This is a genomic window from Candidatus Accumulibacter sp. ACC012 (assembly GCF_907163155.1).
Classification (GTDB): domain Bacteria; phylum Pseudomonadota; class Gammaproteobacteria; order Burkholderiales; family Rhodocyclaceae; genus Accumulibacter; species Accumulibacter delftensis.
Genome location: NZ_CAJQUC010000017.1, coordinates 1 through 115,343 on the forward strand (window position 1 = coordinate 1; position 115,343 = coordinate 115,343).

Annotated in this window: 75 protein-coding genes and 7 pseudogenes (1 of these 82 running past the window's edge); 17 read left to right on the forward strand and 65 right to left on the reverse strand. The window is 62.9% G+C overall.

What is annotated here, in order from left to right; genetic code table 11:
• From QZ648_RS16660 to QZ648_RS25095, 12 genes and pseudogenes are all read right to left on the reverse strand, one after another.
• A pseudogene (locus tag QZ648_RS16660) lies at positions 1-762 on the reverse strand (nitric-oxide reductase large subunit); the annotation flags it as partial.
• A gap of 170 nt (positions 763-932) precedes the next feature.
• Positions 933-1,382, reverse strand: coding sequence for an Rrf2 family transcriptional regulator (locus tag QZ648_RS16665; protein WP_169068118.1), 450 nt, complete (start codon positions 1,380-1,382; stop codon positions 933-935).
• 282 nt (positions 1,383-1,664) lie between these two features.
• On the reverse strand, positions 1,665-2,054 hold the full coding sequence (locus QZ648_RS16670; RefSeq protein ID WP_291997581.1) for an AraC family ligand binding domain-containing protein: 390 nt from the start codon (positions 2,052-2,054) through the stop codon (positions 1,665-1,667).
• A gap of 185 nt (positions 2,055-2,239) precedes the next feature.
• Complete coding sequence (locus QZ648_RS16675; RefSeq protein ID WP_291997725.1) at positions 2,240-3,937, reverse strand: cation:proton antiporter; 1,698 nt, start codon at positions 3,935-3,937, stop codon at positions 2,240-2,242.
• A 295-nt stretch (positions 3,938-4,232) separates the two neighbouring features.
• Entirely contained in the window at positions 4,233-4,763 is a 531-nt protein-coding gene (locus tag QZ648_RS16680; protein ID WP_291997726.1) for a hypothetical protein, read from the reverse strand.
• Positions 4,764-4,899: 136 nt separating this feature from the next.
• The gene (locus QZ648_RS16685; protein ID WP_366144173.1) at positions 4,900-5,541 is read right to left on the reverse strand and encodes an N-acetyltransferase; all 642 of its coding nucleotides are present in this window, start codon (positions 5,539-5,541) and stop codon (positions 4,900-4,902) included.
• Positions 5,538-5,681, reverse strand: a complete 144-nt coding sequence (locus QZ648_RS25070) for a putative PEP-binding protein (RefSeq protein WP_366144174.1) — start codon at positions 5,679-5,681, stop codon at positions 5,538-5,540. Before QZ648_RS25070 ends, QZ648_RS16685 begins: the two co-directional genes overlap by 4 nt.
• 133 nt (positions 5,682-5,814) lie before the next feature.
• Positions 5,815-5,979: pseudogene (locus tag QZ648_RS25075) on the reverse strand (putative PEP-binding protein); the annotation flags it as partial.
• Positions 5,951-6,316, reverse strand: a complete 366-nt coding sequence (locus QZ648_RS25080; RefSeq protein WP_366144169.1) for a putative PEP-binding protein — start codon at positions 6,314-6,316, stop codon at positions 5,951-5,953. The pseudogene QZ648_RS25075 and the gene QZ648_RS25080, both read right to left, overlap by 29 nt.
• Complete coding sequence (locus QZ648_RS25085) at positions 6,255-6,719, reverse strand: PEP-utilizing enzyme (RefSeq protein WP_366144175.1); 465 nt, start codon at positions 6,717-6,719, stop codon at positions 6,255-6,257. Before QZ648_RS25085 ends, QZ648_RS25080 begins: the two co-directional genes overlap by 62 nt.
• 322 nt (positions 6,720-7,041) lie before the next feature.
• Positions 7,042-7,683: pseudogene (locus QZ648_RS25090) on the reverse strand (PLP-dependent aspartate aminotransferase family protein).
• Positions 7,680-8,195, reverse strand: coding sequence for a PLP-dependent transferase (locus QZ648_RS25095; protein WP_366144170.1), 516 nt, complete (start codon positions 8,193-8,195; stop codon positions 7,680-7,682). Before QZ648_RS25095 ends, QZ648_RS25090 begins: the two are co-directional and overlap by 4 nt.
• Before the next feature lie 212 nt (positions 8,196-8,407).
• Here QZ648_RS25095 and QZ648_RS16710 point away from each other — a divergent pair, with 212 nt between their 5' ends.
• The 4 genes and pseudogenes from QZ648_RS16710 to QZ648_RS16725 all read left to right on the forward strand — a co-directional run bounded on the left by QZ648_RS16710 (position 8,408) and on the right by QZ648_RS16725 (position 9,810).
• The gene (locus tag QZ648_RS16710; RefSeq protein WP_291997772.1) at positions 8,408-8,767 is read left to right on the forward strand and encodes a MarR family transcriptional regulator; all 360 of its coding nucleotides are present in this window, start codon (positions 8,408-8,410) and stop codon (positions 8,765-8,767) included.
• A gap of 50 nt (positions 8,768-8,817) precedes the next feature.
• Positions 8,818-9,063 (forward strand): annotated as a pseudogene (locus QZ648_RS16715) (PAS domain S-box protein); the annotation flags it as partial.
• A 46-nt stretch (positions 9,064-9,109) separates the two neighbouring features.
• Positions 9,110-9,265: a hypothetical protein gene (locus tag QZ648_RS16720; RefSeq protein WP_291997777.1), complete on the forward strand. Its 156-nt coding sequence runs from the start codon at positions 9,110-9,112 to the stop codon at positions 9,263-9,265.
• Positions 9,262-9,810, forward strand: coding sequence for a hemerythrin domain-containing protein (locus tag QZ648_RS16725; RefSeq protein WP_291997773.1), 549 nt, complete (start codon positions 9,262-9,264; stop codon positions 9,808-9,810). The genes QZ648_RS16720 and QZ648_RS16725 overlap by 4 nt, the downstream gene beginning before the upstream one ends.
• A gap of 100 nt (positions 9,811-9,910) precedes the next feature.
• Here QZ648_RS16725 and QZ648_RS16730 read toward each other — a convergent pair.
• From QZ648_RS16730 to QZ648_RS16745, 4 genes and pseudogenes are all read right to left on the reverse strand, one after another.
• Positions 9,911-10,616 (reverse strand): annotated as a pseudogene (locus QZ648_RS16730) (ABC transporter ATP-binding protein).
• Positions 10,617-11,810 (reverse strand): FtsX-like permease family protein, encoded by a 1,194-nt coding sequence (locus QZ648_RS16735; RefSeq protein ID WP_169068125.1) that lies wholly within the window; start codon positions 11,808-11,810, stop codon positions 10,617-10,619.
• On the reverse strand, positions 11,807-13,018 hold the full coding sequence (locus tag QZ648_RS16740; protein ID WP_169068126.1) for an efflux RND transporter periplasmic adaptor subunit: 1,212 nt from the start codon (positions 13,016-13,018) through the stop codon (positions 11,807-11,809). Before QZ648_RS16740 ends, QZ648_RS16735 begins: the two co-directional genes overlap by 4 nt.
• Entirely contained in the window at positions 13,015-13,650 is a 636-nt protein-coding gene (locus tag QZ648_RS16745; protein WP_169068127.1) for a TetR/AcrR family transcriptional regulator, read from the reverse strand. The genes QZ648_RS16740 and QZ648_RS16745 overlap by 4 nt, the downstream gene beginning before the upstream one ends.
• A 97-nt stretch (positions 13,651-13,747) precedes the next feature.
• Between QZ648_RS16745 and QZ648_RS16750 the strand changes: the two genes are divergently transcribed.
• The 3 genes from QZ648_RS16750 to QZ648_RS16760 all read left to right on the forward strand — a co-directional run bounded on the left by QZ648_RS16750 (position 13,748) and on the right by QZ648_RS16760 (position 15,943).
• Positions 13,748-14,077, forward strand: coding sequence for a hypothetical protein (locus QZ648_RS16750; protein WP_291997590.1), 330 nt, complete (start codon positions 13,748-13,750; stop codon positions 14,075-14,077).
• A 10-nt stretch (positions 14,078-14,087) separates the two neighbouring features.
• Complete coding sequence (locus tag QZ648_RS16755) at positions 14,088-14,561, forward strand: hypothetical protein (RefSeq protein ID WP_169068128.1); 474 nt, start codon at positions 14,088-14,090, stop codon at positions 14,559-14,561.
• A 221-nt stretch (positions 14,562-14,782) separates the two neighbouring features.
• The gene (locus QZ648_RS16760) at positions 14,783-15,943 is read left to right on the forward strand and encodes a cytochrome P450 (RefSeq protein ID WP_169068129.1); all 1,161 of its coding nucleotides are present in this window, start codon (positions 14,783-14,785) and stop codon (positions 15,941-15,943) included.
• A gap of 48 nt (positions 15,944-15,991) precedes the next feature.
• On the opposite strand, the gene QZ648_RS16765 is transcribed toward QZ648_RS16760, so the two are convergent.
• A complete protein-coding gene (locus QZ648_RS16765; protein ID WP_169068130.1) occupies positions 15,992-16,579 on the reverse strand; it encodes a PIN domain-containing protein in 588 nt (195 codons plus the stop codon).
• A 245-nt stretch (positions 16,580-16,824) separates the two neighbouring features.
• On the opposite strand from QZ648_RS16765, the gene QZ648_RS16770 reads away from it, so the two are divergent.
• From QZ648_RS16770 to QZ648_RS16780, 3 genes are all read left to right on the forward strand, one after another.
• Positions 16,825-17,757 carry an IS110 family transposase gene (locus QZ648_RS16770; RefSeq protein WP_291997731.1) on the forward strand — a complete coding sequence of 311 codons (933 nt, stop codon included), beginning with the start codon at positions 16,825-16,827 and terminating at the stop codon, positions 17,755-17,757.
• Between the two features lie 69 nt (positions 17,758-17,826).
• Positions 17,827-17,952, forward strand: coding sequence for a hypothetical protein (locus QZ648_RS16775; protein ID WP_291997732.1), 126 nt, complete (start codon positions 17,827-17,829; stop codon positions 17,950-17,952).
• Positions 17,953-18,068: 116 nt separating this feature from the next.
• On the forward strand, positions 18,069-18,389 hold the full coding sequence (locus tag QZ648_RS16780) for a hypothetical protein (RefSeq protein WP_169066855.1): 321 nt from the start codon (positions 18,069-18,071) through the stop codon (positions 18,387-18,389).
• Between the two features lie 404 nt (positions 18,390-18,793).
• On the opposite strand, the gene QZ648_RS16785 is transcribed toward QZ648_RS16780, so the two are convergent.
• The 4 genes from QZ648_RS16785 to QZ648_RS16800 form a co-directional block, all read right to left on the reverse strand.
• The gene (locus tag QZ648_RS16785) at positions 18,794-19,399 is read right to left on the reverse strand and encodes a MarC family protein (RefSeq protein WP_169066854.1); all 606 of its coding nucleotides are present in this window, start codon (positions 19,397-19,399) and stop codon (positions 18,794-18,796) included.
• A 166-nt stretch (positions 19,400-19,565) separates the two neighbouring features.
• Positions 19,566-20,099, reverse strand: coding sequence for a hemerythrin domain-containing protein (locus QZ648_RS16790; RefSeq protein WP_169066853.1), 534 nt, complete (start codon positions 20,097-20,099; stop codon positions 19,566-19,568).
• A 436-nt stretch (positions 20,100-20,535) separates the two neighbouring features.
• Entirely contained in the window at positions 20,536-21,027 is a 492-nt protein-coding gene (locus QZ648_RS16795) for a helix-turn-helix domain-containing protein (RefSeq protein WP_169066852.1), read from the reverse strand.
• A gap of 103 nt (positions 21,028-21,130) precedes the next feature.
• A complete protein-coding gene (locus QZ648_RS16800; protein WP_169066851.1) occupies positions 21,131-21,283 on the reverse strand; it encodes a hypothetical protein in 153 nt (50 codons plus the stop codon).
• On the opposite strand from QZ648_RS16800, the gene QZ648_RS16805 reads away from it, so the two are divergent.
• The 3 genes from QZ648_RS16805 (at position 21,282) to QZ648_RS16815 (ending at position 61,077) form a co-directional block, all read left to right on the forward strand.
• Positions 21,282-55,166, forward strand: a complete 33,885-nt coding sequence (locus QZ648_RS16805) for a CARDB domain-containing protein (RefSeq protein WP_291997733.1) — start codon at positions 21,282-21,284, stop codon at positions 55,164-55,166. The genes QZ648_RS16800 and QZ648_RS16805 overlap by 2 nt on opposite strands.
• Before the next feature lie 2,119 nt (positions 55,167-57,285).
• Positions 57,286-60,540: an Ig-like domain-containing protein gene (locus tag QZ648_RS16810; RefSeq protein ID WP_366144176.1), complete on the forward strand. Its 3,255-nt coding sequence runs from the start codon at positions 57,286-57,288 to the stop codon at positions 60,538-60,540.
• Between the two features lie 315 nt (positions 60,541-60,855).
• Entirely contained in the window at positions 60,856-61,077 is a 222-nt protein-coding gene (locus QZ648_RS16815; RefSeq protein WP_291997734.1) for a hypothetical protein, read from the forward strand.
• Positions 61,078-61,289: 212 nt separating this feature from the next.
• Here QZ648_RS16815 and QZ648_RS16820 read toward each other — a convergent pair whose 3' ends face one another.
• The 17 genes and pseudogenes from QZ648_RS16820 to QZ648_RS16900 form a co-directional block, all read right to left on the reverse strand.
• The gene (locus QZ648_RS16820) at positions 61,290-62,267 is read right to left on the reverse strand and encodes a polysaccharide deacetylase family protein (protein WP_291997735.1); all 978 of its coding nucleotides are present in this window, start codon (positions 62,265-62,267) and stop codon (positions 61,290-61,292) included.
• Positions 62,264-63,583, reverse strand: coding sequence for a putative O-glycosylation ligase, exosortase A system-associated (locus tag QZ648_RS16825; RefSeq protein ID WP_291997736.1), 1,320 nt, complete (start codon positions 63,581-63,583; stop codon positions 62,264-62,266). Before QZ648_RS16825 ends, QZ648_RS16820 begins: the two co-directional genes overlap by 4 nt.
• Positions 63,584-63,787: 204 nt before the next feature.
• Positions 63,788-64,999, reverse strand: coding sequence for a glycosyltransferase family 4 protein (locus tag QZ648_RS16830; RefSeq protein WP_366144171.1), 1,212 nt, complete (start codon positions 64,997-64,999; stop codon positions 63,788-63,790).
• 231 nt (positions 65,000-65,230) lie between these two features.
• Positions 65,231-66,616, reverse strand: coding sequence for an AMP-binding protein (locus QZ648_RS16835; protein WP_291997737.1), 1,386 nt, complete (start codon positions 66,614-66,616; stop codon positions 65,231-65,233).
• A 259-nt stretch (positions 66,617-66,875) separates the two neighbouring features.
• On the reverse strand, positions 66,876-68,087 hold the full coding sequence (locus QZ648_RS16840; RefSeq protein ID WP_169066856.1) for a TIGR04063 family PEP-CTERM/XrtA system glycosyltransferase: 1,212 nt from the start codon (positions 68,085-68,087) through the stop codon (positions 66,876-66,878).
• 166 nt (positions 68,088-68,253) lie between these two features.
• A complete protein-coding gene (locus QZ648_RS16845; RefSeq protein ID WP_169066843.1) occupies positions 68,254-69,444 on the reverse strand; it encodes a TIGR03087 family PEP-CTERM/XrtA system glycosyltransferase in 1,191 nt (396 codons plus the stop codon).
• A gap of 16 nt (positions 69,445-69,460) precedes the next feature.
• On the reverse strand, positions 69,461-71,401 hold the full coding sequence (locus QZ648_RS16850) for an XrtA/PEP-CTERM system amidotransferase (RefSeq protein ID WP_291997738.1): 1,941 nt from the start codon (positions 71,399-71,401) through the stop codon (positions 69,461-69,463).
• A 42-nt stretch (positions 71,402-71,443) separates the two neighbouring features.
• Positions 71,444-72,631, reverse strand: a complete 1,188-nt coding sequence (locus QZ648_RS16855; RefSeq protein ID WP_169067062.1) for a TIGR03088 family PEP-CTERM/XrtA system glycosyltransferase — start codon at positions 72,629-72,631, stop codon at positions 71,444-71,446.
• Positions 72,628-74,181 (reverse strand): exosortase A, encoded by a 1,554-nt coding sequence (xrtA, locus tag QZ648_RS16860; protein WP_169067063.1) that lies wholly within the window; start codon positions 74,179-74,181, stop codon positions 72,628-72,630. The genes QZ648_RS16855 and xrtA overlap by 4 nt, the downstream gene beginning before the upstream one ends.
• Positions 74,182-74,303: 122 nt before the next feature.
• The gene (locus QZ648_RS16865; RefSeq protein WP_291997739.1) at positions 74,304-75,389 is read right to left on the reverse strand and encodes a FemAB family XrtA/PEP-CTERM system-associated protein; all 1,086 of its coding nucleotides are present in this window, start codon (positions 75,387-75,389) and stop codon (positions 74,304-74,306) included.
• The gene (locus QZ648_RS16870) at positions 75,389-76,252 is read right to left on the reverse strand and encodes an XrtA system polysaccharide deacetylase (RefSeq protein ID WP_291997740.1); all 864 of its coding nucleotides are present in this window, start codon (positions 76,250-76,252) and stop codon (positions 75,389-75,391) included. Before QZ648_RS16870 ends, QZ648_RS16865 begins: the two co-directional genes overlap by 1 nt.
• 193 nt (positions 76,253-76,445) lie before the next feature.
• Positions 76,446-76,793, reverse strand: a pseudogene (locus QZ648_RS16875) (UDP-N-acetylglucosamine 2-epimerase); the annotation flags it as partial.
• Positions 76,794-76,804: 11 nt separating this feature from the next.
• Entirely contained in the window at positions 76,805-77,899 is a 1,095-nt protein-coding gene (locus tag QZ648_RS16880) for an XrtA/PEP-CTERM system-associated ATPase (protein WP_291997741.1), read from the reverse strand.
• 9 nt (positions 77,900-77,908) lie between these two features.
• Complete coding sequence (locus QZ648_RS16885) at positions 77,909-79,528, reverse strand: TIGR03016 family PEP-CTERM system-associated outer membrane protein (RefSeq protein WP_291997742.1); 1,620 nt, start codon at positions 79,526-79,528, stop codon at positions 77,909-77,911.
• Positions 79,509-80,480, reverse strand: coding sequence for an XrtA-associated tyrosine autokinase (locus QZ648_RS16890; protein ID WP_169067068.1), 972 nt, complete (start codon positions 80,478-80,480; stop codon positions 79,509-79,511). The genes QZ648_RS16885 and QZ648_RS16890 overlap by 20 nt, the downstream gene beginning before the upstream one ends.
• Before the next feature lie 9 nt (positions 80,481-80,489).
• Positions 80,490-82,052, reverse strand: coding sequence for an XrtA system polysaccharide chain length determinant (locus QZ648_RS16895; RefSeq protein ID WP_291997743.1), 1,563 nt, complete (start codon positions 82,050-82,052; stop codon positions 80,490-80,492).
• A 112-nt stretch (positions 82,053-82,164) separates the two neighbouring features.
• The gene (locus QZ648_RS16900; protein WP_169067069.1) at positions 82,165-82,797 is read right to left on the reverse strand and encodes an XrtA/PEP-CTERM system exopolysaccharide export protein; all 633 of its coding nucleotides are present in this window, start codon (positions 82,795-82,797) and stop codon (positions 82,165-82,167) included.
• Between the two features lie 892 nt (positions 82,798-83,689).
• Between QZ648_RS16900 and QZ648_RS16905 the strand changes: the two genes are divergently transcribed.
• The gene (locus tag QZ648_RS16905) at positions 83,690-84,523 is read left to right on the forward strand and encodes a protein-glutamate O-methyltransferase CheR (protein ID WP_291997744.1); all 834 of its coding nucleotides are present in this window, start codon (positions 83,690-83,692) and stop codon (positions 84,521-84,523) included.
• A 174-nt stretch (positions 84,524-84,697) separates the two neighbouring features.
• Here QZ648_RS16905 and QZ648_RS16910 read toward each other — a convergent pair whose 3' ends face one another.
• The 10 genes and pseudogenes from QZ648_RS16910 to QZ648_RS16955 all read right to left on the reverse strand — a co-directional run bounded on the left by QZ648_RS16910 (position 84,698) and on the right by QZ648_RS16955 (position 97,739).
• Positions 84,698-85,465, reverse strand: coding sequence for a 3',5'-cyclic-nucleotide phosphodiesterase (locus tag QZ648_RS16910; protein ID WP_169067070.1), 768 nt, complete (start codon positions 85,463-85,465; stop codon positions 84,698-84,700).
• 94 nt (positions 85,466-85,559) lie between these two features.
• A complete protein-coding gene (locus QZ648_RS16915) occupies positions 85,560-86,249 on the reverse strand; it encodes an FHA domain-containing protein (RefSeq protein ID WP_169067071.1) in 690 nt (229 codons plus the stop codon).
• A gap of 14 nt (positions 86,250-86,263) precedes the next feature.
• Positions 86,264-87,064: a Stp1/IreP family PP2C-type Ser/Thr phosphatase gene (locus QZ648_RS16920; RefSeq protein WP_169067135.1), complete on the reverse strand. Its 801-nt coding sequence runs from the start codon at positions 87,062-87,064 to the stop codon at positions 86,264-86,266.
• Positions 87,065-87,213: 149 nt separating this feature from the next.
• A complete protein-coding gene (locus QZ648_RS16925; RefSeq protein ID WP_291997745.1) occupies positions 87,214-88,173 on the reverse strand; it encodes an ornithine cyclodeaminase family protein in 960 nt (319 codons plus the stop codon).
• A gap of 208 nt (positions 88,174-88,381) precedes the next feature.
• On the reverse strand, positions 88,382-89,275 hold the full coding sequence (gene sucD / locus QZ648_RS16930) for a succinate--CoA ligase subunit alpha (RefSeq protein WP_169067072.1): 894 nt from the start codon (positions 89,273-89,275) through the stop codon (positions 88,382-88,384).
• Between the two features lie 9 nt (positions 89,276-89,284).
• Positions 89,285-90,445, reverse strand: coding sequence for an ADP-forming succinate--CoA ligase subunit beta (sucC, locus tag QZ648_RS16935; protein ID WP_291997746.1), 1,161 nt, complete (start codon positions 90,443-90,445; stop codon positions 89,285-89,287).
• 84 nt (positions 90,446-90,529) lie between these two features.
• Complete coding sequence (locus QZ648_RS16940) at positions 90,530-91,081, reverse strand: DUF2889 domain-containing protein (RefSeq protein ID WP_291997747.1); 552 nt, start codon at positions 91,079-91,081, stop codon at positions 90,530-90,532.
• A 194-nt stretch (positions 91,082-91,275) separates the two neighbouring features.
• Entirely contained in the window at positions 91,276-95,949 is a 4,674-nt protein-coding gene (locus QZ648_RS16945; RefSeq protein ID WP_291997748.1) for an NAD-glutamate dehydrogenase, read from the reverse strand.
• Between the two features lie 447 nt (positions 95,950-96,396).
• Positions 96,397-96,732 (reverse strand): annotated as a pseudogene (locus QZ648_RS16950) (asparaginase domain-containing protein); the annotation flags it as partial.
• 83 nt (positions 96,733-96,815) lie between these two features.
• A complete protein-coding gene (locus tag QZ648_RS16955; protein WP_248595438.1) occupies positions 96,816-97,739 on the reverse strand; it encodes a glutamate/aspartate ABC transporter substrate-binding protein in 924 nt (307 codons plus the stop codon).
• Positions 97,740-98,057: 318 nt separating this feature from the next.
• On the opposite strand from QZ648_RS16955, the gene QZ648_RS16960 reads away from it, so the two are divergent.
• Entirely contained in the window at positions 98,058-99,938 is a 1,881-nt protein-coding gene (locus tag QZ648_RS16960; RefSeq protein WP_291997749.1) for a PDZ domain-containing protein, read from the forward strand.
• Between the two features lie 150 nt (positions 99,939-100,088).
• Positions 100,089-100,727, forward strand: coding sequence for a pyridoxamine 5'-phosphate oxidase (gene pdxH / locus QZ648_RS16965; protein WP_169067076.1), 639 nt, complete (start codon positions 100,089-100,091; stop codon positions 100,725-100,727).
• A 93-nt stretch (positions 100,728-100,820) separates the two neighbouring features.
• On the opposite strand, the gene QZ648_RS16970 is transcribed toward pdxH, so the two are convergent.
• The 8 genes from QZ648_RS16970 to ompA form a co-directional block, all read right to left on the reverse strand.
• Complete coding sequence (locus QZ648_RS16970; protein WP_291997750.1) at positions 100,821-101,273, reverse strand: hypothetical protein; 453 nt, start codon at positions 101,271-101,273, stop codon at positions 100,821-100,823.
• Positions 101,274-101,453: 180 nt separating this feature from the next.
• Positions 101,454-102,164: a tRNA (N6-threonylcarbamoyladenosine(37)-N6)-methyltransferase TrmO gene (gene tsaA, locus QZ648_RS16975; protein ID WP_169067078.1), complete on the reverse strand. Its 711-nt coding sequence runs from the start codon at positions 102,162-102,164 to the stop codon at positions 101,454-101,456.
• 88 nt (positions 102,165-102,252) lie between these two features.
• Positions 102,253-102,627: a CbiX/SirB N-terminal domain-containing protein gene (locus QZ648_RS16980; protein WP_169067079.1), complete on the reverse strand. Its 375-nt coding sequence runs from the start codon at positions 102,625-102,627 to the stop codon at positions 102,253-102,255.
• Between the two features lie 38 nt (positions 102,628-102,665).
• The gene (locus QZ648_RS16985) at positions 102,666-103,322 is read right to left on the reverse strand and encodes an HAD-IA family hydrolase (protein WP_169067080.1); all 657 of its coding nucleotides are present in this window, start codon (positions 103,320-103,322) and stop codon (positions 102,666-102,668) included.
• The gene (gene ubiG / locus QZ648_RS16990; protein WP_169067081.1) at positions 103,315-104,013 is read right to left on the reverse strand and encodes a bifunctional 2-polyprenyl-6-hydroxyphenol methylase/3-demethylubiquinol 3-O-methyltransferase UbiG; all 699 of its coding nucleotides are present in this window, start codon (positions 104,011-104,013) and stop codon (positions 103,315-103,317) included. Before ubiG ends, QZ648_RS16985 begins: the two co-directional genes overlap by 8 nt.
• A 142-nt stretch (positions 104,014-104,155) precedes the next feature.
• Positions 104,156-104,824, reverse strand: a complete 669-nt coding sequence (locus QZ648_RS16995; protein WP_169067082.1) for an OmpA family protein — start codon at positions 104,822-104,824, stop codon at positions 104,156-104,158.
• 76 nt (positions 104,825-104,900) lie between these two features.
• Positions 104,901-106,214, reverse strand: coding sequence for a TRZ/ATZ family hydrolase (locus tag QZ648_RS17000; RefSeq protein ID WP_291997751.1), 1,314 nt, complete (start codon positions 106,212-106,214; stop codon positions 104,901-104,903).
• A gap of 82 nt (positions 106,215-106,296) precedes the next feature.
• Complete coding sequence (gene ompA / locus QZ648_RS17005; RefSeq protein ID WP_169067084.1) at positions 106,297-106,947, reverse strand: outer membrane protein OmpA; 651 nt, start codon at positions 106,945-106,947, stop codon at positions 106,297-106,299.
• 374 nt (positions 106,948-107,321) lie between these two features.
• Between ompA and QZ648_RS17010 the strand changes: the two genes are divergently transcribed.
• Positions 107,322-107,762, forward strand: a complete 441-nt coding sequence (locus tag QZ648_RS17010; protein ID WP_291997752.1) for a Sir2 family NAD-dependent protein deacetylase — start codon at positions 107,322-107,324, stop codon at positions 107,760-107,762.
• Here QZ648_RS17010 and QZ648_RS17015 read toward each other — a convergent pair.
• The 9 genes from QZ648_RS17015 to QZ648_RS25100 all read right to left on the reverse strand — a co-directional run.
• Positions 107,746-107,979, reverse strand: a complete 234-nt coding sequence (locus QZ648_RS17015) for a DUF1272 domain-containing protein (protein ID WP_169067086.1) — start codon at positions 107,977-107,979, stop codon at positions 107,746-107,748. The two genes, QZ648_RS17010 and QZ648_RS17015, sit on opposite strands and share 17 nt — an antisense overlap.
• The gene (locus QZ648_RS17020; protein ID WP_291997753.1) at positions 107,972-108,556 is read right to left on the reverse strand and encodes an isochorismatase family protein; all 585 of its coding nucleotides are present in this window, start codon (positions 108,554-108,556) and stop codon (positions 107,972-107,974) included. The genes QZ648_RS17015 and QZ648_RS17020 overlap by 8 nt, the downstream gene beginning before the upstream one ends.
• A gap of 245 nt (positions 108,557-108,801) precedes the next feature.
• Positions 108,802-109,119 (reverse strand): pyrimidine/purine nucleoside phosphorylase, encoded by a 318-nt coding sequence (locus QZ648_RS17025; RefSeq protein WP_169067088.1) that lies wholly within the window; start codon positions 109,117-109,119, stop codon positions 108,802-108,804.
• Positions 109,116-109,325: a DUF2788 domain-containing protein gene (locus QZ648_RS17030; RefSeq protein ID WP_169067089.1), complete on the reverse strand. Its 210-nt coding sequence runs from the start codon at positions 109,323-109,325 to the stop codon at positions 109,116-109,118. Before QZ648_RS17030 ends, QZ648_RS17025 begins: the two co-directional genes overlap by 4 nt.
• Positions 109,326-109,343: 18 nt before the next feature.
• Positions 109,344-110,573 (reverse strand): argininosuccinate synthase, encoded by a 1,230-nt coding sequence (locus QZ648_RS17035; protein WP_291997754.1) that lies wholly within the window; start codon positions 110,571-110,573, stop codon positions 109,344-109,346.
• Between the two features lie 66 nt (positions 110,574-110,639).
• Positions 110,640-111,575: an ornithine carbamoyltransferase gene (gene argF, locus QZ648_RS17040; protein ID WP_169067091.1), complete on the reverse strand. Its 936-nt coding sequence runs from the start codon at positions 111,573-111,575 to the stop codon at positions 110,640-110,642.
• A gap of 12 nt (positions 111,576-111,587) precedes the next feature.
• The gene (locus QZ648_RS17045) at positions 111,588-112,760 is read right to left on the reverse strand and encodes an aspartate aminotransferase family protein (RefSeq protein WP_169067092.1); all 1,173 of its coding nucleotides are present in this window, start codon (positions 112,758-112,760) and stop codon (positions 111,588-111,590) included.
• Positions 112,761-113,104: 344 nt separating this feature from the next.
• On the reverse strand, positions 113,105-113,905 hold the full coding sequence (locus QZ648_RS17050; protein ID WP_291997776.1) for a formylglycine-generating enzyme family protein: 801 nt from the start codon (positions 113,903-113,905) through the stop codon (positions 113,105-113,107).
• 330 nt (positions 113,906-114,235) lie between these two features.
• On the reverse strand, positions 114,236-115,343 hold the 3' end of the coding sequence (locus QZ648_RS25100) for a formylglycine-generating enzyme family protein (protein WP_366144172.1). The gene runs 1,406 nt beyond the window's last position; only the last 1,108 of its 2,514 coding nucleotides appear in the window; the start codon falls outside the window, past its right edge — the gene reads right to left on this strand; its stop codon occupies positions 114,236-114,238.

Here is a 115,343-nt window from a genome sequence, read left to right on the forward strand (position 1 = left end):
GGTCGAGTGGAAGAAGATCATCGCCGCGATCGCCCCGAGCATGAGAATGACGCTGGCGATCGACCAGACGCCGGTACCGGTCGTCGGCGTATTGCCGACCAGCGGCTCGTGTGGCCAATTGCTGGTGTAGCTCAAGTTGCTTTCGCCCGGGCGTTCGGTCACAGCCGACCAGGCGCTCCAGAAGAAGAAAGCCGTCAGGTCCTGCCGATCGGTTGCGTCGCGCAGAATATTGGCCGGCATCGCGTACTGCTCGCGCAATGCATCGAGCGCCGGTTCGCCACCAAAGAGGTCGGCGTAGTGCTTTGCCACCTGCGCGACTGCGGCAGCTCGATCAGCACTCAGGCTGATCGAACCGCTGCCAGCGTCGTAGGTATTGCGGCGGAGCTCGGTCTTCAACAGTGCATCGAGCTGTGCTTGCTGACTGGGCTGAAGGTGCTCGTAGGCGGCGCCGAAATCACGCTGTGCCCAGATCGCCCGCAGCGCAACCGCTTCGCGGTGCAGCCAGTCGGCTGACCAGTCCGGCGCGAGATAGCTGCCGTGCCCCCAGACCGAGCCCAGTTGCTGGCCGCCGGCCGAGAGCCAGGATTGCTGGCCTTGCTGCACCTGCTCTTCGGAAAAGAGAACCTGGCCGTCACTGCTGACCACCTGCGTCGGAATGGGCGGCGCGTGCACGAAAATCTCGCGGCCAACCCAGCCCAGCGCGGCGAAGGAAAGCACGCAGATCAGCGCTAGCCAGATCCACAGCTTGCGTGTGTTATGCATGATAAAGCTCCTTTACGGTATCGGTAAAACCAATGGAAGGGAACGAAACGGCGACAAGCTTCTTTAAGTGGCATTCTAAATACCTCTTATAAAAGATGCAAACAAAATGCTTCTTATGTGACGGCAGAACCGAATGAAGTTGGCGACGATTGTCGCCAAGTGCGGAGGAGCTACTTGGGAATGGCTAGCACAGGGCGCAGGACGTGAAGGATCACCCGTTCGCTCTTGCCGAGCAGATCGGCAAGCGTAACGCCATCCAGCACCTTGAGGAACGCAGCGAGGGCCTCTGAAAGCGCAAGCTTCAGCTGGCAATCGGGATCCAGAATGCAGGTAGAGTTCTTGCCGAAGCACTCGACCAGGTCCATGCCCGACTCCATATGGCGCAGAACATCGCCGACAACGATGGTCGTGGCTGGACAGGCAAGCCGCAAACCGCCGCCCTTGCCGCGCAAGCCATCAACATAGCCGCCACGGATCAAACGACTGACAACTTTCATCAAGTGGTTGCGCGACACGGCAAAGCGGTCCGCGATTTCCTGGATGGTCACCCAGCGGTCCTCGTTGGTCCCGAGGTAGATCAGTACGCGCAGTGCATAGTCAGTGTGCTGGGTGATGTGCATGGCAGGTTCTCGCTTCGCCCATTGGCATCGCCATCTCTGGCGGTCAGGCCCTGCCCCGCGGCGACGGCAAGGGACAGGATGCGCACTCTACCGGAGAGCGCCCACTGGTGTAAGCCCGGCTGTGCACGCCGATTGCATCTTGAGCTTCCGTGCAAGAACAATGATGAACCAGTGTGGATGACTCGTAACAGTGGCTGGCAGGCCTTCGCCCGTGTCAGTACGAACTCACGCCGATGGTCAACACCCGCCGAAGCTGTTACCCACGCATCCATGCCACAGCAGTTACTTGCGATGCAACATCAGGGTAATGAGAAGGATGGTCCCCTGTTTGCTATGCAGGGCATGCGGCGCCGCATCGTTCAGATAGATAAGGTCGCCCGGCCGCAGCGTCTGGGTTTTATCGTGACAACTGAAATCCACTTCGCCTCCCAGGCATTGCACCGTCATGGCACCGGCAGCGCTGTGCTCCTGCATGTGGGTGCCGGCACCCAGGACCAGGCGGAAGATCTCGATATGATCATCGCGCACCAGCGTGACTGAAGTATTGCTGCTGAACTCGGCGGCGGCATCTTGGATGTTCACCAGATCGCCCGACTTGGCGTGTGATAGTGCCATGACCATTCTCTCCTGACGAAGCGACAGTCTCGCGGCAGCGCCGGGGACTGTCAGCATGTGAGCCGCTCATAGCGGCAGGTCGGGGGCGCCAACACGGCCCCACGTTCGTGGCGCAAGCTGCGGAGGTGCTTTTCCGCCCGCTCGGATGAATCAGGTGAGTGGGTCACAGGTACCTCCTACGAAGAATGTCGCTCGGCGGCCCTGGCTGCCCATCGCACAGCCTTCACAACCCTGTCGGCGGTTCAGAAGTCTGCGCTGCCGCGGCGCACTCTGCTACTGCGCTGTCTTCTCTCTCCAGTCTCCTCGGTATCGGGGCCGGAGCCACGCGCAGAGGGTTCGCGCACCAGCGCGTAGTCGGTACCACGCACGCCCTGCAACAGACCCTCGGTGCTTTCGGCCGCGACGCCGAGCATCTGCAGCGCCTCAGCCCCGAGGCGAAGACTGCTCTCCACCACCTCGGGAAACACCCGAGTAGCGCCGGCTTCTTCCAGTTTCGCGGTAGCCTCCAGGTCGTGTGCCCGGGCAATGATCGGCAGTTGCGGATACTGGTGGCGCAGGTGTGCCAAGGCCGCGATCGCTGTTGGCATGTGATCGACGGTGATTATCGCCAGCGCCGCGTGCTCGACCGGTGCCGCGGCGAGCAGTTCCGGATCGGCCAGGTCGCCATAGTGAACCGGCAGGTGATCGGCCCGACCCTGGGCAACCCGCGCAGGGTCTTTGTCGAACACCAGGATCGGTACACCACTGGCACGCAGAATCATGGCGACGGTGTGCCCTACCCGACCGTAGCCGGCAATGATGACCGTACCACCCTCCGCGTCCCCCGCCGCGAGGACAGGTGCGCCGGTCGGCCCGACGCTTGGCTTCGTCAGGCGCCGCACCAGGGCATCGCCCGCACGCACCATCAGCGGCGTGAACATCATACTGATCGATATCACCGCCACCGACACCACGAAAGTACGGTCGTCGATCACGCCCAGTCCACGCGCCGCACCGAACAGCACGAATCCGAACTCCCCCGACTGCCCGAGCAGCACGGCCATGCGGATGGCCGATTCGACAGTGAATCGGAACGCCAGCGCCAGAGCAAACATTACGGCCAGTTTTATCAACAGGATGATGGCCACTTGCTGAATGAAAACCCAGGGTTCAGCGGCGAGGACCTCCAGTTCGATGGACATGCCGACGGCGACGAAGAAGACGCTCATCAGGATGCCCTTGTACGGCTCGATGTAGGCCTTTACCTGGTAGGCATAGCGTGATCCGGATAACAGCATGCCCATGACGAAGCCGCCCAGTGCCATCGACAGGCCAACCTCATTGGTCGCCCAGGCAGCGACGAACACTGCCAGCAGCACGACCAGAATGAACCCCTCGCGGTTGCGCTGCCGAGACAGTTGCCGAGGACCCTGGGCCACACGTAGTGACCGAAGCCGAACAGCAGAGTCAGAGGTGCCGATCACCAGGCCGATTTGCTTCCAAAGCGGCACCTCGATCGCCAGAACCCCGGTCTGGGGAGGATTGGCACAACTGCCAACAGGGGTACGATGGCCAGGTCCCTGCATCAACAGCACCGCAAACGACGCCTGTCCGTGGGTGCTGGCCAGTTCCCCCCGTTTCGTTGAGCAAACTGGATGACGAAGGCGGTCGCGGACAGGGCCATTGGTGAGGCCAGCGAGCAGCGCGTTTCCAGCGATCGAGGTAGAAAAGCATGTAGCCGCGACCAACAGGCCCGAGAGCAAAATCTGCAGCGACCCCAGGCCAAACACCTCGCGGCGTAATGCCCACAGCCGCGCGGGACGCATCTCGAGCCCGATCGCGAACAGCAGCAGCACGACGCCCAGCTCGGTGAAATGCCGCACCTCATCGACATGCGTCGTAACAGAGGGGCCGGGAGAATGCGGGCCAACCACGATCCCCGCCACGAGCAATCCGAGCACCGATCCCAGCCCAAGATGCTTGAACCAGCGCCACGCCGACCGCTGCTGCGCTCAGCAGAAGTATCGCGGAGAAAAGAAAGCTTTCGAGTTCCATTGAGCCAGACCTTTTCCACAATCCGGGTTCGCTGTGCGAACCGAGACGGACGAGTTGCAGCACGCGTCGTCCGGTTTTCTGTAGATCAAGCCAGGTCCGGCTTGACGTCGTAAGCGGAAGCTCACCAAGAACCGCGAAGCGAGGGCGATGCTCCGCGATATTCCTCACCATCACCGCCCTACTTCCGGATCGTCGAAGCAATCACAATCGGCTTCTGTGGCGATCACTCGGCGCAGGTTCGACGAAGCGCTTCTCGGTCAGCGACACAAAGAGCGGATCTGCCGGCTCAGGTGTCAATACAGCGGCAATCGCATGCCAATCCGCGTCGCCAAGACGCTGTTCAGCCACGGGAAAAAACGGCGAGCTCTTCGACCGCCATGTTGTGGCGAAGGCGTTCAGCGTATAGCCGGGCGCTGACCACAGCGGCGTGCCACGAAGTGGGTTTCCTCGCGCGCAGCCGACTCGAGGGTCACGCATCAAGTCCGTGCCCTGCCTGGCCAGTACACAATGCTGCCTTTCGATCTCGTCAGCGATGTCGGCAGACAGCGCATTTGCGCGAGGAGACTGGCGACAATCCGGTCTTCGACCGGGTGATGACGGACATCTGGAAAGCAGGTCAGGTAAGCGAAGGACGTCAACCAGCAGCGTGATTTCGTCGAGTTTCGGATCCGTCATATCAACAGGAAGGCGATCCAGTAGTCCGACCAGTTTCCCCAGGTTTCGATGCTCCACGAGCAGTTTCGAATGATCTCGTTCACACAATCCTCCGTTCTTGTGGGCCGCCATTTTCGGGAAAAACAGCCTTGGTAATGCTGCCGCAACGACTCCATGGAGCCGGCCGTCAAAACACCCCGACGAAGCAAGTGCGTCAGTTCAGGTCTACTTCCCGGCGATCGACCAGGTCGGCGCATTCCGGGTGGCACTCAATGAAGATGGCTACATAGGAACAGCGCGGGACGATCTTCCAGTGCGTTGCCGCCGCCTCATCCAGCGCGACACGAACCAGATCCGCGGCGATTCCCTGGCCGCGAAGCGCGTCCGGTACGAAGGTGTGCTCCAGAATGACGCGCTCGCCTTCGACGCGGTAGCTCAGAAACGCCGAGGCGCTTTCCCCTGCCTGCGCTCGAAGCGCTGACGAGCAAGGTTGTGTGTCACCGCGAGCGACGTGCCGACGAGACTTGTTGGCGTTGAACTCGGGCGAAGCAACCGGGCGACGCCGGTTCCAGTCGTCCTGCCACCTGCGCCCGGATGGCGCCGTCGAGGCCGACAGAACCTGCTCGGCGAGCTTTTTCAGCCGTTTTAGGTCCCGGTCGCGCGAATTGGCGTGCTTGTGTACAGCAACCGTCCCTGGACTGACACTGAAACTTCGAAATCCGAGGCCGATCAAGAGGTGGTGTAGGTGGGGTACACTGGCAATTTCCCCGCACAAAGAGAATTGGTTGTTCCTTTGCTCCTGGCCACCGCACCAGCTTGGCGAGCACCTGGATGACCGCCGGATGCAAGGGGTCATAGGTGGACACCATCTCGCCACGTATCCGGTCCGCAGCCAGTCAGAATAACTGGACGAGGGTCGTTGCTGCCGACACTGAAGAAGGTCGACCTCGTCGGCCAGTGCTCGATGAGAATCACCGCTGAAGGCGTCTCGATCATCGCCCCGACGGATCAGTGGATGAACGACTGGCCGGCTGCGGTGAGTTCCTCCTTCGCATGGTCGATCGCCGCTTTCCGCCGCGCGCAAGTCGTCGATGCCGTCGATCATCGGCAGAAGAATGGCGACCGGATGCGTCGCGCTCAGCCGAAGGATGGCCCGCAGTTGCGTGTGCAGCAGCTTGGGATGCGCGAGCAGCAGCCTGATGCCCCCCCGAAAGCCCATGGCCGGATTGGCTTCGCGGTGCAGCGGAAAGTAGCTGAGCGGTTTGTCACTGCCGACATCGAGAACGCGGATCACCGTTTGCGCCGGTTGCAGGTGCTCCGCCGTGGCGCGGTAGAACTGGTACTACTCGTCTTCCGAGGGGGAAATGATCCTGGACCAGGAAGACGAACTCGGTGCGATACAGTCCGACCCCATCAGCCTTGACGTTCGCCGCCGCCAGCGCGTCGGCAGTCTGCCCGATGTTGGCACAGAGCTTGATTTCGACGCCATCGCGAGTGACCGTCGGCAGGCCGATCAAGCTCTTCAGGACGCCCTGGTGAACTTGCAGGTTGCTGTCCAGTTGATCGTACTTACGCAGGATTTCGGCCTGCGGATTGATGAAGGCGCGTCCGGCCAGAGCATCGACGATCACCAGATCGCCCGCACGAATTTCCCGGTCGCCTCCGGCACCTGGACGAGCGTGGGATACCGAGCGAGCGGGCAAGGATGGTGGCGTGCGCTGTAAGGCCACCTTTTTCGACAATCAAGCCACGCACGCCCTGCCTTCCAGGCGAGCAACGACGGAGGCGAGAATTTCGCTGGTGACGATCACAGCATCCCTCGTGAACAGCAGGAACATCCGGCAGCCCGTCTTCCGCCAGGTGATCGAGGAGGCGTCTGCCGACGTCGTACAGATCGGCGGCACGCTCGCGGAAGTAGGGATCTTCGAGGTGGCCGAACAATTCCATCAACTGCTTGATCGCTTCTTCGACCGCAGCCTCCACATTCATCCGCTTTTCGAGGCAAAGCGCACACACCGCATCGCGCAATTGCACGTCGCGCAGGAGGAGGATTTGCGCTTCAAAAATCTCCGCCTCGTCCTTCCCCAAGTCCGCCGGACGTTCTCCTGAACTTCCAGCAGTTTCCCCTCGGCAGCGACCACCGCGGCATCGAAACGCTCGACCTCAGCGTGCACCTCCGCCTCGCTCACCTGCCGGAGCGGAACGGCTGTCTGCGTTCGGGCGCAATCGCACAGCAGAGCGCGTCCGCGGGCAAGGACCTTGCAGACGCCACCTCGCCGACGATCATCAATGGGCGGACTGCGTGTTGTGAGTGCTGCTCATAAGCAAGATTCCCTCGTGGTGGCCAGGACGACGATCATTCCACGGCGAGTGCTTCGGAAAAGTCTTCGAGCAGGTCCTCCGCATCCTCAATGCCTGCAGAGACGCGCAATAGACCGTCGCTGATGCCGGCACGCTGTCGCTCGGCGGGGGTCATCGTGCGATGCGTACTGCGGCTGGGAACTCAAATCAGGCTCTCCACGCCGCCGAGACTCAAGGCCGGCATGACGATACGCAGCCGGCTCAGCAAGCCATCCAGCCGTTCCGGCTGACACAGCTCGAACGACAGCATGCCGCCAAAGCCACGCATTTGACGCGCCGCGATGGCGTGGTCGGGATGTTCGGGCAGGCCGGGATAATTGACCTTGGACACCGCCGGATGCGAGGCAAGAAAGCGCGCCAGGGTCGCGGCATTCTCATTGTGCCGTTGCACGCGCAGGGCCAGCGTCTTCAGACCACGTTCCAGCTGAGAACAGGCGTGCGCATCAAGCATGCCGCCGAAGTTGACCGCACTCTCGGTGACGCGGCTAACAATTTCAGCGGAGGCAACGACCACGCCCGCGTTCACGTCGCTGTGGCCGTTGAGGTATTTCGTAGCGCTGTGGATGACCGCATCGATGCCCAGCGGAATCGGGTTCTGGTTGATCGGCGTGGCGAAAGTGTTGTCGATGACCGTCAAGACGCCGTGGCGTTTGCCAAGCGCAGCCAGTTGCGGCCAGATCGATGCAATGAAGCAGCGGATTCGACGGCGATTCGACGTAGATCAAAGCGTGTTTCCGGTCGCAAGGCGGCGGCGAACTCCGCCACGTTCGCCCCCCAGGAAAGCTGCACGCCGAGCCGCGGCAGTTCGCTGCTGATCAGCCGCATGCTGCCGCCGTAGAGATCGTTCTGGAAAATTGCGTGCTCGCCAGGTTTGAGATGAGCGAGCAGCAAAGTGGAAATGGCCGCCATGCCCGAGCCGAAGACAAGCGCCGCCTCGCCCTTCTCTAGCGCTGCCAGCTTGCGGTTGATGACCTGCTGGTTGGGCGTGTTGAAGTAACGCGGATAGATGTTCTGCTTGGCCGGATTCGGGAACGCGTAGGCCGTGGAAGTGAAGATGGGGCTGCACGCGCCACCGGTGGCCTGATCCAGATGCGTGCCGGCGTGAATGCAGAGCGTCGAGAGGCCGTGTGTATGTGGGTCAGTAGTCATCGGGTTCGGTTGAGTCGCCTTTGCCTGGGGATGCCGCGGGATGACGCCTGCCAGGAGAAGCTCGCGAAACACCGCGGCCAGACACCTTGCCCTTGCGTCCAGCTAACTATATCATGCCGTGATACAAATCATGGCTAAGCGCCCGCAAGAAAAATGCCCGACGACCATATTTCAAGGCCGATTTCGAAACACTTGCCAACTTCCGCTACCAGCTGCGTCGTTATCTGCGCTTCAGCGAAGAGCTGACGCACCGGAACGGAATCACGCCCTTGCAGTATCTGTTGATGCTCCAGATCAAAGGCTTTCCCGGGCGGCAATCGGCGAACGTGGGCGAACTCGCTGAACGCCTGCAGGCGAAGCATCATGGGGTCGTGTCGCTGATTTCACGGTGCGAGGCGGCCGGACTGGTACAGCGTAGCGTCAGCAGCAGCGACCGGCGGCAGGTGGATGTGCAACTGACCGAAAAAGGCAACGAATGCGTTGAGCAACTGGCAGGCCTTCATCGCCGCGAACTCCTCTCCTTGCAGGGAACATTCACGGTCCCCGACCTAACGACGCTCGGCCGCGAATAGCAACGATGGCGAGCGCTTGTCTCATTCGACCAGTGAAAAGGAGTGCCAGGATGCAGGCAACTGCCGCGTGTGAGGACACAGATTCCGATCTCTATCGGGCGCTAGTGGATCAGGCCCCGGATGTGATCATTTTCGCCGATCGCAATGGCGCGATCCGCGTCTGGAATCGCGGCGCTGAAACCGTCTTCGGCCATTCCGCGGCCGAAGTCCTCGGCGAGAGCATGGACGTGATCATTCCGGAGCGACTCCGAAAAGCGCATTGGGACGGCTTTCACAAAGCCGTTAGCAGCGGCCAGACGAAGTACCGGAACCAGGTACTCACGACCCGCTCGATGCACAAGGATGGGCGCAAGCTTTTACGTGGAGCTCAGCTTCGGCCTGGTGAGAGACGGCAGCGGCACGATCGTCGGTTCGCTGGCCATCGGCCGCGATTGTACCGCCCGCCACCTCAAGGCCGTCGCGCAGTCTTCGGCGAGTTGCGCGAAGCAAGCCGAGTGACTACCCGCATTCCGGGCTTTGCCGCACCGACCGTCGGCACCGAGGCGCCTCTGGAGATGCTTTCCGCCTGCCACGGCAGGATTGAAACGCAATGCGCGACCTTGCGACGCCTGGTTCCCTACCTGCTTGCCCACGGCGTCGACGAAGAAGCGCGTACAGCTGCGACCAGGGTAATGCACTACTTCGACACCGCCGCCATGCACCATCATGCCGATGAGGAAGACGACCTCTTCCCGGCCTTGATCGAATCGATGGCCGGTTCTGATGCCATCTGCCTGCGCGAAATGATCGACGGCTTGAAAGCCGATCACCGCGCACTCGAAGCGAGTTGGCGACACCTGCGCGACCTCCTCGAAGGTTTGGCGGCGGGAGAGTGCGTGCCACTCGTCGCCGACGATGTCGAAGCGCTGGCCGTTCGCTATGCGCGCCACATCGAGCGCGAGGAAAAGGAACTCTTGCCGATGGCTGCGCGCTTGTTGAGCGATGATGATCTGGCTCGCATCGGACGGACGATGCGCGAGCGCCGGGGAATCGACAAGGCTTAGGCGAGGTTTAGGCGAGGTTTAGGCAATCAGCTCGGGCACACGAGCGCGATTCACGGCTGCCGACAAGCGCCGGACGTTTCCTTTGCTCAGCCGCCGCGGATCAAGCCGCCCGCCCCTCGCCTGCTTCCTCATAGGTGCGCCCGTCACGGATGTGATAAATCCGCCGGAAAGTCGGGATGATCTTCTCGTCGTGGGTGACGACGATGATCGCTGTTGCGAAGCGCCGTGCCATCTCGTTCAGGATCCGGACGACAGCCAAGGCGCGCTCGCTGTCCAGCGGCGCCGTCGGCTCGTCGGCGAGGATGATCGGCGGCTGGTTGACCAGCGCGCGAGCGATCGCCACCCGCTGCTGCTCGCCGCCGGAGAGTTGCGCCACCGGTGCCCGGGCCGCGATGCCCGACATCGAGCGCCGTCAACATCGCCCGCGCCCGCTCGCGCGCGCTGGCGTTGGCCACACCGGCCAGCATCGGCAGCAGCGCCACGTTGTCGGTAACGTCGAGGAAAGGAATGAGATAGGGCGCCTGAAAAACGAAGCCGATGCGATCGCGACGCAAGGCGCGCAGATCGGCCACCTGCCAGCCGTTGTCGTAGATCGCCTCGCTGGCCAGCGCCATACGCCCGGCGCTGGGCTCGATCACCGCGCCCAGGCACTTGAGCAGCGTACTCTTGCCCGAGCCACTGGGGCCGATCAGCCCGACGACCTCGCCCGGCTGGACGATCATGTCCACGCCCTTCAGCGCGTCAACCGCGGCATCGCCGACGCCGTAGCGCTTGGTCAGGCCGCTGATTTCGATCGCCGCGGGCATCTATCCCCCGATCGCCGTCGCCGGATCGACGCGTAGCGCGGCGCGGATGGCGACGACGCTCGCCAGCGCGCAAATCGCCAGCACCAGCAGCGCACCGCGCACGGCATCCCCGGGGAGCAGCAGGACGTACTTGGGGAAGATCGGTGCCCACAGCGTGGCTGCCGTCTTGCCAACAAGGAAGCCGATCGCCCCCAGGCCGAGCGCCTGCTGCAGGATCATCGTGGCGATCGTCCGGTTACGCGCCCCGATCAGCTTGAGCACGGCGATCTCGCGCACCTTGTTCAAAGTCATCGTGTAGATGATGAAGGCGACGATGGCCGCGCTGACAATCGCCAGGATGACCAGGAACATGAAGATCTGCTTCGCCGACGTGGCGATCAACTTGGCGACGAGGATCTCATCCATCTCGGCACGCGTATAGGCTTCGAGGTGCTTCCAGCGCCTGATCTCGCTGGCGACGAGCGCTTCGTCGGCGTGCGGCGCGAGCCGCAGCATGACCACATTCACCGTCCGGCTGCTGGCCTGGCTGACTTGTACGGCCTCCAGCAGTCCCGGCACTGCGGGGCGATTGAACGCCGGATTGGCCGCCGTGCGTGCACGTTCATTGACCAGGGCGTCGTTGTCCTTGAGAAACTGTACTTCCTGCGCATCGCGCAGCGGCACGAAGACCATCGGGTCGCCGCCCGACGACACCATGCGGCGGGTCAAGCCGACCACCGTGTACTCGTGCCGCCGGATACGGATGCGCTGCCCGAGGCGAAAGCCGGTCTTGATATCGGCAATCGCCTCGTAGTGCGAGCGCGTGATCGGACGCCCGGCGACGAGGTAGCCGGGCTCGCCGGGGTGCCCGGGCTGGAAGCCGACAAGCATCACCCGTACATCCTTGCCCTGGTCTTCGATCTGCATCGTCAGATAGGTGACGTTGCCGGCCTCGACCACGCCCTTGACGCCGAGCAGCGCGCGATAGGCGTCGTCGCGAACATTCGAGGGTTCGGCGTAGGGGCCGAGCGTATCGCGTTGCACGACCCACAGGTCGGCACCGCCGTTGCTCAGCAGCACGCGGCCATCGTCAACCAGTCCGCGATAGATTCCCGCCATCGACAAGGTCACCCCGATCAGCAAGCCGAGCCCGATGCCGGTGAACAGGAACTTGCCCCAGCCATTGAGGATGTCGCGGCCGGCCAGATTGATCATCGTCCTGAACTTACGCTAGCAACGCTTTCTGCGCTGGCGACGATGGCGGCGACGACCTTGACTTTCGCGTCGGGCCGCAATGCCTGCTCGCTGTGCACGACCACTTCGTCGCCGCTGGCCAGGCCTTCCAGGATCTGACTGCGACCATCCAGGGTGGTGATGCCCACCTCTACCGGGTGGAAGACAACGTGCCCGTCCCGGATCTGCCAGACGCCGTCCTGCTGATCGATGCGTTTTACCGCCGCTGCGGGCAGCCACTGCGCGTCGACCAGTTCGACGGTGGCAATCGTCACCTCGACCAGGTCACCGATCGAGAGCGTATCGGGACGCGCCGTGAAGCCGACATTGACGATCCGCTCCTCGGTCACCGCGTCACTCTGCCAATCGACGCGCTGGACTTCGCCCCGGTAGACACGCCCGGCCTCCGCGCGCAGAACGATCTCGGCGGCCTGCCCGACGCGCACGCCACCCGCCTGCCCCTGGTCTATGCGCGCCTTGATCCACAGGCTGGCCGGATCGATGAGCTGCAGCACGGCCTGTCCCGCAACGACCGTCGATCCCGGTTCGACCAGCCGCGCGCTGACCACGCCATCGGCGGGACTCGTCAGGCGCGCCTGCGCACGCAGCTTGCCGACACCGGCGACATCGGCCAGCGCGCGTTGGTGATCGCGCCGCGCCGCCGCCAGCTGGGAGCTACTGGCGTCGACCGCCGCCGTCGCGGCATTGGCTTCCTGTCGCTTGGCGTCGGTCGCCTCCTGGCTGACGAAACCGCGCGCGTGCAGTTCGGCGGAACGACGCGCACTGGCAAGGGCAAGCTGCGCGCGGCTCTGCGCTTCGGAGAGCTGGGCTTGCGCAGTGCGCACCGCGCTCGCTGCACGTTGTGCGGCGAGTCGGCCGCTGGCGACACGATCGTCGAGGTCGACCGGATCGAGTTCGGCGAGCAGTTGACCAGCCTTGACCACATCGCCCTGCTCAACCAGCACGCGCGCCACGCGGCTGGCCATCGTCGGCCCCAACGCGTAGCTGCGGCGCGCCTCGACCGTTCCGATACCAAAGGTACTGGCTACCAGCGGCCCCTGCTCCACCCTGGCCAGCGTCACTTTGGTCGGCGCCAGCGGTCCCTGGCTGGTCGCCAGCCAGCCGAGCAGAAGAACGACTGCCACGACGAGCGCGCCGAGTACCCCCTTGCGCGGCACGCGCACGTTCATCGTTCGTCCCGCCCGCGATAGCCGTCGAGCAGCAAGGGAAACATCTGCCGCGCACGCGCCATCATTCCCGCCTCGCTGCCGGCAATGGCCGACTCGATCACCAGGCCCTGGATGGCACCAATGAACAGCACCGGTGCCAGGCCGGGATCGAGATCGGCGGGAAGCTCGCCGGCGCTCCTGGCCGCGGCGAACAAGGACGCCAGGCGCTCCCGGTAGCCCGAGATCATCGTTCGGACCTCGGCGCGGACTGGCGAATCGTCAGGATATTGCAGTTCGTGAAATAGCGCGCGGGGAACGCCGGGGTTGGCCGCAATGAAGGCCACGTGCGCGAAAAATGCGGCCTCTATTTTTGCCAGCGGCGACTTTGGCTTCGCTATCGCCGTCGCCAGCACCGTAGCCAGCGATTCACGTACCCAGGCAAAGACCGCCATCCAGATCGCTGCCTTGTCCGGAAAGTGGCGGAAGATCGCGCCCTGGGTGACGCCGATGCGATCGGCGATGGCCTGCGCCGTGATCGCCTCCGGACCGCGCTCGCGGGCCAGAACCAAGACCGCAGCGACGATCCCGCGCTGCCGTTCATCGCTGTTCAGACGCTGACGGGGTGTCGTCTGGAGTGTGGTTGGAGTATCCATAGCGGGCGTGTACTTGAAGTCTTGTTAGTAACTACTTACTATCGTATTCAAGCCGTGTCCGTTTGGCAAGCGCTTAAGTCCCGAGGAGAACGCGACCGTGAAGTTTCCCGACCTTTTTCAATCTGCCCCGCGGATTACCGTTCGTGATCCGCTGGCCCGATTCCTCGGAGCCGCCGAGGAAGGCGTCATCGAGTACGGCTACGGCGACGCAGTCAAGCTCGCCGGGCATTCGTGCCCGACCCTCGTCTCCGCCCGGCTGGAGCGCGTGCCGGGCGATCGCCGCATCGCTTCGCTGTTGCCGCTCTGCATCGCTCGGACCGCCAGCGATGCCCAGGCAGCCTTGTTCCAGTCACTTTGGCAAGACCGGGTCCGCATGCTCCTCGTCGAGCATGCGGACGACCCGGAAATCATCGTCGTCCAACACTGAGGAAAATCCCATGACTATCCAACGCCCCCTGCTCACCGCCGCCCTCATCGCTACCTTTGGCATCGGCGTCCCCGCGTTTGCGGTCGACTCACACCAGCACGCCGCCGGCGAGCCGACCAAGCTGATGCTCGACCACGGCAAGCAATGGGCAAGCGACGAACCACTGCGCAGGAACATGAGCGAAATCCGGGCGGCACTTGCCGCGAAAGCGACGGCTATCCACAAGGGGACGCTGACGCCAGAGGACTACAAGGCACTCGCTACCCTGGTTGAAGCGCACGTCGCCAACATCGTCAGCGAGTGCAAGCTCGAACCCGCTGCGGACGAAAACCTGCACCTCATCGTCGCCGAACTCAGCGCCGGTGCCGACGCCATGCAGGGCAAGTCGAAGGCCACACCTGCGGCTGGCGTAGTGCAGATGGTCGGCGCCGTGAATCAGTACGGCCGCTATTTCAAGCACCCGGGCTGGAAACCAATGGACTGAGTTGAGCCTTGGGCGGAAGCAGACCGCTGCGCTACGAAGCTTGTGTCGCCCAGTGCGGACGGGCGCAATGCCGCCTGTTTAGCCGAGCCACGAGCAGCATGCGCTGAGCTTTGGCCAGTACAAAAAAGGGTATTCTGTGCGTCGACTGGCGAATCACTTGCTAAGTAGAAGCCAGGAACGGCCTACCTTCGGCACCGGTTCCGTGAAATGAGGAGGAGCGCATGACGGTCAACGCAATGCAGCAACAGGATTGGGACCCAAGGTCGGAAGCGGTCCAGCGCGACCAGCGTGCCGCCTACGACGAGATGCGCGAGCGCTGTCCGATCGCGTATAGCGACTTTCTCGGGTGGTCCTTGTTTCGGCACGAGGATATCCTGCGCGTGCTGAATGACCCCGCTACCTTCAGTAATGCCGTGTCCAGGCATCTCTCCGTTCCGGACGGGATGGATCCTCCCGAACACACCACGTTCCGTCGGATGATCATGCCGTATTTTGGGCCGGAACGAGTGGCGGCGTTCGAGCCGCAATGTCGTGAGATCGCCGCGACGCTCGTTCAAGCGCTGCAGGCGCGTGACGAGGTGGAGTTCATCGGCGATTTTGCCAATGGGTTCGCCATCCGGAGCCAGTGTGCCTCTCTCGGTTGGCCGCTCGATCTGTGCGAACCGCTGCGCTTGTGGACAGCGAAGAACCGCCAGGCAACTTTTGCCGAGGACCGGGTGGCCATGGCCGAGATCGCCCGTGAATTCGAGGGCTACGTCCACGACTTGCTGCAGATTCGCCGCGCGGCCGGTGACCAAGCCAGCAACGACATCACCAGCTCGCTGCTGCGACAACAGGTCCAGGGTCGACCATTGCGCGACGAAGAGACGGTCAGCGTGCTGCGCAACTGGACCGTCGGCGAGATCGGCACGATTTCGGCGGCGTTGGGGATCCTGGCGTACCACCTCTCGGAACACGCGGATCTGCAGCAACAGTTGCGCACGCAGCCCTCCTTATTGCCCGCCGCTAGCGAGGAGATTCTGCGGATTCACGGACCGTTGGTGGCCAATCGGCGCATCACCACCCGTGCGGTTGAAATCGGTGGCCGAAAGATCGCTGCCGGCGAACGCATCTCGCTGATCTGGATCTCCGCCAACCGCGACGGTCGCGTTTTCGAGGATCCGGAGACTTATCGGCCGCACCGTGAGCAGACCGCAAACATGCTGTATGGCGCGGGAATACACGTTTGTCCTGGCGCTCCCCTGGCCCGGATGGAGATGCGCGTGGCTCTGGAAGAGTTGCTCGCGCACACAGCCGTGATCAACCCGATCCCCGAGAGGCCGCCGACCACTGCGGTATACCCCGGCAGTGGCTTCGCCACCCTTCCCCTACGGATCCGATAAATACCGCCAACAAGGAGTTGGGGGTGACGGATTTTCGACGGTTCCGGCTTAGAACCCGGAGATGGCGCCTGCTATGGCCGTGTGATACGCGACGGTTACCACTCTGCAAGAAGCGCTCAGTCGCGCCACGGGTCGAATAGCGGAACTCGCGCCGTTGGCATAGTCGCCGGTGTCTCGTGTGACCACCGTCAGGCCATGATGCAGCCCCATTGCAGCAATGATGAGGTCTGGCTGCGAAAACGTATGGCCGAACTTGCGGCACTCTTCGACCAGGAGCCGCCACGTAAACATGATGTCTTCGCTGACGGGAAGAGTTCGCTCCTCGAACATGGACCGAACCTTGTGGGTCAGCCATCCGTTCAGTTCGGCGCGGCGGTTGGCGTCGGTAACGAGTTCGATGCCGAAGCGGATTTCGCTCAGAGTGACGGTGCTGACGAACAGGAGATCCAGCGGTTGTCCTGCGACGAATGCCACCACTTGCGGCGCGGGCCGCGGACGCCGCAGTTCGGCGCCAACCCCACCCAAGCTTAAACACACCGCCCTTTGGCTATTGATAACGTATTTTATCAGCCACTTAATTTCCGCCGTAACATCCTGCCGGCATCGCTTGAGCTGAGGGGTGGAGCTAACGGTCATTGCAGTTGCGGCCGCCCCGGATCATGAAAGAAAATTCGAGTTGGGAAGCGATGGGTAGAGGTCGCGCAAAGCTTTGGCGGCTCGACCCCGAACTTTAACGTGACCCGCTGAACCGACTCGTACCCCGGATTGCTGCCATCGAGCGCACACATTAAAAGGGCCGTTGGCGACCTGTCGCCTTCAGGCAACTTCGGTTCTGGCACCCACCGCCTCCCGCTTTCAAGTTTATTGCGAAAGGAGACGGTATGGAACTGGTTCCGATCCACAAGCGGGTCATTGGACTCGACATTCATCAAGCCCAGATCACGGCGTGCGCGATCATCGAGGAATCGGGCGGCGAGACACGCATCGAACAACGGCAATTTGGTGCCTTCAAACGCGATCGACGGGCGCTGGCGGCCTGGGCGACGGTGGTCAATGCCCGCCACGTCAAGCAGGTGCCCGGGCGCAAGACCGATGTCGGTGATGCCCAGTGGCTGGCCACCCTGGCGAGAGCCGGTTTGCTCCGCGGGCCTTTCGTGCCACCGGCCAAACTGCGCGAACTGCGTCTGATCGCCCGGCAGCGGCAAAAGCTCGTTGGCCTGCTCTCGTCCGAGAAGAACCGCCTGCACAAAGTGCTGACCGATGCCGGCATCCGCCTGGGCGTGGTCGTCAGCGACATCCATGGGCAGTCGGCACGGGCGATGATCAAGGGCATCCTCGCCGGCCAGCCTCCCGAAGAGGTGCTCAAACTCGCCAGCCGACGTCTCAAGGCCAGTCGTGAGGAGTTGCACGATGCCCTGCAGGGCGAATTGACCGCGAGTCATGTGTTCGTTCTCGACGAACTGTTGCAGCATATCGAGGGGCTTGAAGCGGCCATTGCCCGCTTCGACGCTCGACTGCTTGGCGAGCTGGCAAGTGAGATGAATGCGCTGGCGCTGCTGCAAACGCTACCGGGCGTCGACGCGATCGGCGCCGCCATGCTGCTGGTCGAAATAGGCAGCGACATGAGTGCCTTTGGCTCCCCGGATCGCCTCGCTTCCTGGGTCGGCGTTTGCCCGGGCAACAACGAATCCGCCGGAAAACGAAAGTCGGGCGCGTGCGCAAGGGCAATCTCTACGTCCGCCGACTTCTCTGTGAGTTCGCTCACGCCGCCAGTCGGACCAAATCAGCGTTCCAGTCCAAGTTCCAGTCGCTGATCGTTCGCCGTGGTTACAAACGGGCCATCGTCGCGCTGGCTCACAAAATGTTGCGCACCATCTTCCTTCATGCTCAAGCGTGGCGAACACTACCGGGATTCCGCCACCAACTATGAGCAGCTTTCCGTACAGCGCAACGCTTCTCGCTGGATCAAGGCTCTGACTCGCTTCGGCTTCATCGCCGCAGCCGCTTGATTCACGACAACCCTTTTGCATGACCCCAGGCGATCAGGGGTTCCTGCGTCTTCCAACGAGCTTCTTTCGCATTAACAAATAGGGAAGAGCTGCCAGATTTTGAAACGGAACACCGTTTGATCCGGTGCCTGCAGAGGAAGCGCATCGGCACCTGGGAAACTGCAGACCTGCGACGTGCCAATCACATCGCTCGCGCGGCGGGCGTGGCGCCACCCTGGCCCGAGCCGCCGGACGACGACAGCAACTACCGGGCTGAAATCATCGAGGATGGCAACCGGCATTTCTATCGGGTTGGGGACACCAAGGTCGAAATCAGCGAACTCGAGTACGAGCGCGTGCTCAGCAACCCGACTCTGTACTACTTCTCGCGCGCCTTGAAATTGCACTACAGGCTCACGCGGGCCAGGGACGGCATTGTCGAATCGCTCCCGACCTAGTGTGGTGTTGCGTTCTTGATGAGACTTTCGGCAAGCATCTCCCACCCGCCGTCATTGCGAGGAGGCGAAGCCGACGCGGCAATCCAGAGGTTTGGCTTTTCGCATTGTCACGATGTCAATGCGACGGGAAATAGTGAGACGATGGAACTGGAATGCCACGTCGGCTGCGCCTCCTCGCAATGACGTGCGGGCTGCTTGTAACAGGGGAGCCGGAAGCCAGCCCGCCCATCTGCAACGGTCGCTCGCTCTCCTTCAAGCTCGATGTTTTCGAGAGGAGGACGAGATGGACAAGGACACAGAGCGGAAAACGTCTCGTCTCACGCCACTCCATATTTCTCGCTTTTCTATCAGCCGCTTCTGTTTCTTGTTGAGCATTGAGCGGGAACGACACGCCACCGCCAAACTCAGGCGCTGGCGAGCTGCAACACGAAAGTCTTGATTCCCCGCAACATCATTTCGATCGACACCGCAACCAGAACCAGCCCCATCAAACGTTCCAGGGCCACCACGAAGCGCTCGCCGGCGATGCGCTGGATGCGTTCGGCGAGCACCAGCACGACGGCGGAAACGGCCATCGTGATCACCAAGGCGCCGATCCATTCCAGGCGCCGCTCCGGCGCCTGCGAAACCAGCAGCAGCACGGTGGCCAAAGCCGATGGCCCGGCGATGGACGGAACGGCCAGCGGCACGATCAGCGGCTCACCCAGCATTTCGGGCCCGTCGCTAACGCCCGGTTGCGGGAAAATCATGCGCAGCGCGATCAGAAAGAGGATCACGCCGCCACCGATTTGCAGTGACAGCTCGCTGAGGTTCATCAGCCGCAAGAAGCTGTCGCCGACGAACATGAAAGTCAGCAACAGGACAAAGGCAATCAGCACCTCGCGCAAAATCACCCACGCGCGGCGCTCGGGCGGCACCGAGCGCAGGGCATTGGCGAAAATCGGAATATTGCCGACCGGATCCGTGATCAGGATCAGCAGGATGGTCGCCGAGGCGAAAGTGTAGTTCATCGATGGATGCGCAGTTTGTCAGCGGTGGATCGCAAAGCGTCAGGCCTCGGACAGAAGCGGTCGCCAGCGACTGGAAGCGCAAGCGCAAAGTAGCAGGCATTGCCCTGCTCCGGCTAGAGCCCGGCCCAATTTCTGGCGCGAAGCGGCTGCCGCTGGTCCCGCCGCCTCAAGAAAGCACGGAAAGCGCCCGAACTGTCCTCGCCGCCGCTCGTCCCCCCGCCGCACGGGCCAGGACCCCATAGTCCATATCGCTGTGAAAGATGTGGCCAACGGTCGCGCTGAGGATGTAATTCATGAGCAGAAATCCCGGTTCGACGTTGTCGTTTTCCGGGTCCATCTGCTCCACCCGAGCGCGGATGAGCTGCATCTCGTCGAGCATCACCTGATGCTCGACGCGGTGCTCGGCGAGGTCTTCGTAGTCCAATCCCGCCAGCACCCCTTCCTCGTAGAGGAAATGCTCCTCGAGCGACTGATGAAGCTCGGCCGTCATCCGCTTCAACTGCTCGACATCGCCGTGCTTGCGCCAGACATCCGAGCTTTTCACCGCCAGGGCGAAGATGGCCTCGTGCTGGGCGTCGATTTGCGGCTGGCCAATATTTAGACGACCATCCCAGGCGATCAACTGCTTGAGCGAAAAATTCGTCAAGCCGTGAACCCCTGACATGCGACCGTCGAACATGGCGCGTGACTTCAAAGCCATGATGCTTCTCCTAAAGAATTCAGTGCTCTACCTCCTTGGTTTCGAGCCTGGCCAGGCAGATCGCTCGCGCAATTCCGGGCCCCGGTTGTAGCGAGAATTCGCCGCGCCTCCTTCGTCTTCATCGGCAAGGCTAGGCAGCCATGCCTTTCAGCGCAAGCGCCTGGCTGACTGCCTGTGGTAGCCGCCGCTGCGTCGAAGCAGGTTTTTTTTCCCATCCTATACGACCCACCCACCACAAAACGATTCAAAAGTCTCACTTCTGCCCTTGCCGGAGTGACGATTTCCTGGCGACCACCAGGCGCACCGAGGGCGCCGGCAAGCAAGGAAGCAGGCGGCCGGACACGCGCCGGAGCCGAGCAGGCGCTGCCAACGCCAAGCCTTGCGACTGGCGCCGTATCGAGAACCGGCAGAGCAGCGGGATAAGCGGCCGGCCTGCTCAGCGCGTGCCGCGATCGAGCGCGCGTTGATAAAGATCGACGATCATGGCGGCAAGATGTTCCGGCGAGGCGCGCCCGCCCTGCCCTTGCAGGACGGCCTTGACAACGCCTTCGAGCACGGCTGCGTCAAGCACCGGAGCCTCTGCCGCGGCAGCACTGCCCGAGTTCACCGTATAGGCGGCCCTGTCTTGCGCGATGCCACGCGCGCCGCGCCCGGTCGCCAGCCAGTCGACGCTGACGCCAGCCACGGCGGCAATGGCCAGAGCCCTGTCCAGCGGTGGCATGCGGCCATCTCTGAGATAAGTTCTCAGCACCGACTCGGCCATGCCGCAGCGGCGCGCAAACGACGACACCGACTCGTCGCCGATGATCGCTTTCAAGCGCGCTGCGAGCGCGTCGGCGTCGATGTCGGCAAACGGTCGCGGATCGAGGGCCCGCTCTGCTGTCGTCGGGTTCGGCTTGGAGCCAGGATTGGCGGCAGATCCAGTCATTAACAACCTGTAAAAAAAACAAGACGAGGAAAATCTCGCAAGAAACTGTTGACAAGTCGCAACATCTTGCTGACAATTGGGCTCAGCATCATAGCAGAAAAGCTCAAGTCCGAGCAGCCGACACGCGCTGCAGGAGCTGCAGGAGCTGCGCAAGCTGCAGCCGCTGGTGACCACCGGCGACCGTCACCGGTCGCTGAGAAACGTAGGTTTTTTGTCCGTTGGCATTGAGTTTTGCAATGCGAGGGGGAACAAACATGCGCAAGTCCACAGGCAGGAACCCTTCTCCCGACGCTCCCGACGCTCCCGACGCTCCCGATCGCGGCCTGCTGCCCGGTGAGCAGCCGCCCTCGCAGCCAGCGCGCCCAACCCCGCGAGCAGCGCAGCCAGCGCAGCCAGCGCCAATAAAGCTCGCAGCCACACGCAGGCGACGCGAAGTTGCGACGGCAAAGCTCCATTTCGAGGCCCTCGAACCGCGCATTCTTCTCGACGGCGATCCCGCCGCAGGAGTCATGACTCTTGCCGGCAGCATCGACGTTCCCGGCGAGCAGGATTACTACCGGTTCACCGTCGATGAAGCCAGCCGTGTCGTCCTTGACAGCCTGAGCAATTGCAGCGACCTGAGCTGGCGCCTGGACGGTCCCGGCGGCCTGCTAGGGCAGAGGTCTTTCAGCGCCACCGATTCCCCATACAGCAGTCCGCCAGCCTACGATCTGACGCCCGGCCACTACCAGCTGCGGGTCGATGGCGCGCAGGACGCGCTGGGCGCCTACTCGCTGCGCGTAATCGACGCCGCTTCGGCAAGCGTGATCGACCCAGACACGCCAGTCAGCGGCGTGCTCGAGTTCGGCAACCAGAGCGCCGCCTACCGCTTCCGTGCCAGCGCCGGGGACAGCTACACTTTCAAGGCCACGACGCCCGCCGCCGCTGCGCTTTTCGGACGCCTGCTCGACCCCTTTGGCCGCCAGGAGGGCGTCAGCTTCGATGCCCGGCACGATAGCGCGCGCTTCACCGTACAACACAGCGGCGAATACCTGCTCCTGCTCGAAGGCGCTATCGCCAATCAGGCAGCGCTGACCTACGACTTCACCCTGCAAGCGGTGGTCGACAGCGTCTCGCCACTGCGCATCGGCGAAACGCAGATCGCCCACATCGACCAGCCCGGCAAGGTCGCTCACTTCAAGTTTGCTCTGGACGATACGACACCGGTCATTTTCGACCGCCTGAACAACGCCGGCTTCGCCTGGTCGCTGAGCGGGCCGGCCGGTCAGCAGGTCACGCGCCGGGTGGCGGGGCAAAGCGCGCTCTTCGACGGCGGCGAGCGACTGCTGTTGCCGCCCGGAAGCCATACCCTGTCGGTCGACCTCGACGGCCCAGGCACGGGTAGTTTCCCTTTCCGCCTGCTCGCCGCCGACGCGGCGCCGGAGCTCGTCGCGAACGCCGTAACGAGCGGCCAGCTCGAGCAGGCCACCGCGTCGCAGATCTACAAGATAGCGCTCAATGCCGGCGACAAGCTCTTCCTTGAGCCGCGCTCGGTCGCCGGCGGCTCACTCGCCTGGCGGCTGGTCGACCCCTGGGGAGTGCGAGTCGCGGCCGGAAATTTCAGCGCCGCGGCGAATCCCGTCACCATGACCCGACCATTTACGCTGCCATCGAGCGGCGAGTACTGGCTGCTGCTCGATGGCGCGGACAACAACGCCGCCGACGTGGCGCTCGCCTACGAATTCTCGCTGCACGCAGTCCCCGATGTGACGCGGACGCTGACCCTCGGCGAGACCATTTCCGAAGCCATCGCCAGCGCTGGCCAGTCGACGATCTTCACTTTCGATCTGGCCGAGGCAACGCAAGTAGCGTTCGAAGCGCAGAGTCTGCGCGCCGATATCGTCTGGTCACTGGCCGGACCGCGCGGCAAAGAGGTCAGCGATCGGCGTTTCGACGATAGCGACGATAGCGGCGCCAGCACGTCCGCCAGCCACCTCGGTATCCTCACCCTGCCGCCCGGTGAGCACCAGCTGACGGTGCACGGCACAGCCGCCGCCAGCGGCGAGTTTTCCTTCCGCCTGCTCGATCTCGCGGCCGCGCCCGCCTTGGCCTTCGATGACAGCAGCAGCATCGCCCTGCCCCCCGGCAACAGCACCCACGCCTATCGCTTCCTTGCCGAGGCCGGCGACCAGATCGCCCTCGAGAACATGAGTGGCAGTAGCGGCGACAGTGACAGCAGTGGCGAAGAAGTCATCTGGCGGCTGGTCGACCGTTTCGGCCACGACGTCGGCGCACCCACCGCCCTACCGGCTGCCGGCAACAGTTCCGACGCCCGGCTGCTGAGCAGCGACGGCGCTTACACCTTGCTCCTCGAAGGGCGCCTCGATGCGACGACGCCCCGCGACTATGGCTTCCAGCTCAAGCGCATCGGTCAGCTGGAGCTGGTCGAACTGCCCACCGGTGAGCCCGCGCCTCTCGGCACGATGCTTGCCGGCCTGCTGCCCACGGCCGAAGCCACCCGGACCTATCGCTTCACGCTCTCCGACGACCGTCAACTGGTGTTCGACACACAGGGTGGCTTCAGCAGCGCCATCTGGTCCTTGCAAGGGCCACGCGGCAGCGAAGTCGAGAACCGCCCCCTTTACCGCAGCGACGACGCCGACGCCAACCCACTCCTGAATCTGCCGGCAGGAGACTACGCCCTGACCGTCAAAGGCAGCGCCGCAACAGGCAGTGTCATTGGCGACGGCGCCTACGCCTTCCGTCTGCTCGACAGTGGCAGCTTCGAGGAATTGGCGCTCGGCCAGCGAGTGGTGACCATGCGCGTGGCAGCCGCCTCGACAATCGGCTACCGCGTTTCCGCGACGGCCGGCAGCACCCTGATCCTGAACGCCGTGGATTCGGCTGGCGGCGTCTGGCGTCTGCTCGACCCCTTCGGACGCCAGGTCGCGGCGGCCTCGGGCGCGAGCATCACGACCAGCATCAACATCGCCACGACTGGCCGCTACACGCTGCTCAACGATGGCTACTACGGCGCCAAAGGCGCGTCAAATGTCGGCTTCACGCTTTCCCGACAGAGCAAAGTCAGCGCGGCGCTGGTCTTCAACCGCCCGATCAGCGTCGGCTCGGCCGAAGTCGGCAGTGTCGCCGAATATCGTTTCACCCTCGACCAGGCGAGCACCCTCGTCTTTGATGCCCTGAGCGGTCCCTTGAGTGGTCCCCCGAGCGCGCCATCCTCCCGCTGGATGCTTGCCGGTCCGCTCGGCACGGTACGGGGATGGACTTCCTTCCGCGACGATCAGGGGCAGATTCTTCGCCTGGCGCCTGGCAACTACCTGCTGACCCTGGACACTTTCAGCCCGCAGGTCGCGGAATACCGCTTCCGCGTGCTGAATGCCGACGCCGCCATCGACCTCCCCTCGGGCACGAGCATCAACGAAACGATCCCCGCGGGTGAAACGCGTCTGTACCGCTTTACCGCAGAGGCCGGCCAGCACAGCATCGTCTCCCAACTCCAGCTCACTGGCGACGCCAATCAGAGAGTCTCCTGGCAATTGTGGGATCCCTATAGCCGCCCGCTGGCCACTCTCCGCGCGAGCGTCACGGAAACCGAGCTGCCGAGTAGCGGCGAATATCTGCTGGCGGTGTTTCCCGACTTCGGCTACGAGGTGCCGGACTCCTCGCCACGCCCCATTGCCTTCGCCTTTGCCCTGACGACTTCCCGTGCGGCACCGCTGACGCTCAACGAACGCAGCTTCGGCAGCATCGAACGCGCGGGAGAAGGCGTCAGCTACGGCTTCACGCTCACGGCACCGAGCTCACTGCTGATTGACACGGGCCAAACTAGCGGCGCCGACGCTAGCGATTTCGTGTGGCGATTGAGTGGGCCGCGCGGCGTGGAAGCGCCGCTCAACGGCGCTGCTGGCAACGCGCCGCTGAACAGCTTCGCCACTACGCGCTCCAGCGTGCTGTCGCTGCCCGCCGGCAACTACAAATTCGACGTATCCAGCCCCACCCTGGCCACCGGCAGCTTCAGCTTTCGCTTGCTCGACACGGCCGACCTGCCTCTCCTTCCGTTCGAAAGCTTCGTCCCACTGACCCTTAGCCCGGCAAGCGAGGCACAGGCATTCTCGCTGCGCGTCGACGAGGACAGTGACTTCATCTTCACGCCGACCATCACGCCGACGCGCGACGGCGACTGGCGCATACTCGACAGCCTCGGCAGAGCACGGGTCAGCGGCCGCATGTCGGAGAGTAATGAACTCTTCAAACTGCCGGCCGGCAGCTACACCTTCGTCGTCGACGGCCAGGAAATCGACAACAGCACGGACAACCCGAGCGATACCTATGAATTCTATGAGTTCGTCCTGCGCCGCCTGCTGGTCCGCAGCCAGGAAATCGTGCTTGGCAGCGAAGTCTCCGGAGTTATCGATCAGCCCGGTCTGGTTCGCGAATACGTGTTTTCGATCGACGCACCGACAATACTCGTTCTGGATGCCCTGAGTGATAGCGACAATCTGAGCTGGGAGCTGCGTGGACCGGTCGGCCTCATCCACAACAACCATAGTTTTGGTGGCCATGCCACCGTCCAGCCGATCCGGCTGGACGCTGCCGGCCTCTATCGCCTGCGCATCGTTCCTGGCTTTGCCAGCACCGACAACTTCCGCTTCCGCCTGCTCGATGCCGGCCAGGCCGAAACCCTGCCTCTCGATAGCACGCAGACGCTGCTCTTCGACGCCGCCAGCCGCCTGCGACTCTTCCGCATCGACGGCACAGCCGGCGACCGCCTGAGCCTCGATGTCCTCAGACTGAGCGACGGCGCGGCATCGCTGCGGTTATTGGCCACCGACGACCTGCGGAGCATCTTCAACACTGCCGCCGGCAGCAGCGACTCAGCGATCGCAACGACGCTCCCGCGCAGCGGCACATACCTCTTGATCGTCGTCGGCAGGGGCGCCAACGACGCGCCGCTGATGCTGCGCTATGCGGCGACACTAGTCAGCTCCGAGGTCGCGACACTGACCGTTGGCAGCGAGGCCGCTGGAAACACCCGGCTTCCCGACTTTGCCGATCAATGGCAACTCTCGCTCGACTGGTCGACACGCCTGCTCTTCGACGGACTCACCGCTTCCGGAAACCGCTGGACCTTGCGCGCCGCCGACGGCTCGCTTCTCGCCTCCGGCGTCTGCGACGGCAATGCCTTTCTTGCCCTCGATGCAGGCACCTACACCTTCGCCGTGGAAGCCGACCAGATCGAAGATCTCGGCCCCTACGCTTTCCGCCTGCTCGACGTCGGCGCGGCCGAAACGCTGGCGCCGGACGAGGAAATACGCAGAACCCTGGACGCCGGCAGCGGCGCGCAAATTTTTCGCGTACCGCCGGTGAACGATGGCCGGCCATTTTCGGTTACGGCCCGCAGCAGTGACAGCGCAGCAGGCAGGCTCACCGTCTACGACGCTAACGGCATTCTGCTTGACGACTCCGCGCTCCCGATCGGCAAGCAGATCGAGCTGGACAGCACCACCGACGGGGAAAGCTTTCTGGTCCTGGAAATCGACCCGCTTTTCGAGATCTCGCTCGACTATGAGCTAAGGATCCACCAGGCGAGCCTCTCGCACACGCAGCCGGATGAAACCCTGGATGGCGTCCTGACGCACTCGGGCGACCGCGTCCGCTACCGGGTCAGCCTGCCTTTCGCTGCCACCCTGCCGACGCACGCCTGGGTACACGATGCCGGCTCGCGCGACATCCGCTGGCGTCTGCTAGCCGCCGGCGCAGATTCCGGCCCGACTGTCTGGTGGCCCGACGACGACGCCAGCTACAAGGAACTGCTCGGCGCTGGTGACTACGTGCTGATCATCGAAGCGACAGCCGACCAGGCCACCTACCGCCTGCAACTGCTCGCCTCCGAACACACGGAAGCACTCTCCGCGACGGGAACGAACGGCCGGCTGACGAATGCTCGCAACGCCGTCCTCTACCACTACGATGTCCATAGGGCTGGTGATCATCAGCTGCAGATCGCCACCGCCAGCGCGTCGCCCGTCCGCTGGGCAATCTACGACGCCGCCGGTCGGCAAGTGCATGGCGGCGACGATCCGGACTTCGACGACGGCGGCGCCGCGATGCATCACCTCGTTGACCTTGGCAAACTCGAAGCCGGACGCTTCATGGTCATCCTTTCCAGCGCCGCTCAGAGTAAGGACGAAGCCGACGCCGGGGACGGCATTGACTTCAGCCTCGCCTTGTCGCCGATGCCCCTGATTCCTGGCGATCGATTCTCCGGGCGCCTCACCGATGACGAAGGGATGCGTAGCTACAAGCTGCATGTACCCACAGGCACCTATCTCCAGATCCACGACCAGGGTTCGGACGCGGGCGTGCAATGGCGAATCCGCGACGCGCGCGACGCTCCCGATTCCGGCGACTGGCTCCCTCTTGGCCCGGCTCAGCCGGGTGACGACGAGCGGGAAGCCGACTCGCCCTACACCATGTATCTGTCCGCCGGCAACTACGAGTTGGACCTGTCGGCAGAGAGCGGCGCCGCCTTCAGCGTGCACCTGGTCGACCTGAATCAGGTGCCGCAATTGTCGATCGGCAAAACGCCGGCCAGCTTCGCAAGCGGCGAACAGGTCAAGGTGTTCCGATTCGACTCGACCCTGGAGGGACAATACCTTCGCCTCGAAATCGACACGGAGTCAGCCGAGGAGCCGGCCGAAGAACTCAGCTGGCTGCTTTTCGATAGCTGGTTCGACCTGCTCGCACACGGAAGCGGCGCCAACACCTCGATCGAGCTGTCAGGCGACATTGGCACCTACACCCTCGAACTGAAGCGACAACCAGAGCGCGCGGCCAGCGGTGCGCTGAACACGCCCATCACCCTCGCCGCGTCGGCCCCGCAGACCCTGCAACTGGACGAAGTGCGCACGGTCAGCCTGGACGCGTCGAACCTCTATTCGCTCACCTACACTTTTTCGGTGACTGAGCGCAGCCGCATTGTCGTCGAGGCCTTGTCGGAAATATGGGATGTCGACTACCACCTGCGCAACGCAGATGATCAGCAATTGGCCGACAGCCATCTGGGCAGCAGGGACCACGACCTGCTCGAACTCGTACCGGGTGACTACGTACTCAGGCTCTACACCAGTTCGTGGCCAGGCAATCGCGATGCGTCGTATGACTTCAGCTTCCGCCTGCTGAACACCGCGGGTGCCGACTACCCGCTCCTGGAGCCCGAAGAGGAAGTCGCCGGCACCCTGGCTCCCGGCGAACAGCAGACGCAGATCTATTACCTGCAGGCACGAGCCGGCGAGCTGCTGACAGTCGAAATAAATAGCGCCAGGCGCTTCGACCGCTATGGCTACAACGACGTCAGCATTGCCCTGTTCGACCCGCTCGGTCGCCGCCTTGCCAAGCACTGGCTCGGCGACGGCAGCGCTTTGCAGGAGACGGTCGAAGAGTCCGGTGTTTACACCCTCGTCCTCTTTGGCGGCGACTATCTTGCCGGCACCGTGAACTACACCATCGTGGCAAGGCGGGACGCTGGCGATGAGCAAATGCCGCTCGCCAGCGTGCCTCTCGTGCTGGGCCTGGAACATAGCGACACGCTGGACGACAGCAGCGCGACCAGCAAGGCTTTTCGTTTCACCCTCGACCAGAACGCCCTCGCGCTAATCAAGGGTCACACCGGCGGCAGCGATGGCGCATGGGAAGCGCACTGGGTACTGCGCGACGCGGCCGGCTTGCTTACTGGTGACCATGGCTATTGGAATAGCGACGAGGCCAGCACCGATGTGCTGACACTCGCCGCCGGCGACTACACGCTGGAGGTGTCGCTCGACTATGGTCCGGGCGGAAGCATCGCTGTTCGGGTCGACAGCGGCACGAACGCCATCCAGGTAGTTGCCGGGCACGGTATCGGCGAGCTGATCAGCTTCGGCGACTCCGACTCCGGCGCCAGCATGTATCGAGTCGATCTCGCGGCCGGTGCCGAGTATCTCCTCCAGGCCGCGAACGGAAGCGAATGGTCGATTCACGGAGCGGATTTTTTGCAGGCGCACTTGCTTGCCGACGGCGCGGTGCTGCGCTTTGTGCCATCGCAGGACAGCAGCTGGTACTTCGTGAGACGCCGGGATTTCGCTGGCGACCCGAGCATTTCCATCGAACGGCCACAGCCACCGATCGTGCTCAACAGCCGTATCGAAGGCCAACTGCCTGCAAGTGACACCGGCGAAGCGCAACACAGCTATCGCCTTCGCTTGACCGAGAGAAAGCTGCTTTACCTCGATGTGGCAAAAGTCGACTCGCCGCTGCGAATTCTCTTCTACGAGGGAAGCACATGGCTGCGAACGATCGACGCCTACACGGCAGCACGCCCCGAGGAGCCGCTCGATCTTGAGGCCGGCGAGTACCGTATCGAGGTGCAGACGATCGCTGCGCCAAGCGGCGATACGGCCTACGCCATGCGCCTGTTCGACCTCGCCACGGTACCCACCCTGTCGCTCAACACAGCTGTCTACGGTCGCCTGCAGGCCGGCGAAGCGGCCATCTACGCCGTCGATCTTTCCGCAGGGACGCCCCTCGACTACCAGCCCGGCAAGCTCGGCGGACTGTACGGGTGGTGGCGCCTGCTCCGTAGCGACGGCGCCCAGGTCGCGGCGGGCTCTCTCGACGAACCAAGGACGACTGTCACAGCACCGCCGCCGGGACACTACTTCCTCGTCTGGGACAGCGAGCAGCAGTCGGCGGCTGGCGGAGAGGCGGAGTACCGCTTCGCGCTGAAAACGACACAGCTAATCGCGCTTGGCGAACAGGTCGGCGGTGAAGCTTTCGCCGCCACCGCCAGCGCGGTCTATCGCTTCAGCGTACCGACGGCGACGCGCGTGCTGCTCGACCTGGCCCGTAGCGAAAGCGACAGTGCCGCTTTCACCTGGCGGATTTCTCGCGAAGGACAACTGATCGACCAGGGGAGGCTGGCCAGCGCGGCAAGTCTCGACGATCCACTAGCGCTCATCGAATTGCCGGCAGGAAGCTATCACCTTGCTTTTACCGCGGATACAGATCTCCGGCATGGCGACGATTTCGCTTTCAAACTACTCGACCTGGCGCAGGCACAGCCCTTGAGCATGGGTGCTTCGATCAGCGGCGAGCGCCTGACCGGCCAGGTCGCGGTCTTCAACTTCATTGCCGCCGCTGGCGACCGGTTGACGCTGGAACAACATTCCGGCGACAGCGAGCGCTGGTGGCTGCTCGACGAATTCGGGCAGGAGCTGGCGCGTGGACAAGGCACCGGTAGTGCCGGCCCCCTCGCCCGCAACGGCACTTATTTCCTGCTCCGCGATGATGGCAGCGACACCAACACTGGCGATGGCGCGACAAACCGCCACTTCGCCTTCACTGTCTCGAACGCTGGAGGACCCGCGCCAGCCTTGACATTGAACAGCATCGTAACTGCGACGCTCGACGCTGGCGGCAAGCTCGCCTTTCGCTTCACGACCAGCGACGCCGCGACACTATGGCTGAGCCCGCTGAGTGCGAACTTCGCCGCCCATGCCGAGGTCCGCAGCGCCGCCGGCTGGCAAGTGTATGCCGCCGACAGCTCGGACACAGCCAACACCTTTAATACCGTCAACACTGCACCACGCGCGATCAAGCTCCCCGCAGCAGGAAGCTACATCCTCGAACTGCGGGATGCCTCCAGCGAGCTGGCGGCCAGACAGCTACGCTTCGCGCTCAGTGAAACCGACGCCCTTGGCGACGCAGCACGCCTGCTCGCGGACACCCCGAGCAGTGGCAAGCTGTCCGCTGGCCGCGTCGTCGACAGCTATCGCTTCAGCATCCCCGAAAGGCGCGCCTTCGTCTTCGACGGCGACGCGGGCTCCGCCAGTGCTCTGCGTTGGCGCCTGCTCTCGGCCGATGGCGTACAGCAAGCCGATGGTGACGCCAGAAGCCACGGCTCCCCGCTGGCGATGGCGGCCGGCGAATACCTGCTGTTGATCGACGGCGCTGCCGACACCGCCCACGATCGACCCTACGCCTTCACGCTGCGCACCCCGCCGGCTACTGCCAGTAAGGTACCGCCTCTCGTCCTCGGCAGCACTGTTGGCCTGACCGTCGACGGCAACGGCAGCACACCTTACGCGCTGCACCTCGAGCAGCCCAGCGTCCTCGCCTTCGACAGCCTGAGCAGCGGTGCCAATCTATGGTGGCAACTCCTCGATCCTGCCGGCCTGCAGCTCTTCGCGCGGCGCATGCTGGACCCCGCTACGGATACCTATGCAAGCAGGGTCAACTACGCCCGCTACCATTCCGGCCCGCTCGCCGCCGGCGATTACACGCTGCTGCTCCGCAACTTCATCAGCACGCCGGAAAGCTGCAGCTTCCGCGTGCTCACGCTCGATGGCAGCCCGCTGCTGGCTCGCGAGACGCCAACGGCGATCAGCATTGCGCCGGCGGATGGCACGCAGACTTTCCGTTTCGAGGCGCGCGCCGGCGAGCGCTACTTCCTCAACGTGCTGGACGCCAGCAGCACGTCGAGTTCGGGAGCGGCTCGCGCCGTGGCGCAGTGGAAACTTCTCGACCCGCTTGGGCGGACAGTTTTCCAGCGCAGCGCCATGGGCGTGGCGAGTGTCGCCTTCGACCATGTCGACAGCGCCACGGGACAGATCGTCTACCGGCACAGCCTGCGCGGCGTCGATCAGGAGACGCCGGAACTCCTGCTTACCGGCAGTTATACGCTGGTGATCGATGGCGGCAGCACAGCCGCCAACCCTGCGGCACCCATTTCCTTCAAGCTCGGCCTGGTGCCGCAGGCAAGCACACAGACTCGTGACGAGTTCCGGGCCAAACCGGCAGCTGACCTCACTGTCAGCAGCATCGTGGCCCCTAGCGATGAGCTGCGCACCGGCCAGACGATAGACCTCGAGTGGCTGCTTGAGAACCGTGGCAGCGAGGCGACCGTGGGCAACTGGCACGAGCGCATCGTCGTACGCAATCTCGACAGCGGCCGCATCGTTGCCGACGTCTACGTCCCCTACGACGCAAGCGAGTCTGCCAATGGAGCGCTTGCCGCCGGCGACTCGCGCAGCCGTCGCCACACCCTCACTCTGCCTGCCGACGACAGCGCTGCCGGCCGCCTGCGGATAACGGTCATCGCCGACGCCGACAATGTCATCCACGAAAGCAGCGTCGGCGGGGTCAATGAGCGCAACAACGCCCGCTCCATCGAGATCGACGTCGTCCGGGCGCCGGCCAGCGAACTGCACATCGAAAATCTCGCCTTTGCAGCCGACAGTGCTTTCGAGCCCGGCGCCGAGGTTTGGATTACTTGGGATACCGTCAACCGCGGCAATCAGGCGGCCGCGCCCGGCTGGAGCGAGCGCCTGGAGTTACTCAACCAGACAACCCGCGAACTCGTCATCAGCGTCGTCCTCGACGATCTGGCGAGCGAAGAGCCGCTGGCGGTCGACGCCAGCCGCAGCCGCAGCGCGAGCCTGCTCTGGCCGAGCGGCAGCAGCGCTGCCGGACGCTTCCTGCTACGCGCAGTGACCGTAGTGGCCACGGCCAGCGGCAACGCCGACGCTGCTCAGCGCACCCAGTCAGCCGAACTGATCCACCTCGTCGGCGCCGATCTGGAGATCAGAAACCTGCGCGTGCTGCGCAGCGACGACACCGACATCCAGGCCGGCGGCAGGGTGAACATTCACTGGGAAGACTGGAACAGGGGCGATAGCTCGACCGCCCGTGCGTTCCCCGAGCGTATCGTGGTCACCAACCTCGACAGCGCCCAGCAACTGCTCGATAGCAGCGTCACCTACGACCCACTCGCCACCACGGCGGGCGAGCCGAATGGTGCTATCGCTCCCGGCGAGTACCGCGAGCGAAGCTTCAGTTTTCGCCTTCCCGACGGCTTGCGCGCGGTCGGCACTCTCGAAATTCGCGTCAGCGTCGACCAGGACCGTAGCGGTCTCGGCGTACTTTTCGAAAGCAGTGCCGCTGCTGCCCTCCCGGCCGACGCCGAGAGCAACAATAGCGCCAGAGTGCAACTGCTCGCGGCGAGCACGGCCTACGCCGACCTGCAGGTCGAATCCTTTGCCGCGCCAGCGACAGGCATCTCCGGCGAGCAGATCAGCATCGACTGGCAAGTCGCCAACCGCGGCAGCGCCGACGCTGACGGCGACTGGAACGACCAGCTCATCATCAGCCGCGACACGGTCATCGGCAATGGCGACGACATCCTTGTCGGCAGCTTCCGGCACAGCGGTGGCCTGCGTCACGGCGAGAGCTATACAGGCAGCGCCACGCTCACCCTGCCGTTCATCGCCCAGGGGCCGGTGTTCCTCGCGCTGCGCACCGACGCCGACCAGGAAGCGATCGAACCCGATACGCGCGCCGATAACAGCCACAGCACGGCCTTCGCACTGCAAAGCCCGTTCGCCGACCTGAGCGTAGTCGAGATCACGACATCCCCCCTTGCACTCAGCGGCGGAAGCGCCGACATCCGCTGGAGCGTGCGCAACGATGGCAACGCGATCAGCGACCAGGCGCTGTGGCACGATCGCGTGCTGCTCTCGTCCGACACCAGCCTCGACCCTAGTGACATCATCGTGGCCAACGTTCCACATGCCGGCACGCTGGCGCCAGGCGAAAGCTATCTCGGCGCAGTCACCGTGACGCTGCCGGGCGTCCTCAGTGGCGCCTACTTCGTGCTCGTCGACAGCGACGCCAACCGCAGGGTCGCCGAGAATGGACGCACCGGCAACAACCGTGCTGCCAGCGTCACGCCGCTAAGCATCACGCAAAAGCCAGTCGCCGATCTGGCGGTCAGCGAAGTCGTAGGGCCGACGATTCTGCGCCCGGGCGAAAATACCAGCATCAGCTACCGCACCCAAAATGTAGGAAACGCGCCCGTCGGCACTACCGACACTGACCACCCTGTCAACACTCCCTGGCGTGATCGCATCTACCTCGACCAGGGTGCCGCCGGGCTACGCGAGCTGGCAAGCGTGTTCAATTCAGGGTCGCTGGCGGCGGATGCCATGGTGTCGCGAACCGCGAGCTTCACCCTGCCGCCTTCGACGGCCGAAGGTGAATTCCGCTGGTTGGTCATTGTCGATAGCGACGACAGCGTCGAAGAGCTGGATGCGACCAACAACCGCAGCGCGTCGATGGCAACGGTCCGTATCGTGCGTAGCGACCTCGCCATCACGCACCTTGACTATCCTGGCCCGCTACAGTCCGGCTCAACCCTACACCTCGAGTGGGCGGTGGAGAACCACGGCGCAGCGGCGCTCGGGCCGTGGACAGACCGTATCACTCTGACCCACGACGGCGTTTCAGTCCTCGTCACCGAGCGTTTGCACAGCGGCCCTCTCGACGCCGGCGCGAGCTACCTCGGCAGCGCCGATCTGCTGATTCCGATCGACTTCCTCGGCGACTACGAGCTGATCGTCGTCAGCGACGCCAATGCGCAGCTCGCCGAGCGCAGCCGCAGCAACAATCGCGTCTCCGCGCCATTGCAGGTGCACCTCGCGCCCTACGTCGACCTGGTCGTCGGCGCGCTGACGCTAGACCCGGAAGGCGCGCTGCAACCGGGCGAAACGGTCACTGCGCACTGGTTGACGAGCAACGCGGGCAATAAGGCCGCCGCGGGGCCGTGGAGCGAACGCCTGGAACTGCGCAATGCGGAGACCCTGTCCTTGCTCGCCACCGTCGACCTGGCCAGCGATGGCCCGCTCGCTGCCGGCGCCAGCCGTTCGCGGAGCACGCAGTTCACCTGGCCCAGCGGCGCCGCCGCGGCCGGGCGCTTTTTGCTGCGCGTCATCGCCGATGCCGGCGGGCAGCTCGCCGAAGCCAATCCCGCTCGCAACGCCGAGACCAACAACAGCGCCGAACTGCTGCGCGTCACGGGCCCGGACCTGCTGCCCGGAAACCTGCGTGTCGAGCCGGCCGATGTGGGCGACATCGAGGCCGGTGCGACGCTGACGCTGGCCTGGGAAATCAGGAACGAGGGTGGCAGCGCCACCGACGCCGTCTTCAACGAACGCATCCGCGTGCGCAACATCGACACCGATGTCGTCATCCTCGATACGCATCTGGCCTTCGATCCGCTGAGCATGGTCGATGGACAGCCCGCTGGCCCACTGCAGCCCGGAGAGCCACGCCAGCGCCACTTCAACTTCACCCTGCCGCAGGGGCACCAGGGCAGCGGCCGCTTCGCAATCACGCTCACCACCGATCAGAGTCAGACCGGGGTCGGCGCCGTCTTCGAGCACAACCCGCAAGGCGACGCCGAAGACAACAACAGCGCCGGCGTCACGTTCTACTCGGCCAGCAGGGACTATCCCGACCTGCGCGTCGAAGCCGCCAATGCGCCACCGGGCAGCGTCGGCGGAGAACTCGCCGAAGTCAGCTGGAGCGTCGCCAACCGCGGCACGGTGGACGCCGACGGCGGCTGGAACGACCAGATCATTCTCAGTACGGACGCGCTCATCGGCAATGGCGACGACCTGGTGATCGGCAATGTCCGACGCGAGGGTGGCCTGCGCGTCGGCGAGAGCTACACGCAAAGTGCCTCGGTCAGGGTGCCGCTGCGCAGCGCCGGTGCTTACACCCTGGGCATCCGTACCGACAGCGCCAGGGAAGCCGAGCCCGACCCGGCTGCGGACAACTTCAGCAGCGCCCTGCCTTTCGAGCTGATCACGCCGATGGTCGATCTGACTGTCGTCAGCGTCGACACGCCGAGCATGGCGCGTAGTGGCGAAGAAGTGTCGATCAGCTGGCAGGTGCGCAACCTCGGCAACGCGACCACCGACCGCGCAGATTGGAACGATCGCCTCGTGCTCTCCACCGACACGAGCGTGAGCAACGATGACCTGGTCGTCGCCGGCTCACTGGTGCACAGCGGTGCACTTGGGCCGGGAGAGGACTATCGCGGCCAGGCGACGCTGATCCTGCCGCGCGATCTCGACGGTGATTACTTCGTGCTCGTCGAAACCAACGCCAATCGTCGCGTCAACGAAGGCGGCCGCAGTAGCAACAACAGCGCCGCGAGCGCCGCCGCCCTGGCCATCCGCCTGACACCGACGCCCGACCTGACGGTCAGCGACGTACTCGGCCCCAACGCCCTGCGACCGGGAGATCTGGCCAGCGTCAGCTACACCCTGAGCAACAGCGGGGCGGCACCGAGCAGCGGCGCCTGGCGCGACCGGATTTTCCTCGAAGACAGCGCCGGCATGCCGCGGGAAGTGGCCAGTGTCTTCAACAGCGCCGTGCTGGCCGCCGGCGACAGGGTCACGCGCAGCGCCAGCTTCACCCTGCCGACATCGCTGCCCGACGGCGAATGGCGCTGGCTGGTCAAGACCGACAGCGACGACAGCGTCTACGAGCGCGGCGCCGAAAACAACAATCTGGCACGCGCCAGCGACACCCTGCGGGTCGCCCGTGTCGATCTGTCGGTGCACGTTTCCGACCCAGCGCCGCTGCTCTCCTCGGGCGCCGTACTGCACGTCGAATGGCAGGTGCGCAACGCCGGCGGTGTCGCCCTCGGCAGCTGGAGCGACCAGGTCTTCCTGGCGCCTACGGATGGCTCGGCGCCAGCGCAGCGACTCGCCGAGATCGTCCGCCAGGGCCCGCTGGCGAGCGGCACCAGCTACGACGCGGTGGCCGACATCGTCGTGCCGCTGGACTTCTCCGGCGCCTACGACCTGATCGTCGTCAGCGACGCCGGCAATGCCATCGGCGACGGCCAGCGCAGCAACAATCGCTCGACCGCGTCGCTGCAGATCGAGCTCTCGCCCTACGCCGATCTGGCGGTGAGCGCAGTCAGTGCGCCGCAAACGCTGATCGCCGACCCGGCAAGGCTCACAGTGGCGTGGACGGTCAGCAACCAGGGCACGGGTGCCGGCCGTTTCAGCAGCTGGAGCGATCGCGTGCTGCTCTCGCGTGACGACATCCTCGGCAATGCCGACGACCTGCTCATCGGCGACTACCGCCACGACGGCGCGCTGGCGGCAGGCGAGTCGTACAGCCGCAGCGAAGACATCCCGCTCGCGGCGCGCAGCAGCGGCCGTTTCCGGCTCTTCGTCGTCAGTGATGCGGGCAATGAAGTCTTCGAGAATCACGCCGAAGCGAACAATATTGCGTACCTCGAACACCCGCTCGACGTAATGCCCGTCGCCTACGCCGACCTGCAGATCGCTGCGGTGACCAGCGCCGGCCTCGCCGCCAGCGGGCGGCCGCTGACAGTGAGCTGGGAGGTGTTCAATGACGGCATCGGCAGCACCGACAGCAGCGAGTGGTCGGACCAGGTCTGGCTCAGCCGCAACGCCGACGGCAGTGGCCTCGTCGCGCAGTTTGGCCCGGCCCGCCACATCGGCCAGCTCGCGGTTGGCGCCCGCTACGCTCGCAGTCTCGAAGTCGTCCTGCCGGAGGGTATCAGCGGCACGCACTACCTCAACGTGCGCACCGGCGGCCCCTTCGAGTTCGTCTTCACCGACAACAACAGCGGCCACTCGCTGCCGCTGCCGGTCGAACTCTCGCGCTCACCCGACCTGCAGGTCGAGAGCCTCGTCGCCCCGGCCAGCGCACAGGAAGGCGCGCTGATCGACGTCTCGTGGAGCGTCGTCAACCAGGGCGACGCCGACGCCAATGGCAGCTGGGTGGACAGTGTCTGGCTGCTGCCGGCCAGCGGCAGCGGCCAGCCCATCGCCCTCGGCAGCTTCAGCCACCAGCGCAGCCTGGCCGCCGGAACGCGCTATACGCGCACCGAGCAACTGCGCCTGCCGACGAAAGTCGAAGGCCTCTACCGGCTCAAGCTCATCACCAACGCCAGGCTCGGCGAAAGTAACGCCAGCGGCGAGCAAATCTACGAACACGGCGAAGCGCGCAACAACAACAGCCTGCTCGCCGCCGCAACGACGGCTATCGGGGTCAACGCGCGACCCGACCTGCGTGTCACCAGCGTCATCGTCCCCGAGCAGATCACCGCCGGCACGGCAACCGCCATCCGCTTCACGATCGGCAACTTCGGCGCGGCGCTGGCCAACGGCCGCTGGACCGACAAAATTTACCTGTCGCTCGACGGCACGCTCAGCGGCGACGATCGGCTGCTCGGTGAAATGGCCAACGCTGGCGCGCTGGCGCCCGGCGAAAGCTACGCCAGCGAAACGGCGCTGCTCGACATCCCGATCCGCCTGCGCGGCGACGCCTTTCTGATCGTCGTCGCCGACGGCAGCTTCAAGCTCGACGAGTATCCGAACGACGCCAACAACGCCTATGCCGCCCACTTCACGGTCACGGCCGTGCCTTTTGCCGACCTGGTCAGCAGCGCCGTCGTCGCCCCGGACCAGGCGGTGCACGGCGCCAGTATCGAAGTCCGCTATCAGGTCAGCAACCATGGCAGCGCGATGACGCGCGGCGACTCGGCGGCGCTCGATCGCTGGACCGATACGGTCTGGCTGGCGCGCGACAAACTCCGCCCGGGTGCCCACAAGGGCGACCTCCTGCTCGGCTCCTTCAGCCACGTCGGGCATCTCGGCGTCGGCGACAGCTACCTCGCCAGCGTCCGCGTCAGCTTGCCCGACGCGCTGCCCTCGGGCGAATACTTCCTGAGCGTCTGGAGCGACACCTACGACGTGATTCTCGAAGACACGCTGGCGACGAACATCAACGCCGACGACCCGAGCCAGATCGACAACAACAACTACCAGGCGCGAGCAATCAGCGTGCTCGGAACGACACCGCCGGACCTGCAGGTCAGCGAACTCGTGGCGCCGGCGACGGTGGCCATCGGCGCGAGCTACAGCTTCAGCTACCGCGTCGAGAACCGCGGCGACGCCTTCGACGGCAGCTGGACCGATTCGGTCTACCTGGCCGACAGCGCCGACTGGCAGACGGCAAGCGAAGTCTGGCACCTCGCCGACTATGCCCAGACGCGCAGCCTGGGCTTCGGCGAAGGCTACAGCGTCAGCCAGACGCTGCAACTCGCGCCGTGGATCAAGGGGCGCTTCCTGATCCTGCGCAGCGATAGCGGCAAGCGCGTCGCCGAGTCGGACGACGGCAACAACGCCCGCGCCACTGCTTCGCAACTCGAGGCCGAAGCCGCCGACCTGCGGGTCACCGCGGTAAGCGCGCAGCCTGACGATGGGGGCGATGGGGGCGATGCCGACGATGCCAACAATGCGCCGCACTTCTCGGGCGAAGAAACGACGCTGACCTGGACCGTCACCAACTTCGGTGGCCCGGTGTGGTCGGGAACGCGCAGCTGGGTGGACAGCCTCTACCTCAGCCGCGACCCCTCGTTCATCGCCGCAAGGGCGATCCCGCTGGGCAGCGTCGTACACGCCAACGTCGGCGGTCTCGCCAGCAACGCCAGCTATACCGCCACGGCAAGGCTGCGTTTGCCGGTCGGTGCCGACGGCGAGTACTACGTCTACGTGATTACCGACGCCGAAAGCGACAGCGGCGACCCGAGCCGGCGCCGGGCGCGCCTGGAGTTGTCGTCCGGAGGCAGCCTCGCCGGCAGCAGCGCCTGGTATGGCGGTGCAAACCAGGCGCCGGGCAGCGTCTTCGAAGGCCCGCGCAACGACAACAACCTCGGCCGCGGCACGCTCACCATCAGTTATCGCGAGCCGGATCTGCAGATCGACAACATCGCCCTGGCGCTGGCCGAAGGTCAAAGCGAAGCCTTCTCCGGGCAGCCCCTGACGATCAGCTGGACGGTAAGCAATCGCGGCAACCGCGAAACGCGCCGCAGCAGCTGGGTCGACGGCATCTACCTGTCACGCGACGCCTCGCTCGATTACGCTGACCACGCGCTGCAGACCTACGCCGTGCAACTGAACGACAAGGGCCAGCCGAAAACCCTGCGCCCTGGCGAGTCCTATACCGCGTCAATCACCACCGCGCTGCCGGCATCGATCAGCGGCGATTTCCACATCCTGGTCAGCACCGACACCGCGATCTTTGCCGACCCTTACTCCAGCGGAACCAGCAGCATCCGTGCAGACTTGCCGCCGCTGGCTCGCTTTGGCGACGCCGCCGGAACGGTTCTCGAATTCGCTGCCGAAGGCAACAACCTGGCAGCGACGCCGCTGTCGATCAGCCTGGCCACGCCGCCCGACCTGCAGCTCGTTGAAGTGCTCGCCCCGGAGCGGGTCGTCGCCGGCCAGGATTTCAGCGTCAGCTACCGCGTCGTCAATGCCGGCGGCGACACGCCAGGCGACCAGGGCCGCTGGTACGACCTGGTTTACCTGTCCCGCGACCGCTACCTGGACATCAGGCAGGACCGCTATCTCGGCTACCTCGAGCATTCCGGCGGCCTCGCCGCTGCTGCCAGCTACGACGCCACGCGGGTGCTCACTGCGCCGCAGCAAATGGAAGGCCCGTGGTACGTCTTCGTCATCAGCGACCCGGCAAACGCCTGGGGCGGCGGCGAATTCGGCAGGCTGCGCGAGTTCGGCGGCGAGCAGAACAACGCGCTGGCCGCCGTGCAGCCGCTGCTGATCGAGGTCCCGCCGCCGGCCGATCTGGTCGTCACCAACCTTGTCATGCCGGGCAGCGCTGGCGTCGGCGAGCCGATCCGTATCGATTTCAGCATCAGCAACCAGTCGAGCAATCCCGCCTGGGGACGCTGGACCGATGCCATTTACCTCTCGGCCGACAACGAATGGGACCTCGGCGATCAGTTGCTCGGCAAGCTCGATCACGACAGCGGTGCCAGCGGCCTGGCCGCCAACGCCAGCTACGACGGCACGCTGAGCGCCTCGCTGCCGCCACTCAAGGACGGCAACTGGCGGCTCATCGTCCGCCCCGACCTGTACAACGAAGTCTTCGAAGGCAGCATCAGCTATAGCGCGGCGACGGGCCTCAGCCTGCCGCCCGGCGAAGCCAACAACCGTAGCGCTTCGGGTGGCACGCTGCAGGTCAGCGTCCCCGCAATGCAGATCGGCACGCCGCTGCAAACCACCCTCTCGCCAGGCCAGGCGCGTCTCTACAAAGTCGCCGTCGCCGCCGGCGAAACGCTGCGCGTCAGCCTCATTGCCGATACGGGTGCCGATGCCGACGATGGCAGCAACGAACTCTATCTGCGCTACGGCGAGGTGCCCAGCGGCTACGCTTTCGATGCCGCCTACGAGCGGCCACTGGCAGCCGATCAGGAAGTCTGGCTGCCGAGCACGCAGGCCGGCGACTATTACCTGCTGCTGCGCTCACGGCAGGGCGCCGCCAACACGCCGGTGACCCTGCGCGCCGACCTGTTGCCGCTGTCGATCACGCACATCAGCCCCGACCAGGGCGGTGGCGGCGAGCAGGACAACAGCGACGACAGCGGCAACAGCGCGCACCGCTGGGTCAGCGTCGACATCGAAGGTGCCCACTTCAAGCCCGGCGCCCTCGTCAAGCTGACGCGACCGGGAGTCCATGAAGTCGAACCCGAACGCTGGCAGGTACTCGACGCGACGCACATCCGGGCGGTCTTCGACCTGCACGGCGTGCCGCTCGGGCTCTACGATCTGAGCGTCATCAATCCCGATGGCCAGCGCGTTACCGAAGCGCAGCGCTTCCTGGTCGAGCGCGCCATCGAGGCCGACGTGACCATCGGCATCGGCGGCCCGCGCACCCTGACTCCTGGTGAAAACGGCCTGTACAGCGTCTCGCTGCAGAGCCTGAGCAACGTCGACACACCGTACGTGCGCTTCGACCTCGGCGTCCCGGAAATGGGTTACAGCGACGAAGTGCTCAACGGCATCGCCCTACCCTACCTGGTAGTCGGCAGCAATGTCGGCGGCCGCCCCGACGGCGTCAGCCTGGACGCGGCCGGCAACACCCAGACTTACGGCCCGACGCCGACCAGCGGCACAAGCCGCCCGGACATTCCCTGGGCCAGCCTCGATGGTGCGCTCAATACCGACGGCATCAACCTGCTGCCCGGCTACGCCCTCGATGTGGCAGCCGGCGGCTACGTCGGCATGAGCTTCAACGTGCAGACCTATCCCGGCCTCGCCGAATGGCTGGCCTACGACTTCGACGGCCTGCGCGACAAACTCTATGCGCTGCGCCCGGAGTGGAAAGAGCAGGGACTGCTCGACGGCGGCGTGCAGGACCTCGAGCGCATTGCCGAAGGACTGGCGCAGAAGTTCCTTGCCAGGAACCCCGACGAACACCTGCTCAAAATCGAACAGCTGGCCATGCCCTTCCGCTTCGACATCAGCGGCGCCGCAACGCCGCTGACGCGCGACGAATTCGTCGCCGAGCAGGTCGTGCACGCCACCAGGCTGCGCGCCGCAATCCTCGCCGACGCGGCCGCCCCCGCCAGTCTCGCGGCGCTCGCCGCCGACCCCACGCAGTGGATCGCCGGCTGGCTTGGCGCCCTCGAAGCGGCCGGCTTGCTGCGCCCGCTCGACGAAGCGCCACCGATCCGCAGCCACCCCAAGGTTGTCAGCCTGAACAGCACGCTGGCCAGCGGCATCCTGCTCGCCCACGGCGGCGACGCCTATCGCACCCAGGGCGACCTGCTCGGCTTTTTTGCGACGGTCCAGAATTGGTATGGCGACACCGCCGCTTTCGCCGGCGATCCCGAGGCCACGGCCGCCCCGGTCGACTACGACGAATACCGGCAATCGCTCGCCGGCTTCGTCGAAATCCCGGTGCCGGTAACGGCCGAGCGTGCCGACTACGACCGACAGGCGTCGCAGGCAACGCACTTCATCAACTTCAACGTCTTTGCCGGCGGCCTTGGCGAGCTGGAATATCTGCGTCACATCGGCGTGCTCGACGCCGACTTCAAGCCGGTCCCCGGGCAGGCGCTCGACCTGACGCGCTACCTGCAGCAGGCCGCCAGCGAGTCTGCAGCCAGTGCTGCCCTGCTCAGCGTGCGTGGCCCGCAAGCGGCGCTTGGCAGCGACGGTAACAGCTATGTCCCCGGCGCGACGCCGCTGCCTTACGCCCTTGATTTCAGCACGCCGGGCGGCGCGCCGGCGGGGCAAATGCGCCTGCTGACGCAGCTCGACGCCAGCCTCGACGCGCGCTCTTTCCGGCTCGGTGATCTCAAGCTCGGCGACATCAATGTGCATCTGCCGGCCGGCAAGGCGAGCTTCCAGGGCGACTTCGATTTCAGCGGCAGCAAAGGCTTTGTGCTGCGCGTCAGCGCCGGCATCGACGTCGCCACGCGTACCGCCACCTGGCTGCTGCAGGCCATCGACCCGCAGAGCGGCGAAGTCCTGCACGACGCCAGCCGTGGCCTGCTCGCCGCAGCGGCGGGCGAGCCGAGCGACAGCAGCGCACCACAGCGCGCTTCGCTGAGCTACACGGTCAGCGCCAGCGACAGCGCAGCTTCCGGCGTCGATATTGTGAGCATCGCGCGCCTGTTCATCGACCAGGCACCGCCAATCGACAGCGAGCGCAACCTTGTCAAGCTCGACGCCGACGCACCGCGCACGACGCTGGCGGTGACCGCACTCGGCGACAGCGCGCAAGACGCACCGCTCTTCGATGTGCGCTGGCAGGCCGATGACACGGTGCTTGCTGCGGGCAGTGGTGACAATGGTGATGATAGTGGCGGCACAGCCAGTGCCGGCGCTGCCAGTGGCGTCAAGTCGGTGACCGTCTATGTGGCCGAAGATGGCGGCGAGTTCCGCATTTGGCAACGCCAGGTCGAGCCGACGATCGGCCAGGCGATTTTCACCGGCAGCGCCGGCAAGCGCTATGAATTCCTCGCTGTCGCCACCGACCGCGCCGGCAATCGCGAGGCGGCGTCGGTGGCCAGGGCCGTGCTGCCCGACGACGGCGCGCGACAGGAGATTCTCGACGCCATCGGCGTCAACGAGTCGCTGGCGCAAACTGCCGAACTGCCGCTGGCGGCGATCGACCGCAGCTACCCCAGCAACGCCCTTTTTGCCGAAGCGGCACGGCTACTGCCCGGGCATGTCGCGAGCAGCCAGAGCAGCGATCTGCGTTCCGTACTCGCGCCCTTCAGCCTGCGCGGCTTTGCCGCCGGTTACGCCGCCAGCGACGCCGACATTGGCGCGCAAGCGCTGGTCGAGCTGCCGGATCACAGCTTCCTGGCCAGCGCCGGCGCCGAGCGCAACCAGATGTTCCACTTGGCCAGAAATGGTGGCCCCACCACCACGGATGCCGTAAACACTACCGCCTCCGACCTAACGCCACTGCTCACCCTCGATGCGCCGATCCTCGACATGGCCATCGATCGCTTCGGCCAGCTTTGGCTGACGACCGGCGCCGAACTCTTGCAGCTCGACGCCGCCAGCGGCCAGATCATCGAACGTCAGCGTGGCCCGGGCGGTTATCCGCTGACGCACGCCCTGGCCATCGACCCGAGCAGCGGCAAGATCTACATTTCTTCGGGCAATGGCATCGAGATCTTCGACCCCAACGCCAGCGATCGCGCCCGCGCCTGGCAGCACTTCAGCAGTCAGCGCGTCGGTGACCTGGCTTTCTCTGCCGACGGCCGCCTGTGGGGCGTCAAATGGAGCGGCGGCGAAATCGCTGGCGCGCAACTGCAAGCCAGCAGCGAGATCGTCAGCTTCCCGCTCGACGGCCGCTCGGCTGGCCGGGCCGAGCTCGAATACCGTCTCGCCGGCGTGGTCGACCGCATCGCCTTCGGCGCCGTCGGCAGCGCCCTCGACGGGCTGCTGTTCGCCTCCAGCAACCTCCGCCAGCGCGCAGTTGGCGCCGGCACCACGAGTACGCCGCAGCAGTCACCGCTGTGGATGATCGAACTCGACAGCCGGCGAGCGCTACAGGTCGCCAGCGGCGGCAGCCGTGGCGAGAGCGTCGTCGCCACCGCTGACGGCCGCCTCCTGGTCGCGCAAACGACCGGCATCGACGAAATCTCGCGGCATCGGGCACCACTCGTTCAGGCCATCACGGTTCCCGACGGCGCGCTGGTGCCGCTGCCGCTCACGCACATCGGCGTCGTCTTCGACCAGGCGATGTGGCTGGGGACGACGGCTGACGGCGCCGTTGCAGCAGACGCCCGCAGCGTCCTCAACCCGGCCAACTACACGCTCACTCCCTTGAGTGCGCTGGGCGCGGAGTCCGCTGCAGCAGGTGTGCTGCGGCAGCCACAAGCCGTCCGCTGGGATGCGCAGAGCCGCAGCGCCTGGCTGGAAATCAGCGGCCTCAGCGCCGGCGAGTACCAGATCGACATTGCAGCCAGTCTGCAGAGCGCCGCCGAGACACCGCTGCAAAACGCCTATGCGAGCCGCTTCACTGCTCTCGCCGACATGAGCAGCCGGCTGCAGCTGAATTTCAGCAATACCCGCGCCAACCGCGCCAGCGGTGAAATCAGCTACGAGGTCAGCGTCACCAATATCGGCAGTGACGACATCAGAGGGCCGCTGCTTCTGCTGCTCGACGCCGGCCACTATTTCGCCGACGCCATCGTCGGCGCCCAAGCTGCCGGCGATGCTCAAGCCGCGCCAGCCGAGGCCGCTGCAAGCTTGCAACGCTCCGCGCTGTGGACCATCGACCTCAGCGCCGCGCTGCAGACGCTTGGCGGCCGCCTCGCCGTCGGCGCGACGATCGCCGGCCAGACCGTGCGCGTCACGCCAGGTAGCGAACTTGCGCCGCGCGCCGGCCTGGTCGAGCTGCTCAAAACGAATCTTGGGCACGGCGTCTACGCTTTCCCGCAGGACAATCTACCGCCAGTCCTGGCGGTCGCCGACTGGCTCGACAGCGAGCAATTACCGCCGGCAAGGGTCGGCGAGGAATGGAGCGTAAGGCTTGAAGCGAGCGACACCGACGGCACGCGCTTCTGGTGGCAGCTCGTCGAAGCGCCGCCCGGCGTCACGCTGACAACAGCGGCCGAGACCACCTCCTCCGAGCAAGCTGCGCAGGCGACCGCCACCCTGGCCTGGACGCCAGCCGCCAGCGCCGACGCCAGCAGCAAAATCGTGGTGCGCGTCGAGGACAGCCGCGGCGGCGTCGCGCTGCGCGAGTTCTCGCTGCCGGTCATTGGCGGCAACCGTGCACCGGTGATCGAGGGCACTTACGACCTCAGCATCGGCGAAGGTGAAACGCTGTCGCTGCCCTTGCTCGCCACCGACGCCGAGGGCGACCGCCTGACCCTGGCGATACGCAATCTGCCCTACGGCGCCGTATTCGACGCCGCCAGTGCTGTCCTCCGCTGGACGCCAGACTACGATCAGGCCGGTGTCTGGGAGGCCGTCACGGTCATCGCCAGCGACGGCAAGCGGACGTCCAGCAGCGCGTTCACGATCACCGTCGAACAGGCCTACGCGCCACCCGTGCTGGCCGCCGTTGCCACGCAATCGCTGCGCGAGGGCGAGGCCTGGGCGCTGCAACTGGCCGCCAGCGTACCCGGGATGATCGCCGGCCGCGCCCAGGCCGACGGCACGACACTCAGCCTCGAGTACGGCGCGCGTTGGCTGCCGGGCGGTGCGACGCTCGACGCCCAGAGCGGCTGGTTCGCGTGGACCCCGGGTTTCGACCAGCAGGGTATTTATCGCGTCCCGCTCAGTATCGTCGCCACCTGGACGACTCTCGCCGGAGAAACGAAGCACAGCGTGCTCGGCCGCGAGCTCGTCCTGGACGTCGCCAACGCCAACGGCGCACCCCTCTTCGCCGCACCGGAAACCTGGCGAGTCCTCGAAGGCCAGCCGCTACGCATCAGCGTTTTCGCCTTCGACCCCGACAACCCGGCCTTCGAGCCGCGCATCCGCAGGCACCCCGGCGGCGAAGCGAGCGGCCCGGAAAGCAGTGCACCGACGCTCAGCTACCAGCTCAGCGGCCTGCCGGCCGGTGCCAGCTTCGATGCCGAAACTATGGAAATCCTGTGGACACCGGCTTACACGCAGGCCGGCAGCTACAGCGTCGTCGTCACGGCGACCGACGACGGCGACGGCACCGGAACTCCGGCGCTCAGCCAGATGACGCTGCCGATCGTCGTCAGCAACGCCAACCGCGCGCCGCAGATCGGTGACCTCGGCAATGCCTTCGTCGACGCTGGCGGCGTGCTCGAGATCCCCTTCAGCGTCGGCGACGTCGACGGCAATCCAATCGCCATCGAGATCAGCGGCTTGCCGCGCTTCGCGACCTATACGCAGTTGCCCCCGGCCGCCACTGGCCCGGAAGCTGACCCATCCAGTGCGCCACTGCGCGGCGCCATCCGCTTCGCCCCTGGCGCCGGCGACCGCGGCGACTACACGCTCACCATCACCGCCAGCGACGACGGTGATGGCGCCGCCACGCAGCGGCTCAGCGCAGCGCGCTCCTTCGTCCTCAGCGTGCGCAGCGTCAGCGAAGCACCGCTGATCGCCGCGCCGCGCCAGGTGGTCGCGCTGGTCGGCCAGCCGCTGGCGGTGGCCATCATCGCCAGCGATCTCGATCAGGACCCGCTGAGCTGGACGAGCACGGGCCTGCCCCTCGGCGCCGAGCTGATTCCGGCCAGCCAGTACGGGCAGGCAACGCTGCGCTGGACGCCGACTGCCGACGACCTGGGCAGCCGCGATGTCGAGTTGATCCTCACCGACAGCGGCCTGCCGCCGCAGGACGGCAGCTTCAGCTACCCGGAACACCCGCTGCCCAACGTCAGCCGGCATACCCTGCGCATCATCGTGCGCTCGGAAAACGCGGCGCCCGAGTTGCTCGCCGTCCTGGCCAACGGGCAGCCGCTCGTTGACGACAGCAGCGCAGCCGGCGAATCCACCGCGCTGCGAATCGACGCTCGTGAAGGGCAGCCACTGGCTCTCGAAGTTTTCGCGCAGGACAGCGACGCCGATGCGCTGCACTGGCGCGTCGCCGGCCTGCCGCGCGGCATGCGCTTCAGCGCCGACGGCAATCGCGCAGCCTTCGACTGGACGCCCGATCTCTTCGCTGCACAAGACGCTAGCGACCCCGAACCCACCGCGATGCAGGCCGGACATTGGCGCTTCAGCGTCACCGCCAGCGACGGCATGGCCACGTTCAGCCGCGACTTTGAGATCATCGTCGCCAACGCCAACCAGGCACCACGCATCCCGCCAATGCCACTGCAACTGATCAACGAAGGCGAGACGCTGGCTTTCACCGTCGTCGCCGCCGACCCCGATCGCGACGCCGTGCAACTGAGCCTGGTGTATGACCAGGAAACGCCGGCCGGCGTCTCGTTCAACGCCGGCAATGGCCGCTTCGAATGGACGCCGGAGGATGTCGTCGACAACAGTAGCGGCGACAGCCGCTCGCACACCCTGACCTTCCGCGCCAACGACGGCCGCGGGGCCGACAACTCGACAACCACGCAGAGCGTCCAGATACGCGTTTTCGACGTCAATCGGCGACCGCAGATCAGCGCCAGCAATCACGCCGTGGTGATCGGCGATACGTTGAGCCTCCCCGTCGTATTCAGTGGCGGCGGCGGCGCGAGCAAGGGTATCGCGCTCGGCGACGCCGACGGCAGCACCCAGACTGCAGCGCTGGCGATCAGTTTCAGCGGCCTTCCGGAAGGTGCGCGCTACGACGCCGACAGCCGGCACCTCGTCTGGACACCCGGCGCCGGACAGATCGGTGACTTCACGGTCAGCGCCACGGTCAAGGACGGCCAGGCGCGCAACGGGACGGCGTCAACGGTATTCACGCTGCGCGTCGTCGCCGAAGCGGCTGCCAACGCGCCCACGATCCTGGTCTCGACAACGCCGAGCACGCCCGCACTGCCCGGGCAGACAATCCTGGCAAGCGTGCGCGCCGACGCCTGGAGCGGCATCGCAGAACTCGCGGTAGCCGTACGCGGCGCGGCAATCGGCCCGCTAATGGGCTCCGAAAGCGGTCCCGAAAGCGGCCCCGAAATCTGGCACGACGTTGCCCTGGATAGTGCCGGACGCATCAGGCTCAGCGCCAGCCAGCCCGGACTGATCGAAATGCGCGTCGTGGCCACCGACCGCGACGGCTTCAGCGCCACCCACACGCAGACCCTGCGCGTCAAAGACCCGGCCGATACCGCCGCGCCGCAACTCGCGTGGAGCGGCGCACTCACCGGCGCCAGCGCCAATGCCCAGCCGCACGAAGTGCCGGCAAGCACCGCCCTGACCGCACAGTTCGCCGAAACACAGCTCATGGGCTGGCGGCTGCAACTCGCCGCGGTCGGCAGCAATCGCTGGCAAACGCTGGCCGAGGCCGAAACGCCCGCGAGCAGCGTCGCACAGACCCTGGCGCTGGCGACGCTCGATCCGCGACGCTTCGACAACGGCCTCTATCAGCTGCGCCTGAGTGCCTGGGACCTCGCTGGCCGCAGCAGCGAAATCGCCGCCACCCTGATCATCGACAGCACCGCCAAGACTTTCGCCAGTCATAGCCAGGCCGACGCCACGCTGACCCTGGCCGGCCACACCCTGGCACTCGTTCGCCACTGGCGCGAAGCGAACGGCGACACGCCGGCAGACCAGCGCAGCGACTTCGGCAACTGGACGCTGGCGCTGCTCGCCAGCCAGCTCCGCAGCGACCAGACAACAGCGCTGGCCAATGGGGCCATTGCACCGTGGTCGCTGGGCGCGCGCGTCTGGCTGACGGTCCCGACCGATCTCGCCGACGCCGACGCCGGCCTGACGCAGCTATCCTTCATCCTCGGCGCACAAAGCGAGCGCCTGGGTAGCGAAGCCGGCGCAGCGCAAGTCTGGCAGCCGTCCTTCAGCAGCGACCGGGGCTGGACGCTGCAGGCGCACGCCGACGGCGAGCGCAGCGGCGCCGACAATCTCCAGCGCCAGGGCGAGCGACTCTACGAGCGTGATAGCGGCCTGCCATGGGTGCCCGGCGCCTATACCCTGACGGCGCCGGACGGCACGCGCTACACCCTCGACGCACAAGGGACGATCCACAGCATCAGCTTCACTGACGGCCAATCCTGGCTGCTTTCGGACGCCGGCATCGTGGCGGTCAGCGATGACTTCAGCGCGAGTGGCGCCGAGGGCTTCACGCAACGGGTGGACTTCCAGCGCGACAAGGCCGGCCGCATCGTGCGCATCACCGCTCCTGACGGCAGGGGTGGCCAAACCGCCATTGCCTACCGCTACGACAGCGGCGGTCGCTTGATCCTCGTCCGCCATCTCGAGGATAGCGATTTCGGCACGGCGATTGCCTACGATGCTGCCGGGCAGGTGCTAACCGACCCCATCACCGCGAATCTTGGTGCGGTAGTGAACTGGGCCAGCGGCAAGGCCAGCACCTGGAGCGGCGAGCTCGATGCCGATCAGGCGGCCCAGCTCGCCTTCAGTGTGCGCGAAAGTGAAATCGCCTCGACGATCCACAGCCCGGGCGCCGCGGGCGCCGTGATCCTGGCGCTGGAAACGCGGCTTCCCGCCGACGGCCAGTTCGAAGTCGGCGGCGCCCAGATCATCGCCAGTACCACCGTGGACGGAAAAGTCACCCGCCTCTTGCGCGTCAGCGAAGCCGGCACCAAGCTCATTCGCCTCACCGGCAGCGGCGCCGCACAACTGCGCATCAGCGTCGCCGGTGACCTCAACCGCGACGGCCAGGTCGACGCTACGGACAGCCAGGCCTGGGAACAAGCCGCCACAAGCGAAGACCCACTGGCCGATATCGACGGCGACGGCCAGATCGGCAGCACCGATCGCCAGATCCTCTACGCCAATACCGGCTTCAGGGCCAAGCAGGCGCCGGCGGCGAGCGCAGCCGCTTCCGCGGCACTCAGGACGCACACCGGCCTGGCCACGCGCAGCGCCCTGAGCAATATCGCCGAAGACCTCGAAGGCGACACACTCTTCTGGCGCATTCTCGCCAGCACCCATGGCAGCGCCAGACTCGAAGCCAACGGCGAGGAAGTCAGCTTCACCCCGGAAGCCGGCTACAGCGGCGCAGCGACGCTGACCCTGCAGGCCGACGACGGCTTTGCCGCCGGCGCACCCATCGAGCTGACCATCGACGTCAGCGGCGCAAGATTGCTGCAAATCCATCTCGCGCCATTGCCGGCGCTGGTCAGTGGCCAGTTCGCCCGCCTCCAGGCGAGCGCCGATTTCGCGGACGAACAGTCCGTTGCCATCACCGACCCCACCTATCTCACCCTCAGCGCCGCCGACCTCGCCGGCCTGGGCGGCAGCCTGCCCAGCCCCGTGCTGGTCGACGATGCCCACGACCTGGTCCACGCCACCGGCGTCGGCCCGACGCTGCTCATGCTGCAGCGCGTGGACAGCGATGGGCGCCTGATCCAGACCGCCGCGGCGCTCAATGTGCGCGCCGCGCCGCTGCCCTTCGACCCCGACAGCGGCGACGACGCAAGCGAAAGCCAGAGCCAAAGTGCTGATGCCGGCGAAGAAAGCCCGCCCATCGAGCCCGACGTCTATCCCGGCACGCTCACCCTCATGCCGGGCGACACACGGCAGTTGAAAGTTCGCCTGCTCGACCCGAACGGCGATCAGTCGATCGACATCCACACACCTAGCCAGACCATCTTCGCCGGCACACCGGAAACCCTGGAGAACTACGTCGACCCGGACAGCGGAGAGAGCTTCGAAATCCTCATCCCGGCGACCCCGCCGGTGTACAGCGGCACCCGCTACCTCGTCTCCGACGCCAGTATCGCCACGCTCAGCGAAGACGGCCTGATCACTGCCCTGCAGGCTGGCGAGGTCAACATTTCGATCGTCCACCTGGCCAGCGTCGTCGATCCCTACGGGGGCGTCAGCGAACAGGTCATCGGCCAGAGCGACATCCGCCTGCGCGTGCAAGCCGCCGCACTGACCGACGACGACCCGAGCACCGCCACCCCGGCCGGCATCACCATCGCCGCCGAGCAGGGCGGGGTCGTGCAGGCGGCGACTGGCGAAACGGTGATGATCGGCGCGGGGGCATTGCGGGACGATGCGGTGGTCTCGATACGACGCATCGGCGTCGCCAATCTACTCGCCGAAACGGGAATGGCCGCACCCGAAGCGGAAATCCTGCAGACCCTCGCGGCCTTCCGTCTCGAACTCGGCGAGCAGGCAACCCGCGTGCCGGTGCAACTGGCGATCACGCTGCAAGACGAGGCCGGCGTCGAAGTCGGTGACGAAGTCCTGTTTCTGCGCCGCGGCACCGCCCCCGACCTCACTGGCGCCATGCAGGACAAATGGTGGCTGCTTGACAACGGCTTCGTCGGCACTGACGCGCAAGGCCATCTCGTCGCCCGCACCGCCAGCCCGCCGTACAGCGGCGTCAGCGGTTCCGGCGATCTCATCCTGGTGAAGACCCGCAGCGACCATCAAACCGGTGCGGTCACAGTGCGCGGCAACGGCCTCAACGTCTTTGCCCTGACCACCAATTCGCTGGCGATTTCGATGGCCGGCGACCTGGCGAGTGGCGGCTTGTCGGGCGCCGGAGGAGCAACGAACCTGATCGGCCTCTTCGCCGGCATGTCGGAAATCTACGCCATCAAGCTCGATTATGGCGGCGTTTACCAGGTCGTCCCGCTTCAGAAAAGCCTCGCCAACGGCGAACTCACGCTGACCATCGCCACACCCGGCGCGAGCGGATCGGGCCCCCTTGATGCCACCCCCTCGCCGCGCATCAGCGACGTCAAAATGCTCGCTTCCGGGAAGCTGCAGCTGACCCTGGAGAATCTCCAGGCGGCAGCCGTGCCCGGAATGGCGGCACAGGAAACGGCCTTGCGCCTGTGGGTCTCGCCGGAGCAGCTGAGCATCGATGCGCAGGGCAAAGCGAGTTCCAGCGCCTGGGATACCGACAGTCAAGCCAGGCGCGAAGGCATGCGTCTATGGCAGCAGCTGATCGAACTCGCGGCGGTCGCCCCCGGAGCAAGCAGCATGACCGTCGAAGTCGAGTTCCCGGCGCAGCTTGCCCTCGGCCTACACAGGCTCACCGTACAACGCCTGCTGCAAACCGTCGACCCGAGCCTCCCCGGTGCAAGCCGCTGGCTGGCCAACGGCGAGCCGGGCAGCGTCACCCTCGAAGGGCAGACCGACTTCAGTGTCGTCACCCTCGCCAACAAGATCGAGATTTTCAGGGACGGCCAGATCGTCAATGAAATCCCCTATCTGGACGCCAGCGGCAAGCCCATCGTCGGCGGCGGCAGCAAGACCGACCAGATCGCCTTCAGCCTCGATAACCGTCTGCTCTTCGTCGCCGGCGCGCACGGCAATATCCACGTCATCGACACCGCCACCATGACGGCGGCAACGACCTTCAGCGTCGGCACGGCCAACGTCAGCAGTCTCGCCGTTTCCGGGCAGTGGCTCTACGTCGCCGAGGGCGGCGCATACGAGCCGACGGGCAGCTATCGTCTCCTGCGCGTCAACATCGACGAAAGCGCTGCCGATTTTCTGGCAATCCAGCAGATCGAGCTACCCGCGACAGTGAGTGGGCAGAATGCGCCCTACGGCTATATCGACATGGCGCTCACCCACGGCGCGCATAGCTACCTGGCGGTGACGGCCAGCCAGCAAAGCGTCGGCGTTGCCATTGCGCGCAGTCAGCCAGACAGCGGCAACGTCTTCATTCTTGACCTCGACCAACTGCTGGCAAGCAGGGGCCGTCTCACTGCCACCCACGCCGCCGCTTTCCTGCAAGTCGATTTCCCGACACGGGAAGGCAAGGGACCACAGTACATTTCTTCCGCGGGCATAAAGGACAACACGCTGCGCCTGCTGCTCAGCGACGCTTTCGACCTCAACGCGGGACTGGCCACAGTCACCGTCCAACTGAGCGACTTGGGGAGACTGCAAGGAACGCCGGTCTTCAAACAAATCGCGATGTCCGGCGCCCTGCCCGGCATGAGCCGCCTCGACGGCAACTACCAACTGAATATCCAGCGCGCACAATCGCCAGCGGTAATCGTGACGCGCAACGGCGCCGAATACGCCCTGGTCGCCGACTACTTCTTCGACTTCGTCGACCCGCTCTACGCCCTGGACGACCCGCAGAACGCCCTCACGCAAAAGGGCGGCAAGATCGGCATCGTCAAGAATCCCTTCAGCGCGACCCCGGAATACCTGGGCGCGACCTCGCCGATCATCGACGCCAACTTCTCGCGCTTGCAACTCATCGACGCCGGCAAGACACTATGGGCCGATATCCGCTACTGGCCAACGATCGGCGAACCGCCGCCACCGAGCGGCCTGCTGGTCTGGGACCTGGAGTCGCTGATCGCCGCTGCGGAACGCAATTCACTCACCAGACAAGCCACGCCGCGGCCTCTGCCGATCGATCGCGAGCGCGTCGATGGCGTCACCACCCAGGTCGTGACGCCCAGCAAACTCGATCTCGCCGACAGCCCGCAACTGACTTCCGGCTGGGTCTACGGAATGGCCACCAGCCAACTCCTCAAACCCGACACCGTCGAGTTCAGTGCACCCGTCGATGGTGGCCAGTTCCTCAAGACCACCATCGAACCGGACAAGGACGGCAAAGTCCCCGCGATCAACTACGGCGACATCGCCCGCATAGACCTCTTCAAGCTCATCCGTGACCAATACCCCAGCACGCTCGCCGACCTGAAGGACTCAGATCTCAACATCAACTGGGACAACATCGAAATCGGCGGAGCCGCGACCCTGGTCAAGGACAGCAAAGGTTTCCTGCTCACCGCCGAGCGCGAGGCTGGATATACGGCGGCGGAAGCGGCGACCAGGGAGGCCTACCAGGGACTGCAAACGATCACTACCGACGGCGGCAAAAAGGCGCTGAAAGAGAACGGCATCATCTTCCTCGCGCCGTCGATTGATGTCGATCGCCTGCGCCAAGGCAAGGCGCTGCTTGCTGGCGACGTCACGATCACGATAAAGGGCTATGACAAGGACAATCCTGAAAAACGCCTGCTGCTGAAACTGCGTGTGGTCGACTACACGCGAACAGCTGACACCGTGTTCTTCGGCGACAGGCCGCTGAACAATCCTGGGTACCACCCCGTTCGCAGGCGTGGCCGGCCTCAGCGCGGAGAAAGGCGCCAAGAACGACCTTCTCGATGTCTGGCGTGTCGAGCAACGATTGAAGTACCTCGGATTTGGCCTGTCCGCGGTGGAAAACACGGGAGAAATCACGGTCAACGGCGCAATAGACAACGCAGAGCACATCGTATTGAGGCAATTTACGCAAATCGTCGAGGGAAAGACCGACTACATCTCCACCGTTACCGAAACAATCAAGGTAAAGGGAAAAAACAAGACGACCACCAAGCCACTGCCGCCAATCACGCTATCAAATGATGATGCCGCTTGGCTGAACGCCTACAACGCACCGCACTGGCTGAATTTTTTCCCGTCAGGAAAGCATCAGCTCATCGGCTGGGAGGACCAGACCGACCAGACGCAGCCCACTAAGGCAATGGGCACCAGCTGGATCTATGACCTTATGCTTTCCGCGCAGAATGCCGCGACGGCGCAAGGAAGGCCGTATGCGCTGTGGTTCAACGGTACCAGCTCCCTGGGTACAATGCTCAATCTCGGGATTAATGTGCAGTATGTTTCGCTGCCCAACCAGACCGCGATTGACGGAAACGAATGGCTGTTCGGCCTACGAGCCGATAACGGCGGAATAACGGATGCCTTGAACACCGGCACGTGGAACTACACAAATGCGCTTGCATTGTCAGATCTTCTTCAAAACCCCAATCGACGCCACGGCGTTACCAACCCGCAAGATCCGTTAATTAACGACCAAGGAACTAATAACCAAACGGCAGCCTTGCGAGACTTCCTAGCCGTATATGCGTCTGTCCGAACAGACGCCATAAACGGCAATGGATCGCTGGATGAGCAAGTGCAGCAGATACATTCTGGAAAAACCGCTGACGAGCAGCTGATAATTCAACGAGCACTGTTTGGCGATGGGACATCGGCTGGAGGTTTGATTAACAGCGACAATTTGCTACTCGGTGGTTTGGGTACTCACGGTGGTGGCATTGGAGCCAAACTTACGCCCGAGTCTCTGGCGGCGATCATGGACTCAAACGCTGAAAGAATGGCCCAGTGGGTGGCTCCTATTAATGAAGCACTGAAGACCTTCGAGATCAATACCCCAAAGAGGATTGCCGCATTTTTGGCGAACGTCTACGAAGAAACTGGTCGGCTGCAATGGATGTATGAAAGCGGATGGCTTTCAGAAGCTGCGACGGCGGCGGACCTTGATCGGCAGTACTCTAACCGCAATGGAAACATCCCAAACACACATGACGGCTCGAACTTCAGGGGACGCGGACTTCTCCATCTTACTGGCCGAAGTAACTACACCCTTGCAACGCAAGGTGGAACGGTTGCAGCACTTCAACTAACCCGCGGCCCCGATCGAAGTTACAGGCCTTACGTACAACGGCAAGTACCTAGTTTAAACACCGTTGTCGGGAGTACTTATGATTTAATCGCCGACTATGCTTTAATATCGTCTGATTTGCAACTAGCTGCCGACGTTGGAGCGTGGTATTGGAGATATGGGTCAGCCTGGAATGACCTAAATCAACGAATAGACAACACGGATCAAAATGACCTGCAGAATTTTCGGGAAGTCCACTCTGGCATCAACGGAAATCCAACACAGCCTGCAAGAGACGCAAGACAAGAAATACTGAATCGCATCAACAGTTTTATGTACGATGAAAACAGCTTCGGCAACATAAAAACCGCCCTGAGCGCATTGGGGATTACTGTCAATAACGAAAGAACCTACAACAGGAAGTTTGGGTTTTCACTGAATATGCGTGCACCTCAAAAAACTGGGCCGGTCACTGTAAATTTGCTTCCTTATAATGAAGCATTGCCCACGGGCGAACCTGGAACTGGAGCGCAATCTTTGCTAGAGGGATCGCAATATCACGGCGATAACTTTCTGGGAGAATTAACGATGTTAATAGCAGAAATGCCATACGCCCCAACAAATGACATCGGCAAGCAAAACACATCTATTGAACGACAACAAAAAAATGAAGCCACTGCTCCGGAATTGCTACATGGAACAATAGGTGTCTGCCTTGTATCACCTACGCTTGAACGAATGCAACCCGAGGGCGACTCCCCGTTTTCTAACGGCCGCGATATTTACCCAAAAGATAGTGGCGGACAAATATTTCCCGAAGCTCGTTTCGACGGCAATTTGCAAGCGGACATCGAGGCAGCAAAGGTTCAAATACTTAAACAACCACAACACGGAGAAATATTAATAAGAGACGGATTCCGGTTTCAATACTTACCTCAAGCCGGCTACACTGGTAACGACGAAGCCACCGTCTTGGTTAATATTGGCGGAAAGAATGTAAAAGTAGTTTATTTTATAAAGGTCCTAGATATTTCAACCCAAACACATAATGACTACGAAAACTATAAAAGAGTATATATGCAACACTGCGAAAAAAGCGAATGGCGCATCTTTTACAACGTGCGTAATACCAGCTCAGTGGCCAACAATGTTACCCATCACGGATCTAATGCTGCAAGGAGCGCCCCCATCCTAAGCTTCAGCGATCTTACAGGAACAGTCATCGGGCAAACCACGGGCGAATGGCACGACGCAACAATCACCCTCTCCCCCACCGCCGCCGGCTACGGCTGGTTCATAGACCCCACCCCGTCCGACAACGCCGAATTCCTCCCCACCAGCAACCCATTCGAGTGGATCGCCAAGCCGGGCTCGGAAGCCGAAGGCAGGATGGATCTGCTCACCGTTCTGCTCCATGAATACGGCCACGCCGTGGGACTGGACCACACCGCCGACAGCCACGGCCTGATGGCCTCGACCCTCCTGCCGAGCGTCCGCCGCCTGCCCTCTTCCACCGAACTCATCGCCCTGCGCGGCCTTCTCGCCGGCACGGACTCCGCACCCCTGCCGTACGATCCCTCTACACCGCCCGGCGCACCGCTGCCGCTGAGCCGTAGCGTCGGCTCCCTGCGGCTTGGCCGCCTACGCCCGCCGGAGCCAAGCGACCCGACCGGCGACAGGCTCAACGCGACGCTCACACAATTCAGTATCGTGGCCAACCCCACCCTGCTTGACCCCGCTTTCATCGACGGCGCTGACTGGTGGTCCACGAGCGGCAAAGTCGTCTTCGTGCCGGGGTTCGCGACGCTCAAGGAAACGGCCACCTCGCAAACCCGCCTCAACCAGGCCTTTGTGCTCGGCGCCAATGATCGAACCCTGTCCTTCACCTTGGCCGATATCGCGCTGGACGACGTGGACGCAGCCCCCGACGACGCCTTCGAAGTGGCGCTGATCGACGCCAGTACCGGCCTGTCACTGATGGGAGGCACCGGCCTGGCTGACAACGACGCGATCCTCAACCTGCAAGCCGATGGCAGCGAGCACAAGGCCGCCGGTGTCACGACGCTCCGCAACGCCGACGGCAGCCTGTCGGTCGTCGTCGACCTGACCGGCATCGCGACGGGTACCGCAGTCAACCTGAGCTTCGACCTGATCGGCTTTGGGCGCGACGCGGCTGCCGCCAGCAGCCAGGTCAGCATCCGCGACCTTCATCTCGGCGGCGGCCATAGCATTGAAGCCCGCGACGATGTCGCTACCACGGCCGAAGACACGCCGGTGACCATCGACGTCCTCGGCAACGATTTGGGCAGGGACCTGGGCAACAACCCCGGCGGCGAAACGAACGGCATCGTCCCCGCGCTCGTCCCCATCCTCATCGACGGCCCTGCGCATGGCGATGTTGCCGCCAACGCCGATGGCAGCATCACCTACCGCCCGCACGCGGATTGGCACGGCGACGATCGCTTCACCTATCGGCTGCTCAGCGACGGTGTCGAATCGAATCTCGCGACCGTCCGCCTGATCGTCACGCCAGTCAACGACGCGCCGACACTGGCCGAGATCGCCCCAACCAGCGGGCTCACGCTGCTCGAAGGCCAGCACTTCACCGCCAACGCTTCCGGAAGCGACGTCGACACTGGCGATATCCTGCGATATTCCCTCGATGCCGCGCCGGCCGGAGCGACGATAGACCCGACCACCGGGAGCATCGACTGGCAAGCGAGAGACGGCGACGCCAACCACTATTTCTGCGTGCGCGTCAGCGATACGGCGGGTGAATCAGCGAGCACTCACTTCACGCTGAACGTGCTCAACGTGGCGCCGACGCTGAGCGCCAGTGGTCTGCAGGCGACCTACACTGGCGAGGACTTCACGCTCACCCTGAGCAGCAGCGATCCGGGCGACGACCGCATCGACAGCTGGCGAATCGACTGGGGCGATGGTCAGGTCGTCGACATTGTGGACATCGCCGGCAACCCTGGCCAGGTCAGCCACCGCTACACGGGAATACTCGGCGAAGTCCGTATTCGCGCCAGCGCCATGGACGAGGATGGCAGCTATACTCTCGAACCGCTGGCCGTGGCCGTGCTACCACTCCCCTTGCAAGTCAGTTCGTTCAGCTACGATTACGGCGGCTTTGCGGTGCGTTTCAACAACGTCTTCGACGCCAGTCAGATCAAGCTCTACGACTCGCTGCTCACCGGTCTCCGTACGACTGACATCCTTCTCACAGGCAGCACCGGGGTAATCAATGGATCCCTGGTCATCGACGCCGACTACCGAGGGTTGCGCTACCTGATCGGCGGCGGCGGTCTCCACCCCGACACCTACCAACTGACGCTGACGAGCGGGCCGCAGGCGTTTCGCGGCGTATGGAGCACTCTCGACGGCAACGCTGACGGCGTCGCTGGCGACGATTACCAGGCCTCGTTTTCTCTCGACGCCCTGCCAACAACACAGCTCTCGCTGCCCCACTTCATGCGCGGACCCGGCCAGGCGGTCAATGTGCCGGCTGCCGGCAAACATCTTCCGCTGACGCTGCTCAGCCCGGGTGAGGTGCGGCGCTTGAGCTTCGTCATCCGTTTCGATCCATCGCTGCTGGTAATCAGCGCTGCGCTCCCGGGTTCCGGCCTGGCCGCGGACGCTTTGCTGGCGATCGACCGCTCAGTCGCCGGCGAGCTCCGGGTGAGCATCGCGTCGGAAACGGCCATCGCCGCCGGCACGGTCACGCTGCTCGACCTCGTCGCCAGCGTACCGGCGACGGCCCCGTACGGCGCGCAGCAGATACTCGATATCCAGCAGGTGTCGATCAACGCGCAGTCCCTGGCCGGCGTCGACCGCGACGGCCAGCACGTGGTCGGCTACGTCGGTGACAGCAACGGCAACGGTACCTGGGAATGGGCTGATGTGACGCTAATTCAGCGCACTGCGACTGGGACAGACGATGGATTTGCCGCCTGGTCCCGGATCGATCCACTCCTGCTTGCCGACATCGATGCCGACAAACGAATCACTTTTTGGGATGCATCGAAGATCGGCCAAAGGATGAATGGCCTCCCATGGCCAGAGGTTCCAAGGCTGCCGACCCGCCTGCCCTTGACCTTTGCGGCGCCGCAGGCGTGGCCGGAGCAGCCGGCGCCGGGGCAAAGCCCACCGCAAATCGACTTCGGCGCAAACTTCGCCGGCTTCGCGATCGGCAGCGACGACCCACGCAACCGGCGCGACAACTGGAAGACATCCTTCGTCACCCAACTCGCGAGTAGGACCATCAGTCCAAACAGCCGCTTACAGGTGACGCTGGAGGCCGCTCCGCCAGTAACGCCGTCGGCATGAACACAGCTTCGAGCGCAGTCTCGCGGGCGTGCTGCCGACAAACGGTCATGACACGCGCAGACCACCCCTACCCCGATCATGAAAGTCATGAACCGTCGAGGGTTTGTTCGAGTGCGCCGGTGTGGATGTGGTGGACTTTGGCGTACTGGTACACCAGCAAGGCGCTGCCGTAGGCTTCGCCGCCGGCGGCGAAATAGCTGTCTTCGATCCGGCGGACGAGGGTTTCGATGGCCTAGCGAATGGGGTAGAGCGCTTCGATGAGGTGGACGTCGACGCGATATTCTTCAAGCTCAGGCTGCCGGGGAGAATTTCCGGATGCACTTCGGCGATGGCCAGGGCCTTGACGACGAAGGAGCGCATGGCTTCACCGAACTTCGGCATCGAGGTCCGCTCTCCGGAGCCAAGGTCGATCAGAAAAGAAAGGGCCTCGCTCAGCGCGGCCAGGGCGGTCTTGGCCTTTTCGTGTGTGTTGCACGCAAGATGGACGCTATCAATTCCGGCTACCGCATGGCTTTCGCGCAGCTGTTGGTTTGCTGAAAGACTTGTCGGGAATGCGGAATGAGGAGTGCGGAATGCGGAGCTTGGCGTGCGAAGAGCGCAGTGCCGAGTGCGCAGTGCGGCACTACACCAGCCCGCACTTCATTGCGGGAAGATTGGGCCCATGTCGAGCTTCCTGCCGCGGCGCGGGAGAGCGGGTGCACGGCGCGACGCGCACTGCCCCATTGCCAGCGGGAAGACACCGCCTGGCATCACGAGGCCAGTTGCCCTGATCGCAACCATCTGTTCTGCAACAAGTTCCTGGCGAGCCTTGTGCCGAAACGAAATCGGGTTCGATCCCACGGCGTGAAACGAGGCAGTTGCGTCAAGTCACTCCGCGCATCGGCCACTCCCCACGCTGTGGTCACCGCAGCATCAAAACCCAGGCCGCGAATCATGTCGGCGTCCACCGCCCGATAGTCGACATCCGGTTTCCCATTGGGATAGGCAAACAAGCCTACCCGCTCCTGCAGCAGGGACTCCAGGAATTGCTTGCTCTCGGCAACCTCCGCCCTTGCGTCATCGGGCGACAAGCGGGCGAGAATCGGGTGCGTGACGGTGTGCGCACCTATCGTCATACCGGCACGACGCATCTTCTTCACCTGCTCCGAGGTCATCATCAGATCGGTCGGCAATCTGGCGCCTGAGACCTTGGCAACGTAAGTGGCCGCTTTGATACGTTCTTCAGGGTCTCGGTATTTAACAAGCTTAAGAACGGCGTCGATCGCTTGGCGAACCGCTTCGTCCGAGTTCAAGTCATGCGTCCCGAGCCCTTCATCCGAAAGATCAAGCCTTCTATTGCCACACTGGCGAACCGCCTCGACAAGCGTGTCGTTCCACATTCGTCCGCCATCGAGATAGCCGGTTGCGACAAAAAAAGTTGCGCTCAAACCATGCCGCTGAAGTATCGGCATGGCGACAGCGTAATTGTCGGCGTAGCCATCGTCAAAAGTAATTGCCGCAGCCCGCGGCGGCAGCGAATGCGCGTTCAGCCGCGCGACCGCCTCGTCCAGCGGAAGAACGTTAAACCACTGCTTCAACCAGCCAATGATCAGTTCGAACTGGGCGGCGTCCGGATCACACCTCATAACCGAATCCGGATGTGCGAGGACACGATGAAAGATCAGGATCGACAGGCGTCCTCGGGGCCCTCCGGGCGCCAGAACTCGAGCAAGAGTTTTCACAATCATGTCAGCACCTGCTGCGTGGTGTTCGCTGGAAGCGTTGCTTGAGAAGGCTGTACAGACGAGAAGCCGGCAGGTGTTTCTTGCGCCGGGTGCTCGTTCAACCACCGTTGACTGACCACCAGAATGACCATGATGTTGTAGGGCACGTCGAAATAGGAAAGACTCAGGAATGCCCCGCCGACCAGATAACCTACCAGCGAGACTTGGCACATCCCGGCCAGGGTATGAACCCACGCCGCCTCTGGTCGGTTAGCGGCTTGCTTGCGCGTTTGCGCCGCCACGCGGAAGGTCAGCCACCAGATAAGCACAAACAAGAACAGGCCGATATAACCATGCTCGCCCAGCACGGCGAAGAAGATGCTGTGTGCTGCCCGTATTATGGAGACCTCCGGCGGGGCATATATCGCAGCCGTAGCCCAGTCATACATCGAGAAACCCAAGCCCGTGACTCGGCTATTGGCGATGTTGATGGCTGTCCGCCAAGCGTCAAGTCGCCCTGAGGCGGACTCATCCTGCTCGTAGGTCTGTATGGTCGCCATTCGCGCTTCCCACGAGCCTGGCATGAAGGAAATCAAGGCAACGGCGACAATCAGGATTACCACGGCAACTGCAAACTTCCGATCGGAGCGATACCAGAACACCATGGCCATGCCAGATATTGCCACCAGACCTCCGCGTGACTGTGTGCCCAGCGCTGCCGCCGCCGCCAATAACATCAGTACTACCAGACCGCGACGCAACCACTGATTCGTAGCGACCAGGCGCAGGTAGTTCATCAGCGGGATGACCATGATCACGGCAACCGCGAATGCGTTGTTGTCCTGAAAGAAACCGCCGGGAGGACCCCAGACCCGATGTGCGCCACCGGTCATGATCGTAAAGAACCCACCCTTGAAGGCGTAGTAACCAACCGAGAGCATGATGACCCACACAAACACCTCGATGTGTTTCCGTTCGTGCAAGGCCATCAAGGCCACGAACGTCATTAGCTGAATCTTCAGGATGTCATTCAGCCGACTCGAGGACCCATCCAAATTCACGGCAAAGAGGGTCGTCAGACACACCCAAAGCATGAAGAGAAGCAGCGCAACCACGGGCGGCGACCAGGCCATGCGCAATTTGTCGCGCGTGATGACCAACGAAAGTAAGGCCGCACCCGCCGCGACAGCCGCAATCGGAGCAGTGGCCGCAAAGCCGTAGGCCAGCCTGTGGGGGTTCATGACGCTGATCCAGGTCCACAACATCACCGCCATCCACGTATGACGGAGCGCAAACGGCAGAGCCGCAAGGACGATGCCGACTATCAACAAATCACGCATTGCGTTCTCCCTGAACCCTGTTCAGGGTGGGTGCTCCCGCCAGGCAGTGCGCACCGGCAGCCACAGCGCAGAGGATTGCAGCGAGCGGCAACCAGATGCCTCTAGCGCAGACCTCTGGCCAAGCTGAGCCGGCTGCTTGTACAAAGACGGTCAAGGTGCCAATACGGCAGGAACCGGGAGCACGAACAGCTTCCCGACGCGGAATCAAGATGTTCTCCTTGCGCCAGCCACGCGCCGATAGGCGTCCAGCCACTGCGTTCGCACCCGGGGCCAGGCGTACCTCTCTGCCTGCAGCAGACCGGCCTGCCGCAAATCTGCAGCCAGCGAGACATCCTGCAAAACACGGAGCAGTTCCCGGGCCATGGCATCATGGTCGCCTATCGGGACCAGCAAGCCGGACACGCCCTGCTCAACCATGTCGGGAATCCCACCGGCACTGGTACTGACCACCGGCACACCGCTCGCGAAGGCCTCAAGAATGGAGATCGGCATGTTATCAACCGTACTTGGGTTCAGCAAGCAATCAGCCGATGCGTAGAGCGCCGGGATCTCAGAGTTTTCGATGCGACCCGAGAAGCAAACGCTGCTCTGCAAGCCTATCTCGGCGACCAGCGCCTGCAAACGGGAGAGTTCAGGGCCGCTTCCGGCGACGGTCAGGCGCGCCTGCGGGTATGACGGAACGATCTGCGCGAAAGCACGAATCGCGGTTGGAATGCCGTAGATCGGCTCCAGATTTCGGGTCACCACCACATGCGGCGAGTAAGCGAACGCGCGTGGCGGGCCTGGCGAAAAACGGGAGAGATCGATAATGTTCGGTATGACCTCGGCTGTTAAACCGTAACTTGAAAAGACCCCCTGAAGAAATCCTGAAGGAGTGACCCGAAGAGCCACCCGAGAAAGCAGGTAGCGCACGTGCCATGGGGCTCGTGAAAAAAAGGAATCCGCATTCCCGCCCCGATAATTGATGATCACGGGAATGCTCCGCAAGCGTGCGATCAAGATCGCCGGCACCGTTAACAGATGCCAGGACCACCCGGAATTAGCGAAGACATGAATCACCTGCGCCCGCCCCGCGCCCCGCCAAAGTTGCAGTAGGTACGGCAAAAGGCGAACGGCGGCGCGCAGTACCGGCAGCCTCCCCACCCAGGCTGGCCAGTAGGGCGCATTGGTACGTACCAGCTCGACGCGGCTCCCTTCTTCGCCAAATAGACGGACGAGTTGCTCACACTGATTGGCCATTCCACCGGAGGGTGGTGGCAGGGGGCCCACCACGCAGACCACCGGCCTCAGCGAGCCGCTATCGGCAATTTGCGTTGCATCGCCAGTCATTGCCAGTTCGCGCAAACTGAACGTTGCACGAGCGCTACGCTGATGCAGCTCAAACCGAAAGAGTGAACTCCCATGGGTGCCTTTCATTATTTTTCAAGCAGGTTTCATACACCGCGAACCGTTCGATCGAAACGCACGACCGAGTACAAACACGCGCGCCGCAGGAGCACGCTCCTTCGCCCCACACGCGCCCTTCGCTACGGTGCTTTCGAAAATTGCATGGCGGCACCAGAACGGGTCCTAGAGTATCCCGGTCCAGTAGCGACGACGAGGAAATCCGTCACGCCGCGTTTACATTCAGCTGCGGCTGCCTGGTGCTCAAGAAGTACAGCCGCCGGCCTGCGCGACCTGCTGCTGACTTACTTTGCTCTCCACATAGCGATACTTGCCGCTGGCCTCTGCCTCGATCGCTTCGACATATTCGATGTCCAGCCGAACACCCGCACCAAGCCTTGTACGGAAAGTGCTGCGCAGCTCCTGCTCGCTTGCTGATGGCCGAAAGCTAGCATCAGTCACCAGTTGCAGACGGCAAAATGACAGTGTTTCCTGGATCAGCTTGAAGCCATTAACCCCGGGCATGTCCCGCAGCACCATGGCAAATGCAATGGCGAGCACTACCGAACCGTCTTCAGCCAGGAGCACGTCATTGCTACGGCCGTGTATCTCTTTCAGCAATGGCAGACCACGACCGCAGGCGCATTGACCATCGTCGAGCACGGCCACATCGCCGTTGCGGTAGCGAACGAACGGAAAGCAACTGCTGTACAGGTGGGTCACCACCACATCGCCCGGCACGCCCGCAGGCACTGGCCTGCCCTGTTGGTCGACAATTTCGACAACGATATCCTCGGCGGTAATGTGCATTCCGCCCTGCGGGCAAGCGTGGGCGATGAAACCTGAATCACGACCACCATAGCCATTCGCAACCGGACAACCGAATACTCGTTGCAGCACATCGGCCTGATGTGGATACAGGCGCTCCGCCGTGCAAAAGGCCACCTTGATGCCGAGCTGGTTGAGAGGGACTCCTTGTTGCTCGGCCCGTTGTGCGATCAGCGTCATTGATGAGGGGTAACCGAACAACATTTTCGGTCGGAAGCGGCAGATTTCCGCAATGAAGCGATCCATATCTGTTGGCGACATCGTCGCCGACGGCAGCAGCCTGGTACGCAATAGCCAATCGCGGACCTGCTTGACGCGATCTTGCCGGGTCAATTCAATCGGACTCGACCAGATCACCATTTCGCGGTCACCGATATCAACGTCCCACCAACGCGTGGCACGCCATTTGGCCGCCACGTCGCGGCTGATGCGGGTCTTGCTGATGTTGAAGCGCAGGGGATCCCCGGTCGAGCCGGTCGTGGAAAATAGCCGCACTGCCTCTGGCGCACTGGAACGTAAGCGGTCGAAGTCGCGGCGGATGACATCCTTCGTCAGCACGGGCAAACGGGCCAGATCGCTAATGGCGGTGATCTCGGCGGGAACAAAATCCAGCGCGCGAAACAGATCGCGATAGTAGGGCACGTGCGCAGCGCAGTCGCTAAGGAACTCGCGTAACCTGGCCAGTTGCAGGGCGCGTAGTTGCTCCGCTGGCAGCCACTGGCTGCGCTCCAGCTCAAGTTTGACTGCCGTCGTGGAGTGCTTCTTGAGTTTTTCGTGCAGCGGGAACAGCAGGTTCGCTGCAAACGATGTGTAAATATCCATGCCCCTCCATCTCTGGCCGTCAACACCACGGCGGGATCAGCGCCGCCCTCCTGGAACTCACTCGCGCGTCGAGCAAGCGCGGACTACCGTGTAGCGACGAGCAGCAACGGCTTGGCCTGGAGAACGAGTTTCTGCTGCTTATTTTGACGAAGACCGCTGCCGCAGAGCAACTGTCCTCAGGCCGCCCGCCAGCTCTGTGCCGGCTGGCGCAAGCCGCGACAGCGGCGCAGTATCGGGCTGGCGAGCGCGGCTGATCATCCTAGCGCCTTGACTCGAACAGACGCGCAAAGGGTCGCTGATAGTTGGCGACGCTACGCTGCCAGTTGCGTTCCTGTTCGACGAAATGACGACCGGCCGCACGATAATCCGCCCAGCGGCTACCATCGGCGAGCAGTTGCAAGACCGCCTCAGCCAGCGCAGAAGCATCGCCGACCTTGAAAAGAATGCCGGTTTCGCCATGGCGGATCAACTCCTTGTGGCCGCCGACATCGGAAGCCACAAACAGGCGTCCCTGGGCCATGGCCTCAAGCGGCTTGAGCGGTGTAACCAACTCGGTGAGGCGCATTGAATGGCGCGGATAGGCCAGGACGTCTACAAGATCGTAATAGCGCTGGACTTCAGCGTGCGGGACGCGACCGGTGAACACCACTTTGTCGGCCAATCCGAGGCGGTCAAGCTGTTGCCTGAGCGCCTGATCCTGCGGGCCGCCACCGACGAGCAGCACGCGCACCTCGGGGCGCCCCCTGAGAATCTGCGGCAGCGCATCAAGAAGGAGATCGAGCCCTTCATACGCGTAAAAAGAACCGATGAAGCCAATCACGGTCGCGCCTTGCAGGCCCAGGCGCTCCTTGAGCGCGAGGTTGGGCTCGCCGCCGACAGCGAAGGATTCGATATCGACGCCATTGGCGATCACCGTCACTTTTTCGGCCGGAACGCCACGCGCGACGATATCGTTGCGCAAGCCGTTGCAGATCGTAAAAACGTGGTCGGCGCGCTGCAGGGCATGGGTTTCCAGGCGCCGTGTAAGGCGGTAGCGAAGACTGCCCTCGGTGGTGGTTCCATGATCGACCGCCGCATCTTCCCAGAACGCCCGCACCTCATACACCACCGGCAAACCCAGGCGCTTGCCAACGCGCAAGGCCGGAATGGCGTTAAGTACCGGTGAGTGGGCGTGCAGAATATCGGGCTTGACGATTTCGACCACCTCCATCAGGCGCTTTTCCACCTGGCGCATCACGCCCAGTTCATTGATGCCGGGCAGCCGCAAACCGGCAAGCGTTGGGGCGGCTGTGCGGTAAAAGTGCCAGCCGTCCACGTTTTCCTCGGCTGCCTGGCAGTTAAGCTGCTTCGGTGTGGTGAGATGAAAGGTTTGCCAGCCGAGCTTGCGCTGCTCGCGAAGGATCGAAAGCGTACGGAAAGTGTAGCCGCTGTGCAGAGGGATGGAATGATCCAGGATGTGCAGAATGCGCATGTTCATCGCCCCATCCGGCCACGGCGATCCAGCCTGCCATCGGCGTCACTGACGAAGCCGGTTGCCTTGCCGAAAACGGAGTCACTCCGAAAAATTGCCGCGATCCTGTCAGGAAGTACGGAGGAATCGGGCGAACGACGCTGCGTGCGGAGTAAGGAGAAGGATTTCACGGCTCAAGATAGCGGTCAATGATGGAGAGGTGCGCGTCCCAACTGTAGCGTGCCAATACGCGCTCACGTGCAGCCGTTCCGATCAATCGAGCCCGGTCTGGCTCGCCAAGTATCGCTTCAACCTGAGAAACAAACTGTGAAACAGTCCCTGCTGTCAGGAAATCCCGCTCCGGAATGGCATCGATGGCGGTCGAGCATTCCTGCGAAGCAACGACCGGCAAGCCCATGGCCATCGCTTCCAGGACTTTGTTCTGCACGCCGCGCGCCAGGCGCAGGGGGGCAACGACGACCGCCGCGTGGCGCAAATACGGGCGCACGTCGGGCACCGTGCCGGTGACGACGATTTGCTTTCCGGCCAGGGCCAGGACCGCGGCGGTTGGGCTGCGTCCGACAATGTAAAAACGGATGTTGGGCCAACTCTGCAACAAGGAAGGCAGAATCTCCGTGGCGAACCAGCTCACGGCATCGATGTTTGGCCAGTAGTCCATTGCGCCGGTGAACACGAGGGCTATTTCCTGCGAGTCGAAGGGCACGGGCAAGTCATGCTGCGGTGAAAAGTAATCGGCATCGACACCGTTACACATTGCTTCAACGTTGCCGGCGCACTCTGGTGCAAGGCCGCAAAACAGGTCCGCCTCGGCCTGGGTGACAAAGAACGATCGCCCGGACTGAACGGCCACCGAGCGCTCAAAAGCCAGTAATCTCGAACCCTCCCGCCGGTAGAGCCAGGACATTGGCCAAGGGTGTTGCGGCGCATACTGCACCCATTTCAGCGAGTCAACATCGACGAAATCGACCAGTTTGCGCCGTGACCCCCCCTCAACAAACATCGCCATGACCGAAGAAAAGACGACCACGGCATCGATTCCTTCGTCTCGCAGCATGCGGTCAACCCATGCCTGCAAGGCAGTATTGCGGTAATAGGCAAGTGTCAGCGCTTGACCGTTAAGCAAGCCCCTCAGGCTACGCAGCTTGGCAATCCTCGGAGAGAGCCGGGCAATATGCATCTGCGCACAATAGCTGGCAACAACCTCGACATAAGCCTCGTCCTGCGGGTCGTCGATAAAAGTGCCCAGGAACACCCGGTGCCGTGCAGCCAGGTGCTTGAGCAGGTGAAACGAGCGCACCTTGTCGCCCTTATTTGGTGGATAGGGTAAGCGGTGGACCAGGTAGAGAACATTGCTCATGTGACGCGTCGCAGGTTCATCTCGGTCCCTGACCTTCCGTTGCCACGGCGACCAGTTCGGCCGGAGCATCCAGCACATTGCGCAGGAAAGCCTCGAACATCAGCACCGTCCACAGCGGCGCGCTGTAGTCGCGTGCTCCCGACTGATGGGCATCAACGAGATGACGGAGATAATCCTGATTGAACCAGCCCGTCTCTGCCAGACGGGAACCGAGCACCGCTTGGCGGACTCGTTCCCGCAAGGGGCCACGAAACCAGCGCGCGAGCGGCACGGCGAAGCCCATTTTCCGACGATAAAGGATGTCGTGCGGCAGACTGGCCTCCATCGCCTTCTTCAGCAAGAACTTGCCTTCCTGTCCACACACTTTGAGCGACGACGGTTGCGTCGCCATCCATTCCACCAGCCGGTGATCCATCAGCGGTTCGCGGACTTCGAGCGAATGCGCCATGCTGGCACGATCAACCTTGGTATTGATGTCACCGACCAGGTAGGTCTTGAGATCGAGGTACTGGATCAGCGCCAGAGGGTCGTCAGTGCCAGCCTTGCCGGCGTGGTAACGAAAAACGTCCTGCGCGCTGTAGCCATCGATTTCGCGCCGGAAGCGGCCACTGAACAGCTTCGTTCGCATTGGCCCGCGCATGATCGACACGGAATGGAAATAGGCCTCGACCGCCGTTCTGGCCATGCCTTCGAAAGTGGTCTTGGCGCGAAAAATGCGCGGCGCCCAGTCCGCTTTCGGATATATCCGCCCGAGCACACCAAACAGGGGCCGCCGCACACCATACGGCAACGCCGAACGCAGACGCTCTTCCATCAAGTGCATGCGGTAGCGACGATAACCGCCGAAAGTCTCGTCGCCACCGTCACCGGAAAGAGCCACCGTCACATGCTTGCGCGCCAGCTGGCACACCCGATAGGTTGGGATCGCTGAACTGTCGGCATAGGGCTCGTCGTACAAGCGGGCCAGGGTGTCGATCAGATCGAAGTCGTCGCTGGCAACCAGTTCGCAATGATGATTGGTTCGATAGCGAGCCGCGACCTCCTGCGCGAAGGCGGCTTCATTGTAGGCTGGATCCTCAAAAGCCATCGAGCAGGTATTGACCGGCTCGTTGGACAGGCCGGCCATCAGCGCCACAACTGCACTCGAATCGACACCACCGGACAGAAAGGCGCCTAGCGGCACTTCCGAGATCATGCGCAGCCGAATCGACTCGCGCAGGATTTCGTTGAGTTTCTCACATGCCTCGTCTACCGGTAGCTGCTGGTCAAGGCTGAAACGCACGTCCCAGTAAGCCTTCGGCGCGGCCAGCGCTTGCCCGCGACGAACGCTCAACAGGTGCGCCGGCGGCAGCTTCCGGGCCTGGTGAAAGATCGTCCGCGGTTCGGCGACGTAGCCAAGGGCGAAGTATTCCTCGACCGCCAGGGGATCAATATCGCGCGCCAGGCCGCCGTGAGCCAGCAGCGACTTGAGCTCGGAGCCGAAAAGAAAGATGCCATCGGGCAACATCGCGTAGTACAGCGGCTTGACGGCCAAGCGGTCGCGCGCCAGGAAGAGCGTCTCGCGATTACGATCCCAGAGGGCAAAGGCGAACATGCCGCGAAAACGTTGCACGCAGTCCTCTCCCCAGGCCTCCCAGGCGTGAACGATGACCTCGGTATCGCTACGCGTATGGAAAACGTGGCCCAGCGCCTGCAATTCCGGGATCAGCTCCTGGTAGTTGTAGATTTCACCGTTGAACACCACGCAAACGCTCTGATCCTCGTTGTAGAGCGGCTGCTGGCCGGTGGAAAGGTCGATGATCGAGAGCCGGCGATGGCCCAGACCGACACCCGGTTCGAGGTGCAAGCCCCCTTCGTCGGGGCCGCGATGGTGCTGCGACTCGTTCATCCTCGAGAGGACGCGACGATCAATGTCACGCCGGCCACGGGTATCGAAAATTCCAGTTATTCCGCACATAGGTTTGTTTCAGTTTCCTTGTCGCTTTTTCTCGGCCGTCGCCTAGGGGTGAATCAAAGCCTTGCGGCCGGCCTTGCCGGCATTCACGCTCAGTAGTTGGTCGTAGAGACCCTGGTAACGCCCGCTCATCGCTTGCAGGCTGAAGTGCTGCTCGACCCTGGCCCGCCCCGCAGCCCCGGCGGCACGCGCCTGCTGCGGATCGTTCGCGTAACGGGCGATCTGCTGCGCCATCGCCGCTGGATCGGAAACCGCCACCAGTTCGCCCGAGCGGCCGGCTTCGATCAACTCGGCGTTGCCACCGACATCCGTCGCGATCACCGGCAGACCACTGGCCATCGCTTCGAGGATGGTGTTGGAGATGCCTTCGGCCAGCGAGGGCAGTACGAAACAGTCCAGACCACGCAGTATTTCGGGAATATCGTCACGCTGTCCCGGCAACCACGCCAAACCGGCTACGCCGGCCTCTGCGAGCATCGCCTGCGCGCGCGCGCGCAGCGGGCCGTCACCGATCATCACCAGTCGCAGACGGCTACGCAGCTCGGGAAACTCCGCCAGCACCCGGATGAAAGCCTGCGCCAATGTCGTCTGATCCTTGACCAGTTGCATACGCCCTACACTACCGACCAGCCAGCAGTCCGCATCGGTAAACGGGCAGCCGGCAATCGCCTGGCGTGAGCTGAGCGGATAGAAATGCTGCCCGTCGACGCCGTTATAAATCTGCGCAACACGGGTCGGCGACATACCGACCCGGCAAGTCAGATAATCTTCAAGATCACGCGACAGCGCTATGTAACGGCTGACGAACGGACTATAAAAGCGGCGCAGCCACTGGTTTTTCCGGTTCGAACCATCGAGGTCGCCCACATCACGACCATGCTCACCGTGGATACGCACGGGCACGCCAGCCGCCCAGGCCGGGATGGCGACTTCCAGTGCGGCCAGGTTGCGAGTGTGCACAATGGCCGGGCGCAAACGACGCAACAGTCGCCACAAGCGCGGATAGATCCAGAGCGCATGACCAGGCGGCTTTCCCAACGCAATGAAGCTGACGTCGTCACGAACGATGCGGCGCTTGAAGTCGGTGATCTCGGTCAGTGAAATGACCGCGTGACGATAAGCGGCGCGCGGCATGTGGTTGATCAGATTGACCACTCCGTTCTCGAGACCACCCACGTCAAAGCGGAACACCACATGGACCACCAGCGGACGCCGGTCCGCAGCGACCGTCATTGACCGTCCAGCGTCTGCCGCAGCGCGGCATTGATGGCTGGTCCGGCGGTACGCACGAAGTCTTCAAGTAGCGCCTCCCCGCTACCGCCGCCATCCAGCGGCGTGTAGAGGACGATCAGCGCCGAATCATCGCCTTTGCCGCTCAGGCGCGACAGCGCCATATAGGCTTTGGCCATGACCTCGCTGGCAGTCCAGCGCCCGTTGACCCAGTACCACTGCCAAACCAGCATCCGTAGCGGCGGCTGTCCGCGCAACACGACCGTGCGCACCTTGATTTCCTGTTCGTCAAACAGAATCGCGCGAGTTCCGCCAGCCACTTTCGCCCACAGCGGATCGTTGTTCCTGACCAGGGCATTGTTCGAACTGACCAGCTTGTGCTGTTCGTCCTGGTTCCGGTAGTAGGCGAGGAAGAGTCCCAAAGGGCGCCCGTCCTTCGCGAAGCTGGCCTGGCTACTCGCCGCGTAATTCTCGAAGCTTGGCTGCCACTCGTACAAGCGAGAATCGCTCGCCTGCCAGCCAGCAATCGGGCCGACGCGCGCCGCCTGAGCGATCTGCGGTGCACGATGGTCCTCGATCTGCAATTGCACGAAACTCCAGAAGCCGCCCACCAGGACGGTGGCGACGGCCGCGACCAGTGAACGCGAAGTCGCCGCAAGCGCGGGCGCCGCGGTGCGCGCCGTCGCCTGCGGCGGGTCCTCTAACTCGTCCTCCCGCCAGCGTGCTCCGATCCAGAACATGGCCAGGATGACGATACCGAAGAAGAGCCAGCCGTAGATCAGATGGTCGACGCCGACCGCCAACTTGTTGCCCGACAGATGGCCGATCATGACGATCATGTAGGCGCGGGCCCAGTTGGCGATAATCGGAACCAGGAAGGAAACGAGGACGAAAAGCAACCGCCGGGTCAACGAACGATAGGTGAGGTAGGCGAACAGCGTCCCGACGGTGACCGAAGCGATCAGGTAGCGAACACCGCTGCAGGCCTCGACCACTGACCAGCTGCCCGTTGGAATCACGAACCTCAGGCCTTCGGCATGCACCGGGATGCCGGAGAAACGCAAGCCAAGAATGGTGAAATGCGCGGTCCATTCCATCAGCTTGGGCATCGTGAAATCGCCGAATGGTACGGCGAAGAACAGGAAAAACAGCGGAAAGGCAATGTGCCGTGCGACTCCCCAGCCGAGGACCGCGGGGACGGCCAGTATCAGCATGGCCACCAGTGCAAACTGGGAAAGCGCATTGACCGCCGCTACCTCGCCGAGCAGCCAGGCAAAACCGACGCCGGCAATCAGGAACACCGCCAGAAAGCTGTAGCGGGGCGCCAGCACGGCGAGACTGGAACGAAGCCGCCAGATCAGCCACAAGGTGATCGGCGGCACGATAAAGCCGTGCGCATAGGTATCCGAGCGCTCCCAGACAGCTGCCATAGTCAACGCCGTCTCGCGAAAGAGGAGCAGGATAAGCAGCAAGGTCAAGACCAGCGTGGGAAGAGCGACACGCCAGGCCGGATCAGCGGCAAGCGAGGTCGGGCGGAGTACGGCTTGGTTCATGGCGTGGCTTTCAACAGGCGAAAACACTCAAGAATCAGCGAAGGTAGTAAGGTTAGCGAGTTCATGTTTTCATCGATTCAAGCTTGCTCGGGCCTGGCGCAGCAGCGGCCTCCGCGCTACGCCTAACCGAGGTTGCGCACAATGAAAGGGCCAAGCCAGTTGGCGAGGCCAATCGGCAGCCGCCGCCAGGTCTTGATCAGCAACTGGTACTTGGCGTTGGCAGGGTTGTTTTGCGGGATCGAATCACGGCTGTACAGGCAATACTCGTAGAACAGGGGTTGCGGCTCGAAGCCCCAGTTTTTCTTGAAGGAATACGAGCCGGTACCCTGCTTGCTGCGACCGTAGTCAAAGATCTTCAGGCCGCGCTCGCAGGAGCGGCGCATCAACTCCCAGTACTTGAAATCGTTGGCCGCCAACTGGCGCGCCGAAACATCGTCACCGGCGTAGTAAGGCAGGACTTCGTCACGAAAATAAAAACTAAGCACAACACTCAGCGCCCGGCCATTGCCGTCCACCACGGTAAGCGCCTCGCAGTCGCTAGCGAAGACGCGCTGCAAGATCTCGAAATAGCGCCTGGGAAGTGCCGGCGTCCCATGCCGATGAACGTTGTCGGCGTAGAGCGCAAAAAAGCGGCTCAAATCCTTGTCGATCTCGCTGCGCAAGCCATTCTTGATCCCTTTGCGGACCATCGCTCGCTGCTTGCGTGGAATGGCCAGCATGTTGGCCTCGACCGTGGTTTCGAGTTCCTTGCGGAAGCGCACGTAGAGATCCTGCAGCGGCCACTCCGGATGACGATGCTGCAGGTTGCGCAGTTCCAGATGCTCGACACCGAGACGCGTAGCGATGGCCTGCGCTTCGCGCTCCAAGGCCTCGACCGCGGCCGGGCTGCTTGCCGCGACCCCGCCATAGACGGCAAACGGCAAAGAGACCAGGGAATTTCCGAAAAGCACACTTTTCACCTGCGCCAACGGCAGGACACCCTCGATCGCCCCGGAACGCTCGGCATACAGGAAATGCGTGCGATGCCCGAAGGACTCTTTGAGAACTTGCTGCCAACCGGATTTGTGAAAAAAGGTCGCTTCCGGGCAGCCGTTGACGAAAGCATCCCAGCGGCGAACGGCAGGCCGGTCGGCGGGATCCAGTGTCTTGACGAGCAAGGGCGCACTCGCCGCAACCAGCCTGGCCACTTCCTCGATTGTCGTTTCCATCAATTCACCATTGGCGGCCGCAGCGCGGAAGCAAGGAATACCTCATCCATTCGTCCCCAGCTGAAGTCACCGAGCAAGCGCCTGATACGCGCCTCGGTGTACTGCAGATTGACGTAGTGACGAAAGCGGGTCTTGGTGCTGATGCCGGCGATGCGTGGCTGCTCGGCATCGATTTCCCAGGGATGGAAATAGAAGATCGCCGGCTGCTGATCACGCTGGTTGACTTTCCGCAACAACCAGCGCGACAGCGCGTAGGGCAGCAGGCGGAAGTAACCACCACCGCTGGCCGGCCAGTTGCGGTCGAAATAGCGCAGGGTGGTCACCGGTAGTTCGAGTAGTCCGTCGCGCACGTGATGCGCGAAACGCGGTGCATTGGGCATGCCGTAGTGGTCATGGCGAATCGGGTAGATGCTCGAACTGTAGCGATAGCCGGCGCGGGCGAGACAGTCAAAGGCCCAGAGATTCGCTTCGCCGATCGAAAAACTCGGCGCGCGGTAGCCCTTGACTTCCTCCCCGGAGATGTCTTCCAGCAACTTTTTGGCCGAGCTGATATCGGCCGAAAACTCGGCTTCGCTGAGATCGCTGGCACGCTGATGTCCGTAACCGTGACTCGCCAGCTCGTGTCCACCGGCGACGATACGACGGACGAGCTGCGGATAGCGTTCAGCAACCCAGCCGAGCGTGAAGAAGGTCGCCCGTGTCTGCCCTTCGTCGAGCATCAGAAGAATTCGCTCGACATTGCGTTCGACGCGGCACTCGCGCGAATCCCACTGCTCGCGAGGAATATACGGGGCCAGCGCGGAGACCTGAAAATAGTCTTCGACGTCGATGGTCAGGGCGTTGGTTATCGGCAGGCCGGACATTTTCTGCTTGTTGTCCAATTTACCATGAGGGAAACGGTCATGCCGTCCATGATGATGTGGGTCGCAAGAGGTGACCAGCGTTACGCGGTACGCAGCGTGTGCCGCGCGAGCAGCCAGGTAGCGAGGTCGGCGACCATCCTCGGTGCCGCCTGGCCATCCCAGAACTCGGGGATGCGACCGCGTTTGCCGGCGCAAGCGAACCGGCGAGCGTCGAATTCACGTCACCGACGACCAGAACACAAGACGGCCGCTGGCTGTCCAGCACCGGCTCGAAACGCTTCATGACGTCGGCTGTTTGCACGGCGTGGGTCCCGGAACCGACTTCGAGGTTGATATCCGGATGGGGCAGACGCAAATCGACGAACAAACGGTCGCTCATATCATTGTCGTAGTGCTGGCCGGTGTGCACCAGAAGCGCCGGCACGGCCGGCTGGTGGGCACTCAAAGCGCGCAGGATCGGCGCCATCTTCATGAAATTCGGCCGCGCGCCAACCACACAGACGACAGGGCCGAGATCGGCAGACCACAGCTCGTCAGCCATCACACTCTCCCTCATTGTTTGGCCCGAACCGCATCGACCAGTTGTTGAATCAGCGAAAGAACCGCTGCATTGCTACGTTCAAGGCGAACAATGCTGCGCTCGATGCGGATCATCCGCTGGTCCGCCTGACCGCTTTTCAATTCGGCAATGGCGCGTGACGCGCGCTCCGCGATATTGGGCTCGAGTTCCAGACGCGAGAGGTCGATATCGAGGATCCCGCTCTCGGTCAGCTGTGCATGCACCGCACTCTCGCTGCCATCGCCGGTGCTGTTCGGCGCGACGACTGAAGGCGATTGTGTTTCTTCCTTGAGCTCGCTGGCCACTTCCTCGACGTCAGCACGCGTAAACTCGCTCTTGCCGGCCAGGAAGCCGGACAACAGCAGGCGATCACAATGCGCGTTGATGCGCCGCGGTATGCCACCACTAGCCTCGAAGATCGCCTCAAAAGCGCCGGCATCAAAACGCGGCGAACCCTGCGCTCCGGCACACTTCAGCCGGTGCTCGATGTAAGCCTGTGTTTCGTCCTGAGCCATCGGGCCGATGTGACAGGCGGCGATCACTCGCTGACGCAACTGCTTCATTTGCGGGCTCTGCATGACCTTGCGAAACTCCGGCTGCCCGATCAGGAAACTCTGCAACAGCGCCTGCGTTCCAAACTGGAAATTCGACAGCATGCGCAGCTCCTCAACCGCACGCGGCGTCAGGTTCTGCGCTTCATCAACAATCAGCAAACAGCGCTTTCCCTGGCTCGTCACCTCGACCAGAAAAGCTTCCAGGGCCAGCAGCAGCTCCGACTTGCCAACGTTCTTGCCGCCGACGCCAAAGGCCGCCGCCACCATGCGCAGCGTGTCCTCTGCGTCGAGCTGGGTAGTGACCAGCTGCGCAGCGACCACCTTGTTCGAGTCGAGGTCACTGAGCAGACCGCGGACGATCGTCGTCTTGCCGGCACCAATCTCGCCGGTGACGACGATGAAACCTTCGTTCTGATTCAGGCCATACTCGAGGTAGGCCATGGCCCGCCGGTGCTGCTTGGAAGCGTAATAAAAGCTGGGGTCAGGGTTCAGCTGGAAAGGCTTGCTGGTCAAGCCATAGAAGGATTCGTACATGATGGCCGATCAAAAACTATGGAGGAGTGCAGCGGTCAGCGCACTCTCCGTGTAACCGGTCACACCACTGGAAATCACCCGGCGCGCACCAACATTGGCGTTGGTATTCGGCCCAATGCGGGTAGAAAACAGCAGATTTGCGTACTGCGTTTCGGTTTCAGGCGAACCGGCCGTATAGCCCGTACTCCGTTGTTGGCTGAGAGAAAGGGACAAGGACGATAAACCTGTGAGCTGATGCCCCCAGGAAATGGAAACGCCTTGCTGAAGAACCCTGTCCGGAAGCGAAAAATCGTTGGTCACACCGTTGACCAGGCCCAAAGGCTGTTGCTCACTGCGCGTCGCGGTCAGCGTGACCGTATTCCGAGCGCCCAGCATGGCGAATGAGAGCCGCTGCAACTCCTGTACTTGCTGGCGATCCGTCAGGTAACCATTGACCGCCGTACCATCCGCCGGCAGCCCTCTGCTTTGCAGAGCTTCGGTCACCTGCGCCTCGATCTCGCTGGGAGAGAGCTCGGGATTATTTGCCGCGATGAGCGCATAGCTGGCGTCGTAGTTACTGCCCATCCCAGTATTCGAGACCCCTGACGGCTGCGATGTAACATCCCTGCTGGCCAGAAAGGTCACCAGAGAGCGGCGCATGCGGTGACGGAAATTGACGTCGTAACCCGTTCCGAAGAAACGGTTGCGGACCTTCGCAGCGAGCTGGGTGCGCAAATCGGGTGTCCAGTCGACACCGAAACCGCGAGTGTAGTTGGTCTCCTGATCCAGACTGACATAATCGTTCGATTCGCGCCCGCCAAGCAGCGAGACCTGAAACTGCGGATTGAAGCGGTACGACAAGGTGATTCCATAGTGCGACCCATCGGTGTCGCGGCCACGCGAATAGGTGTTTTGCACGTGGCTCGCATCGAGCGCCCAGGTGATGCGACTCCAACGTGTCGAGCCATCGATAACGCCGGTCCACTCACTGGCGTCGTAGTCCGAGGCCAAGTTTGACTGCGAGCTGGTCGTGCTGCGACGGTAGCGTACGAGGTAATCCACCCACCCCAGCATTGTGCCCCGGACGTACGGCGACAGGGAGTAGTTCGAGGTCTCGGTTTGGTTGTTATTGACGTTGGCGGTGCTCGGCGAAACGGCACCGAAGGCTGAAAGATACTGCTGCGAGATGGTCCCCGTAGCGTCGATGAAGAAAAAGTCCTCAACGGCCTCAAGCGCGCCGATGGCTCTCAGGGAATTCTGTGAATTCCTCTGGTTGCTCTCCCTGAGATAGAGTTGCTCGGTATAACCATAGGCCAGACGAAGCTTGGCGCGACTTCCCTCGCCTTTGATTGAGATGCCAGGCGTAATGCCGGTCACCAGATCGCCCGTCTTGTCCGACGATGAAGAGAGGTAGAGGTTATCGGTCAAGGTCTCCCTGACCTGAATCGATGGCTGTATCGTCCAGTTCGCGGCCTGCACCGGTCCGGCGGCGCAGGCCAGGGCGATGACCAGCGGAGAAACGAAGCCCGGGCGCCGAAGCGCACGCCTGCCCCAGGCGAGTAAAGCGTCACCATCAAGAGCAAGCGTCTGTCGCCTCAGACCACGTGCGGCGCACGCGGCCGGGCCTTGATCAAGCACTGTCTGAACCATAACCATAGCCATACCCATAACCATAACCGTAGCCATAGCCGTATCCATCCTGACTACTAGTACGCGCCTGGTTGAGCAGCATCAGCTTTACCGGGCACGACTCAATGGCAGCCAGGGCGTGCTTGACGTCACGGCAAGCCGTGCTTTCTGCCTTCACGACCACCACCACCTGCCCCATGTGGGTAGCCAGCACTCGCGATTCGGTGGTCATCAACAGCGGTGGCGAGTCAAAGATGATGATCCGATCCGGATAGCGGTTAGCCATCTCATCCAGCAGGTCGACCATCCCGCCACTGGCCAGGAGTTCGGTCGCCCGCGCGTGCTGAGTACCGCTCGGCAAAATAGTCAGTGTTTCGACATTGGTCTTCATCAACACCTGCGAGAGATCAACCGAGTCGTCGGTCAACACGTCGAGCAGGCCGCGCGATGGGGGCAAACCAAGCATCTTGAGCACCGAAGGCTTCGGCACGTCGGCATCAACCAACATCACGGTGTTGTCCATCTCCATGGCAATGCTCATCGCCAGATTGATCGCCGAAAAACTCTTGCCTTCACCGGCAACCGCGCTGGTGACCATGATCAGGTTGCCGCGCTTGACCGGTGCGGCACCCTTACCCATGGCGTTGGCAATCAAGGGCCGTTTGATCACCCGATACTGATCGGCAATCTGCGAGCGCGGCGCATCCGGGCTGATCATACCTCTGGTCGCCAGCGCATTCAGGTCGATTTCGACACGCCGCGAAGCCGGCACATTAGCTAGCGAAGGCTTGCTTGTCGACATCTCGGCACGCTGACGTTTGAGGTCCGCAACCGCTTCGACTCGCGCCACGGCCGCAAGCTCAGCCTGGACTGCCAAAGGCAATGGCTGGGCATCGGCGAAGGAGTCGCTGCTTTCCACACCCGCGTTGCGCAGCTGTGCCAGACGTTTCGCCGCTTGTTCAATGAGGCTCATCGCTTTTCCTTAGGCAGTACGGACGGAAAAAAGGAACAAGGCAAGAAGCCCCGCAGCATAGGCACCGACCAGCGAAATACAGGCCGCAGAAAAACGGATCAGATCGCGGCGCTGGCTACGTTTCATTATTTCATCGGTGAGCAGGGACACCGTCCCCAGAAGAGGCAGGCTGCAGGCTTCTCGCAGGGTGCGCGAATCGAAGAACGCCGGCCGAAGCTGACTGGCAGCGAAGGTCACAGCCACGCCAGCAGCCAGCGCAATAAGCAAGGTCAGTGGCAGGAACAGGCTACGGTTCGGCGCGACCGGCTTCGGCGACACACGCGGCGGGTCGATCAGTCGGAAATCAACCCCGACGGTGTTAGTGATCTCGCTACCCATGTTGGCCGACTCACGACGTTGAACCAGTTGCTCGTAGTTTTTCTTGTTGATCTCGTAGTCACGGTTGAGTTGGGCAAACTCTGCTTCGATCTGCGGCATCAGTTTGACCGCCTCTTGCATGCGGTCGTAGCGCACCTGATACTCCGCGACGCGGGTCTGCAGGGCGGCAATGGTCGCCTCGGCCTCGGATACCGAAATTGCCAGTTGCTGGTGCACCGGATTGGTCGACATAGGCGTCGAGGGATTCGACGATGCCGCCAGGCGCCGGGCCTTGATCTGCTCCCGTTTCTGCTCTTCGAGTTCCGTGATCAGGCGGCGGACACTGAGCACATCCGGGTGCTTTTCTGTAAACCGCTGCAGCATGGCGTCGAGATTGCGCTGCATGGCGTCCAGTCGGCTGTCGATCTCAGGGATCGACACTCCGGAGATGTTCTCCTGCATTGGTGGGGCAGACAGGAGTGACGGCTCCTCGCCGAGGAGATGGCGAGTAAGCGCCTCGTGGGACTGTTCGGCCTCACGCAAAGCGAGTTTGCTCTGCTCGAGAAGCCTGCCGGCCTCGCTCATCTGAGTGAAGTGGTCCTTGCCCTCGATACTCTGGGTTTCCAGGTTGCGCAACTTGAACTCCTTGAGCCTGGCCTCCGCCTCTCGGAGCTTTTTTTCGTAGGTCGTGATCTGTTCGTCGATGAATCGGCGCGCCGATTCCGAATCCTTGCGCGCATCACCGAGATTCGATTCGACAAAAATCGAGACCAGCGACTGCACCACGCGTTTTGCATTCTCTGGCTGCGTGTCGCGATAGTTGATGTTATAGATATTGTCGCGCGAGGTATTGGCAATCTTGAGCGACGCCATCAGCCTCTCTACCAGCGCGTCGCGCTCGGCCTTCGACTCGACTCCGAGGTCGAGATCTGCCATGCGGATCAGCTTTTCCACATTGGGCCGGGTGATCAGCGTGCGGCTCAGCATCATCACCTGCTGGTCGATATTGGGTTGCGTAACCAGCCCGGCCATCAGCGGCCGCAGGATCGACTGGGTATCGACAAAAATTCGCGCCGAAGCCTCGTACTTGTCGGGTATCGCCAGCACCGCCGCCACACTCGCCAGAGCAACGATCCAGGCGACGATGATCCCCAGCCAACGACGCTTCCACATGCCGAGCAGTATTGTTGTCGCTTGTCGAAGCAGTTCATCCATCGGATTCAGACTCTATCGGTATCGGTTCGAGGAGTGCCGGCGAGATGACGAAAATCACCGGCAGCGGAGGAAACATGTCAAGGCAGGCATCAAAAGAGATACCAGACCATCATCAGAACCAGCTCTGAGGAATGATCAGCACATCGCCAGGCTTGACATCGACGTTGGCCGATATATCGCCCCGGCGGATCAGATCCGTAAGGCGAACACCGTACTGTTTATTGTCGTCGGACGCGCGTAGCAAGGTCGCGCTATTGCCATCGGCAAAATCGGTCAAGCCGCCAACCGCAATCATCACGTCAAGCAACGTCATCTTCTGGCGATAGGGGAGTGCCTGCGGCTTCGACGCTTCGCCAACGACGCGAATCTGCTCGCTCTGGCTGCCGACAAAACTAGTCACCACGACCGTCACCACCGGATCGCGGATGAAGACGCCGAGCGCCTTCTCCATATCACGCGCCAACGTCGTCGGCGTCTTGCCCATCGCCGGCATATCCTCGATCAAGGGACCGGCAATCATCCCGTCGGGACGTACGGGAACCGACATGGAAAGCTCGGGGTTGCGCCAGACGATGATATTCACGTTGTCGCCAGGCCCGATAAGGTAGCGATAATCCGGTGAAGCGGCGACCTCCGGGGCGGGCGGAAAGTCGGACGATGCGCAGCCAACGGCAAGTGCGCCGACGACGCCCAACACAAGCCAACGCAACGCAGCGCCAACGACATGATGCAAGCGTGAAACCATGACCCTCTCCTTTTGTAGCCGCCGGCCTGGAAGCGGAATGCGGCAAATCCCCACGACATTGCGCTGACGGGTATCGTAAAGCGCGCCACAGTATAGTTGAATTGTCCCGAGCCGCGAAAGCCTCGCGCCCGGCCAGCATTGCCTGTTGCTTCTGGTTCACGTTGGCGTGCCACAGCTCCTCGGTAACGCGGCGCAGAGCGCCGTAACGCCTCATGCCCAAATCATAACAACGATACGCAGATGGTAGTGTTGCCTAGCGGCAGGCAGCGCTCAAGTGCTGTTGATCGTCGCAAGCCCCCTGTGAATGGAAGGAGAATACTTGCTTCAGTGCGCTCAACAAGAGGAATAACGCACAGTTCGCAGCATTTCTTTAGGGTCATCGCACACAAAAACATAGAAAACACTATAACACGCTGATATAGAAAGACAAAAAACTGCCACACTTGGGTAGCACCAGCACCAAAAGGTCATCACATCTTGAGACAACACTGACCATGGAAGTCGCGCAGCCGACTTTCATGGTCAGTGCCGCCACACGAAAAAGAGTGGGCTTGCGACAAACGCCCTCATGGAGGAGCATTGACGTCGCTGAGCAGCGCCAGCCGCCCGTCTTGGCGAGAAGCGTCCGTAAAGGCAGCAATCGGCGCCCGCCGAGAGGGGATCAGCGAGACGGGCAGCCCGGCCGTCTGGCGGCAATCGCCTGAACATGAAAGTCGCGCAGGCCACTCACGAATCTCCCCTCCCCCCCTCGGTGGCCGGGCCGGCGGAGTGAGGCGGGGAATTCAGGGAGCCTGCTCCCTGCCCGTCGAACAATCCGGCGTGCGAGCCGAATGCACGCTGCAGGCACGGGCGACGGTCATGACTTTCATGATCTGGGGTATGTCGACATATCATGACCGTGAGCGAGGTATTGATGGAGCAAGCACCGATCACCGACCAAGAGTTCGCTCTTTTCCAGCGACTAATCTACAGGATTGCCGGCATCAATCTCGCGGACAGCAAGAAGATTCTTCTCGTTGGCCGCTTGCAGCGCCGCCTTCGGGAACGTCAACTCGCCAGTTTCGGCGACTACTATCGCCTGCTCAGCAGCGGCCAGCACCCGGACGAGCAGCAGACAATGGTAGATCTGCTGACCACCAACGAGACCTACTTCTTCCGAGAATCGAGACACTTCGACTTCTTGCGCGACGACGTGCTTGGCAGCCGCGAACAACCCCGGAGCTTTCGCGTCTGGAGCGCCGCCAGTTCCAGCGGTGAAGAGGCCTACAGCGTGGCCATGGTACTTGCCGAAGCGCTTCCCAACAGCGCGTGGGAGGTTTTTGGGTCGGATATCAGCACGCAGGTGCTGGCCAAGGCGCGCACCGCCTGCTACCCGGTCAACCGCAACGAAGGCATCCCCGAAGCCTATCGGCGCAAATACTGCCTGCCCGGCGAGCGAGGCAATGACGAGACTTTCCAGATCGCGCCCCGAATCCGCCAGCAGGTACGCTTCGCACAGGTCAATCTGACGCTACCAATCAGCGCGGCGGTTGGCAGTTTCGATGTCATACTCGTACGCAATGTCATGATCTATTTCGATGCCGAGACCAAGCGTAAAGTGGTTGCCAATCTCCTACCGCGACTGCTTCCCGGCGGCTACTTCATCGTTGGCCATTCCGAATCGCTGAACGGCGTCAGCGACCAGTTGTCGGTCGTCAAACCGACAATCTACCGCAAGCCAAAGTGAGTGCGCCGAACGCGCAGCGCGCCGACCTCCGCCACGAGAAGCCCGCATTCACTGCCCATTACGCAGGCGCAAGAACCCCTTCTGCTTGACGATATCATCCCCACAGCCGCCCGCTTCACAGCAAGCCATTTGCCAGTCGCCGCCGGCGGTTGAAAAAGTCAGAACGTCAGAACATCAGAATTCGAAAATCTGATTGTTCTGCAGCCTCGTTGGCCGGAAGTCGCTGGCGCAGGCTTGAATTTCAGCCATGGTCAATTCGGCCTGGCCTGGCTTGAGATGGCTAATATAAATCTCCGGCTTGATCGTCAGCTTGTGCAACTCGTCGGCGAGCATGCTCGGGCAAAGGTGTTTGGAAATCTCGGCCAGCCGCTGTTCGCGGTTTGCGAAGGCCGTTTCGATCAAAAGATAGCGTAGATTGGCAATGCGGTTGACCACCGGCCAAAAGGAATCATTGACCGTTGTATCACCGGTAAACACCAGACAGCCCGACCCCGAGTCAAGCTGATAACCCACCGCAGGAACCGTATGCTCGGCCGGCAACGCGGTAATCGTTCGCTCTCCGAGGCGGACCGAGCGCCCAAGATCGATAGTCTGGTACTGCATGACTGCGTTCTCACGACTCGGGATAACGCTGAAATCAGGCCAGATGGCCCAGTTGAAAATGTGCTTGGCAATGATCGCCAGGGTTGCCGCGGTCGCATAGACGCGCAGCGGCTTCTCGCGCAGATCGCTGACCGAATCGATCAGCAGGGGCAGCGAAGCGATGTGATCGAGATGCGAATGAGTCAAAAAAACATGGTCGATGCGGGCCAGCTGCGCGCGCGACAGGTCCGCGACGCCGGTTCCGGCATCAACGAGGATATCGTCGTCGACCAGCATTGACGTGGTTCGCAAATGGCAGCCGCCAATTCCACCGCTACAGCCCAGAATCCTGACTTTCATGAGCGCTCCGCTGCACCCTCCGTGCTCGCTTTCTGCCGCCTGGCTGCCATAGTGAGGGCGCCAGGCGCTCCACGCAAGCAGCAAACGAAACCCGTCAGGCCTTGATAAAGAATTCCATTCGCACGCCGGCAATTTCGATCACATCATGGTCTTCCAGACGATGCGCCTGTGCGCCAAGCGCCTGGCCGTTCACGGTCGGGAAGCTGGCGCCCTCGACGTGTGTCAGAAAGTAGCCATGCGGCCGCCTGGCAATCACGGCGACCTGCAAGCCAGGCTTGCCAAGCGTGGTCAGGGTCTTGGTCAGCAGCAGTTCGCGGCCAGCGTTGGAGCCGCTGAGCAACTGGATGGCGGCAGCAGGAGTGGTTGTGCCGGGCGCTGCAGCGCCCGGCCGCCCCGCGGCGGCAACCATCGGATCGCCGAGCGTAGCCACATCGGGCAGCGGCCCTGAGCGAAACAACATGCTTTTGTCGTAGTCTGCCGTTTCGCCCGGAGCCACCGCTGCGACCAGGTATTTCATCTTGTACTTGCCCAGTTCGATCACATCGCCGTCCTTCAGGAAATGCTTCTTGACCGACTGGCCATTGACCAATGTGCCGTTGGTACTGTTCAGATCCTCAAGGAAAGAGTCGTTGAGAATGGTCACCACCGCTGCATGTTCACCGCTGATCGCCATGTTGTCGATCTGGATGTCGTTGTGCGCCTTGCGGCCAATGCTCATGCGCTCCTTGAGCAGCGGGATTTCCTTGAGTACCAGACCATCCATGCTGAGAATGAGCTTTGCCATCGCCTGTTTCGTCCTTATTTAAACCACGACCAGAGCTTCGCCCAGCGCCCCGGGGCAGCTGGAAACTCGCGCAAGACCTTGATCACCACTACCGAGATATTGTCGTCCCCACCGTTGTCGTTGGCGAGCTGTAGCAACTGCGTGGCAGCGAGTTCAAGATTGGCGCCAAACCTCTCCAGCACGAGCTGAACCTCGCCTTTTTCGAGCATGTCGTAGAGGCCGTCGGAACACAGCAGGTAAACATCGCCCGGGTAAACCGAGTGCCAATGCAACTCGGCCTCCACCTCTGGATCAACGCCAACGGCACGCGTCACCAAATTGCGGTTGACCGAATAGCGCGCTTCTTCGGCCGATATTTCGCCACAGTCGAGTTGCTCCTGCAGCAAGGAGTGGTCGTGAGTCAAAGCGACGAACTGCTCGCCACGTAGTCGATACAGGCGCGAGTCACCGATATGCGCAACCACCATCAGGTCGTCGCAAAAGACAGCGGCAACCAAGGTAGTGCCCATGCCGCCGAAGCGCGACTGACCCTCAGCGGCACTATAGATGGCCGAGTTGACCACGGCGATCTGTTCAAGCAGCGCTCGCTCGGCAAACAATTGCCCGGTGTCAGGATCGGCGGTATGCGCCGCACAGGCCTTGAATGCTCGTGCTAGCCCGCTCGACAGGAGTTCCGTCGCCATGCTGCTGGCTACTTCACCAGCTTGGTAGCCACCCATGCCGTCGGCCAGGATTGCCAGGCCCAGCTCAGCGTCGGCAAATACCGAATCCTCGTTCTGTCCCCGCACCAGTCCGGGGTCGGTGCGCGTAACCATTTCCAGCACACCCAAGAGACTGTTTGTCACGTCTTCTCCCCCATAACCAATGCTCGGCATGCCAACGCGGCCACACTTCACTCACGGCTCACGTTGCGAGAAACGCCTCGAGCGCTCAGGCGCTCCCGGCCGCAGACATTGTGCCAACACTAGCCGCCAAAAGGCAATTCGAGACCCAGACCACGCTCACGTGCAAGCGCCTCGAGGCGGACGGCCAGCGCCAGATCCTGAACGGCCATGCCCTGTGATTCGAAGAGCGTGATCTCGGCAGCCGTCGAACGTCCCGGCTGCCGACCACAGATCACGTCCCCGAGTTCGACCAGGGAACGCGCCTGCAGGCGGCCTTTCTCGAACAAGGGCAAGAGGTCTCCGGCTTCACAAAGAGCCGTCTGAACACTGTCAACGATGATCGCCGAACAACGCTTCAGAACATCTTCGCCGATTTCGCGGCGAATCAGCGAATTGGAGCCGGCGCCATTGATGTGCGTTCCCGGCGATAGCCAGTCGGCATGGAACAGCGGCGTCGATGCGGTGGTGACGGTACTGACAATATCGCTACCGCGCACCACCTCTTCGGGCGACGTAGCCGCGACGACTTCGATACCGAGACGGTCTGCCATGCGCGTGCAAAATTCAGCCAGTCGATCAGCGCGACGGGCGTACACTTTGACGAGTCGCAACTGCCGTACGGCGGCAATTGCCTCAACATGCCCCTCCGCCTGCCAGCCGGCACCAAAGATACCCGCGACCTGCGCATCGGCTCGGGCCAGGAAGCGGGTGGCGACGCCGGCAGCGGCAGCGGTACGCATCATACCCAGGCGGTCAGCCTCGATCACCGCCCGCAGGCGGCCGGTCGAGGCCTGGAACAGGTGGACCAGAAAGCGCACACCCGAGCGGTTGCTGGTATAGGCCTTGTAGCCAATGGCATCGAGCTGTGGCAATGCCCCCTGCAGGATATGCAGCGTCGTTTGCGGCAGGCGCGTCCTCTGCCGCGGCACATCGCAGGCCGCCGTGGTCGAAAGCTGGCGATGCGCAGCCTCGACCGCCGCCAACGCCAGCGGCATGGTCAACAGCTGCTCAACCTCTTTTTCAGTCAGGAACAGAGCCATTTTGTTCTCGCATCCGTAACACGCGTAATACTGGCGATTTGACGCTACGCAAACTTGTCTTGCCCGCAACATCAAACTCGCAGAAAGCCTGCATCGCCGATTCTACCGGGAAATGGCCTGCGCCAATCAGCACAAGGCAATGGCCAAGAAAAAAGGCAGACCGCAGTCTGCCTTTTTTCTTGGCTGGACTTCAGCCAGATCGCTGCGCCTAGATCAGCTTCTTGATCAGCTTGCCCATTTCCGACGGATCGCGAGTCACCGTGAAGCCGCACTCTTCCATGATCGCGAGCTTGGCGTCAGCGGTATCTGCGCCGCCGGAGATCAGCGCGCCAGCGTGGCCCATGCGCTTGCCTGCAGGAGCGGTAACGCCAGCGATGAAGCCAACGATCGGCTTCTTCATGTTCGCCTTGCACCACACAGCAGCATCGGCTTCGTCGGGACCGCCGATTTCACCGATCATGATCACCGCATCGGTATCAGGATCGTCGTTGAACAGACGCATGATGTCGATGTGCTTGAGACCGTTGATCGGGTCGCCACCCGTACCCACGGCGGTGGTCTGACCAAGACCGATTTCGGTCAGCTGGCCAACGGCCTCGTAGGTCAGAGTGCCGGAACGCGAAACCACGCCGATGCGACCCTTGCGGTGGATGTGACCGGGCATGATGCCGATCTTGACTTCATCCGGGGTGATTATGCCAGGGCAGTTCGGGCCAAGTAGCAGGGTCTTTTTGCCGCCGGCGGCTTCACGTTTCTTCATCCGGTTGCGAACCATCAGCATGTCGCGGACCGGAATGCCTTCGGTAATGCAAACCACCAGATCAAGGTCAGCTTCGACAGCTTCCCAGATCGCGGCAGCCGCACCTGGCGGCGGTACGTAGATCACCGAAACAGTGGCGCCAGTCTCGGCAGCAGCGTCCTTGACCGTGCCAAAGATCGGGATACCCATCAGGCTCTCGCCGGCTTTCTTGGGGTTGACGCCGGCAACGAAGCAATTCTTGCCGTTGGCGTACTCCTGGCACTTCTCGGTGTGGAACTGCCCGGTCTTGCCGGTCATGCCCTGGGTGATGATTTTGGTGTCTTTGTTGATCAGAATCGACATGTTGGCTCCTTACTTGACCGCAGCAACGATCTTGGTGGCGGCATCAGCCATTGAATCCGCAGTGATGATTGGCAGACCGGAATCGCTCAGGATCTTCTTGCCGATATCTTCGTTGGTTCCCTTCATACGCACCACCAGCGGGACCGCGATGTGTGTTTCCCTGGCTGCCGCAACAACGCCGGTGGCGATGGTGTCGCAGCGCATGATGCCACCGAAGATGTTGACCAGAATTCCCTTGACCTTGGGATTCTTGAGCATGATCTGGAACGCCGAGGTGACTTTTTCGGTGGTTGCGCCACCACCAACGTCGAGAAAGTTGGCTGGCTCGGCGCCGAAGAGCTTGATGGTATCCATGGTCGCCATGGCCAGACCCGCACCGTTCACCAGGCAGCCGATATTGCCGTCAAGCGAAATGTACGAAAGATCGTGCTTGGATGCCTCGAGCTCGTCAGGGTCCTCTTCGTCGAGGTCGCGGAAAGCCATGATCTCGGGCTGCCGATAGAGCGCATTGGAGTCGAAGTTGAATTTGGCGTCGATGGCCTTGATGTTGCCATCACCTTCAAGAATCAGCGGGTTGATCTCGGCCAGCGAGGCGTCGGTTTCCATGTAGCACTTGAAGAGCCCCTGCAGCGCGTTGACAGCGCTGTCGACCGATGCGGCGGGAACGCCAATGCCGGTAGCGAGTTCAGCTGCCTGCTTGGCGCTCAAACCTTCCTCGGGGTCGACGAAGACCTTGAGGATTTTCTCGGGGGTATCGTGAGCGACCTTCTCGATATCCATACCGCCTTCGGAAGAGGCCATTATCGCCACCGTCTGCGTCGTACGATCGGTCAGCGCGGCAACGTAGTACTCCTTGCGGATATCGGCACCCTCTTCGATCAGCAGGCGGCGGACTTTCTGGCCAACCGGACCGGTCTGGTGCGTCACCAACTGCATGCCGAGAATCTGGCCGGCAAACTCGCGGACTTCGTCCAGCGACTTGGCGACCTTCACACCACCGCCTTTACCACGACCGCCAGCGTGAATCTGGGCTTTGACGACCCAGAGATTGCCTCCCAGGGATTCGGCTGCCTTGACCGCTTCATCGACGGATTGGCAGAAGACCCCGCGCGGAACGGCAACGCCGAATTTCTTCAGGAGTTGCTTACCCTGATATTCGTGAATTTTCATGCGCTTTCCTTGCTTGAGTTAAGGTTGCGAAGTGTAACCAGTGGAACGAGTGGAACGAAAGTAACGAACCGCAGGCAGAGTATCCTACCCGGGCTTCTGGCCACGGTACCAGCGCGGGTAATAGCGCCGAACCGCGTCCGAATGCGACTCCAGCGCGTGGCAACGATCAAGCTGATAGGGCTTGTGCCCGCTATCGTCGCTGTCGCGCACGTCACTGGCGAAGGTCTGCAGCGCCGCGGTCGGCAAGAAGCTCACCAACTCGCTGATATGCGAGCAACCACGCGTGCTGCGGAAGAGATTCTTGACTGCCGTCCGGAAGCCATGAAAGAGATTGAGGCCGATCAGCTGCGAGTAATCGGGAGCAATCTGATCGCAATATCCGCTGTACGGCATCGCGTCGATACAGGCCGACGCATCCAGAATATTCATCTGGGCATCAATGACCACCCGCACCGAGATGTCGTGCACCGCTTCACCTCGCTTGCGCAAGCCCGACGACAGCGGATAGTCGTGATCCTTGAAGTCCACCAGTCGTGCCTCGATATCCCAACAACCATCATTACGCTTGTAGCCGCCGAGCTGGACGCTGCGGACGTGCATACGGGTGCGTTCGGCAGTGGGTGCGGGCAGCGGCATCAAGAATCCTGAGGGGATTTGCGAGCCTGTGAAAGCCTCGCAGCGGGCAAGCAATTCTACACCAAAACCCTTCCCGGGTCTCGGCGCAATTCATAATTATGGCTGCCAGAACGGCGCAAGGACCCGGCGACCTGGCACTCAAGGCACAGGCAGGAACTCCCGCCACATGAACGAGAGCTCCTGCCTCGGTCGCTTCAGGAGACCAACAGACGCCTGGCCTCTGCCAGACCCGCCGAGAGCATGGCCAGATCCTGCGGCACGTTGCTCTTCAGCTCGTCAATCACGGCACTGGCCTGCTCGGTAGGCTGCATGGAGCCGCCCAAGACCTGCTGCAAGAGCTGCTGGCGAAGACCGGTCAACTCGGCCGAGAGCTGGGCACGTGCTCGTGCCTGCCAGCGGTTGCCGGCTGGAAGTCGATTGATCGCCGCACTCAGCCAGTCCAGGTCGAGCTTCTCGGCCAGTTCGCGGAGTGCGCCGGCAACCTGAACCAAGGGGAAGGCACAGGCACGCGCAAGATTCACCAACTCGAACGCGGCGACGATCTGCGCACGCGCTTCGAGCAGCGCTGTAAGCCCCTGCGCCCCGCTCCCAGCGACCCGAATACGGTCCATGCAGTCGACCACCGCGGGCCGGTACTCGGCGACCATTTCGCCAATCGAAGCACCGCCGACATGCTGTGTCACCAGCAGCCGAGTTGCCGCGCCGGTCATCGTCCGCAGCTCGACCATCAGGGCCATCTGCGCCACCGCGTCGATTGCCAGGTCCAGGGATTCGACATCGCGCCATAGTGATTCCGCATCGAGCACGCTGCTGGCGGCGTACCAGGCGCCGGCGACCTGCTCCGGTGAAGCGCCGGTCTCGTCGCTGACCTCCATGACGAAGATCGTCCCCATGCGGTTAACCAGACGATTGACCAGCTGGGTGGTGATGATGTCACGCTTCAAGGGGTGCGCTGGCAGCAAATCGCTGCACTGTCCGAGCACAGCGGCAGGGAAGTAGTTCACCAGCAACTCGTAAACGTCCTTGTTGTCGGGCAGCTGCGAAGCCAGAATGGCTTCCTTCAGGGTGATCTTGGCATAGGCCAGGAGAACCGAGAGCTCCGGTGCACTGAGGCCGCGCCCTTGCTGCGCACGCTCGGCCAGGCGCTTGTCGTCAGGCAATGACTCGATGGCGCGGCGCAAAGCACCTTTCGCTTCGAGAGTGCGGATGAAACGTCCGTGCGCTTCGATCAGCTCAACGCCCGCCGCCGCTTCAAGCGCAATCGCCTGCGTCTGCTGATAGTTGTCGGCCAGCACCAGGCGCCCGACCTCGTCGGTCATCGAGGCGAGCAGGGTGTCGCGCTGCTTGCCGGTCACGTCACCACGACTGATCAGGCCGGCGAGCAGGATCTTGATGTTGACCTCGTGGTCGGAGCAGTCCACCCCCGCCGAGTTGTCGATGGCGTCGGTGAAGATGCGGCCGCCGTGCAGCGCGAACTCAATACGGCCGGGCTGAGTCAGCCCGAGGTTGCCGCCTTCACCAATCACCCGCGCCTGCAGTTGACTGGCATCGACCCGCAAAACGTCGTTACCACGATCATTGGCTTCCTGATGACTCTCGCTACTGGCCTTGACGTAGGTCCCGATACCACCGTTGTAAAGCAGATCGACCGGTGCCTGCAGGATGATCTTGATCAACTCGTGCGGCGGCAGCTGGATCGCTGCAGTACCCAGCCACGAACGCACTTCTGGCGACAGTGGAATGGCCTTGGCGCTGCGCGACCAGATGCCGCCGCCCGTGGAAATCAGCGCCGGGTCGTAGTCCGCCCACGACGAACGCGGCAGCGCGAACAGCCGCTGCCTCTCGGCGTAGCTCGGTGCCGGATCCGGATTCGGATCGAGGAACAGGTGGCGGTGATCGAAAGCGGCGATCAGCCTGATTTGCGGCGAGAGCAGCATGCCATTGCCAAAGACGTCCCCCGACATGTCGCCAATGCCGACGACCGTGAAGGGCTGCGTTTGCGTATCCAGCCCCAGCTCCCGGAAATGCCGTTTGACCGCTTCCCAGGCGCCGCGGGCGGTGATACCCATTTTCTTGTGGTCGTAACCCACCGAACCGCCTGAGGCGAAAGCATCACCAAGCCAGAAGCCGTACTCGATGGCGATGCCGTTGGCGATGTCCGAAAAGGTCGCCGTCCCCTTGTCGGCGGCGACCACCAGATAGGCGTCATCACCGTCACGACGGCGCACGCCGGGTGGCGGAACGACCTGGCCGTCCACGAGGTTGTCGGTCAGATCGAGTAGACCGCGGATGAAAGTCGAATAACAGGCAATCCCTTCGGCCTGGAAAGCTTCCCGGTCGCTGACCGGTGGCGGCCGCTTGCAAACGAAGCCCCCTTTCGAACCCAGCGGAACGATCACCGCGTTCTTGACCATCTGGGCCTTGACCAGACCAAGCACCTCGGTACGGAAGTCTTCCATCCGGTCAGACCAGCGCAAACCGCCACGCGCCACCCGCGCACCGCGCAGGTGCACCCCTTCGACCCGATCGCTGTAGACAAAGATCTCGTAGAGCGGCTTCGGCTCGGGCAGGAAGGGGATATCGCGCGAGGAAAGCTTCAGTGACAGGTAGTCGCGTGCCTTTCCGTCAATGGCTGACTGGTAGGCATTGGTGCGCAGGGTGGCTTCGATCACCGTCTGCATGGCGGCGAGGATGCGGTCGTCGTTGGGATTGCTGACCTGCAGCAAGGCCGCGCTCAGTTCCTCGGAAATGGCTTTCGCACGCGCGTCGTCTGCCGCCGGCGAGAACAGCGCTTCGAAGAGGTCGACCAGAGCACGGGTAATGCTGAAATGGGTCGCCAGACATTGCTCGATGTAGGTCTGGCTGAAGGGCAGTCCAGCCTGCAGCAGATACCGGCGATAGGCGCGCAGAATGCCGATCTGCCGGCCGTTGAGACCAGCGAGCAGGACCAACCGGTTGAAACCGTCGTTCTCTGCTTCGTTGCGGAGCAGGCTTTCAAGCAATTCGACGAAGGCTCGCCGCGTGCTGTCGTCGTCGAGTGCCGCCGGGTCAGGCAGCTGGACAGCGAAATCAGCGAGGTGCAGATCACTCTGTGGCAACTTGAACGGTTGCTCCGAAAGTACCGTCAGCCCGAGGTTTTCGAGAATGGGCAGGATCGCCGACAGCGGTCGCGGGCGACCGCGGCGGAACAGTTTCACGTGCTGGTGCGAACCGTCATCACCTTGCGCGGCGCTAAGCTTCACTTCGACCCGGCCGCTGCTTTCGGCCGCTTCCAGACGCTCCAGGTCGGACACCGCAGAAGCGGGCGTGACACGCTCCTGATAGAACTGCGGCAATTCGGAACCGTAGCGGCGCAAGAGGGCATTGCCCCGTTCCTCGCCATAATGCCCGATGAGATTGTGTTTCAGTTCGTCGGCCCAGCCACGAACGATGCGCGCAACCTGCCTCTCGATGGCCTGTGCATCGTAGTCGTAGGTGGTGCCAAGCGGCGTGTGCACGATGAAGTGAATGCGCGCCAGCCGAGATTCGCCGAGCATGATAAAGAAATCGACACTTTCGGCAAGCAGCGTTTCGTTAAGCAGCGCCGAAATTCGTTTGCGCAAGCGGGTATCGAAATGGTCGCGCGGCATGTACACCATCACCGAAACGTAGCGCCCCCAGGCGTCGTTACGCATGAAGACGCGCACCTGCTCGCGTTCGTGCAGCGAAACGATGCCATGTGCAGCGGCCATCAGGTCGCCCTGCGCGATCTCGATCAACTCATCGCGGGGATAGGTTTCGAGGACATTGAGCAGGGTTTTTTCGCGGTGACTGCGCGGGATAAAGCCGATGGCTTCCCTGACTGCAGAAATCTTACGCCGCAGGATCGGAATGTCGGTTGCCGCCACGTGATAGACATGCGCCGTGTACAGACCGACCAGAGCACGCAGGCCGATGACCTGGCCGCCAGCGTCATAACGCTTGACGCCGATGAAGTCGAGGTAGGCCGCACGGTGAACAGTCGAACGCGCGTCGGTCTTGACCAGGATCAGCGGCGAGGGATCTCCGGCCAACGCAGCAACGGCGCCCTGAAATCCGGCCAGGCAATGGCCAAAGCCTTGGTGGTCGGCGTGACGGAGGATACCGAGTCCGCTGTCCGCAACGCGCGCGAGCGTGCCGCTTTCCGGGCTGACGAGGTAGTCGGCATAACCGAGAAAGACGAAATTGTTGACCCCGATCCAGCGCAGATACGCCCCTGCTTCATCGCACTCTGGACCCGGAATGGTGATCATCTCGTCGTACGCTTGTTGCATGCAGCTCTGTATGGCGGCGACATCTTCGACCGCCGCGCGCACATCGAGGAGACCGCTGGCGATCTCCTGGCGCAGCCGTTCAAGCAGCTGTCCGTCGCCAACGCGGTCGATCTCGAGGTGGATCCAAGATTCCGGCTGGCTGCCGGTGGCACCGCGCGGCAAAGTGTGTTGCAACTGCCCCTCCACGTTTCGCTCGGTGGCCAGCAGAGGATGCAGCAAGCGATGGATGACCAGACCATGACGGTACACGACCATGGTGATCGAATCGACCAGAAAGGGCATGTCGTCGGTCACGACATCGATCACCGTGTGCGGCGAATGCCAACCGTGGCGGTCAAAATCCGGAGTGTACAGAGCGACAGCGGCTTTCCCCGGTGGCCGCGCGTCGCCCAGGCGAAAATGCTGGACAGCTGCACCGAGGAGATCTTCCGGGCTGGCGTCACTGGAGTCGCTCAGTTCGCCATCACCGAAGTAGCATTCGAGGTACTCGTTGATGCGCGCGGGCAGATTCTGCTGCTCCGCGATCTCGCGCAGGTTGCGCCGCAGATTGAGGGTGGATTCATTGGTCAATACCATGCCGCTCTCCTAGTTTATTTATTCATCCAGTGCTACTCAGCCCGGCTTGACCGGTCTTCAGAAAAGGCAAGCTACGCCTGAACTGTGCAAGTGAGAGCGCGCTGTCCGCGCACCTCTGCGGCGCGGCAGACACTGCTCCGGTGCGCAACAGCAGCCGGCGCTTCTGCAAGCCAGCTGACAAACCATCGGGGAAGCAAGCGGGCACCAAACCGAAGCACGGTGCCGCCATCGTGCAAGCCCCTTGGCGCTGAAGGAAGCGCCAGCGTAGCCAAGGCGCATGCGACACGAGGCTGCTTATCGATACAGGTTGGCGCGAGACGACCCTGCCCGCAGCCACGAGTGGCATCAGCCACCAACGGATCAGTACTCCCAGACGCTGCGCTGCAGTTCCTTGCCATCCTGCGTCTGGGTCAAGGCCAGCGAGGCAAGAGTCTGTGCCTTCTGAGGATTGAGGCCCTGCGTAATCACCACCGCATCGACCTCACTCTGCTCGACGAGCGCCGTCACGCGCTTGGCGAGAGTCAGCAGATGGTCGTTGGTGAAACTCTCCGAAACGATCTGGAAAACCTGCTCGCCGAGCACATTGGCAACCGCCTGCAACTGCGGAACGGCGGCAATGAGCTGGTCCACCGGCACCTTGGCGGCCTGATAGGTAGCGCCGCTGTTGGTGACATCGGCATCGGCACCGGTGATAGTGCCGCCAGTGGCGAAGATGACGATGTTCGGCTTCGCGGCCGCCAGCGACGCAGCACTGGGAACGAGCAGTGAAACGACGGTTACCAACCAGCTTGCAAGCGCCTTGTTCAAGATGGGCTCCTCCCTCAGTTGCCATTCCGAAGACCGTACGGACCCCGGGCGATGCGCCGTTAATCGAAGGCTTTGTCGTTTGGCGCCTTGTAAAGTTCCTTCATGGCATCGGACAGCGGAAAGTTGAGGTTCAGACCTTTCGGCGGAATCGGCTGCAGGAACCATCTGGCGTAAATCTTCTCTGCCTCGCCGGAGGTCATGGCCTTGGTCAGCGCGCGATCGACGACATCCTTGAAGGGCACGTCATCCTTGGGCAGAATACAGCCGTAGGCCTCGAACGATTGCGGCGTGCCGACCACTGCCCAGTCCTCGGGCTTCTTGGCTTTGGCCAATTCCCCGTAGAGCAGTGCGTCATCCATCATGAACGCGGCCGCGCGCCGCGTTTCGAGGATCAGGAACGCCTCACCGTGATCCTTGGCGGCAATGATACTCATGTTCATTTTCTTGCTGTCGTTCATCTCGCGCAGTAGACGTTCCGAGGTCGTTCCCTTGGTGGTGACCACGTTCTTGCCCGACAGCTCAGGGAAATCCAGGACCCCGGAGTCCTTCTTGGTCAGAAGACGCGTACCGATGATGAAAATCGTCGTCGAGAAGCTGACCTTTTTCTGGCGTTTGGTGTTGTTGGTGGTCGAACCACATTCGATGTCGACCAAGCCGTCCACGACCATTTCCAGGCGGTTCGACGAAGTAACAGGCACCAACTTGATTTCGATTGTGGCCATCTTCAGGTCCGCCTTGATCGCCTCGACCACCTTCAGCACCAGATCCTGTGAATAGCCGATGACCTGCCGCTCGCCGTCATAGTATGAGAAGGGAATCGAGGCTGCCCGATGGCCGAGCGAGATCACGCCGGTATCCTTGATTTTCTTCAGCACCCCCACCAGCTCGCGGGGCTGCGCCTGGGCCTTGGGCTGGGCCTTGTTGGACTTGCTCTGTGCCTGGGACTTGCTCTGCGCCTCGGCCATGGCGGGGGAAGACAGCAATACAGTCGCCAAAGCTACTGCGAAAAGTAGGCCGTTTGAATTTCCGATCACCTTCATGCCTCGCTCAAACCCCCTTCCGCTCTAGCCAAACAAATTTCTCTTCGGGCCTATTCCCGGTGAAATCATTGTGGCACGACTTGCGCCGGGATCCTAGCGTTGCTCAGGTCGTTGAAGCGTCAGCGGATTGACCGACAGGCGCGGCGTCGGCGTAGCGACACCTCCTCTGCTGCACCGCCGAGACGGCGACCACTGCCTGGCGAACAGTACAGAAGCCTTACAATTCCCACCGTGCCACCCTACGATAAGAGAAAACGCCCGATGAAGCCCGCGAGCATCTTCTACAGCATCCGCCCGAGCCACCCGGAGGCGCACATTTTCGAGGTGCGCTGCACGCTGGCTAACGCCGACCCAAGCGGCCAGCGCTTTTCCCTGCCCGCCTGGATCCCCGGCAGCTACCTGATTCGGGACTTCGCGCGCCACATCGTGTCGATCCGCGCCGAGTCTGTGGGCAAGCCAGTACGTCTCGACAAGATCGACAAGCACAGCTGGCAGGCCATGCCGATGGGCAAAAAACTGTCCGCGCTGACGGTGATCTGCGAAGTCTACGCCTGGGACCTTTCGGTACGCGGCGCGCACCTCGACCAGACACACGCTTTTTTCAACGGCAGCAGCGTTTTTCTGCGCGCCCTTGGTCACGAGCATCTACCCTGCCTGGTGGATATCCAGCGGCCGCTTGGCAAGCGCTATCGCGACTGGCGTGTGGCGACCGCGCTAGCGCCTGCCGAAGGCGAAAAAGGTGCCGCCGACCGGCACGGCTTCGGCGTCTACCGTGCTGCCAACTACGCGGAATTGATTGACCATCCGGTGGAGATGGGCGGCTTCACGCTGGCTACGTTCAGCGCTTGCGGAGTGCCGCAGGAGGTAGTCATCAGCGGGCGCCACGACTGCGACCTGGCACGGCTCACGGCCGATCTGACGCGCCTTTGTGAATGGCAGATCCGATTTTTCGGCGAGCCCGCACCAATGCCGCACTACCTGTTTCTGATCACCGTCATCGACGACGGCTACGGGGGTCTCGAACACCGCGCCTCGACGGCGCTGCTCTGCGCCCGCGACGACCTGCCCTACCCGGGCATGCAGGGAACGCCCGAGCGCTACCGCACTTTCCTGGGACTGTGCAGCCACGAGTACTTTCACAGCTGGAACATCAAGCGTATCCGCCCCGCCGCATTCACCGCCTGCGATCTCGATGCAGAGAACTACACCACACTGCTGTGGGCCTTCGAAGGCTTTACCTCGTACTATGACGATCTGGCGCTGCTGCGCTGCGGCTTGATCGAACTGGAGGAGTGGCTGGGATTGGTCGCGCGAACGATCGACAAGGTCCTCCGCGACCCGGGCCGCAAGCGGCAAACGCTGGCCGAGTCGAGTTTCGACGCCTGGACCAAGTTCTACCGACCGGACGAGAACACACCCAACGTGGTGGTCAGCTACTACGCCAAGGGCGCTTTGGTCGCCCTGGCTCTGGACCTCAGGCTGCGTGCCGGCACCAGGAACCGGGTATCGCTTGACGACGTCATGCGTGCGCTCTGGCTACGGCACGGCGAACGCGCTGCTTACGGCGGCGTCGGTGTCGGTGACGATGACATCCGCTTGCTCGCCGAAGAGCTGTCCGGCCTCGACCTGGCGCAGTTTTTCGCCACGGCGATACACGGCACAAGGGAACTCGCGCTGGCGCCACTGCTGAAACCGTTCGGTATCCAGCTGTTACGCCAAAAAGCGTCGACAACGCCGACGCTTGGCGCAAAAATCAGCACTGACGGCCGGGAAGTGCGCCTGGCGACGGTGTACGCAGGAAGCCCTGCTCAGACAGCCGGTCTCTCGGCCGGCGACCTGTTGATAGCCATCGACGGCCTGCGGGTTACGGCCGATTCTCTCGAACGCCTGTTGTGCCGGCGGCAAGCGGGCGAAAGCATCCGCGTACTCGCTTTCCGACGCGACGAACTGATGGACTTCTCGCTGCGCCTCGAATCGCCAGCCAGCGACAAGCACCAACTGGTCGTAAAAGAGAAGCGCAATGTCCTGCGCGAAGGCTGGCTAACGATCATGTCAGTCGAGATACCCCGGATGATGAAAGTCATGACCGTCCCCCCCCTTCCCCCGGCCCTTCTCCCGCAGGGGGAGAAGGGAGGTTCGTGAGTCGCATACGCGACTTTCGCATTAAGGGTCATGGCATCTCGATATACCCCATGATCATTGGAGTCATGGCCGCCCTCCCGCATTTGCAGTGCGCATCCCGGTTGCGGGGCGCCAGCATTCTTCAACCCACCTATACCCCAGGCACCGACGATGACCCAACTTAGCGACCTTCGAAAAAGCTACGAGCGTGCCGAACTCAGCGAGGAGGCGTCGCATGCCGACCCCGGCGAGCAGTTTTCGAAATGGCTCGCCGAAGCGATTGCTGCACAAGTACCCGAGCCGAATGCGATGACCCTGGCCACGGTCGACAAGCGCATGCGCCCGTCCACACGGGTCGTCCTGATCAAGGGCTTCGATGCGCAGGGCATCACCTGGTTCAGTAACTATGAAAGCCGCAAAGGCCGCGAGTTGGCCGCCAATCCCTGGGCCGCGCTGCAGTTCCACTGGGTCGAACTGGAGCGCGTCGTGCGTATCGAAGGCCGGGTCGACAAGATCGGCGAAGCAGAAAGCGACGCCTACTTCGCCAGCCGCCCGCTCGACTCAAGAATCGGCGCCTGGGCCAGCCCGCAAAGCCAGGTTATTTCCAGCCGCGCGGTGCTGGTCGCCAACGCCGCTCGCTATGGCGCCAAGTTTCTGCTGCAGCCGCCGCGCCCGCCGCACTGGGGCGGCTACTGCCTGCAAGCGGATTGCTGGGAGTTCTGGCAAGGGCGCAAGAGCCGCCTACACGACCGCTTGCGCTACCGGCTTGGGAGTGATCAGCAATGGATTCGCGAGCGACTCGCTCCCTGACTACCGAGGCGCGGAAATTTAGTAAGCGCAGCGACTCCCGGCAAGCGCGCGCCGACGGTTGCGCCATCAGCCCTCACGGCAACCCGCCTCGGCCTATTCGGCACGCGGCGCAACCTGCTCCCAGGTGCCGGGACACTGGGTCACTACCGGGTAGTAGGCAGCGAGTTCCCGGCAGTAATACCAATAGCCGGGCTCGAGCGCCTGGCCGCTCGCCGCTGCAGAGACCTGCTCCCTTTCGACGTAAACCACCGGAGGGGGAACGTTGATGACTGGCGGATAGACTGGCTGCGGATAGTAGACTGGCGGACCCCACGGCCAACCCCAGCCAAGGGGGGCGCCAAAATAGACCCCCACAGAGCCACCTCCATAGCCCCTGCCCCCGTACCCTCCCCGGTATCCGCCGCGATAAGGGCCGCGATAGCCACCGCCACCACCGACGACCACAGCGCCGACCGCCGGATAGGCGCCACGCCCACGGCCATCGGCAAGAACGGTGTTCGGTTGCACGAAGGCCAGCAGCAACAGCGCGCCGATCACGGTTTTCATGGAATCGTCTCCAATTATGATGATTTTCCAGAGCGCTGGCCGGCAGTCGCAGGATTGCTTGCCGGCCCGATAGCGATGCCGGCCTGGAGAAGAGGCAACGCTTGGCTCTTGACGATGATTCGATAGTAACGCAGCAGCCGCGACACGGCTGACAGGCTGACCACCTTCCCCATCTTCAGATCACGAAGACACCTCGTCCTGCGGCCCAAGAACTGCCTCGACAATAGCTCGTGTCGCCGTACAGCGCCATTTTATTTCCAGATCGTAGAGACGAAAGCCGTACTGGCGCAGAGGATCTGCTGCGTATGCCGGACGCGGATCCTGTGCCAGGACCTCGCGCAACAGGGCCGCCAGATCCGGCCAGCGCCGCTCGTGGAGAGACACCTGGGCCGCCGCCTGCGCACTGAACTTGACGGCCAGTTGCTGCGGCGGCCCAGCGACGAAACCGGCGCGTGCGGCCGCTTGGCTCTCGGCGAAGGGGATGTACGGTTTGATATCGAGAACCGGAGTACCGTCGAGCAGATCGACGCCGCCGAACGTGAGCAGCACGCCGTCGCACGTATCGATCGCCAGCAACTCGACCAGCGACAAGCCCAGAGGGTTGGGGCGAAAAGGGCTACGACTGGCGAATACGCCGACCCGCGCATTGCCGCCAAGGCGCGGCGGACGAACCGTCGGGCTCCATTGATCGGCACTGCGGTGGAAAACGAAACTGAGCCAGACATGCGAGAACGCCTCCAGCCCACGCACCGCTTCCGCTCGATCATATGGGCGCAGCAAGCGCAACTGGCCGCGGGCATGGGGCGCCAGCTGCGCCTGCCGTGGAATGCCGAAACGATCGCGAAACGGCGTTGCTAGAAATCCGATCGGAGAAAAGCTGAACTCAGGCACCGCAAGGCTCCACGCCAGCCCTGGTAGCGCGCAGAAATCGAGAACGCGCGACGCGCGCCTGGCACGCGCTGCCGCTGGCCACTGTCGACTAGCTGTCGACCAGCGCCAGCGCGTGCCAGGCCATCGCCTGCACGACGCTCTCGGCTTCGCCGATCGCAGCGCCCAATTCAAAATGCGCCTGCGGATGGCTACACCGCAACTCGTCGAGCAGCAAGGGCACATCGCGTTTCAGATGTCCGCCGCGGGCGATGAACATCGGCAGCACGACGATCCGTTCGAAGCCCTCGGCGAGCAGCGACTCGGCACAGTCGCGCAACTCGGGCTTCATGAACTCCAGGAAAGCCAGTTCGACGCGCCGATGGGGAGCCTGTGCGCGAAGGACGGCGCAGACGCGGTGCATGGGATCGGCCCAGTCGGGGTCACGTGCGCCATGAGCAAAAAGGATCAGAGCGGTCTTGGGCATAGAGCTTGTCTCGAAGAGGTCACGAACGTCACGGGCGTTCAGTGTACACCGGCCAGGGCGGCAATTTGGTGAGCGTGATCGACAACATGATCGGCGCCCCAGTTCTCTATCGGGTCGCCATCTCCGAGATAACCATAGCGCACGGCCACGGTTACCATGCCCGCGGCACGGCCAGCCTGGATGTCACGCAGATCGTCACCGACGTAGAGGCAACTCTCGGGACGCCTGGCAAGCAGCGAGCACGCCAACTGCATCGGGTGTGCTGCCGGTTTGGCGCGGCGTGCCGAATCGCCGCTGACGACACAGGCTGCGCGTTTGGCGTAGCCAAGCCGGGCCAGGAGCGGCAGGGTGAAGCGCTGCGCCTTGTTGGTGACGATACCCCATGGCGAACAGCGCCCCTCAAGTCCGTCAAGGAGTTGCTCAATACCCGGAAAGAGCGTCGTTTCGACACAAATGTCCTGACTGTAGTAGTGCAGGAAGCGATCGTAGAATTCTACGTAGCGGGCATCACTCGGCAGCATCGCGAGCCCGCCCTTGAGCATGCCCCGTACGCCCTGCGAGGTCAAAGGGCGGAGTTGCCCTGGCGGCACCGGCGCCATCCCCAGATCGGCACGCAAACGGTTGAGGGCGGCGGCCAGGTCGGGCGCGGTATCGGCAAAAGTGCCGTCAAGATCGAACAATACCGCTTCAAACATTCTTCACGCTGTGCAGGAGGTAGTTCACGTCGGTGTCGCTGCCCAGCGCGTAATGCTTGCTAAAAGGATTGTAGGTCATCCCACGCAGCTCATCCGGATCGAGACCGACATTTCGCAGCCAGCGCGAGAGCTCTGACGGCTTGATGAATCTCGCATAGTCGTGGGTACCCTTGGGCAACATCTGCAGCACATACTCGGCGCCAATCACCGCAAACAGGTAGGCTTTCGGATTGCGGTTGATGGTCGAGAAAAAAACATGCCCGCCGGGTTTGACCAGAGCCGCGCAAGCGGCGACGGTGCTCGCCGGATCGGGGACATGCTCGAGCATTTCCATGCAGGTGACGACGTCAAAGCTGCTGCCCTGCCGGGCAGCCAGCTCTTCGGCAGAAATCTGCCGATAGTCGACCTGTCGACCACTTTCGAGCAAATGCAGTCGGGCCACGCTGAGCGCCTTGTCGGAAAGATCGATACCGGTCACCGTCGCGCCCTTCTCGCACATGCCTTCGGAAAGTAGTCCACCACCACAACCGACGTCGAGCACACTCTTGCCGGCGAGCTGGCAATGACCGTCGATCCACTCCAGGCGCAAGGGGTTGATGTCGTGCAAGGGCTTGAAATCGCTGTTCGGGTCCCACCAGCGATGGGCTAGCTGGCTAAATTTCTCGAGTTCGTTCGGGTCGGCGTTGATCATTGTGAAGCGGTTTCCCTAACAAAAGGCGGGCAGCAGGTTCTAGTGCGCGACCTTCGTGGCGCGCAAAAGCAAGTGCGCAGTGCCCGGGCGCAGCAACAAAAAAGCCCTGCCGAAGCAGGGCTTCTTCCGTAACACAAGCGGATTACTTGGTGCCGATGAGTTCGATATCGACACGACGATCAGGCTGCAGGCAGGCGATGACTTTCGCGCTCTTGGCACCGGCGCACTGGCCAGGCTGAGTCACGGGCTGCTTCTCGCCCTTACCTTCGGTGTAGACGCGGTTGGCTTCGACACCCTTGCTGACCAGATAGCTCTTGACCGACGCGGCACGCCGCTCGGACAGTTTCTGGTTGTAAGCGTCGGAGCCGATACGATCGGTGTGACCAACGGCGATGATCACTTCCAGCTTGATCTGCTTGGACATGGCGACGACTTCGTCGAGCTTCGCCTTGCCGGCCGGGCGCAAGGTTGCCTTGTTGAAGTCGAACAGCGCGTCGGCAGCGACAGTCACCTTGTCACCAGACGGCTTCGGTCCGGCGGCTTTGGCCATCGGCGGCTCGCAGACCTCCTTCGGCAGCAGATCCTTGTCGCACTTGCAGCCAGCCGGGTCCTTGGCTGCGCCTGCAGGCGTCCAGAAGCCGGTCCGCCAGCAGAGGCCGGCACCGCTCATCGCGACTTCACCGCGGGAGTCGATCACATAGACACGATCCAGGGGAATCGAAGTCTGTGCTTGAGCCAGCGAGGCGCCGAAGCCGAGAGTGGCGGCAGCGAACGCGGCCACGATGGTGCTTGTTCTTACAATTCTTTTCATCTAGGTTTCCCTCGTTAATTTAAGCCTGCGGAGCGGGTCCACATAGCCTGTTATGCCTCGTTGTTCACTGAACTCGTCACGGACGGATTTTATTTTGCCACAAGAGCGCCAGTTTTATCAATCCAGTTTCGTTGCTTTCAATCAGTTGCCCATCCTCGACGCGTATCCGACCAGCGACCCACACGGCAGAAACATGCTCTCGGCCTACAGCATAGGTGAGTTGTGAAACGGGCTCGTAACAAGGCGCAAGCACGAGATCGTCGAGAGCGACAGCGCATAGATCCGCCGCCTTGCCGGGCGTGATCGAGCCGATCTGTGCCTCGAGGCCCAGTGCCCTGGCGCCAGCGAGCGTTGCCATGTGCAGTACTTGATGGGCATTCAAGGCGTCGGCGCGGCCACTCTGTTGCTTGGCCAGCAATGCCGCCAGCCGCATCTCCTGGAAAAGGTCGAGGCGGTTGTTGCTGGCCGCGCCGTCGGTACCTAGACCGATGTTGATCCCTTTCGCCACCAATTCGCTAATCGGAGCAATCCCGCTGGCAAGCTTGAGGTTGGAGCTGGGGCAGTGTGCGAGCGAACACCCGTGCTGGGCGAGCAGGTCGATTTCGTGCGCCTCGAGGTGCACCCCGTGCACCGCGATCAGCGCCGGGCTCAGCAATCCCAGGCGACGGATGCGCTCGATCGGTCGCACCCCGAAGCGCTGCACGCTTTCCTCAATTTCCTGGCCGGTTTCATGCAGATGCAGGTGTATCGGCAGCTCGATCTGCTCAGCAAGCGTCAGCACCTTGGCAAAGCCGGCGTCGCTGACGGTGTAGGGCGCATGGGGCGCAAGGCAGAAGGACAGCAGCGGCTGTTCCAGGCGTTGGTCGCGGATGGCCAGCCCCTTGGCCAGATAGTCGTCCGCATCGGTCGCGTAGCTACTCGGAAAGTCGACCGTGATCAGGCCTATTGCGGCGCGCATCCCCGAGGCCAACGCGGCGTCGGCCGCAGCGCCGGGGAAAAAATACATGTCATTGAAACAGGTAATCCCGCCGCGCAGCATTTCGGCACAAGCCAGCAGCGTACCGTCATAGACGAACTGCTCCGAGACATGCTCAGCCTCAGCCGGCCAGATGTGATGCTGCAGCCACTCCTTGAGCGGCAGGTCGTCGGCAAGACCGCGCAACAGGCTCATCGCGGCGTGAGTATGTAGATTGACCAGTCCCGGAATCAGCACATGCTGTTCCAGCCGCTTGTGGCTCTTGGCCGAAAAGCGGCTCGCAGCCTCATCCTGAGGAAGGACGGCAAGGATGCGACCATTATCGACCACGACGGCATGATTTTCGAGAACCACGCCGGCGGGGTCGACCGGAACTATCCAGCGCGCCTCGATGAGCAGATCGACAACTTTCATGGGCAGGGTCGCCGTATAAACAGGTTTGTACAAGCTGAAAAAAAACCCCGCCGAGGCGGGGTTTTCTTAGGCCTTGCCTGAATTACTTGGTGCCGATGAGTTCGATATCGACACGACGGTCAGGCTGCAGGCAGGCGATGACCTTCGCGCTCTTGGCACCGGCGCACTGGCCAGGCTGAGTCACGGGCTGCTTCTCGCCCTTACCTTCGGTGTAGACGCGGTTGGCTTCGACACCCTTGCTGACCAGATAGCTCTTGACCGACGCGGCACGCCGCTCGGACAGTTTCTGGTTGTAAGCGTCGGAGCCGATACGATCGGTGTGACCAACGGCGATGATCACTTCCAGCTTGATCTGCTTGGACATGGCGACGACTTCGTCGAGCTTCGCCTTGCCGGCCGGGCGCAAGGTTGCCTTGTTGAAGTCGAACAGCGCGTCGGCAGCGACAGTCACCTTGTCACCAGACGGCTTCGGTCCGGCGGCTTTGGCCATCGGCGGCTCGCAGACCTCTTTCGGCAGCAGATCCTTGTCGCACTTGCAGCCAGCCGGGTCCTTGGCTGCGCCTGCAGGCGTCCAGAAGCCGGTCCGCCAGCAGAGGCCGGCGCCGCTCATCGCGACTTCACCGCGTGAGTCGATCACATAAACGCGATCAGCCGCAGTTTGCGCTTGTGCGACGCCAACTGCAGCAAAAAGGCCGATTGAGGCCAGTAGGGTAGTAATGATTTTCGATTTCAAGATATTCCTCCTCGATTAATCTCTGTTAGGTCCGAATGCGTGTCACGCGATGCGATTTTTGCGCAGTCGGCGGATTTAAGCATACAAACTTCAGCGGCTTCAAGCATTGGTTTGGCATTGTGTTGCTTTTATACAACGATTGACGGTTAGCGATGCCCCGCGACGAGCACCGAAAGGCTTCCCACGACGCCGAGGCAGGTCCTGCGGACCAGCTCTCTGCCGCCCGCGGACAGCATTCGCCAGCGGTACGCTGGAGCCGCTGCGCACCGACTAGCCCCTTGCCAGCGAATCATCAGGCCAAGGACGGTCTCGAAGGCCAGTTCCCCGGCGGTCGTTTCTGGCAATCCACAGCGAGCACGGGAAAGGAGAGGAAGATGCAATCAAACAGCCTGGCGTCCGGCGCTTCCCTGCTCCGCACAGCGAAGGGAATCGTCGTCTTCTCGGGTGCCGGTCTTTCCGCCGATAGTGGGATTCCAGCTTTCCGTGACGGGGAAACCGGACTCTGGAACACGGTCGATCCTGACGAGGTCGCCAGAATTGAGGGCTTCCCGCGCCATCCGGAACGCGTCTGGAGCTGGCTGCTGGAGTTGAAGAAGTGGGTGGACGAACGGCAACCGAACGCCGCTCACCAGGCCCTCGCTCGATTACAGGAAACCTGCCGGGGAAAGCGACTGACAGTCATTACGCAGAATATCGATAACTACCATAGCCGTGCCGGGAACGCACCAGTGCTCGAAGTGCACCGCACCATCCACCACCGCCGCCGCTGCCAGCAGCATTGCGGCTTCACGACGAAGCTCAAGCAAGCGGCTTGAACACGCGCTGTGTCGAGGCTGGATGGCGCAGGAGTTGATCCGCCGGGCGAATCGGCCGCCGCACGAGTTCGCCGCCGCAATTAGGGCAACGACCGAGCAGTCGCCGCTCGACGCAAGCGGCGCAGAAGGTACATTCGAAGGAGCAGATCATCGCCTCCCGCGACTGCGGCGGCAGCTCGCCATTGCAGCATTCGCAATTCGGTCGCAATTCAAGCATGTACGGCTCCGAGGCTGGCCAGGCAGTCGTCGACGCTGGCGATGCGTGCGAAGCGCCCGGCCAGCACCAGTTCGGTATGCGCCTTGATCTCTTGCGACGAATACACCCGACTGCTGACGGGATGTGTCATCGAGAAAGTGAGCGTCGCTTCGCTGACGAAATCAACCTGATAGCCGATATCCGACGCCATCCGGGTGGTCGTCTCGCAGCATTGCTCTGTGCGGATACCGGCGATGATCAGCCGCTCGACGCCGTGGCGGCGAAGCCACAGGTCAAGGCCGGTGTCGGAAAAGGCGTTGTGCGTGTGTTTGACGAAGGACACGTTGGGCGAGCCCGGCAGCCAGTCGAGCCCACGCACTGCGCCCGATCCCTCACTGAACAGGCCGGCCTGGCCGACGTGGAAGATGTGCACTACCGGCACGCCGCGCGCGCGGCAGCCGTCGTCGAGGGCGAGCAGCGCCTCCTTGAAGGCGGGCACCTCGGTCTCTGACCAGAAAGGCATCTGACGGAAAGACTCCTGCACGTCGATGACGATGAGTGCGCAGCGGCTGACGTTTTCGATTTCGTTCGCGGACATTTCCGGTTCTCCTTTGTTGAGCGTGCGGCCATCGTAAGGTTTTTTCCCGAGCGGAACGATAGCCAAGGCGGAGCACAAGGGGGGAGAAAGCACCATCGCCGTTGCGGCGAGAGGCGGCGGTCGCGCTGCCTAGTAGCCAGCGAGGGCCAGGCAAGCAGTACCAGCGCCCGGGTTCAGGCTCGGATTATTGCCAGATAGCCGGAGACACTCAGACACTCAGGGTCTCAAAGACCCGCAGACGCGAACTACTCGAAATGGCAGACGTAGTGAAAAGCGTCGTCGCAGACGATGTCGAACGACGAGTCGCCGGGAACGGCGAAGGACTGCCCGGCGGCGTAGGTAGTCCACTGCTCCTTGCCGTTGAGACGCACGCGGCACGCGCCAGCAACGCATTCCATGACTTCCGGGGCGCCGGTGGTAAAGGTCAGCGACGAGGGCATGATGACGCCGATCGTCTTGCGGCTGCCGTCTGCCAGGAGCACGGTGTGGCTGACGCACCTGCCGTCGAAATAAACATTGGCCTGCTTGACCACACTGACGTTGTCGAACTGCGAGCTACTCATAATCCCCAGACTTTCTCCATAATCGTCTTGGCTATGAAGCCAAGCATCCCGAAGGACAGGACGAAGAACAGGACAATCGTTCCTGTCCTTCCGGCTTTCGCTTTCCACGCAATCTCGCCGATGATGAACAACATGAAGAGCATGAAGGCACCGATCCCGAAGGTCATGCCAAATTCCGCTATCTGCTCTTCCGTCAGCCCAAACATGGCGGGCTCATCTCCAGATTAATGTCGGCGTTGCGCCAGCTTTGCCGCGATACGCATGCGCAGGGCGTTGAGCTTGATGAAGCCTCCGGCGTCCTTCTGGTCGTAAGCGCCAGCGTCGTCCTCAAAGGTGGCGATGGTCGAATCGAACAGGGAGTTGGTTTTCGAATCGCGACCGACGACGATCACGTTGCCCTTGTAGAGCTTGACCCGTACCCAGCCATTGACCGGCTGCTGGGTGTGGTCGATCAGGGTCTGCAAGGCGAGCCGCTCGGGGCTCCACCAGTAGCCGTTGTAGATCAGGCTGGCGTAGCGCGCCATCAGGTCGTCCTTGAGATGGGCGACTTCGCGATCCATGGTGATCGACTCGATGGCTCGGTGCGCCGGCAGCAGGATGGTGCCGCCCGGGGTCTCGTAGCAACCGCGCGACTTCATGCCGACGTAGCGGTTCTCGACCAGGTCGATGCGACCGATGCCGTGCCTGCCGGCCAGTTGATTGAGCAGCGCCAGCAGTTCGTGTGCCGGCATGCGCGTGCCGTTGATGGCCACCAGGTCGCCCTTCTCGAATTCGAGATCGAGGTACTCGGCCGCGTCGGGCGCTGCTTCCGGAGACACCGTCCAGCGCCACATCGACTCTTCGGCTTCGGCGGCCGGATCTTCCAGATGGCGGCCTTCGTAACTGATGTGCAGCAGGTTGGCGTCCATCGAGTAAGGCGAGCCGCCCTGGCGGTGCTTCATCTCGACCGGAATGCCATGTTTTTCGGCGTAGGCGAGCAGCTTCTCGCGCGACAGCAGGTCCCACTCGCGCCACGGCGCGATGATCCGGATGTCCGGCTTGAGCGCGTAGGCGCCGAGTTCGAAGCGCACCTGGTCGTTGCCCTTGCCGGTGGCCCCATGCACCACGGCGTCGGAACCGGTCATCTCGACGATCTCGACCATCCGTTTGGCGATCAAGGGCCGCGCGATCGATGTGCCGAGCAGGTACTCGCCCTCGTAGACAGTGTTCGCCCGAAACATCGGGAAGACGAAGTCGCGCACGAACTCTTCGCGCAGGTCGTCGATGTAGATGTTCTCCGCCTTGATACCGAACTGCAGCGCTTTCGGCCGCGCTGCCTCGAGCTCGTCGCCCTGGCCAACGTCGGCGGTAAAAGTCACCACCTCGCATTGATAGGTATCCTGCAACCACTTCAGGATCACCGAAGTATCGAGACCACCGGAATAGGCCAGTACCGCTTTCTTGACGTCACTCATGAGATTTCCCTGCTGATCTTGCTGATTGTTCTGGTTTTGCTGAGGATGCTGATCGTGTCGCTTCAGCTATTTGGATTTCGGCGCCTCGACCCGGCCCACGAGGAGGTACTCGAGGAGCGCCTTCTGGGTATGCATGCGATTCTCGGCCTCGTCCCAGACGACGCTCTGCGCACCGTCAATGACCGCGGCCTCGACTTCCTCGCCGCGATGCACCGGCAGGCAGTGCATGAACAGCGATTCGGGCCCGGCGGCGCGCATCATTTCGAGGTCAACCTGCCAGTCGGCGAAGTCCCGCCGGCGCTCGTCGTTCTCGGCTTCGAAACCCATCGAGGTCCACACGTCGGTGGTCACCAGGTCGGCGCCGCGTGCGGCTTCCATCGGATCGGCGTAGCTCTCGAAGTGGTCGGTGCCATACAGGCCGGCGCGTGCCGGCTCGACTTCGTAGCCCGGCGGCGTCGACACATGGACGTTGAAATCGAGCACTTCAGCGGCCTGCAACCAGGTATTGCAGACGTTGTTCGAATCGCCGATCCAGGCCACCGTCTTGCCCTGAATCGGACCGCGATGCTCGATGAAAGTGAAAATATCGGCGACGATCTGGCAGGGGTGATACTCGTTGGTCAGGCCATTGATCACCGGCACCCGCGAATTGGCGGCAAAGCGCTCGATCATCGCCTGCTCGAAAGTGCGGATCATGACCACGTCGCTCATCCGCGAAATCACCCGCGCCGCGTCCTCGACCGATTCGCCACGCTGCAACTGCGAATCGCGGCTGTTCAGGTAGATCGCCGAACCGCCGAGTTGCTGCATGCCGGCTTCGAAGGACAGGCGGGTGCGCGTGCTGGCCTTCTCGAAAATCATCACCAGCGTACGGTCGCTGAGCGGCCAGTATTTCTGGTAGGACTTGAACTGCCCCTTGATCCAGCGCGAGCGCTCGAAAAGGTGGTCGAACTCTGCACGCGTGAAGTCCTTGAACTGCAGGAAATGTTTGACGCTATCCATCACCGATCTCTATCAGGAGGCGAGAAAATCGCCAATCACTCCGCCCAGGCGGCTCACCAGTTCACGCGCCTCGTCGGCACTGAAGTTCAGCGGCGGCAGCAGGCGCACGACCTTGTCGGCAGTAACATTGATCAGCAGCCCGACATCGAGCGCGCGGGTCACTAGTTCGCCGCAGGGGCGATCAAGTTCGATGCCGATCATCAGGCCCTGGCCACGAATCTCGACCACGCCTTCGCAATCCGCCAGGGCCTGCGCCAGACCCTCACGGATCAGCCGACCGATGGCCACCGCACTGTCGATCAAGCCGTTCTCTTCGATGACCGCAATGGTCGTCAGCGCAGCGGTCGACGCCAGCTGGTTGCCACCGAAAGTCGACCCATGCTTGCCTGGTTTGAACAGGCCGACCGCTTTGCCGGCTGTCAGGCAGGCGCCGATCGGCACGCCGCCGCCCAGCCCCTTGGCTAGCGTCACCACGTCGGGGTGGATGGCCGCGTGCTGAAAGCCGAACCAGGTACCAGTGCGGCCGGTTCCGCACTGCACTTCGTCGCAGATCAGCAGCCAGTCGTTCTCGTCACAGAGCGCGCGCAGGCCGCGCTGGAAATCGACGTCGGCGATGTTGATGCCGCCCTCGCCCTGGACGATTTCAAGCATCACGGCGACGACGTTATGATTCGACTTGGCTACCGCCCGAATGGCTTCGAGATCGTTGTAGGGAACGCGCACGAAACCGGAGACCAGCGGTTCGAAGCCGGCCTGCGCCTTGCGGTTGCCAGTCGCCGAAAGCGTCGCCATGGTGCGGCCGTGGAAGGCGTTCTCCATGACCACGATCGCCGGCCGCTCGATATCCCGCTTGTGGCCGTAATAGCGCGCCAGCTTGATCGCCGCTTCGTTGGCTTCGCAACCCGAGTTGCAGAAGAAGACCTCGTCCATCTCCGCCAGCGCCGCCAGCTTGTCGGCCAACTGCGCCTGCTGCGGAATACTGTAGAGGTTCGACGAATGCAGCATGCGCCCGGCCTGGGCAGCAATCGCCGCGACCAGCGCCGGGTGGTTGTGCCCAAGCGTCGACACGGCAATTCCCGACAGCGCGTCGAGATAGACCTTGCCGTCGGTATCGGTCACCCAGCTGCCATCGCCATGGCTGAAGGCGATGGGCAAGCGAGCGTAGGTATTCATCAGGTGCGACATGGATCACCCATTGCAAAGCACTTGAAACTGAAACGGCGGCTCGCGCCGCCGAATTACGAGAAAAACGAGAAAAACGAAATGAACGAGATCCGCACAGGAACCAGCATCGGTCCGTTCCGGCATGCTTTAACAGGGGTTCACACACCGTCTTACAAGGGCATGGATTTTACGGGAAAAAGACTCTGCTGTATAGAAAAGGCGGGTGTTTTGAGGAGTGTGCACCGGGCTGGTGCGGCAGAGAGGTCGACAGGCGTGCATGCGGCACAGGGCGGCACGATTCAGGTGACTGCTGGCGCGGCGATGGTTTCGCGCGGCTCCCTCCGCCCTTCCGAAACGCTTCAGCGTCAGGATCGCATGAGGAAGCGAAAGCCCGTGAACTGGTTCGCGCCGCCGGTCGGGAAGGCGAGGCGGTCGGCGGCGCGCACGTCCCTGGCGTTGCTTCCCCAGGAGCCGCCGCGCGGCGCGCGCAGGGTTGCGCTCGGGTCAGCCGCGCCGATGCGCAGCGATTCCTGCTCGTCGAAACCGTCGGCGCACCACTCCCAGACGTTGCCGTGCATTTCGTAAAGGCCCCAGGCGTTGGCGGGCAGGCTTTTCACTGCCACCGGCGCGGCGGGGTCGGAGCCGCTGCGAAAGTTCACCTGTGCCAGAGTGATCTCGTCGCCGAAGCTGTAGGCGGTGCGTGCGGCGGCGCGGCAGGCGTACTCCCACTCCGCTTCGGTGGGCAGTTCGGGCGGCACGCCCTGGCTGAAACTCTGCAACCCGGCGAGGAAACCGCTGCCGGGTGCAGTGATGTCGTTCCAGCTCACCTGTTCGACGGGGTGTTGCGGGCTGCCCGGATGGGTCGTGTTGCTGGCGCTGAACTGGCTTGGGTTGCTGCCCACCACCACCAGCCACAGCGCCTGCGTGCAGGCGGTGTCGGCGAGCCAGAAGCCGGCGGCGATTTGCGTCTCGACCTGCCGGTCCGGCTGTCGCTCGTCGCCCATCTGGAAGCTGCCGGCTTCAATCCAGCGCAGGCGCTGGAGGACGCCTGCGACCGCCAGGTCGGCCCAGAGTCCAAAGCGGTCGTCGCCCCAGGCGCTCGCCCAGCGCGGCGGGAAGCTGGCCGGGCCACGCTGGCGCCAGTCTTCCGGGCGGGCGGCGCTCATCGCTTGCCGCGCCGGGGCTTGGCGCGCTTGTCCGGCTTCGCGGCCGGTGCCTGTTTCGCTTCGACGCTGTCGACGGGAGCGCCCTTGCGCGCCGCGGGCACTGGCGGCGCCGCGTCCCGCGGCACCGGCCGCCCCGTCCCGGGGCGGCAGCCACTCCGTGGCGCCGTCCGGCTCGGCTTGACCTGGGGCGAACCGGAACCCGATGCCCCGGCCGCGGCCGTCGGGCCCGAACCCGCCGCGGAGGGCACAACGCGCGCCCCTGCCGTCGCTGCTCCACGAGCCGCCGCGCAAAACGCGGGAGCCGCCAGTCTGCAGGCCAGTCGGGTCAAGCTATGGCGCGGTCGGGTAGTCGCCGTACCAGTCGGCACACCATTCCCAGACGTTGCCGTGCATTTCGTAAAGCCCCCAGGGGTTAGCGGGGAGTGAGCCGACCGGCACCGTCTTCTCGCGATTCAGGCCCTTTTCGCCCCCGGCGTAGGGAGAGTCCCCGTTGTAGTTGACCTGCTCGGGGCTGATGTCGTCGCCGAAAGAGAAGGGCGTCGTCGTCCCCGCGCGGCACGCGTACTCCCATTCGGCCTCGCTCGGTAGCCGCGCCTGCAGCCCCGGCATGCGCCGATTCAGCTCGCTGAGGAAGGCCTGCACGTCGCGCCAGCTCACGTTCTCGACCGGGTTGCGAACGTCGTCCTGGAACTCGCTCGGGTTGGCGCCGGTCACCGCCTGCCACAGCGCCTGCGTGCAGGCCGTGTCGGCGAGCCAGAAGCCGCGGCTCAGCGTCACTTCGTGCTGCGCCTCGTTTTCCAAGTGCGCGGGCTCGTCGGCCGGCGATCCCATCCGGAAATGCCCGGCCTCGATCCAGCGGCAGCGCTGGCGAATCGCCTGCGGGTCGTCCGGCGCAGCCCCCGGCAACGGAACGAGCAGGTCGGCGTAGAGCCCGCAGGCGTCGCGGCCGATCTCGTGCGCCCACGCGGGGCGTTCGATGCCGGCGACGCGCCAGGCGTGCCGGCCGGCGAACAGCGTCAGCCCGGCGCCGGCGGCCGCCAGGCTGGCCAACGGCGCGACGCACTGCGGCGCGGCGGCCGGGTCGAGCAGGCGCGGACCGTCGGCGTCGCTGACCTGCAGCCGCTTGACGCGCAGCGGCGGGCCGATGGGCGAATGGCCGGGTCCGGGCGGGAGCTCGCCACGCCAGAGCAGCAGCCCCTGCGCGCCGACGCCGAGTCGACAGTCAAGCTCGGGCAGATCGCTGCGCGCGGCGACCGCCTGTGCCAGGTCTTCGTCGCGCAGGCCGGACGGCGCAGCGACCGCGCCGCTCGCCAGCCAGACCGGCGACAGCCAGGCCGAGTTGGCGGCCACCCAGCGGCGGTCGGCGCCATTGCGCGCCAGCAGGTCGCGCGCGTAGTCGCGCAGCCCGGCATCGGCCGTGCTGCCGCGGGTAGCGCGC

What these genes read in the sequence shown, in the direction of transcription:
- QZ648_RS16740 (WP_169068126.1), bottom strand. Translation starts at nt 13,018, where the DNA reads ATGAACGTGCGCGTGCCGCGCAAGGGGGTACTCGGCGCGCTCGTCGTG.
- QZ648_RS16800 (WP_169066851.1), bottom strand. Translation starts at nt 21,283, where the DNA reads ATGTTTGTTCCCCCTCGCATTGCAAAACTCAATGCCAACGGACAAAAA.
- QZ648_RS16805 (WP_291997733.1), top strand. Translation starts at nt 21,282, where the DNA reads ATGCGCAAGTCCACAGGCAGGAACCCTTCTCCCGACGCTCCCGACGCT.
- QZ648_RS16850 (WP_291997738.1), bottom strand. Translation starts at nt 71,401, where the DNA reads ATGTGCGGAATAACTGGAATTTTCGATACCCGTGGCCGGCGTGACATT.
- QZ648_RS16785 (WP_169066854.1), bottom strand. Translation starts at nt 19,399, where the DNA reads ATGAACTACACTTTCGCCTCGGCGACCATCCTGCTGATCCTGATCACG.
- QZ648_RS16760 (WP_169068129.1), top strand. Translation starts at nt 14,783, where the DNA reads ATGACGGTCAACGCAATGCAGCAACAGGATTGGGACCCAAGGTCGGAA.
- QZ648_RS17035 (WP_291997754.1), bottom strand. Translation starts at nt 110,573, where the DNA reads ATGAGTGACGTCAAGAAAGCGGTACTGGCCTATTCCGGTGGTCTCGAT.
- QZ648_RS16925 (WP_291997745.1), bottom strand. Translation starts at nt 88,173, where the DNA reads ATGGCTCTGTTCCTGACTGAAAAAGAGGTTGAGCAGCTGTTGACCATG.
- QZ648_RS17010 (WP_291997752.1), top strand. Translation starts at nt 107,322, where the DNA reads ATGCAATCAAACAGCCTGGCGTCCGGCGCTTCCCTGCTCCGCACAGCG.
- argF (WP_169067091.1), bottom strand. Translation starts at nt 111,575, where the DNA reads ATGGATAGCGTCAAACATTTCCTGCAGTTCAAGGACTTCACGCGTGCA.
- QZ648_RS16980 (WP_169067079.1), bottom strand. Translation starts at nt 102,627, where the DNA reads ATGCCCAAGACCGCTCTGATCCTTTTTGCTCATGGCGCACGTGACCCC.
- QZ648_RS16920 (WP_169067135.1), bottom strand. Translation starts at nt 87,064, where the DNA reads ATGGTTACGCGCACCGACCCCGGACTGGTGCGGGGACAGAACGAGGAT.
- ubiG (WP_169067081.1), bottom strand. Translation starts at nt 104,013, where the DNA reads ATGATCAACGCCGACCCGAACGAACTCGAGAAATTTAGCCAGCTAGCC.
- QZ648_RS17050 (WP_291997776.1), bottom strand. Translation starts at nt 113,905, where the DNA reads ATGAGCGCCGCCCGCCCGGAAGACTGGCGCCAGCGTGGCCCGGCCAGC.
- QZ648_RS16940 (WP_291997747.1), bottom strand. Translation starts at nt 91,081, where the DNA reads ATGCCGCTGCCCGCACCCACTGCCGAACGCACCCGTATGCACGTCCGC.
- QZ648_RS16960 (WP_291997749.1), top strand. Translation starts at nt 98,058, where the DNA reads ATGAAGCCCGCGAGCATCTTCTACAGCATCCGCCCGAGCCACCCGGAG.
- QZ648_RS16735 (WP_169068125.1), bottom strand. Translation starts at nt 11,810, where the DNA reads ATGATCAATCTGGCCGGCCGCGACATCCTCAATGGCTGGGGCAAGTTC.
- QZ648_RS16915 (WP_169067071.1), bottom strand. Translation starts at nt 86,249, where the DNA reads ATGGCAAAGCTCATTCTCAGCATGGATGGTCTGGTACTCAAGGAAATC.
- QZ648_RS16855 (WP_169067062.1), bottom strand. Translation starts at nt 72,631, where the DNA reads ATGACGGTCGCTGCGGACCGGCGTCCGCTGGTGGTCCATGTGGTGTTC.
- QZ648_RS17015 (WP_169067086.1), bottom strand. Translation starts at nt 107,979, where the DNA reads ATGCTTGAATTGCGACCGAATTGCGAATGCTGCAATGGCGAGCTGCCG.
- QZ648_RS16880 (WP_291997741.1), bottom strand. Translation starts at nt 77,899, where the DNA reads ATGTACGAATCCTTCTATGGCTTGACCAGCAAGCCTTTCCAGCTGAAC.
- QZ648_RS25095 (WP_366144170.1), bottom strand. Translation starts at nt 8,195, where the DNA reads ATGACTACTGACCCACATACACACGGCCTCTCGACGCTCTGCATTCAC.
- QZ648_RS16790 (WP_169066853.1), bottom strand. Translation starts at nt 20,099, where the DNA reads ATGGCTTTGAAGTCACGCGCCATGTTCGACGGTCGCATGTCAGGGGTT.
- QZ648_RS16985 (WP_169067080.1), bottom strand. Translation starts at nt 103,322, where the DNA reads ATGTTTGAAGCGGTATTGTTCGATCTTGACGGCACTTTTGCCGATACC.
- QZ648_RS16885 (WP_291997742.1), bottom strand. Translation starts at nt 79,528, where the DNA reads ATGGTTCAGACAGTGCTTGATCAAGGCCCGGCCGCGTGCGCCGCACGT.
- QZ648_RS16670 (WP_291997581.1), bottom strand. Translation starts at nt 2,054, where the DNA reads ATGCTGACAGTCCCCGGCGCTGCCGCGAGACTGTCGCTTCGTCAGGAG.
- QZ648_RS16970 (WP_291997750.1), bottom strand. Translation starts at nt 101,273, where the DNA reads ATGAAAACCGTGATCGGCGCGCTGTTGCTGCTGGCCTTCGTGCAACCG.
- sucD (WP_169067072.1), bottom strand. Translation starts at nt 89,275, where the DNA reads ATGTCGATTCTGATCAACAAAGACACCAAAATCATCACCCAGGGCATG.
- QZ648_RS16820 (WP_291997735.1), bottom strand. Translation starts at nt 62,267, where the DNA reads ATGATTGTGAAAACTCTTGCTCGAGTTCTGGCGCCCGGAGGGCCCCGA.
- QZ648_RS17025 (WP_169067088.1), bottom strand. Translation starts at nt 109,119, where the DNA reads ATGAGTAGCTCGCAGTTCGACAACGTCAGTGTGGTCAAGCAGGCCAAT.
- QZ648_RS25070 (WP_366144174.1), bottom strand. Translation starts at nt 5,681, where the DNA reads ATGATCGAGACGCCTTCAGCGGTGATTCTCATCGAGCACTGGCCGACG.
- QZ648_RS16770 (WP_291997731.1), top strand. Translation starts at nt 16,825, where the DNA reads ATGGAACTGGTTCCGATCCACAAGCGGGTCATTGGACTCGACATTCAT.
- QZ648_RS16905 (WP_291997744.1), top strand. Translation starts at nt 83,690, where the DNA reads ATGACCGTGAGCGAGGTATTGATGGAGCAAGCACCGATCACCGACCAA.
- QZ648_RS16745 (WP_169068127.1), bottom strand. Translation starts at nt 13,650, where the DNA reads ATGGATACTCCAACCACACTCCAGACGACACCCCGTCAGCGTCTGAAC.
- QZ648_RS16835 (WP_291997737.1), bottom strand. Translation starts at nt 66,616, where the DNA reads ATGGATATTTACACATCGTTTGCAGCGAACCTGCTGTTCCCGCTGCAC.
- xrtA (WP_169067063.1), bottom strand. Translation starts at nt 74,181, where the DNA reads ATGAACCAAGCCGTACTCCGCCCGACCTCGCTTGCCGCTGATCCGGCC.
- QZ648_RS16685 (WP_366144173.1), bottom strand. Translation starts at nt 5,541, where the DNA reads ATGACCCCTTGCATCCGGCGGTCATCCAGGTGCTCGCCAAGCTGGTGC.
- QZ648_RS16895 (WP_291997743.1), bottom strand. Translation starts at nt 82,052, where the DNA reads ATGGATGAACTGCTTCGACAAGCGACAACAATACTGCTCGGCATGTGG.
- QZ648_RS16870 (WP_291997740.1), bottom strand. Translation starts at nt 76,252, where the DNA reads ATGTCCGGCCTGCCGATAACCAACGCCCTGACCATCGACGTCGAAGAC.
- QZ648_RS16845 (WP_169066843.1), bottom strand. Translation starts at nt 69,444, where the DNA reads ATGAGCAATGTTCTCTACCTGGTCCACCGCTTACCCTATCCACCAAAT.
- QZ648_RS17000 (WP_291997751.1), bottom strand. Translation starts at nt 106,214, where the DNA reads ATGAAAGTTGTCGATCTGCTCATCGAGGCGCGCTGGATAGTTCCGGTC.
- QZ648_RS17045 (WP_169067092.1), bottom strand. Translation starts at nt 112,760, where the DNA reads ATGTCGCACCTGATGAATACCTACGCTCGCTTGCCCATCGCCTTCAGC.
- QZ648_RS16795 (WP_169066852.1), bottom strand. Translation starts at nt 21,027, where the DNA reads ATGACTGGATCTGCCGCCAATCCTGGCTCCAAGCCGAACCCGACGACA.
- QZ648_RS16840 (WP_169066856.1), bottom strand. Translation starts at nt 68,087, where the DNA reads ATGCGCATTCTGCACATCCTGGATCATTCCATCCCTCTGCACAGCGGC.
- pdxH (WP_169067076.1), top strand. Translation starts at nt 100,089, where the DNA reads ATGACCCAACTTAGCGACCTTCGAAAAAGCTACGAGCGTGCCGAACTC.
- QZ648_RS16815 (WP_291997734.1), top strand. Translation starts at nt 60,856, where the DNA reads ATGCACTTCGGCGATGGCCAGGGCCTTGACGACGAAGGAGCGCATGGC.
- QZ648_RS16775 (WP_291997732.1), top strand. Translation starts at nt 17,827, where the DNA reads ATGCTCAAGCGTGGCGAACACTACCGGGATTCCGCCACCAACTATGAG.
- QZ648_RS16665 (WP_169068118.1), bottom strand. Translation starts at nt 1,382, where the DNA reads ATGCACATCACCCAGCACACTGACTATGCACTGCGCGTACTGATCTAC.
- QZ648_RS16765 (WP_169068130.1), bottom strand. Translation starts at nt 16,579, where the DNA reads ATGACCGTTAGCTCCACCCCTCAGCTCAAGCGATGCCGGCAGGATGTT.
- QZ648_RS17030 (WP_169067089.1), bottom strand. Translation starts at nt 109,325, where the DNA reads ATGTTTGGGCTGACGGAAGAGCAGATAGCGGAATTTGGCATGACCTTC.
- QZ648_RS16755 (WP_169068128.1), top strand. Translation starts at nt 14,088, where the DNA reads ATGACTATCCAACGCCCCCTGCTCACCGCCGCCCTCATCGCTACCTTT.
- QZ648_RS16720 (WP_291997777.1), top strand. Translation starts at nt 9,110, where the DNA reads ATGGGCGCAAGCTTTTACGTGGAGCTCAGCTTCGGCCTGGTGAGAGAC.
- QZ648_RS16945 (WP_291997748.1), bottom strand. Translation starts at nt 95,949, where the DNA reads ATGGTATTGACCAATGAATCCACCCTCAATCTGCGGCGCAACCTGCGC.
- QZ648_RS16865 (WP_291997739.1), bottom strand. Translation starts at nt 75,389, where the DNA reads ATGGAAACGACAATCGAGGAAGTGGCCAGGCTGGTTGCGGCGAGTGCG.
- QZ648_RS17020 (WP_291997753.1), bottom strand. Translation starts at nt 108,556, where the DNA reads ATGTCCGCGAACGAAATCGAAAACGTCAGCCGCTGCGCACTCATCGTC.
- sucC (WP_291997746.1), bottom strand. Translation starts at nt 90,445, where the DNA reads ATGAAAATTCACGAATATCAGGGTAAGCAACTCCTGAAGAAATTCGGC.
- QZ648_RS16825 (WP_291997736.1), bottom strand. Translation starts at nt 63,583, where the DNA reads ATGCGTGATTTGTTGATAGTCGGCATCGTCCTTGCGGCTCTGCCGTTT.
- QZ648_RS16890 (WP_169067068.1), bottom strand. Translation starts at nt 80,480, where the DNA reads ATGAGCCTCATTGAACAAGCGGCGAAACGTCTGGCACAGCTGCGCAAC.
- QZ648_RS16900 (WP_169067069.1), bottom strand. Translation starts at nt 82,797, where the DNA reads ATGGTTTCACGCTTGCATCATGTCGTTGGCGCTGCGTTGCGTTGGCTT.
- QZ648_RS16910 (WP_169067070.1), bottom strand. Translation starts at nt 85,465, where the DNA reads ATGAAAGTCAGGATTCTGGGCTGTAGCGGTGGAATTGGCGGCTGCCAT.
- QZ648_RS16995 (WP_169067082.1), bottom strand. Translation starts at nt 104,824, where the DNA reads ATGAAAAGAATTGTAAGAACAAGCACCATCGTGGCCGCGTTCGCTGCC.
- QZ648_RS16810 (WP_366144176.1), top strand. Translation starts at nt 57,286, where the DNA reads ATGCAACACTGCGAAAAAAGCGAATGGCGCATCTTTTACAACGTGCGT.
- QZ648_RS16830 (WP_366144171.1), bottom strand. Translation starts at nt 64,999, where the DNA reads ATGAAAGGCACCCATGGGAGTTCACTCTTTCGGTTTGAGCTGCATCAG.